At 65.7% G+C, this 115,343-nt stretch carries 102 protein-coding genes (2 of these 102 cut by a window edge); 50 read left to right on the forward strand and 52 right to left on the reverse strand.

What is annotated here, in order from left to right; genetic code table 11:
* On the reverse strand, positions 1-21 hold the 5' end (the start) of the coding sequence (locus BW994_RS07060) for a rod-binding protein (protein WP_035228212.1). Its footprint begins 318 nt before the window's first position; only the first 21 of its 339 coding nucleotides appear in the window; its start codon is at positions 19-21; its stop codon lies beyond the left edge, outside the window.
* On the reverse strand, positions 18-1,115 hold the full coding sequence (locus tag BW994_RS07065; protein WP_051657199.1) for a flagellar basal body P-ring protein FlgI: 1,098 nt from the start codon (positions 1,113-1,115) through the stop codon (positions 18-20). Before BW994_RS07065 ends, BW994_RS07060 begins: the two co-directional genes overlap by 4 nt.
* Before the next feature lie 159 nt (positions 1,116-1,274).
* On the opposite strand from BW994_RS07065, the gene BW994_RS07070 reads away from it, so the two are divergent.
* The gene (locus BW994_RS07070; RefSeq protein ID WP_029310973.1) at positions 1,275-1,667 is read left to right on the forward strand and encodes a flagellar assembly protein FliX; all 393 of its coding nucleotides are present in this window, start codon (positions 1,275-1,277) and stop codon (positions 1,665-1,667) included.
* A 122-nt stretch (positions 1,668-1,789) separates the two neighbouring features.
* Positions 1,790-2,203 carry an RNA polymerase-binding protein DksA gene (gene dksA, locus BW994_RS07075; protein ID WP_175612098.1) on the forward strand — a complete coding sequence of 138 codons (414 nt, stop codon included), beginning with the start codon at positions 1,790-1,792 and terminating at the stop codon, positions 2,201-2,203.
* Between the two features lie 60 nt (positions 2,204-2,263).
* Here dksA and BW994_RS07080 read toward each other — a convergent pair whose 3' ends face one another.
* Genes BW994_RS07080 through BW994_RS07095 form a run of 4 tightly spaced genes read right to left on the reverse strand, consistent with a single transcriptional unit; the run spans position 2,264 to position 7,174 of the window.
* Entirely contained in the window at positions 2,264-3,724 is a 1,461-nt protein-coding gene (locus BW994_RS07080) for an AMP nucleosidase (protein WP_029310971.1), read from the reverse strand.
* Positions 3,721-5,055, reverse strand: coding sequence for an MFS transporter (locus tag BW994_RS07085; protein ID WP_029310970.1), 1,335 nt, complete (start codon positions 5,053-5,055; stop codon positions 3,721-3,723). Before BW994_RS07085 ends, BW994_RS07080 begins: the two co-directional genes overlap by 4 nt.
* On the reverse strand, positions 5,052-6,479 hold the full coding sequence (hydA, locus tag BW994_RS07090; RefSeq protein WP_029310969.1) for a dihydropyrimidinase: 1,428 nt from the start codon (positions 6,477-6,479) through the stop codon (positions 5,052-5,054). The genes BW994_RS07085 and hydA overlap by 4 nt, the downstream gene beginning before the upstream one ends.
* A complete protein-coding gene (locus BW994_RS07095) occupies positions 6,479-7,174 on the reverse strand; it encodes a TetR/AcrR family transcriptional regulator (protein WP_076454424.1) in 696 nt (231 codons plus the stop codon). Before BW994_RS07095 ends, hydA begins: the two co-directional genes overlap by 1 nt.
* Before the next feature lie 111 nt (positions 7,175-7,285).
* On the opposite strand from BW994_RS07095, the gene BW994_RS07100 reads away from it, so the two are divergent.
* The 6 genes from BW994_RS07100 to BW994_RS07125 all read left to right on the forward strand — a co-directional run bounded on the left by BW994_RS07100 (position 7,286) and on the right by BW994_RS07125 (position 14,919).
* Entirely contained in the window at positions 7,286-8,653 is a 1,368-nt protein-coding gene (locus BW994_RS07100) for an NAD(P)-dependent oxidoreductase (RefSeq protein ID WP_051657188.1), read from the forward strand.
* A complete protein-coding gene (gene preA / locus BW994_RS07105) occupies positions 8,646-9,941 on the forward strand; it encodes an NAD-dependent dihydropyrimidine dehydrogenase subunit PreA (protein WP_029310966.1) in 1,296 nt (431 codons plus the stop codon). The genes BW994_RS07100 and preA overlap by 8 nt, the downstream gene beginning before the upstream one ends.
* Positions 9,938-11,446 carry an NCS1 family nucleobase:cation symporter-1 gene (locus BW994_RS07110; RefSeq protein ID WP_029310965.1) on the forward strand — a complete coding sequence of 503 codons (1,509 nt, stop codon included), beginning with the start codon at positions 9,938-9,940 and terminating at the stop codon, positions 11,444-11,446. The genes preA and BW994_RS07110 overlap by 4 nt, the downstream gene beginning before the upstream one ends.
* A 213-nt stretch (positions 11,447-11,659) precedes the next feature.
* Positions 11,660-11,887: a DUF3311 domain-containing protein gene (locus BW994_RS07115; RefSeq protein WP_081849011.1), complete on the forward strand. Its 228-nt coding sequence runs from the start codon at positions 11,660-11,662 to the stop codon at positions 11,885-11,887.
* A 10-nt stretch (positions 11,888-11,897) separates the two neighbouring features.
* Positions 11,898-13,430, forward strand: coding sequence for a monocarboxylate uptake permease MctP (gene mctP, locus BW994_RS07120; protein WP_029310963.1), 1,533 nt, complete (start codon positions 11,898-11,900; stop codon positions 13,428-13,430).
* A 259-nt stretch (positions 13,431-13,689) separates the two neighbouring features.
* Complete coding sequence (locus BW994_RS07125) at positions 13,690-14,919, forward strand: MFS transporter (RefSeq protein WP_245594058.1); 1,230 nt, start codon at positions 13,690-13,692, stop codon at positions 14,917-14,919.
* Here the strand turns inward: BW994_RS07125 and BW994_RS07130 are convergent.
* The 3 genes from BW994_RS07130 to BW994_RS07140 all read right to left on the reverse strand — a co-directional run bounded on the left by BW994_RS07130 (position 14,908) and on the right by BW994_RS07140 (position 18,530).
* On the reverse strand, positions 14,908-16,110 hold the full coding sequence (locus BW994_RS07130; RefSeq protein WP_139334021.1) for a hypothetical protein: 1,203 nt from the start codon (positions 16,108-16,110) through the stop codon (positions 14,908-14,910). The genes BW994_RS07125 and BW994_RS07130 overlap by 12 nt on opposite strands.
* Positions 16,111-16,206: 96 nt before the next feature.
* A complete protein-coding gene (locus tag BW994_RS07135) occupies positions 16,207-17,007 on the reverse strand; it encodes a DODA-type extradiol aromatic ring-opening family dioxygenase (protein WP_211252758.1) in 801 nt (266 codons plus the stop codon).
* A 68-nt stretch (positions 17,008-17,075) separates the two neighbouring features.
* The gene (locus tag BW994_RS07140; protein WP_029310959.1) at positions 17,076-18,530 is read right to left on the reverse strand and encodes a class II fumarate hydratase; all 1,455 of its coding nucleotides are present in this window, start codon (positions 18,528-18,530) and stop codon (positions 17,076-17,078) included.
* A 104-nt stretch (positions 18,531-18,634) separates the two neighbouring features.
* On the opposite strand from BW994_RS07140, the gene BW994_RS07145 reads away from it, so the two are divergent.
* Positions 18,635-18,916 (forward strand): DUF427 domain-containing protein, encoded by a 282-nt coding sequence (locus tag BW994_RS07145; protein ID WP_029310958.1) that lies wholly within the window; start codon positions 18,635-18,637, stop codon positions 18,914-18,916.
* Between the two features lie 6 nt (positions 18,917-18,922).
* Here BW994_RS07145 and BW994_RS07150 read toward each other — a convergent pair whose 3' ends face one another.
* From BW994_RS07150 to BW994_RS07160, 3 genes are all read right to left on the reverse strand, one after another.
* Entirely contained in the window at positions 18,923-20,749 is a 1,827-nt protein-coding gene (locus tag BW994_RS07150; protein WP_139334022.1) for a methyl-accepting chemotaxis protein, read from the reverse strand.
* A gap of 188 nt (positions 20,750-20,937) precedes the next feature.
* Entirely contained in the window at positions 20,938-22,257 is a 1,320-nt protein-coding gene (locus BW994_RS07155) for an ABC transporter ATP-binding protein (protein WP_029310956.1), read from the reverse strand.
* 8 nt (positions 22,258-22,265) lie between these two features.
* A complete protein-coding gene (locus BW994_RS07160) occupies positions 22,266-23,999 on the reverse strand; it encodes an ABC transporter permease (protein ID WP_029310955.1) in 1,734 nt (577 codons plus the stop codon).
* Positions 24,000-24,209: 210 nt separating this feature from the next.
* Here BW994_RS07160 and dnaN point away from each other — a divergent pair, with 210 nt between their 5' ends.
* Together dnaN and recF are read left to right on the forward strand one after the other, a co-directional pair.
* Positions 24,210-25,334, forward strand: a complete 1,125-nt coding sequence (gene dnaN, locus BW994_RS07165; protein WP_029310954.1) for a DNA polymerase III subunit beta — start codon at positions 24,210-24,212, stop codon at positions 25,332-25,334.
* Between the two features lie 166 nt (positions 25,335-25,500).
* Complete coding sequence (recF, locus tag BW994_RS07170; RefSeq protein WP_051657186.1) at positions 25,501-26,646, forward strand: DNA replication/repair protein RecF; 1,146 nt, start codon at positions 25,501-25,503, stop codon at positions 26,644-26,646.
* Here the strand turns inward: recF and BW994_RS07175 are convergent.
* From BW994_RS07175 to BW994_RS07185, 3 genes are all read right to left on the reverse strand, one after another.
* Positions 26,602-27,585, reverse strand: a complete 984-nt coding sequence (locus BW994_RS07175) for a zinc-dependent alcohol dehydrogenase family protein (RefSeq protein ID WP_029310952.1) — start codon at positions 27,583-27,585, stop codon at positions 26,602-26,604. The two genes, recF and BW994_RS07175, sit on opposite strands and share 45 nt — an antisense overlap.
* Before the next feature lie 4 nt (positions 27,586-27,589).
* Complete coding sequence (locus tag BW994_RS07180; RefSeq protein WP_035228206.1) at positions 27,590-28,147, reverse strand: hypothetical protein; 558 nt, start codon at positions 28,145-28,147, stop codon at positions 27,590-27,592.
* 146 nt (positions 28,148-28,293) lie between these two features.
* Positions 28,294-28,944 carry a BON domain-containing protein gene (locus BW994_RS07185; RefSeq protein WP_029310950.1) on the reverse strand — a complete coding sequence of 217 codons (651 nt, stop codon included), beginning with the start codon at positions 28,942-28,944 and terminating at the stop codon, positions 28,294-28,296.
* A 227-nt stretch (positions 28,945-29,171) separates the two neighbouring features.
* Between BW994_RS07185 and BW994_RS07190 the strand changes: the two genes are divergently transcribed.
* Positions 29,172-30,140 carry a cyclase family protein gene (locus BW994_RS07190; protein WP_029310949.1) on the forward strand — a complete coding sequence of 323 codons (969 nt, stop codon included), beginning with the start codon at positions 29,172-29,174 and terminating at the stop codon, positions 30,138-30,140.
* A 16-nt stretch (positions 30,141-30,156) separates the two neighbouring features.
* Positions 30,157-31,809: a class I adenylate-forming enzyme family protein gene (locus BW994_RS07195; RefSeq protein WP_029310948.1), complete on the forward strand. Its 1,653-nt coding sequence runs from the start codon at positions 30,157-30,159 to the stop codon at positions 31,807-31,809.
* 180 nt (positions 31,810-31,989) lie between these two features.
* Here the strand turns inward: BW994_RS07195 and BW994_RS07200 are convergent, their stop codons facing one another.
* The 4 genes from BW994_RS07200 to BW994_RS20390 all read right to left on the reverse strand — a co-directional run bounded on the left by BW994_RS07200 (position 31,990) and on the right by BW994_RS20390 (position 36,194).
* Positions 31,990-32,538 (reverse strand): REP-associated tyrosine transposase, encoded by a 549-nt coding sequence (locus tag BW994_RS07200; RefSeq protein ID WP_051657185.1) that lies wholly within the window; start codon positions 32,536-32,538, stop codon positions 31,990-31,992.
* A 638-nt stretch (positions 32,539-33,176) separates the two neighbouring features.
* A complete protein-coding gene (locus tag BW994_RS20380; RefSeq protein ID WP_051657184.1) occupies positions 33,177-34,241 on the reverse strand; it encodes a PEP-CTERM sorting domain-containing protein in 1,065 nt (354 codons plus the stop codon).
* Positions 34,242-34,458: 217 nt separating this feature from the next.
* Positions 34,459-35,370, reverse strand: coding sequence for a PEP-CTERM sorting domain-containing protein (locus tag BW994_RS20385; protein ID WP_139334023.1), 912 nt, complete (start codon positions 35,368-35,370; stop codon positions 34,459-34,461).
* A gap of 65 nt (positions 35,371-35,435) precedes the next feature.
* Positions 35,436-36,194, reverse strand: coding sequence for a PEP-CTERM sorting domain-containing protein (locus tag BW994_RS20390; RefSeq protein WP_281174429.1), 759 nt, complete (start codon positions 36,192-36,194; stop codon positions 35,436-35,438).
* Between the two features lie 598 nt (positions 36,195-36,792).
* Between BW994_RS20390 and BW994_RS07220 the strand changes: the two genes are divergently transcribed.
* Positions 36,793-37,260 (forward strand): hypothetical protein, encoded by a 468-nt coding sequence (locus BW994_RS07220; protein WP_029310943.1) that lies wholly within the window; start codon positions 36,793-36,795, stop codon positions 37,258-37,260.
* Positions 37,261-37,285: 25 nt separating this feature from the next.
* Here BW994_RS07220 and mltG read toward each other — a convergent pair whose 3' ends face one another.
* The 6 genes from mltG to BW994_RS07250 all read right to left on the reverse strand — a co-directional run bounded on the left by mltG (position 37,286) and on the right by BW994_RS07250 (position 42,412).
* A complete protein-coding gene (gene mltG / locus BW994_RS07225) occupies positions 37,286-38,257 on the reverse strand; it encodes an endolytic transglycosylase MltG (RefSeq protein ID WP_029310942.1) in 972 nt (323 codons plus the stop codon).
* A gap of 14 nt (positions 38,258-38,271) precedes the next feature.
* Entirely contained in the window at positions 38,272-39,540 is a 1,269-nt protein-coding gene (gene fabF, locus BW994_RS07230; RefSeq protein ID WP_051657183.1) for a beta-ketoacyl-ACP synthase II, read from the reverse strand.
* 30 nt (positions 39,541-39,570) lie between these two features.
* Positions 39,571-39,810 (reverse strand): acyl carrier protein, encoded by a 240-nt coding sequence (locus BW994_RS07235; protein WP_029310940.1) that lies wholly within the window; start codon positions 39,808-39,810, stop codon positions 39,571-39,573.
* Between the two features lie 151 nt (positions 39,811-39,961).
* Complete coding sequence (gene fabG, locus BW994_RS07240; RefSeq protein WP_029310939.1) at positions 39,962-40,699, reverse strand: 3-oxoacyl-[acyl-carrier-protein] reductase; 738 nt, start codon at positions 40,697-40,699, stop codon at positions 39,962-39,964.
* Between the two features lies 1 nt (position 40,700).
* A complete protein-coding gene (gene fabD / locus BW994_RS07245; RefSeq protein ID WP_029310938.1) occupies positions 40,701-41,660 on the reverse strand; it encodes an ACP S-malonyltransferase in 960 nt (319 codons plus the stop codon).
* 221 nt (positions 41,661-41,881) lie between these two features.
* Positions 41,882-42,412, reverse strand: a complete 531-nt coding sequence (locus tag BW994_RS07250) for a polysaccharide biosynthesis/export family protein (protein ID WP_245594057.1) — start codon at positions 42,410-42,412, stop codon at positions 41,882-41,884.
* A 218-nt stretch (positions 42,413-42,630) separates the two neighbouring features.
* Between BW994_RS07250 and BW994_RS07255 the strand changes: the two genes are divergently transcribed.
* Both BW994_RS07255 and BW994_RS07260 read left to right on the forward strand, forming a co-directional pair.
* Positions 42,631-44,811, forward strand: a complete 2,181-nt coding sequence (locus tag BW994_RS07255) for a GumC family protein (RefSeq protein ID WP_081849006.1) — start codon at positions 42,631-42,633, stop codon at positions 44,809-44,811.
* The gene (locus tag BW994_RS07260) at positions 44,789-46,243 is read left to right on the forward strand and encodes a hypothetical protein (RefSeq protein ID WP_029310935.1); all 1,455 of its coding nucleotides are present in this window, start codon (positions 44,789-44,791) and stop codon (positions 46,241-46,243) included. Before BW994_RS07255 ends, BW994_RS07260 begins: the two co-directional genes overlap by 23 nt.
* Here BW994_RS07260 and BW994_RS07265 read toward each other — a convergent pair.
* The 3 genes from BW994_RS07265 to BW994_RS07275 are packed head-to-tail and all read right to left on the reverse strand — an operon-like array spanning position 46,201 to position 48,357.
* On the reverse strand, positions 46,201-46,413 hold the full coding sequence (locus tag BW994_RS07265) for a hypothetical protein (protein ID WP_029310934.1): 213 nt from the start codon (positions 46,411-46,413) through the stop codon (positions 46,201-46,203). The genes BW994_RS07260 and BW994_RS07265 overlap by 43 nt on opposite strands.
* A 7-nt stretch (positions 46,414-46,420) precedes the next feature.
* Positions 46,421-47,413 (reverse strand): acyltransferase family protein, encoded by a 993-nt coding sequence (locus BW994_RS07270; protein ID WP_245594056.1) that lies wholly within the window; start codon positions 47,411-47,413, stop codon positions 46,421-46,423.
* Complete coding sequence (locus tag BW994_RS07275) at positions 47,413-48,357, reverse strand: glycosyltransferase family 2 protein (protein ID WP_029310932.1); 945 nt, start codon at positions 48,355-48,357, stop codon at positions 47,413-47,415. Before BW994_RS07275 ends, BW994_RS07270 begins: the two co-directional genes overlap by 1 nt.
* Positions 48,358-48,515: 158 nt before the next feature.
* Here BW994_RS07275 and BW994_RS07280 point away from each other — a divergent pair, with 158 nt between their 5' ends.
* The 15 genes from BW994_RS07280 to BW994_RS07350 all read left to right on the forward strand — a co-directional run bounded on the left by BW994_RS07280 (position 48,516) and on the right by BW994_RS07350 (position 68,675).
* The gene (locus tag BW994_RS07280; RefSeq protein ID WP_051657181.1) at positions 48,516-49,838 is read left to right on the forward strand and encodes an outer membrane beta-barrel protein; all 1,323 of its coding nucleotides are present in this window, start codon (positions 48,516-48,518) and stop codon (positions 49,836-49,838) included.
* 100 nt (positions 49,839-49,938) lie between these two features.
* On the forward strand, positions 49,939-51,546 hold the full coding sequence (locus tag BW994_RS07285; protein WP_029310930.1) for a carboxyl transferase domain-containing protein: 1,608 nt from the start codon (positions 49,939-49,941) through the stop codon (positions 51,544-51,546).
* A 5-nt stretch (positions 51,547-51,551) separates the two neighbouring features.
* Positions 51,552-52,340 (forward strand): enoyl-CoA hydratase-related protein, encoded by a 789-nt coding sequence (locus BW994_RS07290; protein WP_029310929.1) that lies wholly within the window; start codon positions 51,552-51,554, stop codon positions 52,338-52,340.
* A gap of 3 nt (positions 52,341-52,343) precedes the next feature.
* Entirely contained in the window at positions 52,344-54,362 is a 2,019-nt protein-coding gene (locus BW994_RS07295) for an acetyl/propionyl/methylcrotonyl-CoA carboxylase subunit alpha (RefSeq protein WP_456303719.1), read from the forward strand.
* Positions 54,363-54,551: 189 nt separating this feature from the next.
* A complete protein-coding gene (locus tag BW994_RS07300) occupies positions 54,552-55,820 on the forward strand; it encodes an efflux RND transporter periplasmic adaptor subunit (RefSeq protein WP_076454428.1) in 1,269 nt (422 codons plus the stop codon).
* Positions 55,817-57,199 carry a TolC family protein gene (locus BW994_RS07305; RefSeq protein WP_029310926.1) on the forward strand — a complete coding sequence of 461 codons (1,383 nt, stop codon included), beginning with the start codon at positions 55,817-55,819 and terminating at the stop codon, positions 57,197-57,199. Before BW994_RS07300 ends, BW994_RS07305 begins: the two co-directional genes overlap by 4 nt.
* 2 nt (positions 57,200-57,201) lie before the next feature.
* Positions 57,202-57,945: an ABC transporter ATP-binding protein gene (locus tag BW994_RS07310; RefSeq protein ID WP_029310925.1), complete on the forward strand. Its 744-nt coding sequence runs from the start codon at positions 57,202-57,204 to the stop codon at positions 57,943-57,945.
* A gap of 11 nt (positions 57,946-57,956) precedes the next feature.
* Positions 57,957-60,374, forward strand: a complete 2,418-nt coding sequence (locus BW994_RS07315; protein ID WP_162176780.1) for an ABC transporter permease — start codon at positions 57,957-57,959, stop codon at positions 60,372-60,374.
* 4 nt (positions 60,375-60,378) lie between these two features.
* Positions 60,379-62,811, forward strand: a complete 2,433-nt coding sequence (locus BW994_RS07320; RefSeq protein ID WP_162176779.1) for an ABC transporter permease — start codon at positions 60,379-60,381, stop codon at positions 62,809-62,811.
* A gap of 48 nt (positions 62,812-62,859) precedes the next feature.
* On the forward strand, positions 62,860-64,197 hold the full coding sequence (locus tag BW994_RS07325) for a sigma-54-dependent transcriptional regulator (RefSeq protein WP_029310922.1): 1,338 nt from the start codon (positions 62,860-62,862) through the stop codon (positions 64,195-64,197).
* Positions 64,194-65,378 carry a sensor histidine kinase gene (locus BW994_RS07330; protein WP_051657180.1) on the forward strand — a complete coding sequence of 395 codons (1,185 nt, stop codon included), beginning with the start codon at positions 64,194-64,196 and terminating at the stop codon, positions 65,376-65,378. The genes BW994_RS07325 and BW994_RS07330 overlap by 4 nt, the downstream gene beginning before the upstream one ends.
* Before the next feature lie 94 nt (positions 65,379-65,472).
* Positions 65,473-65,814 (forward strand): carboxymuconolactone decarboxylase family protein, encoded by a 342-nt coding sequence (locus tag BW994_RS07335; RefSeq protein WP_029310920.1) that lies wholly within the window; start codon positions 65,473-65,475, stop codon positions 65,812-65,814.
* 103 nt (positions 65,815-65,917) lie between these two features.
* The gene (locus BW994_RS07340; protein WP_029310919.1) at positions 65,918-67,216 is read left to right on the forward strand and encodes a PQQ-dependent sugar dehydrogenase; all 1,299 of its coding nucleotides are present in this window, start codon (positions 65,918-65,920) and stop codon (positions 67,214-67,216) included.
* 77 nt (positions 67,217-67,293) lie between these two features.
* A complete protein-coding gene (locus tag BW994_RS07345) occupies positions 67,294-67,626 on the forward strand; it encodes an NIPSNAP family protein (RefSeq protein WP_029310918.1) in 333 nt (110 codons plus the stop codon).
* Positions 67,626-68,675, forward strand: a complete 1,050-nt coding sequence (locus BW994_RS07350; RefSeq protein WP_035228193.1) for a malate/lactate/ureidoglycolate dehydrogenase — start codon at positions 67,626-67,628, stop codon at positions 68,673-68,675. The genes BW994_RS07345 and BW994_RS07350 overlap by 1 nt, the downstream gene beginning before the upstream one ends.
* 17 nt (positions 68,676-68,692) lie before the next feature.
* Here the strand turns inward: BW994_RS07350 and BW994_RS07355 are convergent, their stop codons facing one another.
* Both BW994_RS07355 and BW994_RS07360 read right to left on the reverse strand, forming a co-directional pair.
* On the reverse strand, positions 68,693-70,063 hold the full coding sequence (locus BW994_RS07355) for a sensor histidine kinase (RefSeq protein ID WP_029310916.1): 1,371 nt from the start codon (positions 70,061-70,063) through the stop codon (positions 68,693-68,695).
* A complete protein-coding gene (locus tag BW994_RS07360; protein WP_035228189.1) occupies positions 70,053-70,748 on the reverse strand; it encodes a winged helix-turn-helix domain-containing protein in 696 nt (231 codons plus the stop codon). Before BW994_RS07360 ends, BW994_RS07355 begins: the two co-directional genes overlap by 11 nt.
* A 127-nt stretch (positions 70,749-70,875) precedes the next feature.
* Between BW994_RS07360 and BW994_RS07365 the strand changes: the two genes are divergently transcribed.
* Genes BW994_RS07365 through BW994_RS07375 form a run of 3 tightly spaced genes read left to right on the forward strand, consistent with a single transcriptional unit; the run spans position 70,876 to position 76,375 of the window.
* The gene (locus tag BW994_RS07365; protein ID WP_245594055.1) at positions 70,876-72,297 is read left to right on the forward strand and encodes a TolC family protein; all 1,422 of its coding nucleotides are present in this window, start codon (positions 70,876-70,878) and stop codon (positions 72,295-72,297) included.
* Positions 72,294-73,322, forward strand: a complete 1,029-nt coding sequence (locus tag BW994_RS07370; protein ID WP_029310913.1) for an efflux RND transporter periplasmic adaptor subunit — start codon at positions 72,294-72,296, stop codon at positions 73,320-73,322. Before BW994_RS07365 ends, BW994_RS07370 begins: the two co-directional genes overlap by 4 nt.
* Complete coding sequence (locus BW994_RS07375; RefSeq protein WP_029310912.1) at positions 73,322-76,375, forward strand: efflux RND transporter permease subunit; 3,054 nt, start codon at positions 73,322-73,324, stop codon at positions 76,373-76,375. The genes BW994_RS07370 and BW994_RS07375 overlap by 1 nt, the downstream gene beginning before the upstream one ends.
* A 10-nt stretch (positions 76,376-76,385) precedes the next feature.
* On the opposite strand, the gene ssb is transcribed toward BW994_RS07375, so the two are convergent.
* A complete protein-coding gene (ssb, locus tag BW994_RS07380) occupies positions 76,386-76,889 on the reverse strand; it encodes a single-stranded DNA-binding protein (RefSeq protein ID WP_029310911.1) in 504 nt (167 codons plus the stop codon).
* Between the two features lie 297 nt (positions 76,890-77,186).
* Between ssb and uvrA the strand changes: the two genes are divergently transcribed.
* Positions 77,187-80,054: an excinuclease ABC subunit UvrA gene (gene uvrA, locus BW994_RS07385; protein ID WP_029310910.1), complete on the forward strand. Its 2,868-nt coding sequence runs from the start codon at positions 77,187-77,189 to the stop codon at positions 80,052-80,054.
* A gap of 108 nt (positions 80,055-80,162) precedes the next feature.
* Here the strand turns inward: uvrA and BW994_RS07390 are convergent, their stop codons facing one another.
* The gene (locus BW994_RS07390) at positions 80,163-80,717 is read right to left on the reverse strand and encodes a Uma2 family endonuclease (RefSeq protein WP_245801533.1); all 555 of its coding nucleotides are present in this window, start codon (positions 80,715-80,717) and stop codon (positions 80,163-80,165) included.
* 327 nt (positions 80,718-81,044) lie between these two features.
* Positions 81,045-81,653, reverse strand: a complete 609-nt coding sequence (locus tag BW994_RS07395) for a PEP-CTERM sorting domain-containing protein (protein ID WP_029310908.1) — start codon at positions 81,651-81,653, stop codon at positions 81,045-81,047.
* Between the two features lie 676 nt (positions 81,654-82,329).
* On the opposite strand from BW994_RS07395, the gene BW994_RS07400 reads away from it, so the two are divergent.
* The 3 genes from BW994_RS07400 to BW994_RS07410 all read left to right on the forward strand — a co-directional run bounded on the left by BW994_RS07400 (position 82,330) and on the right by BW994_RS07410 (position 86,036).
* Positions 82,330-84,012 carry a hypothetical protein gene (locus tag BW994_RS07400; RefSeq protein ID WP_051657178.1) on the forward strand — a complete coding sequence of 561 codons (1,683 nt, stop codon included), beginning with the start codon at positions 82,330-82,332 and terminating at the stop codon, positions 84,010-84,012.
* Positions 84,013-84,515: 503 nt separating this feature from the next.
* Complete coding sequence (locus BW994_RS07405) at positions 84,516-85,220, forward strand: EAL domain-containing protein (protein ID WP_029310906.1); 705 nt, start codon at positions 84,516-84,518, stop codon at positions 85,218-85,220.
* 156 nt (positions 85,221-85,376) lie between these two features.
* Positions 85,377-86,036 (forward strand): hypothetical protein, encoded by a 660-nt coding sequence (locus tag BW994_RS07410; RefSeq protein WP_139334025.1) that lies wholly within the window; start codon positions 85,377-85,379, stop codon positions 86,034-86,036.
* A 196-nt stretch (positions 86,037-86,232) separates the two neighbouring features.
* Here the strand turns inward: BW994_RS07410 and BW994_RS07415 are convergent, their stop codons facing one another.
* Positions 86,233-86,640, reverse strand: coding sequence for a hypothetical protein (locus BW994_RS07415; RefSeq protein ID WP_051657555.1), 408 nt, complete (start codon positions 86,638-86,640; stop codon positions 86,233-86,235).
* Between the two features lie 105 nt (positions 86,641-86,745).
* Positions 86,746-87,252, reverse strand: a complete 507-nt coding sequence (locus tag BW994_RS19590; protein WP_029313206.1) for a hypothetical protein — start codon at positions 87,250-87,252, stop codon at positions 86,746-86,748.
* A 131-nt stretch (positions 87,253-87,383) separates the two neighbouring features.
* Here BW994_RS19590 and BW994_RS07425 point away from each other — a divergent pair, with 131 nt between their 5' ends.
* Both BW994_RS07425 and BW994_RS07430 read left to right on the forward strand, forming a co-directional pair.
* Entirely contained in the window at positions 87,384-88,511 is a 1,128-nt protein-coding gene (locus tag BW994_RS07425; RefSeq protein WP_029313205.1) for a hypothetical protein, read from the forward strand.
* Positions 88,498-89,250, forward strand: coding sequence for an ATP-binding cassette domain-containing protein (locus BW994_RS07430; RefSeq protein WP_029313204.1), 753 nt, complete (start codon positions 88,498-88,500; stop codon positions 89,248-89,250). The genes BW994_RS07425 and BW994_RS07430 overlap by 14 nt, the downstream gene beginning before the upstream one ends.
* A gap of 121 nt (positions 89,251-89,371) precedes the next feature.
* Here BW994_RS07430 and BW994_RS07435 read toward each other — a convergent pair whose 3' ends face one another.
* Together BW994_RS07435 and BW994_RS07440 are read right to left on the reverse strand one after the other, a co-directional pair.
* Entirely contained in the window at positions 89,372-90,298 is a 927-nt protein-coding gene (locus BW994_RS07435) for a dihydrodipicolinate synthase family protein (RefSeq protein WP_029313203.1), read from the reverse strand.
* A gap of 35 nt (positions 90,299-90,333) precedes the next feature.
* Positions 90,334-91,194 (reverse strand): oxygenase MpaB family protein, encoded by an 861-nt coding sequence (locus tag BW994_RS07440; RefSeq protein WP_051657554.1) that lies wholly within the window; start codon positions 91,192-91,194, stop codon positions 90,334-90,336.
* Between the two features lie 217 nt (positions 91,195-91,411).
* On the opposite strand from BW994_RS07440, the gene BW994_RS07445 reads away from it, so the two are divergent.
* From BW994_RS07445 to BW994_RS07460, 4 genes are read left to right on the forward strand one after another with little or no spacing between them, the layout of a single operon-like run.
* A complete protein-coding gene (locus BW994_RS07445) occupies positions 91,412-92,650 on the forward strand; it encodes a toxic anion resistance protein (RefSeq protein WP_029313201.1) in 1,239 nt (412 codons plus the stop codon).
* The gene (locus BW994_RS07450; protein WP_029313200.1) at positions 92,647-93,030 is read left to right on the forward strand and encodes a hypothetical protein; all 384 of its coding nucleotides are present in this window, start codon (positions 92,647-92,649) and stop codon (positions 93,028-93,030) included. The genes BW994_RS07445 and BW994_RS07450 overlap by 4 nt, the downstream gene beginning before the upstream one ends.
* A gap of 19 nt (positions 93,031-93,049) precedes the next feature.
* A complete protein-coding gene (locus tag BW994_RS07455) occupies positions 93,050-93,973 on the forward strand; it encodes a heavy metal-binding domain-containing protein (RefSeq protein ID WP_051657553.1) in 924 nt (307 codons plus the stop codon).
* Between the two features lies 1 nt (position 93,974).
* On the forward strand, positions 93,975-94,802 hold the full coding sequence (locus BW994_RS07460) for a heavy metal-binding domain-containing protein (protein ID WP_029313198.1): 828 nt from the start codon (positions 93,975-93,977) through the stop codon (positions 94,800-94,802).
* A 50-nt stretch (positions 94,803-94,852) separates the two neighbouring features.
* On the opposite strand, the gene ligA is transcribed toward BW994_RS07460, so the two are convergent.
* From ligA to BW994_RS07475, 3 genes are read right to left on the reverse strand one after another with little or no spacing between them, the layout of a single operon-like run.
* Entirely contained in the window at positions 94,853-96,865 is a 2,013-nt protein-coding gene (gene ligA / locus BW994_RS07465) for an NAD-dependent DNA ligase LigA (protein ID WP_029313197.1), read from the reverse strand.
* On the reverse strand, positions 96,862-98,541 hold the full coding sequence (gene recN / locus BW994_RS07470; protein WP_029313196.1) for a DNA repair protein RecN: 1,680 nt from the start codon (positions 98,539-98,541) through the stop codon (positions 96,862-96,864). The genes ligA and recN overlap by 4 nt, the downstream gene beginning before the upstream one ends.
* 18 nt (positions 98,542-98,559) lie before the next feature.
* Positions 98,560-99,477 (reverse strand): outer membrane protein assembly factor BamD, encoded by a 918-nt coding sequence (locus BW994_RS07475; RefSeq protein ID WP_245801535.1) that lies wholly within the window; start codon positions 99,475-99,477, stop codon positions 98,560-98,562.
* A gap of 190 nt (positions 99,478-99,667) precedes the next feature.
* Here BW994_RS07475 and BW994_RS07480 point away from each other — a divergent pair, with 190 nt between their 5' ends.
* The 4 genes from BW994_RS07480 (at position 99,668) to BW994_RS07495 (ending at position 103,179) form a co-directional block, all read left to right on the forward strand.
* The gene (locus tag BW994_RS07480) at positions 99,668-100,576 is read left to right on the forward strand and encodes a metal ABC transporter solute-binding protein, Zn/Mn family (RefSeq protein WP_029313194.1); all 909 of its coding nucleotides are present in this window, start codon (positions 99,668-99,670) and stop codon (positions 100,574-100,576) included.
* Positions 100,577-100,714: 138 nt separating this feature from the next.
* The gene (locus tag BW994_RS07485; protein WP_029313193.1) at positions 100,715-101,506 is read left to right on the forward strand and encodes a metal ABC transporter ATP-binding protein; all 792 of its coding nucleotides are present in this window, start codon (positions 100,715-100,717) and stop codon (positions 101,504-101,506) included.
* A 6-nt stretch (positions 101,507-101,512) separates the two neighbouring features.
* Positions 101,513-102,373 (forward strand): metal ABC transporter permease, encoded by an 861-nt coding sequence (locus BW994_RS07490; RefSeq protein ID WP_029313192.1) that lies wholly within the window; start codon positions 101,513-101,515, stop codon positions 102,371-102,373.
* Between the two features lie 2 nt (positions 102,374-102,375).
* Positions 102,376-103,179, forward strand: coding sequence for a metal ABC transporter permease (locus tag BW994_RS07495; protein WP_029313191.1), 804 nt, complete (start codon positions 102,376-102,378; stop codon positions 103,177-103,179).
* A gap of 117 nt (positions 103,180-103,296) precedes the next feature.
* Here BW994_RS07495 and rpsA read toward each other — a convergent pair whose 3' ends face one another.
* From rpsA to BW994_RS07545, 11 genes are all read right to left on the reverse strand, one after another.
* Positions 103,297-105,024: a 30S ribosomal protein S1 gene (gene rpsA, locus BW994_RS07500; protein WP_076454431.1), complete on the reverse strand. Its 1,728-nt coding sequence runs from the start codon at positions 105,022-105,024 to the stop codon at positions 103,297-103,299.
* Positions 105,025-105,280: 256 nt separating this feature from the next.
* Positions 105,281-107,347 (reverse strand): N-acetylglucosamine-6-phosphate deacetylase, encoded by a 2,067-nt coding sequence (gene nagA / locus BW994_RS07505; protein WP_029313189.1) that lies wholly within the window; start codon positions 107,345-107,347, stop codon positions 105,281-105,283.
* 4 nt (positions 107,348-107,351) lie between these two features.
* On the reverse strand, positions 107,352-107,735 hold the full coding sequence (locus BW994_RS07510; RefSeq protein ID WP_029313188.1) for an HIT domain-containing protein: 384 nt from the start codon (positions 107,733-107,735) through the stop codon (positions 107,352-107,354).
* Between the two features lie 77 nt (positions 107,736-107,812).
* The gene (locus tag BW994_RS07515; RefSeq protein WP_051657552.1) at positions 107,813-108,397 is read right to left on the reverse strand and encodes a phosphoribosyl-ATP diphosphatase; all 585 of its coding nucleotides are present in this window, start codon (positions 108,395-108,397) and stop codon (positions 107,813-107,815) included.
* A 13-nt stretch (positions 108,398-108,410) separates the two neighbouring features.
* Entirely contained in the window at positions 108,411-109,175 is a 765-nt protein-coding gene (gene hisF / locus BW994_RS07520; protein ID WP_029313186.1) for an imidazole glycerol phosphate synthase subunit HisF, read from the reverse strand.
* Complete coding sequence (gene hisA / locus BW994_RS07525) at positions 109,169-109,924, reverse strand: 1-(5-phosphoribosyl)-5-[(5-phosphoribosylamino)methylideneamino]imidazole-4-carboxamide isomerase (RefSeq protein WP_029313185.1); 756 nt, start codon at positions 109,922-109,924, stop codon at positions 109,169-109,171. The genes hisF and hisA overlap by 7 nt, the downstream gene beginning before the upstream one ends.
* On the reverse strand, positions 109,924-110,064 hold the full coding sequence (locus tag BW994_RS19925) for a hypothetical protein (RefSeq protein WP_217696445.1): 141 nt from the start codon (positions 110,062-110,064) through the stop codon (positions 109,924-109,926). Before BW994_RS19925 ends, hisA begins: the two co-directional genes overlap by 1 nt.
* Positions 110,064-110,621 (reverse strand): GNAT family N-acetyltransferase, encoded by a 558-nt coding sequence (locus BW994_RS07530; protein ID WP_076454433.1) that lies wholly within the window; start codon positions 110,619-110,621, stop codon positions 110,064-110,066. The genes BW994_RS19925 and BW994_RS07530 overlap by 1 nt, the downstream gene beginning before the upstream one ends.
* Complete coding sequence (gene hisH, locus BW994_RS07535) at positions 110,618-111,256, reverse strand: imidazole glycerol phosphate synthase subunit HisH (protein WP_029313183.1); 639 nt, start codon at positions 111,254-111,256, stop codon at positions 110,618-110,620. Before hisH ends, BW994_RS07530 begins: the two co-directional genes overlap by 4 nt.
* Positions 111,253-111,843 carry an imidazoleglycerol-phosphate dehydratase HisB gene (gene hisB / locus BW994_RS07540; RefSeq protein WP_029313182.1) on the reverse strand — a complete coding sequence of 197 codons (591 nt, stop codon included), beginning with the start codon at positions 111,841-111,843 and terminating at the stop codon, positions 111,253-111,255. The genes hisH and hisB overlap by 4 nt, the downstream gene beginning before the upstream one ends.
* A 189-nt stretch (positions 111,844-112,032) precedes the next feature.
* Positions 112,033-113,430, reverse strand: a complete 1,398-nt coding sequence (locus BW994_RS07545; protein WP_029313181.1) for an MFS transporter — start codon at positions 113,428-113,430, stop codon at positions 112,033-112,035.
* A 167-nt stretch (positions 113,431-113,597) separates the two neighbouring features.
* On the opposite strand from BW994_RS07545, the gene BW994_RS07550 reads away from it, so the two are divergent.
* Complete coding sequence (locus BW994_RS07550; RefSeq protein WP_029313180.1) at positions 113,598-114,227, forward strand: glutathione S-transferase family protein; 630 nt, start codon at positions 113,598-113,600, stop codon at positions 114,225-114,227.
* Between the two features lie 111 nt (positions 114,228-114,338).
* Here BW994_RS07550 and BW994_RS07555 read toward each other — a convergent pair whose 3' ends face one another.
* Positions 114,339-114,785, reverse strand: coding sequence for a phosphate-starvation-inducible PsiE family protein (locus BW994_RS07555; RefSeq protein WP_029313179.1), 447 nt, complete (start codon positions 114,783-114,785; stop codon positions 114,339-114,341).
* Positions 114,786-115,028: 243 nt separating this feature from the next.
* Here BW994_RS07555 and hslV point away from each other — a divergent pair, with 243 nt between their 5' ends.
* Positions 115,029-115,343, forward strand: partial view of an ATP-dependent protease subunit HslV gene (gene hslV, locus BW994_RS07560; protein WP_029313178.1) — the 5' portion only. The gene runs 237 nt beyond the window's last position; the window shows 315 of its 552 coding nt (coding positions 1-315); it begins with the start codon at positions 115,029-115,031; its stop codon lies beyond the right edge, outside the window.

Raw genomic sequence — 115,343 nt, forward strand, 5'->3', positions numbered from 1 at the left:
CGATCCGATGGTACCGCTCATTGCACGATCAACTGGGCTTGCAGCGCGCCGGCCGCCTTGATCGCCTGGAGAATGCTGATCATGTCGTGGGGTGCGACCCCGAGGGAGTTCAGCCCGCTGACCAACTGGCGCAGACTGACGCTGCCTTTGACGATTGCCATTTTCTTGCCTTTGCCTTTCTTGACCGAGATTGTGGTTTGCGCGGTCGCAACCGTCTGCCCGTTGGAGAGCGGGCCCGGTTGGCTGACCACCGGCGTGTTGGTGACCTGCACGGTCAGATTGCCCTGCGCGATGGCGACCGTGCTGATCCGCACATCCGCCCCCATCACGATGGTGCCGGTGGCTTCATCGACCACGACCGTCGCCGGTGAGGACGGCTCCACTTTCAGATCCTCGATCGCGGCCAGGTCGCTGACGACGTTGCGGCCTTTCAGGTCGAGCGTAATGGTTCGCGGATCGTCCATCGTGGCGATGCCAGGCCCCAGATCGGTGTTGATCGCGTCCGCGATTCGTTCGGCGGTGGTGAAATCGGGGTTGCGCAATTCGAGTTTCGGATCGGTCTGGGTGGCGAGGGTGAAATTGACCGACCGCTCGACGATGGCACCGTTGGTGATGCGGCCGACCGTCGGCACGCCTTGGGTGAAGGAGGAATTGGCACCGCTCGCCTTGATCGCGCCGGTGACCAGCGAGCCCTGCGCCACGGCATAGACCTGGCCATCCGCGCCCAGCAGCGGGGTGACCAGCAAGGTGCCGCCGGTGAGGTCCTTTGCATCGCCCAGGGCTGAAACGGTGACGTCGATCTGTTCGCCGCTGTGGGAAAACGCCGGCAGATTGGCCGTCACCATGACCGCGGCGATATCCTTGGTTTGCAGGCTGGCGGCTTGATCTTCGGTGTTGACGCCCAGGCGTTCGAGCATGCCGATCAGCGACTGGCGGGTAAAGATCGCGTTGTTGAGCGAATCGCCGGTGCCGTTGAGCCCCACCACCAGCCCGTAGCCGATCAATTGGTTATCGCGGATGCCTTGGATATCCGTGATGTCCTTGATACGGACCTGCGCCCGCGCCGTGCCGATGCTGGCAAGGGGCAATATGGCCAACACGCCGGCGATGACCATCAGGCCGAAGCGCCGCAGGATCGGCCGGGATGGGGCGGGCTGCGATGATACGATTGTGCTCACAAATCCGGTTATCGCAGTAAAAAGTTAATACTTTGCAGCTAAACATGCGTTCGTCGGCAAAATTGCAAAACGCGCAAAACGCTTCGAGGAGTTGGCATGACACGGGTTTCAGCATTGTCCGGGGTCGCTCCGGTCCGGTCCGGCGGCACGGCCGCCAGAGCCGCCAACGCCGGTTTCACGCCGCGCCAGCCCGCCACGGCATCGGCGGGCCCGGTGTCGGCGGTCATTCCGGCCGGGCTGATCGCGCTGCAGGAGGATACCTGCCCGCAGCACCGCGACCGCTCGGCACGGCGCGGCGGCGAGCGCGTGCTCGGCGCCCTGGGCGCCATCCAGATCGCCACCCTGAGCGAGGATGGCGGTGCCGCGCTCGCCGCGCTGAACGACGCCATCGCGACCATGACCGAGCCTGCCGACCCGGTTTTGCGCCAGATCATTGTGGCAATCCGGCTGCGCGCCAAGGTGGAACTTGCGCGGCGTGACCAAATATGACGGCTCGGTGAATTGCCGCAGCATGGCTCTTGGCGTCAGGCAGGGCCGAAGCTATAAGCCGCCTGCGCGCGGCCGATGGCGACCCCCGGCTGGCCGACTCGTTGGAGAGACTCATAATCATGCTGATCACTCTCGCCCCGGATTATGTACCGAGTGACGATGAAGAATTCATGAATCCGATGCAGGTCGAGTATTTTCGCCAACGGCTGCTACGCTGGCGGCACGATCTGCTGATGGAAGCGAACGGCACCCTCGCCAGTCTTTCGGAGGGCGGTATTCTGGAGCCCGACATCACCGATCGGGCCAGCGTCGAAACCGACCGCGCGCTTGAGTTACGCACCCGCGACCGCGCGCGCAAGCTGATCGGCAAGATCGATCAGGCAATGGCGCGGATCGAAGGCGGCACCTACGGCTATTGCGAGGAAACCGGCGAGCCGATCGGCTTGAAACGCCTGATGGCACGGCCGATCGCCACATTGTCGATCGAGGCGCAGGAACGTCACGAGCGTCAGGAACGCATCCAGCGCGACGACTGATGCCGGAGCGTGGCAGTGGCGGACATTGTGGTTGCGCCGTCGCCGCGGTGTTGATCGAGTTTAGCGGAATCCGGGTTCGACGAAGCCGCGCAGCTTGCGCGAATGCAGCCGTTCGACGCCCTGGCGGCGCAGAATGTTCATGGTTTCGATGCCGATCATGATGTGTTGATCGATGCTGGTGCGGTAGAATTCATTGGCCATGCCGCGCAGTTTCAACTGCCCGTGCAGCGGCCGGTCCGATACGCAGAGCAGCGTGCCGTAGGGCACCCGAAACCTGAAGCCGTTGGCCGCGACGGTGGCGGACTCCATATCCACCGCAATCGCCCGGCTGCGGTTGAAGGCGGCGAAATACGTGTCGAGCTGGATTTCCCAGTTGCGGTTGTCGGTGGTCGCGACGGTGCCGGTGCGCAGCCGGGTTTTCAACTCATGGTCGCGCAGGCCGGTGACCAGCGAGGTCGCTTCGGCCAGCGCCACCTGCACCTCCGCGATCGCGGGGACCGGCACCCACAGCGGCAGATCATCGTCGAGCACATGATCGGCGCGGACATAGCCATGCGCCAGCACGTAATCGCCGAGCACCTGGCCGCGCCGCAACCCGGCGCAATGGCCTACCATCAGCCAGCAATGCGGCCGCAGCACCGCGATATGATCGGTGATGGTCTTGGCATTGCTCGGCCCGACGCCGATGTTGACCAGGGTGATGCCGTCGCCGTCCGGGCGTTTGATATGATAGGCGGGCATTTGCGGCAGATTGCGGCTGAATGCGTCGGGATCGATCGTGCCGCCCGCGGCGATCTCGATATCGCCGGGCCCGACGAAGGCGCTGACCTCACCTGCCGCGAGTTGCGCGCGCGCATAGACCACGAAGGCATCGGCATAGCGCTGGTAATTGGTGAACAGCACAAAGGACTGGAAATGACCCGGGGCCGTGCCGGTGTAATGGTGCAGGCGCGCGATCGAATAATCGACCCGCTCGGCGGTGAACAGCGACAGCGGGTTCGGCGCATCAACCAGCGGCCGGTTGGTGCTGTTGGCGATCGCGTCGTTGATCGCCCATAGATCGGGCTTGGTCGAGCGATCGAGCAGCGCCTCGTAATCGAAATCGGCGGCGGCACCCGAGGCATCCGGGGCGGCGAACGCGAGCGGGATCGGCGTCGCGCTGGGGCCGACATGCACGGCACAGCCGTGGTGATGCATCAGCCGGCTGATCTGTTCGTGGTAGTAGGAACCGAAAATATCCGGCCGTGTCAGCGTCGTGCCATAGATGCCGGGTTCGAGAAACACGCCGTGCGACAGCCGCGCATCGACGTTGAGTTGCTCTTGCGCCACCGAAAACGCGACGTAGGGGTAGGGTGCCTCGACCGGGCCCGGCGCTTGTGGATCGGCCACCAGGGCGCGGAACCCGGCGCCGATCCGGGCGAGGCTCTGGTCGTAGATGCGGCGGATTTCATGGACTGCTGCCGCCGCATCCTCATAGGCGGTGAGCGGGCCGAGCGCGTTCAGGTTCAGCCGGGCGTTCATGAGTGATCGGCGATCGTTTCGCCCGAGGCGATGCCGAGCGCCGCGCCGCCGCCGGTTTCGATGCCGAATGCCGACCACAGCGCCGCCCCGGCCAGCCCGACCAGCCAGACCGCGAGGTTGAAGCCGAGATATTCGCCGATCGTCAGGTTCTGGGTCACGAAAATGGTCACGACATAGCATCCGATCGAGATGAACCGTACCAGCGCCGTCATCGAACCGCGCACCGCGGTCGGCCAGATTTCGGCCTTGAACGTATCTTCGGTGATATACGCGATGTTGATGAAGAAGTTCAAAACGAACACCAATGCGAGAAACCGCAAGGCGTCGCTGTGCCACCAGCCGCGCGTCAGCACGATGATCAGGCTGATCCCTGCACAGGCGACATAGCCGAGCAGCAAGGTTCGGCGCCGGCTGAACCGGTCGCCCGAGAGGAAGATCGCCCCGGAAATCACCGCCGCCAGCCCGGCGGCCAACAGAATTTGATCGGTCAGGTTTTTGAAGAAATACGGCCCGACCACGTAGGTGATCATGCCATAGCCGGCCGCGTTGCCGAACGACATCATGGTGCTGCACGCGAGCTTCAGGCCCATGCGCGTCAAGCCCATCACCTGTCGCCATGACGATGTCGCTGTGGTGGACGTGCGCAACTCCGCCTCGATCGCGCCGATCCGTGCGGCCGCTTGATCGGGGTAGAAATGCTCGGCCTCGCGCAGCGCCCGCGCCGGATCGATGCCGTAGAGCCAGCGCAGCGATTCCGGCGTCCGGCCCCTAACATAGAAGAGCACGGCAACGATCACGAACCCCACACCGCCGACCACCGCGCGCTGGACCGGCACCGAGCCGTAGGATGATGAAAACGCGGCCACCGCGAGCACCAGCCCGCCGATCGAGACGAAGCTGACCGCCGCCATCGTCGCCTTGCCCCGGTGGCGCGGCGGCATCAGCTCATGCGAGGCGATCAGGATCGTGTTCATCTCGCCACCCGAGGCCAGCAGCATGATCGCCAGAAACAGCAGGATCAGCCCGTAGCCCTGGCTGAATGCGAGCCCGAGCGCACCCACGCCGTACAGCGCCATGGTGACATAGAACATCAGCTTGCGCCCCAGCCGGTCCGACAAGGGGCCCGAGATCGCGATGCCGATGATCAGCCAGATCGGCGCCCAGGCCAGCAACAGCGAGAGCAGCGATTTCGGAATGCTGACCCAGCCGGTCGCGACCGATGCCACGCCGAACGCATAGGCCTCGGCCAGCATGCCGATGGCGAAGGACAGGAAATTCCAGCTGTCGGTCGGGCACCAGGTGATGCGCCGGTCCGCTGGATGGGCCGTCACGCGCCGCGCACCAGGCTGTCGAGCGCCGCAGGGCGCGGCACCGCCGGCGTGAAGCAGGGGCGCTCGATGTAGCGCCCGGCACCGCGCACCGCGCGGAGATCGCCCTCGGTGAAGACCAATGCGCCGCCGGCAATCGTGTGGCGCGCCACACCGGTGACCTCCATGCCCTCGAACACGTTGAAATCGACGTTCTGGTGATGCGTGCTGGCGGAAATCCGCCGCAGCGCCGCGCCGTCCCACACCACGATATCGGCATCCGAACCGACCGCGATGCTGCCCTTGCGCGGATGGATGTTGAAGATCTGCGCCGTGTTGGTCGAGGTGATGCGCACGAATTCCTGCGCCGTCAGCCGGCCGCTGCGCACGCCATGATGCCAGAGCACGCTCATGCGATCCTCGATACCGCCGGTGCCGTTGGGGATCAGGGTGAAATCATCACGCCCGGCGGCCTTCTGCGGTGCGCAGAAACAGCAATGATCGGTCGCCGTGGTCTGCAACTGGCCCGACGCGAGCCCTGCCCATAGCGCGTTCTGGTGGTGTTTGGCGCGAAACGGCGGGCTCATCACATGGGCGGCGGCGAACGCGGGATCGGGGTGGTGATAGACGCTTTCGTCGATCACGAGATGCTGGGCCAGCACCTCGCCGAACACGCGCTGGCCGGTTGCGCGCGCCCGCGCGATGGCAGCCGCCGCCTGTTCGGTCGAGACATGCACAATATAGACCGGTGTGCCGATGACATTGGCGATGGTGATGGCCCGCTCGGCCGCCTCGCCCTCCACCGCCGGCGGGCGGGACAGCGCGTGGCCCGCGGGGCCGGTGATGCCGGCAGCGAGCAGGCTGCGCTGGAGATGAAACACCGCCTCGCCGTTCTCGGCATGCACGGTCGGCATCGCGCCGAGTTCCAGCGCGCGGGCAAAACTGTTCAGCAGCACGCCGTCATCGACCATGATCGCGCCCTTGTAGGCCATGAAATGCTTGAAACTGTTCACCCCGTGGCGCTGCGCCAGAATGCCCATCTCCGCATGCACCCGCTCTGACCAGCCGGTGATCGCGACATGGAAGCTGTAATCCGCTGAAGCTTTCGTGGCCCGGCCGCGCCAGATGTGATAGGCATCAAGCGGCGACTCGGTCGGCCCGGGGATCACGAAATCGATGATCATGGTGGTGCCGCCGGCGAGGCCTGCGGCGGTGCCGGTGTAAAAATCCTCGCTCGCCACCGTGCCCATGAACGGCAGTTCCATATGCGTGTGCGGATCGATGCCGCCGGGCATCACGAAGGCGGCCTCGGCATCGACCACCACAGCACCACCCGGTGCCTCGAGATCCGGCCCGATCGCGGTGATGATGCCGTCCGCGCAGAGCACGTCGGCCCGCGCCATCCGCTCGGCGGTCACGATTGTGCCGCCCCTGATCAACAGACTCATCAACGCTCCTTGGGTGAGGGTGGATCGATGCCGCAGCCGCGCAGCACGAGTTGCACGATCAGCGCCTGGCCGGCGGCGAACTGCTCGGCGCCCAGCGCCGGCACGCCGAGCACGGCCGCAATCTGGCTGTCGAAATCCGCATAGGTCTGGGTCATCGCCCAGAGCAGGAACAGCAGATGCCGTGGATCGACCCGGTCCATCTTGCCCTGGGCGATCCAGCCCTCGATCACCGCGGCCTTTTCATCGACCTTGCGGCGGAGTTCGAGGCCGAGATACGACCGCAGATGCACCGCGCCGTGCAAAATCTCGTTGGCGAACACTTTCGAGGCGAACGGCCGGTCGCGCGAGTAGGATAGTTTCGCCGCGATATAGGCGCGGAACGCAGTCCCCGGCTCGGCGCCGGGATGAATACTGTCCGAAGCATCCAGCCAGAGGGCGAGGATGTTCTCGAGCACCTGCGCGTACAGGTTCTCCTTGGTTCCGAAATGATAATGCAGATTGGCGCGCGGCAACCCGGTTGCCGCGGCAAGGCTCGCCATCGTCGCCCCGGCCAGCCCGGCCTGCGCGAAGACCGGCTCCGCCCGCGCCAGACTGCGCTGGACGATCCGCACCGAGCGGTTCTGCCGCGCGCCGGCTGCCTTGCCAACAGGCAACGCCGCGATCGCCTCGGGCGAATCTTGCGCCGAATCTTGCACGATCTCCGATCATACCTCGCTGAAAATTAGGCCATCTGATCAATTTCAGAAATAACTTGACCGAGCAGTCAGGTTTGGTCAAGTTCATTTCGGTCACGGAGGCTCCCTGGTATGAACGATAGGTCCGTCCCGGATGCATTGTTGTCGCCGCCCGATATCGCCTGTTCCCGGCTCGATCCGGTGCGGCTCGAAACCCTGTTCGCCGATATCCACCCCGCTTTGTCGCCCGACCAGGCCGCCATCGCGGCGGCGCGCTGCTATTTTTGTCACGACGCCCCATGCATCGCCGCCTGCCCGACCGGCATCGACATCCCCGGCTTCATCCGCGGCATCGCCACCGGCAATCTGACCGGCGCGGGTCAGCGCATTCTGAAATCGAACATCCTCGGCGGCTCCTGTGCCCGGGTCTGCCCCACCGAAATTCTCTGCGAGGGTGCTTGCGTGCGGACGGCGCAGGAACAGCAGCCGGTCGCGATCGGCGCACTGCAACGGGTCGCGACCGACCATGCGATGCGCGCACCGCAAAGCTTCAAGCGTGCACCCGCCACCGGGCGGCATGTCGCCATCGTCGGCGCGGGACCCGCCGGGCTCGCCTGCGCCCACGCGCTCGCGCTGCGTGGCCACGCCGTCACGCTGTTCGAGGCGCGCGACAAACCGGGCGGGCTCAATGAATACGGCATCGCCGCCTATAAGCTGACCGATGATTTCGCCGCGCGCGAAATCGCCTTCATTCTCGGCATCGGCGGCATCACCGTGAAAACCGGCCAGCGCCTTGGCCGTGACATCGACCTGCCAACCCTTCGTCAGACGCATGATGCCGTGTTCATCGCCCTCGGTCAGGCCGGGGTGAAGGCGCTGGCGCTGCCGGGCGAAGATTTGCCGCAGGTGATCGATGCGGTCGATTTCATTGCCGGCCTGCGCCAGAGCCATCCCGCCGCTGTCGCGATCGGGCGGCGCGTCGTCGTGATCGGCGGCGGCAACACCGCGATCGATGCGGCGACCCAGGCCAAACGCCTCGGCGCCGAACTCGTGACCATTGTCTACCGGCGCGACCGCGCGGCGATGGGTGCCACCGGGGCGGAACAGGACTGGGCGCTGACCAACGGCGTCGCACTCCGGCTGTGGGCCACGCCGGTCGCGTTCGAAGGTGAGGGCGCGCTCCGCGCCGTCCGCTTCGCGCGCACCGCACTCGACCCGGCCGGCACGCTGCACGCCCTGGCGGATCACTTCACGATCGAGGCGGACATGGTGCTCAAGGCGGTCGGCCAGACCCTGGTGGCGGGCGATGCAACCGGCCCCGCCCTGCACGCCAACCGCATCCTGATCGATCCGCTCACCCATGCCACCAGCCTGCCCGGCGTGTTCGCCGGCGGCGATTGCGTCGCCGGCACCGATCTCACGGTTCGCGCGGTGCAGGACGGCAAATGCGCCGCCGCCGCGATCGATCGTTTTCTTGATCAAGGGGCGCATCATGGCTGATCTTCGCACCAGCTTTGCCGGCATCCGCGCGCCCAACCCATTCTTCCTCGCCTCCGCGCCGCCGACCGACAAAGCCTATAACGTCGAGCGCGCTTTTCGCGCCGGCTGGGGCGGCGTGGTGTGGAAAACCCTGGGTGAAGACCCACCGGTGGTCAACGCCAGCAGCCGCTACGGCGCGCTCGGCTTCCAGGGTGAGCGCCTCGCCGGGCTCAGCAACATCGAACTGATCACCGACCGCCCGCTGGAACTCAACCTGCGGGAAATCACCGCGGTCAAGCGCAATTGGCCCGATCGCGCGATGATCGTGAGCCTGATGGTGCCCTGCACCGAATCCAGCTGGCAAGCGATCCTGGCGCGTGTCGAGGAGACCGGCGCCGATGGTGTGGAGCTCAATTTCGGCTGCCCGCACGGCATGTCCGAGCGCGGCATGGGCGCGGCGGTCGGGCAGGTGCCGGAGTATGTCGAAATGGTCACGCGCTGGTGCAAGCAGCACACGCGGATGCCCGTCATTGTCAAACTCACGCCCAACATCACCGATATCCTGATCCCCGCGCGCGCCGCCCGGGCCGGCGGTGCCGACGGGGTGGCTCTGATCAACACCATCCAGTCGATCGTCGGTGTCGATCTCGACAGTATCGCCCCGCTGCCGGCCGTCGATGGTCTCGGCACGCACGGCGGCTATTGCGGCCCGGCGGTCAAACCGATCGCGCTGCGCATGGTCGCGGACATCGCGCGCGATCCCGCGATGGCCGGCCTGCCGATCTCGGGCATCGGCGGCATCGCCACCTGGCGCGACGCCGCCGAGTTCATCGCCCTCGGTGCGGGCATGGTGCAGATCTGCACCGCCGCGATGCATTACGGATTCCGCATCATCGATGATCTGACCGATGGTTTGGCGAACTGGATGGATAGCAAACACCACGCGACCATCGCTGATCTGCGGGGCAGGGCGCTCGGCAATTATGTTCCCTGGCACGACCTCAACCTCGCCTGGAAGACCATCGCCCGGATCGATCAGGCCAGCTGCATCGGCTGCGGCCTGTGCCACATCGCCTGCGAGGATACCGCGCACCAGGCCATCGTTGCGCGCCGCGGCGATGGGCCGCGCACCTATGAGGTGATCGAGGCGGAATGCGTCGGCTGCAACCTGTGCCATCACATCTGCCCGGTCACCGGCTGCATCACCATGCAGCCGCAAACCGCCGGCCTGCGCCAGACGTGGCAGGATCACCCCAACAACCCGCTTCGCCACACCCCAGCAGTCCCCAACGCCGAGGCCCTGACATGACCCGTGCGACCGACGCCCAAACCGACCTGACCAATGCCGACCTTGCCCCCACCACGGCGGCGCAGCGCAGTTGGCGTTGGTATCATTTCGTCGCGCTCTGGATCGGTATGGTCATGTGCATCCCGTCCTACACGCTGGCTTCGAGCATGATCGGCGCCGGCATGTCGTGGTCGGAGGCGGTGCTGACGGTTTTCCTCGGCAATCTGATCGTGCTGGTGCCGATGCTGCTGATCGGCGATGCCGGTGCGCGTTACGGCATTCCCTACGCGGTGCTCGCCCGTGCCTCGTTCGGCACCACCGGGGCCAGGCTGCCCGCGATGATGCGCGCGCTGGTCGCGTGCGGCTGGTATGGCATTCAGACCTGGTTCGGCGGTGAAATGATCTACACGCTGGGTGGCGTGTTGGTTGGCCATCCGATCGGCGGTGCGCCGATCCCGGTGCTCGGCATCAATGCTGCCCAACTGGTCTGCTTTCTGCTGTTCTGGGCGATCGAGCTTTGGTACGTGCTGCATGGCATCGAGGCGATCCGTAAGCTCGAGACCTACACCGCACCGGCCAAAATCGTGATCTGCGCGCTGCTGCTGGGCTGGGTCTACCATAAGGTTGGCGGCTTTGGCCCGCTGCTCGACAAACCGTCCGCCTTCGCCGCCGGTGGAACGAAGGCCGGGCAGTTCTGGGCGGTGTTCTTTCCCTCGCTCACCGCGATGGTCGGCTTCTGGGCGACGCTTGCGCTGAACATTCCCGATTTTACGCGCTTTGCCAAAACCCGCGCCGATCAGGCGATCGGTCAGGCGATCGGGCTGCCGGTGCCGATGGGGCTGCTCGCGGTGTTCTCGGTGCTCGTCACCTCGGGCACCGTGGTGATCTATGGTGCCGCCATCTGGGACCCGGTGACCCTGGCCGGCAAAATGAGCGGCGCGGCCGTGCTGCTCGCGCTGGTGTTTCTTCTGGTCGATACCATCAGCGTCAACCTTGCGGCCAATCTGGTCGGCCCCGCCTATGATTTTTCGTCGCTCAGCCCGCGTCATGTCAGTTACCGGACCGGCGGCATGATCACCGCGGTGATCGCGATCGTGATGATGCCCTGGAAGATCCTGGCTTCGACGCATGGCTACATCTTCACTTGGCTGATCGGCTATTCCGCGCTGCTCGGCCCCATCGCCGGGATTCTGATCGTCGACTATGTGTTCATCCGCAACCGGCGGCTCGATGTCGCTGATTTATATCGAGCGAACGGCCGCTACACCTATCGCGGTGGCTGGAACCTCGCCGCACTCGCGGCGTTGATCCTGAGCATTCTGCCCAATCTGCCCGGGTTTCTGAACGCGGCGTTTCCGGCGAGCTTCACCCATGTCGCGCCGCTGTTCGTCACACTTTACACATATTCCTGGTTCGTCGGGCTCGTGATCGCATCGGTGATCTATGCGGGGCTGATGTGGGGCGTGCGGGTGGCCGAACAGCGCGAAGCTGCGCCCGCGCTTGCCACCGGCGATGCCATGCGGTGATCCAGCGCCCGATCCAGCGCCCGATCCAGCGCCCGATCCGGCGGGGCCGCGACGTGCGTTCATTCCATCCGGTTTTTCCGGATGCCGGTGCCGCGTGCGCGATCATTGTGCTGTCCGGGCGCGGGATTCTTGCCACGGCTTGAGGGATCGGCCTAAACCTCCGGTAACGGCTCCGGCATCGGGGCCATGAAACCGGGAGGTCCAAGCCACGCCATGTCATCACCCGATTGGTCATCACGCGAGCCGGAGCCGGAGCGCGGCAGACGCGTGTCCGCCTGGCGGTTTCTGCTGCTCATCCCGTTCATCGGCACGCTGTGGGTGCCGTTCTACAACCACGCCCTTCCGGCGGTGTTCGGGTTTCCGTTCTTCTACTGGTATCAGCTGGTAGCCGTGCCGCTCTCGGCGGTGATTATCTTCATCGTTTATAAAGCCGAGAGCTGAGGGCAGGACCATGGATATCGCGATCGTCATTTTTGCGGTTCTACTCGTGCTCGTGCTCGGCCTGGGGTTTGCCGCCGGGCGTTGGCGCAGCGGGGACATGACCAGGCTCGATGAATGGGGCCTCGGCGGGCGACAATTCGGGGTGATCATCTCGTGGTTTCTGATCGGCGGGGATATCTACACCGCCTACACCTTCATCGCGGTGCCCGCGCTGATGTTCGGTGCCGGGGCGCTGGCGTTTTTCGCGGTGCCGTACACGATTGTCGCCTACCCGATCCTGTATGTGATCTTTCCGAAATTATGGCGCGTCTCCGCCAAGCACGGCTTCGTCACCGGGCCGGAATTCGTGCGCGGACGCTACGGCAATCGCTATCTGGCGCTCGCGGTGGGGATAACCGGCATCGTCGCGACCATGCCGTATATCGCGCTGCAACTGGTGGGAATGCAGACCGTGATCGGCGGATTGGGGATCACCGGGGCGGGATTCGGCGCGCATCTGCCGCTGATCATCGCCTTTCTGGTTCTGGCGGCGTTTACCTTCACCTCCGGCCTGCGCGCGCCGGCGATGATTGCGATCGTCAAGGATCTGTTGATCTATCTGACCATCATTGTCGCGATCATCGTCATCCCAGCCGAACTCGGCGGGTTCGGCGCGATTTTTGCAAAAATCGCGCCGGCCAAGCTGCTGCTGCCCAAGCCGCCGGCCGGCAGCGGCGGGCTCTATTCCGGCTACGCCACCCTCGCACTCGGCTCGGCGATGGCGCTGTTTTTATACCCGCACGCAACCACCGGCGTGCTCTCGGCGCGATCGAGCGAAGTGGTGCGGCGCAACGCGGTGATCCTGCCGGCCTACTCGCTGATGCTCGGGCTGATCACGCTGCTTGGAGCCATGGCGGTCGCGTCGGGCGTTGCGACCATGCCGCAATTCGCGGCCGGGTTTAAGGAATTCGGCACCAATTTCGCGGTCCCCGCCTTGCTGATCCACACTCTGCCGCCTTGGTTCGTCGGCATCGCGTTCGCCGCCATCGCGATCGGCGCCCTGGTGCCCGCCGCCATCATGGCGATCGCCTCCGCGAACATCTTCACGCGCGACATCTGGCGCCAGTTCATCAACCCGCGCGTCACCGCCGGACAGGAATCGATGGTCGCGCGGCTGTTTTCCATCGTGATGATCATCGGCGCGCTCGCCTTCATCTTCGCGCTGCCGCTGAAATACGCCATCCAACTGCAATTGCTTGGCGGCATCTGGATGATCCAGATTTTCCCCGCCATCGTGTTCAGCCTGTTCACGCGCTTCTACAACGGCTGGGCCCTGCTGGTCGGCTGGGCCTGCGGCATCGGCCTTGCCACGCACTACGCACTACTCAATCACCTGGCAGGATCGATCTACCCGTTCCACATCGCAGGCTATACCTTCCCCTGCTACATCGCGATCGCGACCTTCATCGTCAACGTCGTCGTCTCGACCGCGCTATCCCCGATCTTCCACGCCTTCGCCTCTGACCGTATCCACGACGTCACGACCGAGGCCGATTACGGATGAGGTCTGGGGGCTGGGGACGGTTAAGCAAGCAAGGCCAGGGGGCTCTGCCCCCTGCACCCCCGCTAAGGGCGGAGCCCTTAGAACCCGCTAGTTTTAGGCAAGGGGAGGGCGCTGCCTCGGATTTTCCGTCGATCTGGCCTCGACAGCCCTCCCCTTGCCTAAAACTAATGGATTTTAAAGGCTCCGCCTTTAACGGGGTCCAGGGGCAGAGCCCCTGGCCTTACTTATTTACCGGCGCCCCAACCCCCAACTCCCATCCATGATCAGCCGCGTGGCGGGGCGGCGGGATGCGGCGTTTGGGTTTATCATGGCCACGATTTTGTTGGACATGTTGGCGATGGCGATTGTGTTGCCGGTGTTGCCGAAGCTGGTTTTGGGGTTGGTGTCCGGCAATGTGGTGTTGACGGCGCATGTATTCGGGTTTTTTGGCGCGGCGTGGGCGGCGATGCAATTTGTGACAGCGCCGGTGTTGGGGGCGTTGTCGGACCGGTTTGGCCGGCGGCCGGTGATTTTATTTTCATGTCTGGGGCAGGCGGTTGATTTTGCGGTGATGGCGTTGGCGCCGGATGTGGCGTGGTTGTTTGTCGGCCGGATTTTATCGGGGGCATCGTCGGCGAATATAGCGGCGGCGAATGCGTATATTGCGGATGTGACGCCGGCGCAGCGGCGGGCGGCGGCGTTCGGGGTTTCGGGTGTCGCGGCGGCGCTGGGGTTTGTGTTGGGGCCGGCGCTGGGCGGCATTTTGGGCGGCATTTCGTTGCGGCTGCCGTTCTGGTTTGCGGCGGGTCTGGCGCTTGCGAATTTTTTGTATGGGTTGGTGGCGTTGCCGGAATCCCTGTCGCGCCGGGCGCGCACGCGGCTGAGTTGGCGGGGGTTGAATCCGTTATCGGCGCTGGGGTTTTTCAGGCGGCCGCGGATAGCCGCACCGGCGAGTGTGTATGCGTTGGGAACGCTGGCGTTGCAGGCGGTGCCTTCGGTGCTCGTGCTCTATGTGCAGGACCGATATGGCTGGTTGCCGCTCGAAATCGGGTTGACCCTGGCGGCGGCGGGGGTGGGGTTTGCCTTGGTCGGCGGGTTGCTGGTGGGGCCGGTGGTGCATCGGTTCGGCGAGGTACGGGCGCTGGCGATGGGGTTGGCGGGTGGTGCGATCGGGTTTCTGATTTTTGGTTTTGCCCGGCACAGCATGGTGTTCTGGCTGGGTGTACCGGTGTTTTCGCTGTGGGGATTGGCGATGCCGGCGGTCCAGGGCGTGATGGCGCATCGGGTAAGCGATGCCGAGCAGGGGCGGTTGCAGGGGTTGCTGGCGAGTTTGACCGGGCTGACCGCGTTGATCGGGCCGCTGTTGTTCACCTCGGTGTATGCGAATTGTCTCGGGCCCGGCGGCGTGGCGACTGTGTGGACGGCGGGGTTGCCGCTGGTGGTCGCGAGTTTGCTGCTGGTGGCTTCGGTGGGGCCGGCGTTGCGGTTGCGCGGCGGTTCAGCGGGGTGACGACGGTGCAGGCGCGGGGGCTGAGCCGGGTTCGTTGAAGATTTTGTTGATGACGCGATCGGCGACCCTGCGGCGGTAGCGGTGTGCTTGTTGGAGGCGATCGAGGATGCGGGCCGAGAGCGGGATGGTCGTGTTTTCGAGCCCGATTGCGGCGAGCCAGGCGGGCAGGTCCGCGGTTTCGGGCGTTGTGATGGCGCACTGGGTTTCGAACGAAAACAGCGCTTCGAGCGGAATTTCGGATGCCGGGCGGACCATGTGAGCGGCTTCGAGCCCATTGGTTGATAATTGCCATTCCGCGCAGAGCGCCCGGTTGCCCGGGCCGAAGCGTCTGGCGAAGCGCTGTTGCAGATCGGCGCTGCTGGTGGACTGATCCGCACTGGCGGCGATGCGCATGATGCGGTTGCGCTCGATCGGCGAGGGCCGCTGGCCGGTGCGGTTGCGATGGAACGTATAGAGCGCGGTTGGGGTTGGTTGGCGCTGGTTGGCGGCTTCGCGACCGGGGCTTGGTTGCAGCACATCGGTGAGGCCGAACAGGGCAGCGAAATCGGCGACGATGCCGCCGGGGCCGAGGTCGTGGTAGTTGCGCAGGATGATCGTGGCATCGGTGCTCGCCCGCAGCGGGGCGAGGGCACGCTGATAGTCGAAGCAATGCACCGCCTCTTCGAACCGGCGGTGGCCGGTTTGCAGGATTTCATCGGCGTGGCGTTCGTAATCGGTGCCGATGCCGTGTTTGATCAGTTCGAGGAACAGGGTTTCGGCATACGCAATCTGGTTGCGAAGGTAGATGACCAAAACGAGTTTCCGGCCGGCTTGGCCCGCCAGACCGTGCAGGATGGCGGGACCGTCGGCGCCGGTCAGCAAGGTTTCGAACTCCTCGCTCGACAGGATAACATCGCCTGCAAATCCTGCGATTTCGGCGAGCATGGCAGGAGGATCGCCATGCGCGGGGTTGCAGAGCTGGTGGCGGACCATGTGCCAGGCCAGGTTGTGGTGCGCGCTGCTGCTGGGGTCGCTGCTGATCCGGCCTGGTCGGTCCCGGCTTCCGGCGCAAGGATAGAGGAACCCGGCGGCGCGTAATCGTGTTTCGCTTGACCGCAGCGTTGCCTGCAGGGCGGTGCTGCCGGTTTTATGAAAGCCGCAATGGATGATCAGCCTTGGGTCGCCCTGCATCACGATTGGGTTGCCTCTCACGCGATGTGATGCAGTTCGATATCACGCAATTTAAGATTGTGTAAATGGATTCAACTTATCCGGTGTGCGGCATCCGAAACCCCTTGCCGGTCCGGGTCAACCGAACCCGTAGGCGTCCATGCGCAGGATGGCGTGTTCGGTGGAATTGTGCAGGCGTTGGGCGGTGGGCGCGTCGCCGGCGGCGCCGAGGGCGGTGAACAGCGGGAGGAGATGTTCCTCGGTCGGGTGTTCATCGGCGGCGTGGGGCGCGTGGGTGCGGTAGTGGATCAGCGCATCGACATCGTGGGCGGCGATGTGTTGGTCCATCCAGGCGCTGAATGCGGTGACGTCGGCGGTTTCCGGGGCATCGACCGCCTGGCCACGGAAGCGGCGCAGATCGTGGGTGAAACTGCCCGAGCCAATGATCAGCACGCCTTCGGCGCGTAGCGGCGCCAGGGCCCGGCCGATGGCGTAGGCATAAGCGGGGCCGCGATGGGATTGCACGGAAAGTTGCAGGACCGGCACATCAGCATCCGGGAAGGCGAGCATCATCGGCACCCAGGCGCCGTGATCGAGGCCGCGGGCGTGGTCGATGCCGGTGGGAAAACCGGCCGCACCGAGCAGGTCCGCGATATGGGCGGCGAGCGTGGCATCGCCAGGTGCCGGATACTGGATTTCGAACAGGGCGCGCGGGAAGCCGCCGAAATCATGGATGGTCTCGTTGCGCGCGACCGCGTTGACCATGGGACGATCGGTTTCCCAATGGGCGGAGACCATCAGCACGGCACTTGGCCGGGGCAGGGTGGTGCCGAGCTGGGCCAGGAAATCACGCGCGGGGGTGCGGGTGATGGCGAGCATCGGTGAGCCGTGGCTGACGAAAATGCTGGGCAGTTGGGTGGGGATTGCAGTGTCCATCATATGTCTCGCTCGCTCAGAAGGTTCCGGTCAGCATAAGCACCACCACCCCAGAGGACCAGTGCCGGATTTCAGGCACCGGATAATCCGGTGCCGACCAAGCGGGCAGGATCGACGATGCGGTCGAACGTCGCACCGTCGATGCCGCCGTAGGCGATGGCGGCCTCGCGCAGGGTGAGGTTTTCGGCCTCGGCGTGGTGCGCGACGGCGGCGGCGCGGTCGTAGCCGATTTCCGGGGTGAGGGCGGTGACCAGCATGAGCGAGCGGCCGAGCTGGTCATCGATCCGGGCGCGGTTAAGGGTCGTGCCGGCGACCGAGAAGCGGTTGAGCGTGGCGCAGGCATCGGCGAGGTTGCGGCAGGCGCGCAGGATGTTGTTGATGATGAGCGGGCGCATGGCGTTGAGTTCGAAATTGCCCTGGCTGCCGGCGAAGGCGACCGCGTTGTCATCGCCGATCACCTGGATGCAGACCATCACCATGGCTTCGCATTGGGTCGGGTTGACCTTGCCCGGCATGATCGAGGAGCCGGGTTCGTTTTCCGGCAGGATGAGTTCGCCGATGCCGCAGCGCGGGCCGCTGGCGAGCCAGCGCATGTCGTTGGCGACCTTCAGGCAGGCGACCGCGAGGCCGCGGATCGCGGCCATGGTGGCGACCAGACCATCGAGCGAGGCTTGGGCCGCGAATTTATTGGGCGCGGTAACGTAGGGTTCGCCGGTGAGGCTGGCGATCTGGCCGGCGATGGCAGCACTGAAGCCGGGCCAGGCGGTGATGCCGGTGCCAACCGCGGTGCCGCCGGCGGCGAGTTGGTAGAGTTCGGGTTTGCAGGCATCGATGCGCGCGAGGGCGGTGCGAAGCTGATGGGCGTAGCCGGACCATTCCTGGCCGACGGTGAGGGGCACCGCGTCCTGCAGATGGGTGCGGCCGGTTTTGGGGATGTCGAGCCAGGCCTGGGCCTTGGCGTCGATCACGGCGGCGAGGGCGGTGGCGTTGGGGAGCAGTTGGCCGTCGAGCGCGTCGATCGTTGCGATGTGCATCGCGGTCGGAAAGGTGTCGTTGGAGGATTGGGCGAGGTTGAGATCATCGTTCGGGTGAACCGGCGCTTTGCTGCCGATGGCACCGCCGAGCAACTGGCTGGCACGGTTGGCCAGAACCTCGTTGATGTTCATGTTCGACTGGGTGCCGGAGCCGGTCTGATAAACGAACAGCGGAAAGTGATCGTCGAACTCGCCGTTGATGGCTTCATCGGCGGCGCGAATGATCGCGGCGGCTTTCCACGCCGGCAGGTGGCCAGCTTCGGCATTGACCATGGCGGCAGCTTTTTTGACGATGGCGTAGGCCCGGTAGACCGCGAGCGGCATGCGGTCCGCACCGATCGCGAAATGTTTCAGGCTGCGCTGGGTTTGTGCACCCCAGTAGCGATCGGCCGGGACTTCGATGCTGCCCATCGAATCGTGTTCGGTGCGGGTGCCGGTGGCGGCGATGCCGATCGGCAGGTTTCGCAGGGCGTGCGGCGATGCTTCGGTCATGGGTTGCACATGGGATTATCGCGGCTCGTGTTAAAGGCGCGGGGGTTTCGCGGCGTGCCGGCAGACCCATGTGAGTGGGGTAGATGGAGCATCAGGAGCGCGTCATGGTGAAGGCAATCTGGAACGAGACGGTCATTGCGGAATCGAATGATACCGTGGTGGTCGAGGGCAATCATTATTTTCCGCTCGATGCGGTGCGTGCCGAGGCGTTGCGGCCGAGTGCGACCACATCGCGCTGCCCGTGGAAGGGAACCGCGAATTATTATTCGGTCGCGGTGGACGGCGCGACCAATACGGATGCGGCCTGGTATTATGCCGAGCCGCTGGCCGCCGCGGCCGCGATCAAGGGCCGCGTCGCGTTCTGGAAAGGCGTAAAGGTCGGTTAGGACCAGCTACGCCCGCTGTAGCGATGGCAGGCGGCCCGATTTGGTCTGCTCGGCCAGAGCAAACCGGGCGATCAGGCTTGAGAGATGGTCAGAATCGCCCGCGAGACTGCTAGCGGCTGCGGTGGATTGCTGGACCATGGCGGCGTTCTGCTGGGTTGCCTGATCCATCGCGTTGATCGCGGTGTTGATCTGGCTGAGGCCGGTGGATTGCTCCTGCGCCGAAGCGGCAATCTCGGCCACGATGCCGTCGATGGTGGAAACCTGCGTTGCGATACGGTTGAGGGTTTTGCCCGCTTCATCGACCAGTTCGACGCCGGCCTTGACCTGGCTGCCGGACATTTTGATCAGGGAGGTGATTTCCTTGGCGGCATCGGCCGAGCGTTGTGCCAGGGCGCGCACTTCCGAGGCGACCACGGCGAAACCCCGCCCGGCATCGCCCGCGCGGGCAGCCTCGATCCCGGCGTTGAGGGCGAGCAGGTTGGTCTGGAACGCGATTTCGTCGATCACGCCGGTGATATTGCCGATCTGGGTGGAGGATTGAACGATGCCGGACATGGCATCGACCGCACGACCGACGACTTCACCCGAGCGCTCGGAATCATCGCGCGCGGTCTGCACCAGCTTGCGGGCCTCAACGGCGCCTTCGGCGGTGCGGCGGACGGTTGCGGTGATCTGATCGAGCGCGGCTGCGGTCTGTTCGAGGTTGGCGGCCTGTTGTTCGGCGCGGCGTGCCATGTCGTCCGAGGCGCTGGCGATCTGGCCGGAACCGGCGCGGATCGTATCGGTCGCGCCGGAGACATCGGTCATCGTGGCGTGCAGCCTCGTGACCGCATCATTGAAATCGGCCCGCAGTTTTTCGTATTCGGCGGCGAACGGGGTGTTGATGCGATGCAGCAGATCACCATCGGCGAGGCGACTCAGCCCGCCGGCGACGGCGCTGACCACGGCGGCAAGCTGGGTGTTCATGGCGGTCCGCAGGCTCTCCTGCTCGGCGCGTTCCGCTTCACGCAGTCGGCGTACTTCGCTCGATTCCGCTTCCAGGCGACGTTTTTCCAGCCCATCGAGCCGAAACCGGTCGATCGCTGTGGCAAGCGTGCCGATTTCGTCGGGCCTGCCCACTCCATCGATCGTGATGTCCGGCGCGCCGGTGCCGAGTTTGCCGGTCTGCACCGCAAGGGTTGCCAGCGGCAGCGCGATGGTGCGCGACAACCAGAACGCCACGCCGAAGATCAGGAGCAGAATCGGCAGGGCAAAAGCCGCAAACTCCCAGAGCAGGGCAGCGAAATCATGTTGCACATCGTCGAGGTAGATGCCGGTGCCGATCACCCAATGCCAGGGCGCGAAATATTCCACCATCGCGACTTTCTGAACCGGCGTTTTCGAGCCGGGCTTGGGAAACCGGTAGAAAGTGGGCCGGTGATCGCCCGCGACGGCGCGCCGTTCCATCACGCGGTTGAGGTACACCCCGTCCGGGTCGTGCAGGTTCCAGGTGTTTTGGCCGACCAGTTTTGGATCGGGTGGGAAGACGATGCGGACGGCTTTGCTGTTGTTGACGAATATATACCCGTCCTTGCCATAGCTCATCTGGCCGATGATCCGCTCAGCCTTGGCTTGGGCGGCGGCCTCGCTGATCTGGCCTGACTGTTCACGCTGGTAGATCGAGTCGGCGACCGAGCGCGCCATTTGGGCCAGGACGTCGGTCTTGGCGATCCGATCCGCCAGCATGGTGCGATAGAGCAGATGCAGCGCGAAGGCGCACAGGCAGACGAAGCCCACCAGGCTGATCGCGGCGGTCAGGTAAAGTTTATGTCGAACGTTGAGCTTCAAAACCACGTGGCGTCATCCTTGCTGCGGCCGCTATGATGGGCAGACTACGGGGCAAAGATTAACGCCGGGTTATGCGATCTCGCGCGGGACGTCGGCTCGAACGGCGTCGCGGGCCGTGAGGGCGCGGGGTTTTTGATCGGCGAACCCCCGCGCCTCGTTGGTGATGCGGAAACTGGCTCCACAGCGCGACGCCTTTACTCCTCCTCGATATCCTCGAGGCTGAATTGCTGCCCTTCCTCGTCGTATGAGAACAATTCGGCGTAGCGGCCCCAGGAAATCGCGGTGCGCAGGGTCTCCTCGGCGCGTTCGGGCGACATGTGGTCCTCCAGCTCGTCGCGGAAGCGCACGGCGGAGGCACGATGGTTCCAGCGTTCGTCGATCACCTGGCGGATCGCGGCAACCAGTTTGACATGGCTGCGCGCCGCCTCCGCAAAAATTTTCTTGCGCTCGTCCGTATCGGCGTGGACGAAGCTGCGACCCTGGTCGGTCAGGCGGATGTCGCCTTCCTCGAGTTCGGCGAAATGCAGCAATTGCAGCGTCTCGCCAAGCGGCAGCAGTTCATCGGCCTCGTATTGCAGCACGGCGGCCAGCGCGGGAAGATCGGCGCGGCCATTGTAGGGTTCGGCGGCGAGGGTTTCCATCAGGCCGGACATCAAATTGGTGCCGATCGGATGGAGCGGGGTCGCGAAGCCGGTGGTCGGTTTGGCGGCGGCGGCGCGCAGGTCGGCCGGGGTCTTGCGGCGCGTCATCACCGCGTAGATGTCATCGACCATCTGGCGGAAGGCCGGGTCGAGCCGGTTGCGCGGATGGGCGAACGGCACGGTCATTTCATGGGCGACGCGGCCGGGGTCGGATGAGAACACCAGGATGCGGTCGCACATCAGCACCGCTTCCTCGATGTTGTGGGTGACCATCAGGATCGATTTGACCGGCAGCTTACGCTCGGACCACAAATCGATCAGATCGGTGCGCAGCGTTTCCGCGGTCAGCACATCGAGTGCCGAAAACGGCTCGTCCATCAGCAGCAGATCGGGGTGGGTGACCAGCGCGCGCGCAAGACCGACGCGCTGGCGCATCCCGCCCGAAAGTTCCTTTGGATAGGCGCTTTCATAGCCGCCGAGGCCGATCAGGTCGATCGCTTCCTCGGCGCGGGTCTCGCGCACCGAACGAGAAACGCCCATCGCTTCGAGGCCGATTTCGACGTTTTCCTGCACCGAGAGCCAGGGGAACAGCGCGAAACTCTGGAACACCATGGCGACACCGCGCACCGGGCCGCGAACCGGCTTGCCCTGCCAGGTGACATCGCCGCTGGTGGGGCGCAACAGGCCGGCGATGATGCGCAGCAGGGTCGATTTGCCCGACCCCGAACGGCCGAGCAGGCCGACGATTTCGCCCTCGAACAGGCGCACGTTGACATCGTCGAGCACGATGAGTTCGTTATTGGCCTCTTTCGGATAGGCCTGCCGGCAATGGCTGACTTCGAGCAGGGTATGGGTGGTAACTTGCTGATCCATGAAATCCCCTATCCGAGATTGGTGCGGCGGCTGGCATAGGCATAGAGCGGGCGCCAGACCAGCCGGTTGAAACTCAGCACGAAGGCCGACATCACCGCGACGCCCAGCACGATCTTGCTGGTATCACCGGCGGTGGTGGCCTGCGCGATATAGGCACCCAGGCCCTTGGCAACCAGCGTGGTCTTGCCCCACGAGGCCACTTCCGCAACGATCGAGGCATTCCAGGCCGCCCCCGTCGCGGTGAGCGCGCCGGTGACCAGATAGGGCAAAATGCCGGGAATGATCAGGCGGCGCCAGCGCAGCCAGCCGCGCAGCCCGAAACTGGCAGCAACTTCCTTGAGGTCGCCCGGCAGCGCGGAAGCGCCGGCGACGACGTTGAACAGAATATACCATTGCGTGCCCAGCACCATCAGCGGCGTCAGCCAGATGTTCGGCAACAAATGGAAGGCGACGATGCCGGCCACCACCAGGGGAAACAGCAGATTGGCCGGAAACGCCGCGAGGAATTGCGCGACCGGCTGGACCAGCTTGGTCGCCTTCGGCCGCAGACCAACCCAGACGCCGACCGGCACCCAGATCGCGCAGGAAATCAGCAGGGCGGCGAGCACGCGCGCCAAAGTGAAAAACGCATCGATCACGCAGGTCAGCAGATCGGACCAGGCAAGATGCGCGGCGCAAAACGTCGTCACCTGCCAGAACGCATAGCCGGCGGCGGCGATCACCACGGCGTAGAACACGCCATCGCCCAGTTTGGACGAACTCTTGCCGACTTTCAGCGAGGCGAAGGTGCGTTCGGCGCGGCCGAGGCGGAGCCGGCCGATGACGGCGACACGATCGCCCAGCCACCCGGCCACCTCGCGCAGAATAAACGTGCGACGCAGCAGTTTCAGCACCCACGGCTCGCCGGCCGAGGCGGTCTGCACGGTTTCAAAGCGGAATTTGTCGGACCAGGCGACCAGCGGGCGGAACAGCAGCTGGTCGTACAGCAGGATGACCACCAGCATGGTGAACACGGCTTCGAAAATCGCCAGCAGATCACGCCGTTGCAGCGCGACCGAAACATAAGAGCCGATGCCCGGCAGGGTGAACGTGGTGTTGCCGACCGTGATGGCCTCGGCATAGACCACAAAGAACCAGCCGCCCGACATCGACAGCATCATGTTCCAGACCAGGCCGGGAACGGCGAACGGCACATCGAGCCGCCAGAAGCGCTGCCACGGCGAAAGGCCGAAGCTGCGGCACGCTTCATCGAGATCGGATGGTTCGGTGGTCAGGGATTGGTAGAAGCTGAACGTCATGTTCCACGCCTGGCCGGTGAACACCGCGAAAATGGCGGCGCATTCGGCGCCGAGCTGCTGGCCCGGAAACAGATTGACGAAGAACAGCACGGTGACCGACAGGAACCCGAGGATCGGGATCGATTGCAGGATGTCGAGCACCGGGATGATGATGATGGCGGCGCGCCGGCTTTTGGCGGCCAGCGTCGCGACCAGGAAGGTAAAGATCAGCGAGAGGAACAGCGCCGCGAACATGCGCAGCGTGGTACGGACCGCGTAGCCCGGCAGGTAGGCGGGATCGAGATGGATATGGGTCGCCTGGGCGGCGGCGAGCGGCGCGAGGGTGCCGCGCGCGACGCTGACGACGCCGATCAGCACGCCCATCACGAGCAGAATCGCAGCGATGTCCCACGCGTTGGGCAGGCGGCGTCCATGCACAAGGGCAGGCGGGGCGATGCTGGTCATGAGCAGATCCGCTTGAAAGAATTGACGATGTCGGTCTGATGCCGGGCCCTGCGAACCTGACAGGCCCGCCATAACCCGCAATGCCCCCCTTGTCACCCACTGATTGGTTGCAGTTCGATGATGGTGCGGGCGGTTCTATTTATGACCGATCTGGGCTATGCAACGAAACCGGCCGACTCGGACGCCCGGCAAGATGACTGGAAGGATCGCATGAAGCTCAAGGCGGATCGCGCCACGCTCCTCAAGGCGCTGGCCCATGTTCAGAACGTGGTGGAGAAGCGCAACACCATCCCGATCCTCGCCAATGTGCTGCTGTCCGTGAAGGAAGGCCGCCTGACCATCGCCGCGACCGATCTGGAGATTGCGCTGATCGAGGATGTGCCGGTCGAGGCGGCGCAGGATGGCTCGGTCACCGCACCGGCGGCGACGCTCTATGAAATCGTGCGGCGCCAGCCTGAGCACGCCCAGGTCGAGCTCGACCATCCGGGCGGCGATGCGCCGCTGGCACTCCGCGCCGGGCGCTATGCCACCAAGCTGGTGGTGCTGCCGACCGATGAATTCCCCAAGCTCGATGCCGGCAAGCTGAGCCACCGGTTCTCGATCCCGGCGCAGGCGCTGCGCGGCTTGATCGACCGGACGCGGTTTGCGATCTCGACCGAAGAGACCCGGTATTATTTGAACGGCATTTACGTGCACGCCGCCGAATCCGATGGCGCCGCCGTGCTGCGCGCGGTGGCGACCGACGGGCACCGCCTCGCCCGCGTCGAGGAGCCGCTGCCCGATGGCGCGGCGGGCATGCCCGGCGTGATCATTCCGCGCAAGACCGTCAATGAAATCAGGAAGTTGCTGGAGGATGTCACCGGCGAGATCGCGATTGCCCTGTCGGAGACGCGGATTCAGTTCACGCTCGACACCATGCGGATGACCAGCAAGCTGATCGACGGCACCTATCCCGATTACAGCAAGGTCATCCCGGTCGGTAACGACAAGATCCTGCGCGTTGATACCAATGATTTTTCCAACGCCGTGGCGCGCGTATCCGCGATTACCGCCGAGCGCCACAAGCCGGTAAAACTCTCGGTTGCGCGCGATCTGCTGGTGCTGTCTGCCACCAGCCCGGATCAAGGTACCGCCTCGGAAGAGCTGGATGGCGAACAGGTGGAATACAGCTCCACGCCGCTCGAAATCGGGTTTCAGGCCCGCTATCTCAACGATGTGACGGAACAGATCAAAGGCCATGTCGAATTCTGCTTCGCCGATGGCGCGGCACCGACGCTGGTGCGCGCAGCCGGCGATCAGAGCGCGATTTTCGTGCTGATGCCGATGCGGGTTTAGCGGTCGCGCGGCGGTGCGAGGGGAGGAAGCGCTTCTTTTTTGAAAAAAAGAAGCAAAAAACTTTTTTTGATCTGGGGCATGGGCGCTTGAACCGTCACAGGCCCAGTGTCAAAAAGTTTTTTTGCTTCTTTTTTTTCAAAAAAAGAAGTCCTTGCTTCCTTCTCCCATGACAACGCTGACCGCCCTCCGCCTGACCGATTTCCGCTCCTACGCCTCGCTCGATGTCCGGCCCAACTCGCGCATCGTGGCCCTCGAAGGGCCGAACGGATCGGGCAAGACCAATCTGCTCGAGGCGATTTCGGTGCTGGCGCCGGGGCGCGGGCTGCGTGGGGCGAAATTTACCGAACTGGCGCGGCGCGGCGCATCGGGCGGCTGGGCGGTCGCCGCCCAACTGACCGATGCCGGGCGGCGTTTCACGCTCGGTACCGGCATCGACGGTGCGGGTGCCGAGCGCCGCAAAATCCTGCTCGATGGTGATCCGGTCAACGCTGCCGCGGCCGCCGCCGCGTTCGCCTGCGTGTGGCTGACGCCGCAGATGGACCGGCTGTTCACCGAAGGTGCCAGCGCGCGGCGGCGGTTTCTGGACCGGCTGACCTTGGCGCTGGCCCCGGCCCACGCCAGCGAGGTCGCGGCGTTCGAGGCGGCTTCGGCCAATCGCAACCGCCAGATCGAACAAGGCACCGCCGATGCCGCCTGGCTCGCGACCATCGAGGATTCGATGGCCCGCCACGCCGCCGCCCTGACCGCCTCGCGGCTCGATCTGATCGCGCGGGTCAACGCGATGCTGGCGCGCGGCGCATTTGCGCCGTTTCCGGCAGCGACCCTGGCGCTGGAGTGCCCGATCGGGGCGCGCCTCGCGATCGAGCCGGCGATCGTGGTGGAAGATTGGCTGCGGCGGCTCTATGCGCGCACGCGGGCAGAGCCGGTTGCCGCGGTCTCGCCCCAACGCGCCGATCTGCTGCTGGCGGATGCCGGCAGCGGGCTTGCCGCCGCCTTCGCATCGACCGGGCAGCAACGCGCCATGCTGGTGGCGATCGTGCTGGCGCACGCGGCGCTGATCGCCTCGCTGCGCGGCGCGGCACCGGTACTGCTGCTCGATGAACCGTTCGTCCACCTCGATGCGGCGCATCGCGTCGCACTGGGTGAGGCGTTGCAGCGAAGCCCGAGCCAGGTGTTCTGCACCGCGACCGATCGGGCGCAATTGCGCTCGCTGGGGGATGATGCGGCGATCTGGCTGGTCTCGCCGGGGCGGATTATTGGCGCGCGGTCAGGGGATCAGGACGGCGGCGCCTTCGAAGCGGCCGGCGCGTAGGTCGGCCAGGGCCTGATTCGCCTCGGTCAGCCGGTAGGTGGTGGTGCGGGTGATGATGCCGATTTCCGGCACCAGGCGCAGAAATTCGAGCCCGTCCTGCCGCGTCAGGTTCGCGACGGACAGGATCTGGCGCTCCTCCCACAGCAGGCTGTAGGGAAACGCCGGGATATCGCTCATATGGATGCCGGCGCAGACGACGCGGCCGCCTTTGCGGAGCGCGCGCAGCGCGGCGGGGACCAGATCGCCGGCGGTGGCGAAAATAATCGCGGCGTCCAACGCATCGGGCGGCATCTCGTCGGACCCGCCGGCCCAGACGGCGCCGAGCGAGCGGGCGAAGGCTTGGGTGGCGGCATCGCCCGGTCGGGTGAAGGCGTAGACCGTGCGGCCCTGCCAGCGGGCGATCTGAGCAACGATATGCGCGGCCGCGCCGAAGCCGTAGAGGCCGAGTTTTTTTCCATCTCCGGCGATTTTCAACGATCGCCAGCCGATCAGCCCGGCGCAGAGCAGCGGCGCCAGCGATGCGTCGCTGCCGGCATCGCCGAGCGGGAAGGCGTAAGCGGCATCGACGATGGTTGCGGTGGCGAAGCCGCCGTCGCGGGTGTAGCCGGTGAACAGCGGGTGGTCGCACAGGTTTTCGCGGCCGGCGCGGCAATAGGGACAGGTGCCGCAGGTGTGGCCGAGCCAGGGGATGCCGACGCGCTGGCCGATGTGCAACGCGCGCACGCCATCGCCCAGCGCATCGACCCTGCCGATGATTTCATGGCCGGGGATGATCGGCACCTGCGGATGCGGCAATTCGCCGTCGACCACGTGCAGATCGGTCCGGCAGACGCCGCAGGCGGCGATCGCGACGCGCACCTGGCCGGGGCCAGGGTGCCGGTCCACCAGTTCGATATAGTCGAGGGGCTGGTGGAGCGCATTCAGCATCATGGCGTGCATGGCATCAGGCCGGGATGGTGACGTCTTGCGGTGGCGCGATGAATTTCACGCCGGTGTGAACATCAAGCCGCAGCGGTTTTGCAAGGCCCAGGATGGCGCGCGCCCGGATCGTCTCCGCTGGCGTGCCGTGCACCATGACCAGGAAATGATCGGCCTTGAGCGCGGATTCGTATTCGATCACGCTGTCTTTCGGAATGCCGATGCCATACATCGCGGCGCCGAGCGCGCTCAGACCACCGACCACCGCGGCGGTTTCGACGCCGGAGAACACCATCGAGGCCAGATAGCCCAGCACGACGACATGGCCGACGATGGGGATGGACAGGAACAGGCCGCCGAAAAACACCCCCCAGAGACCGCCCCAGAACGCGCCGCGCAGGCCCCAGAAGCGCACCCGATCGCCGGTATTGTAGAAGCCGACGACGTTTTCCTCGGTATGGTAGCCTTTGCCGATGACGCTGAGTTGCTTCATCGCAAAGCCGCCGCGGGAGAGTGTCTTGATGGCGGCATCGGCGGCAAGGTGATCGTCGAAAATGGCGATCGTGGTATCAGGATTTTCCATAGGTCGCTCTTTCATCAACGCTGAGCCACAGGCGTTCCCACCAGCATGACCCAAACGAACAAAGTTTTTTTTGCTTCTTTTTTGTTCACAAAAAAGAAGATCCTAACTTTTACTCTTCGCTATACTTGTTTCGTCATTGTCCACACTCACGAAACCGTAATATTATTCTCAACCGTAATGGTTCCCGGTGCCGACCAGGCCGTGGTCGCCGCGAGGTTGCGTTCATGCGGTGAGTGAACCGTGCCGCTCAGGCGCACCGCCCCGCCTTCGACGGTGACGCTGATCGCGTTGGGTTCAACGAACCAGGAGCGTTGCAACGCGTGCATGATGTCCTGGCTGAGGTTGGTCGCATCGACCCGCGGCTTGATGGTGATTTCGCTGGAAACACCGCGCACGCCGATGAGGCCTTGAACATCGCGCATCGCGGCCTCGCGCTGGTAATGCGCGCCGACCCGCCCGGTCAGGGTCAGCCAACCATCGGCGACAGTGACCTTGACGCTGTCGCGCGGCACCGAGACGTCCCACGCCAGGCGCTCGACCGCGGCGCCGGCGATATCTTCATCGGTGCGTTTGATATGAACCGGCAGTTCCACAACGATGTCTTCGGCAACGCCGAACACGCCGCGGACGCGCCGGGTGATCGCCTCGGCGGCGTGCTTGTCGGCGTAGCTCTCGACATGGCCGCTCAGCGTGACGATGCCGGCCTTGGCGGTCACGCCGATATGGCCGGCGGTCACGCCCGGCTGCCAGTTCAGTTCCGCCATGACGCGCTGTTGCAATTGGGTATCGTCCGACATGTCCGTTCTCCGTGGTTGCAGATGATCGAATTCGAAACGTGCCCAAGGAACGGGCGCGGCTCGTGCGGAACTGGTTATGCGCGGATGATCGGCCGGTGGCTTTGATACAGGTCAATGACCGCCAACCGGGCCAACGTTCGCTTGGCGGTGTTGCAACCCGCCGATCAAGAATGCAGGATAGACAAATCCGGCATCAGACCGGTTCGCAACCGCACGAGGAAACCGCCATGGCCAGCACGCTCCGCGCCGAAATCCCGGTCACCGAACTTCTCAAGAACGACCCGAAAAACTGGGGCCGCTGGGGCGCCGATGACGAGGTCGGCTCGCTCAACTTCCTCACCCAGGCCGAGGTGCTGCGCGGCGTGCAGGCCGTGAAACAAGGCAAGACCTTCACTTTGCAGGTCATGATGGGCCACCCCGGCGGCGACCCGGTCTGGCCCGGCCGCGCCCAACCGGTCCGCGTCAACGTCATGGACAAAGGCCACTACCTCTGCGGCAAAGGCCCGGTCTTCCCCGGCCACGCCGAATATGCCGACGACATGTTGATCATGTACCTCCAGGGCTCGACCCAATACGACGCCCTCGGCCACGTCTGGTGCGACGACCAGCTCTATAACGGCTACGACGCCCGCACCACCGCCGGTAAAATGACCAAGGCCAGCGTCCTCCCCATCGCCGAACGCGGCATTGCCGGCCGCGGCATCCTGATCGACATCGCCCGCCACCGCGACAAGCAAGTCCTCGACCGCGGCGAAACCTTCACCCACGAAGACCTCCTCGCCGCCGCCGCCAAACAGGGTGTCACCATCGAAAAACACGACATCCTCCTCATCCGCACCGGCTGGATCGGCTCGTTCTACACCCGCGACAAGACCGAATTCTACCAGGATTTCATCGAGCCCGGCCTGACCTACAGCCCCGAACTGGTCAAATGGTTCCACGAGATGGAAATCCCCAATCTGGTCACCGACACCATCGCCAACGAAGTCACCGCCGACCCCGTCTCCGGCGTCGTCCTGCCGCTGCACAACGCCCTGATGCGCAACCTCGGCGTCACCTTTACCGAAATCGCCGCCCTCGATGCCCTGGCCGATGATTGCGCGGCCGACGGCCAATGGACCTTCCTCTACACCGCCGCCCCCCTCAAAGTCGCCGGCGGCACCGGTGCGCCGGTCAATCCCGTGGTGATCAAATAGGGCAGGGGCCGCGCCAATGACCATCTACGACGACAAACCCTGGCTCGCCCTCTACGACCAAGGCCAACCCGCCACCATCACCCCCGACTTCACCGACGCCCTGGCGATGTTCCGCGCCGCCGCCGCCCGCGCGCCCGACCGCCCCGCGATCCTCTATTTCGACGCGACCCTCACCTACGCCGAACTCGACGATCTGAGCGACCGCCTCGCCACCCACCTCACCACCCACGGCTTCGCCCCAGGCGACCGCTTCGCCGTCTTCCTCCAGAACGTCCCACAATTCGTCATCGCCATCCTCGCCGCCTGGAAATCAGGCGGCATCGCCGTCGCCGTCAACCCGATGAACCGCGCCCGCGAAATCGCCATCCTGTTCGCCGATTGCACCCCCAAAGCCGTCATCTGCCACGACGAGACCTACCACACCGTGTTCGATCCGCTCGACCCCACCCTCCGCCCGAACATCGTCATCACCACCAGCGCCCTCGCGTTCCAGACCCGCAACGACCCCCGCCTGTTCGCCAACGCCACCCACCACCGCTTCCCCGAAACCACCGACTTCGCCGACACCCTCAAAACCGCCCCCAACCCACCCCAAACCCCGCACTACCAACCCGCCGACATCGCCTTCCTGGTCTACACCTCCGGCACCACCGGCGTCCCCAAAGGGGCGATGAACACCCACGGCAACGTCACCTTCAACGCCCAGACCTATCGCGACTGGATCGAACTGGCCGAAGGCGCGCCCATCCTCGGCATCGCCCCCCTGTTCCACATCACCGGCCTGATCGGCCACGTCGCCGCTGGCTTCCTCACCGCCGCCCCCCTCATCCTGACCTACCGCTTCGAACCCGGCGTCATGCTCGACAGCATCGAGGAACACAAAGCCGCCTTCACCATCGGCGCCATCACCGCCTTCATCGCCCTGATGAACCACGCCAACGCCACCCCCGCAAAACTCGCCTCGCTCACCAAAATCTACTCCGGCGGCGCCCCCATTCCCCCCAGCGTGGTCACCGCCTTCCGCGAAAAATTCGGCCCCTACATCCACAACGGCTACGGCCTCACCGAAACCAACTCCCCCACCCACGTCGTCCCGCTCTCGCGGCAAGCCCCGGTCGATCCCGCCTCCGGCGCCCTGGCCATCGGCGTCCCCGTCTACGACACCATCTCCTGGATCTGCGACGACGCCGGCACCCCCGTCGCCCAAGGCGAAATCGGCGAAATCGTCACCCAAGGCCCGATGATCGTCCCCGGCTACTGGAACAAACCCGACAAAACCGCCGAAGCCATCCGCAACCACCGCTTCCACACTGGCGACGTCGGATTCATGGACGAACAAGGCTGGTTCTACCTGGTCGATCGCAAGAAAGACATGATCAACGCCGCCGGCTACAAAGTCTGGCCCCGCGAAGTCGAAGACGTCCTCTACACCCACCCCGCCGTCCGCGAAGCCGCCGTAATCGGCATCCCCGACCCCTACCGCGGTGAATCCGTCAAAGCCGTCATCAGCCTGAAACCCAACACCACCACCACGCCCGAAGAAATCATAACCTTCTGCAAATCCCGCATGGCCGCCTACAAATACCCCCGAACCGTAACAATAATCCCCGACCTCCCCAAAACCGTCACCGGCAAAATCCTCCGCCGCGAACTCAGAGACCCCGCGTAGGGCGGGGTGCGCCCTTCCGCACCCCATCGCCCAAGCAAAGGCCAGTAAAGCAAAGGCAAGACTTCTTTTTTTGCAAAAAAGAAGCAAAAAACTTCTATGAATCAAGGTGATCACCGCTCGATGGTCCGTGCGCGGATCAAACCATGGTAGGGTGGGGTGCTCTTCCGCACCCCACCACTGTCACCCCGCATCACCCGTCCGGTCTCTCACCAAATCCGCCACCCATCTCCTCCCGCCGCCCCAATCGGCCGGATAATCCCCGCGTGCCACCGCGCGCCGGAACGATGAAAACGGCCAATCTCCAGCATTCCCAACCAACCCATGCTTGACCGGGTTAAAATGAACATAATCCACATGCCGCCTGAAATCAGCCTCACACCGTATCGTGTGCTCCCAAAACCGGCGCTGCCACACACCGCGTTCGCCCTTGGCAATCCGAGAGGCGGATCGGCTTTCACCGTTCGCAAGTCTTACCGAGAAACCGCGCTTGATCAGAGCCCACCTCACGGAAAAATCGGCATCGCCGCCCGGCAATGTCCATACCGCACGCAGATGCTCGGGCAGCACAACCCATGCGTCGATGTTAAATGGATACAGCGCGCGGGCTCGTAAAACCGACGCGCGTAGGGCGTCCACGTCCTTGACCAGCAAGTCGCTGCGCCGGTCAGCCAACGCGACGGTGAAAAAATATGTTCCGCCTTCGACGTGATTTCGCCGATACTCCGGCATTTGTTTACCATTTCAATGTGCCGTCGGCACTATGGCCCCGGAATGGTGGAGTGCGGAAGAGCACCCCACCACTTCACCAAGATCAATCCTTCCGGTCTTTCACCAAATTCACCATCCATCTCCCTCACGCTGCCCCAACCGGCCGAATACGCCCCGCGTGCCAAAACGCGCCGAAACGATGAGAACGGCTAATCTTTGGCGTGTTCGACCAGCCACTGTAGGGTGGGGTGCCCTTCCGCACCCCACCACGTCACCAAGATTAATCCTTCCGGTCTTTCACCAAATTCACCACCCATCTCCCCCACGCTGCCCCGACCGGTCGAATCCGCCCCGCGTGCCGCAGCGCGCCGAAACGATGAGAACGGCCAATCCTTGGCGTGTTCGACCAGCCCGTACCTGACCGGGTTGAAGTGGACATAACCGCCAAGGCAACGTGACGAAATACGTTCCGCCTTCGCCGCGATTTCGCCGATACGCCGGCATTGACCGACCATTTAAATCCACCGTCGGCATTGTGGTGCCGGAATGGTGGGGTGCGGAAGAGCACCCCAACCGACGTTGGCTGACATGCGGTTTCATAAGGTAGGGTGGATGATGGGAATAGCGGGATACCCATCACCCATGGGGTAGTTTGCCTCTCAGCGATGTTTGCGCCGTGAGCGCAGGGCCAGGCCGAGACCGAGCAGGCCGGTGCCGAGGAGCGGGAGCGAGCCGGGTTCGGGGACTGGGGTGGCGAGGGGTGAGAGGTAGGTGAAGGTTACTGAGCCGCTGGCGCCGTCGCCGAAATATATGCCGGAGGACCCGGATGTCAGCACCCTGTTGGTGGCACTGGCGGCGAGAAAGGAGGCACCGCCGCCGCCGCCGCCGCCGTTGGTTCCACCGAAGCCGCCCCCGAAGTAATAGGTGGTGGGTCCGGGAAAAATAAAGCCGCTGCCAACTATGCCAAAGCCGCCGCCGCCGCCGCCGCCGCCGTAGTTCCCGCCCGAGCCGCCGCCCTTGACAACAGTACCGCTGCCGCCGCCGATAGCGATGCCGCCGCCGCCGCCGCCGCTGCCAAAGTCGCCGCCGTTGCCTTCGCCGAAGACGCCGCCGCCGCCGCCGATGACGATCCCGCCGCCGCCACTGCCGCCGCCACTGCCGCCGCCGTAGCCGCTTTGGATGCCGTTGCCCGAGCCGCCGCCGCCGTTGCCGCCGCTGCCTTGGGCCAAGCTGCTGCCGTTACCGCCGTTGCCGGGGGTGCCATTGTCGCTACCGCCGCTGCCGTTGCTGGTAGACCCGCCGCCGCCGCCGCCGCCCGCGACAGCCAGGGGAGTCTGGGTCGATTGATCCAAGACCACACTGATGCCGCCGCCGCCGCCGCCGCCACTGTTTGAGCCGCTGCCGCCGCCGGTGCTGACAAGGATTTCCAGGATTTGATCGGCCGTCAGGCTGAAATCGCCGGTGACTGTGGCGCCACCGCCGCCGCCATAGCTGCCGGAACCGCCGCCGCCTGCACCGATGGCCTCAATTTGGTAGAGTCCGGCGTTCAGGACGGTGTAGTCGACGATGGTGCCGATAGTTGAGATGGTAGTGGTCCCGCTGCCGATCGTGTCGATCGCCCCGGCATCGGCCCGTGGCGCAAACGCGATCATGGCAGCACCCAGCAGGGCAGTCAGGGCGGTGGTGCTGAGCAGGCCTTTAATTTTGTGGTGCTGTGCGGTCATATTCGTTCCTGTTATCGTGTGAAATCAGTCCGGATTTGCAAGCAAATCTCATGCCAAATTGGATTATTTTATCGATTCAATATCTTAACAAAACAGCGCGGCGGCGACTGTAAAAAATCCTGACACCCGGTCCCGCACCACCCCCAAGCACCAGCCCCCATCCGGCCCGTGCGATGCAAAATCCTCGATCGTCCACCGCACAGGCCGCATGACCCGATCAACCCCCCTTGCGCCGCCGCCGCACCACCACCCCCAACCCGATCAGAGCCGTGCCAAGCAACGCCAACGAACCAGGCTCCGGCACCGGCGTCGGCGCCGAGATTTCATAAACCCAAGACCCCCCGCCACCACCGCCATTGCCATACACATTGTTGTTCGTCCCACCCATGCCACCGACCTCAATGTCGAGCACCGTCCCGGCGGTCAGCATAATGGAGCCGCTGACGGTAGCACCAAGGCCGACCGTATTGGCGTTACCGTCGTAGAAACCACCCTGGCCGCCGGAGCCGGTGAAATCATAGACGCCGGTGGCGGAAACATCATAGCTTTGTGAAGCGCCGGTATAGCTGAACGACCGTATGAAATTATCGAATGTGATCGATATCGATCCCGCGCCTGTATTGTTGCCGGTGGTCTCGACAACATTGCTGAACGCGGCAGCAAGAAAGGAGCTGCCGCCGCCCCCGGCGCCGCCGTTCTTGTTGCCGCCGCCACCGCCATTGTAGCCGCCGCCTCCGCCACCACCACTGTTACCGCCACCACCACCACCACCATAAGCGCCAGCGCCACCATCACTGGCCCCAGCCAAGCCGAACCCAAGATAGGCCAAGCCACCGCTGGCATCTGGGCTAGACCCACCACCACTAAGAGCGCCCGCGCCGCCGCCGCCGCCGTCGTGGTAATAAAAAACCCCGCCGCTCTGGCCACCCGAACCATTCACACCGGCTGCACCACCAGAGTATCCACCCGCTCCCGCCACCGTCCCTGCCTCCCCCGCGCCGCCCGCATCACCGCTAGTCGCCCCACCACCCCCGCCGGCGACCATCAGCAGAACCGGACTGGCGAGGGCTTGCGCCGTCGTGGCGCAAAACAGGGTGGTGGCGAGAAGGGCAATTCGAGTGCGGATCATGGTAGTTCCTTACGTGAACAGAATGAACAAATATTACAAAGCAAAATCAAATGCAAAATCCCCGATCACCCCATCTTGCGCCGCCGCCGCACCATCACCCCCAACCCGATCAGAGCCGTCCCAAGCAACCCCAATGAACCCGGTTCCGGCACCGGCGTCGGCGCCTGGGTCTCGTAAACCCAAGACCCCCCCCCGCCGCCGCCGCCGTCTTGAGAAGCACCCCCCATGCCGCCGACTTCAAAGTCGAGCACAGTCCCGGCCGTCAGATAGATGTCGCCGCTGACGGTCGCACCAAGCCCTCCGTCGTAACCATTCGACGTCGATGCTCCGCCCTGGCCGCCGCTGGCGGTAAGAGTGTACAGGCCGGTGGTAGAAATATCATAGCTCAGGAAACCGCCTTTAAAGATGAACGACTTTATGGAATGATCGAACTCGATCGAGAGGGACCCATCGCCAGCCTTTGTTGCCAGCGGTTCGCACGGTATTGCTGAACGCAGCGGCAAGAAAGGAACCACCCCCGCCGCCCCCGCCGCCGACAAGGTCGCCGATGCCGCCGCCCCCACCGCCGCCGCCATCGTAGCCACCACCACCGCCACCGCCATTAGAGCCACCACCGCCGCCGCCGCCGTAGGCACCCTTGCCATTGCTATAGCCATTGGCCGATCCGAAGTGGAGAGCAGAAAAACCCCCGCTCCCGCCTGAGCCCGATGCGCCGAAACCATCACCAAGAGCGCCCGCGCCGCCGCCACCGCCGCCGTCGCCGGTGCCGGCGTTGCCGCCAGTCCCCGACCCACCCGCAATACCCGCGCCACCGCCCGAACCATTTTCCGCCGTCGTTCCGCTCTGGCCCACGCCGCCGGCACCACTATAGCCCGCCCCTCCGCCACCCCCTGCCACCATCAGCAGAACTGTGCCGGCGAGAGATGGCGCCGTCGTGGCGCAAAGCAGGGTGGTGACGAGAAGGGCAATACGGATGGTTGTCATGGTGGCTCCTTGCGTGAACAGAACGAACAAGAATTACCAAGCAAAATCGATGCCAAAAATTTTCTCATTTCAATTCAATATCATAACGAACGCACGAAATCGTGAGTGTAAAGAATCCTGACACCCAACCCCCCGTAACGCCCGAGCAAGGGTCGGGTGCCCCTCCGCACCCCACAATTTTCCACGCCCGTCGTCCGTCCGGTATGTCACCAAACTCACCATTCATCTCGTCAACGCTCCCCCAATCGGCTGGACAATTCCATTTTGGCAACGACGATGGATTGATCACCGCCCACAGCGCGCCACGCCCCGTGTCGCCCGACCGGGAACCGGTAATACTGCCGTCCCGCTGACTCCGGCGGGTGAAAAACAACGATACGTAAAAGGTAGTGAAAATAACGCTTGCTTAGGTCCGCCCCAGTATGCTTATATCCGACCGTGGATAAAACCCCCGCCTCAGCCGTCTCGACCGTGCCGATCAACGCCAAACTACAAGGCGTGTTCGACCACGTCTCGGCTCAGCGCGGTGCCGATACCCTGAGCGACGCAATCCTGGACCTCATCCTCACCATCCTGAACCTCCTGCGCTGCTTCCTCGAAACCAGCGCCTCACCAACCGCACCGGCACCCCACGGCCCTTCCCCCAACGCCGCCATCCGCCCGCAACCCGAAGCCACGCCCCCGCGCCGTGCCACGTCCGCATCACCGCGTCCCGCACGCCCGCATCAGCGCCCGTCCGCCGCGAAGCTGCACACGCGCGCAACCCCCCAACCCACACCGACCGAAACCATCCCAAACCCCGCGGCCGCCACGCTCGCCACCCCACCATCACGCCAAGCCCGCCCGCCAAACCCACATCCGCGCCGCCGAATCACACACCCAGAGCACCGGTTCAAACACGCCTAAATCGTTACGATATCAAAACGAAAACTCAGTTCTTCCCACGCCCCGCCCGCACCCGCGCGATATTCGCCAATTGCTCATCGAACGTCCGGGCAAACACATGCCCACCCCTGCCGGTCGCCACGAAAAACAAATCCTGCGTCGCCGCCGGATGCAGCACCGCATCGATCGCCGCAATCCCCGGCGACGCGATCGGCCCCGGCGGCAACCCATGGTGCCGATAGGTGTTATAGGCGCTCGGCGTCGCCAGATCATGGTCGGTAACCCGGTGGGGCAGCGCGGTCGCCCGCCCCTCGGTCACCGCGAAAATCACCGTAGGATCAGCCTGCAGCTTCATCCCCTGCACCAGCCGGTTTTCATAAACCCCCGCGATTTTCGGCAACTCCGCCGCAACCGGCGTTTCCAGTTGCACGATCGAGGCCAGCGTCAGCGCCTGTTGCGGCGTCTGCACCGGCAAATCCGGCGCGCGCGCGCCCCAGGCAGCGGCCAGCGCCCTGGTCATGGCATGCTGCATCCGTCGCAGTATTCCCTGCCTTGTCGCGCCATAGACGTAATCATAAGTCTGCGGCAGCACGCTGCCTTCGGATGGCGGCACCACATGCCCGCTCGCTTCCGGCAGCGCATTGATGATCGCGGCAATCTGCGTCGCGGTCAGCCCTTCCGGAATCGTCGCCTTATGCTGCACCACCGGGCCGAACCGCAGCGTGTGCAGCACCCGCCGCAGACTGCCGTGCGCCACGAACTCAAACTCGCCCGCCCGCAAATTCCCCTGCCGCCGCGTAATCCAAGCCGCCAGTTCGAACACCAGCGGATACCGGATCACCCCGGCGCGGTTCAATGTCCGCGCCACCGCCGCGATACCACCCGGCGGCACCACCACATCGCGCGTCACCGCCAGCGCACCCGGCCCATCGTAGCTCTGCTGCACCGCTTGGTTGCCGATATTGGCCGCGACGACCAGCGCCATCAAAACCAAAATCAGCCGCCCGCGAGTGAACATCCGGCGCCGCCCGGTCAGTGCGCCTTGCGGAACAGGATCGAGGCATTGGTACCGCCGAACCCGAAACTGTTCGACAGCACGACATCGATGGTCCGGCGCTGCGCGGTATGCGCCACCCGGTCGATCACGCTCGCCCGGCTCGGCTCATCCAGATTGAGCGTCGGTGGTGCCACCCCGTCGCGGATCGCGAGGATCGAAAACACCGCCTCGATCGCCCCGGCCGCGCCCAGCAGATGCCCGGTCGCCGATTTGGTCGAGGACATTGCAACGCCCCGCGCGGCATCGCCAAACAGGTTTTCGACCGCTTCCAACTCCAGATCATCGCCCATCGGCGTCGAAGTGCCATGCGCATTGATGTACTGAATATCGCCCGGCACCAGCCCACCCGATTTCAGCGCCGCCTTCATCGCCCGAAACGCACCATCATGATGATCGGCCGGTGCGGTGATATGATGCGCATCGCCCGACATGCCATAACCCGCGATCTCGGCGTAAATCTTGGCCCCACGCGCCTTGGCATGCTCGTATTCCTCAAGGAACACCACGCCCGAGCCCTCGCCCATCACGAACCCGTCGCGATCCTTGTCCCATGGCCGCGAAGCCGCCTGGGGCCGATCGTTGAACCCGGTCGAGAGCGCGCGCGAGGCGCAGAACCCGGCAATCCCGAGCGCGCACACCGCCGCCTCGGCACCCCCGGCCAACATGATATCGGCATCCCCCAGCGCGATCAGCCGTGCCGCATCGCCGATTGCGTGCACGCCGGTGGCACACGCCGTCACCGCCGAATGGTTCGGACCCTTCAGCCCGAACTTGATCGACACATTGCCCGAAACCAGGTTGACCAGCGCAGAGGGGATAAAAAACGGCGACAACCGCCGCGCCTTGCCCTCATGCACCAGCACCGAGGCTTCATAAATCGTCTGAAGACCGCCGATGCCCGAGCCGATCATGACACCGGCGGCGTAGCGATCCTCCTCGGTCTGAGGCACCCAGCCGCTGTCTTCCATCGCTTCGGTCGCCGCGACCATGCCAAGCTGGATGAACCGATCCATCTTTTTCTGGTCTTTGACGCCAACCCACTCGCCCAGCGTGAAACCGCCATCGGCACGCGTGCCAGGCGGCATCTGACCGGCAACCTTGCACGGCAGATCGCTGGCATCGAAATCGGTGATCGCACCGATTCCGGAGTTGCCATTGATCAGCCGCTGCCAGACCGGCTCGACTCCCACGCCCAGCGGACATGCGATTCCCATGCCGGTGACAACCACGCGCCGCATATTCATGTCCTGATACTCACGCTGCCGTCTCGCCGGTTACTCGGCCTTCTGCTTCTCGATGTAATCGATCGCGTCCTTGACCGTCGTGATCTTTTCGGCCGCGTCCTCGGGAATCTCGACGCCGAACGCCTCTTCGAACGCCATCACCAGCTCGACGGTATCAAGGCTGTCCGCGCCCAGATCATCGATGAAGGAGGCTTCCGGGGTTACTTTCGCTTCATCGACGCCGAGATGCTCGACAACGATCTTTTTTACCTTATCGGCGACTTCACTCATTCTCTGTGTGCTCCTGTAACGAAATTTTGGGCGGTCAATAGGCACGAATAGTCCGGAGACGTCATGGCCAGCGCCATGTTCCGGTTTGGTTGCGAAAGTCCGGCGCGCTTAGCATGGTTCATCGTGCCGCGCCAACCATGACGCCGCCCTGCTAGATCATCGCCATCCCACCGTTCACATGCAAGACCGAACCGGTCACCCAGCCCGCCGCATCGGATGCCAGATACGCCACGGCCGCCGCCACATCGGCGGGCTGGCCCAGCCGACCGAGCGGAATTTTGCCGGCCAGGGCAGCGCGCTGCTCCTCGGTCAGCGCACCGGTCATCGCGGTCTCGATGAAGCCCGGCGCCACCAGATTGATGGTGATGTTGCGCGAGGCAACCTCCTGCGCGAGCGCCTTGGTCAACCCGATCAGCCCGGCCTTGGCCGCGGCGTAATTCGCCTGACCCGGATTGCCGGTCGAACCGACGATGCTGCCGATATTGATGATCCGCCCGGCACGGCGCCGCATCATGAACTTCAGCGCCGCCCGCGACAGGCGGAACGGTGCCGCCAGATCAACATCGAGCACCTGCGCCCATGCCTCGTCGCTCATCCGCAAGGTCAGCCCATCGCGCGTCAACCCGGCGTTGTTGACCAGAATATCCACCTTGCCCATCGCGGCCTCGGCGCCCACGATCAACGCCTCCGCCGCTTTCGGATCGGCCAGATCGGCGGCCTGCACATGGCTGCGCTCACCAAGCTCCGCCGCCAGCGCCGTCAGCGCCGCTTCGCGGGTGCCCGACAGCATCACCGTTGCCCCCAGCCCATGCAGCGTGCGCGCAATCGCCGCGCCAATACCGCCGGACGCGCCGGTCACCAGCGCGGTCTTGCCATCCAGCCTGAACAGATCAGCCGACATGTTTGATCAAAGCCTCCAGCTCCGCCGGCGTGCCGCAATTCAGCGCCTCGGCCTCCGGCGCGATCCGCCGGATCAGCCCGGACAGCACCTTGCCCGACCCCAATTCGATGAACCGCGTCACCCCCAGGTCGACCATGGCCGCCACCGATTCGCGCCAGCGGACCGTCGCCGTCACCTGCTCGACCAACAACGCGGAAATCGCGCCCGGCAGCGTCGCCTTGGCCGCCGTCACATTCGCGATCAACGGCACCAGTGGAGCGCGCGGCGGTGTGGCCTCCAGCGCGAAGCGCATCGCCTCCGCCGCCGGCGCCATCAGCGCGCAATGAAACGGTGCCGAAACCGGCAGCTTCATCGCCCGCTTGACGCCGCGCGCCTTGGCGATCTCGATCGCCCGGTCCACCGCCGCCGCCGCACCCGAAATCACCACCTGGCCGCCACCGTTGTCGTTCGCGACCGATACCACCTCGCGCCCGGCCGGACCGCTCTCCGCCTCCGCGCAGATCGCGCTCGCGGCCTCCAGTTCAACGCCGAGCAACGCGGCCATCGCCCCTTCGCCCGCCGGCACCGCGCGCTGCATCGCGTTGCCACGCACCCGCAGCAGCAGCGCCGCCTCGGCGACCGTGAACGCGCCTGCCGCCGAGAGAGCCGAATATTCACCCAAGGAATGCCCGGCCACCACCACGGCGCGCTCGCGCACCGCGATATGACCCTCTCGCTCCAGACAGCGCAGCACCGCCATCGACATCGCCATCAACGCCGGTTGGGCGTTCTCGGTCAGCGTCAATTCCTCGGCCGGACCCTCGAACATCAGGCGCGAGAGCTTCTGCTTCAGAACCTCGTCGACCTCTTCGAACACCTCGCGCGCCGGCGCAAACGCCGCCGCCAGATCGCGCCCCATGCCGACCGATTGACTGCCCTGACCCGGAAAAATAAAGGCGTTGACCGCCATGAACCCGTCTCCTGCTTTTCGGCGCGGGGTAGATTGGGACGGCGCGCAAGTCAATTCGGCGCTTGCCACCGCCGGGGGACGGGCGACCCGACGCGCGCGTCCGAAAGGTCTTCTTTTTTGAAAAAAAGCAGCAAAGAACTTTTGTTGGTTTGGAACTTCGGCGTTTTTGGCGTGTTTGCCAAAGACGCCACGTGCGGTCTGTCCGCGCGCCGCCGTTCGGCTCAGAAGTGACGTTCAAACACCTGAATCACATCACCCGGCGCGATCAACGCCGTCGCCGGAGCCCGATATTCAGCCGAGCGCCCGTGCCGCACGCGAATGACCCCGACCCGCGACTGCACCGCCCGATAGGTAAAGCCGTTGGCGATCGAAACCGCCGTCAGCACCGTCATGCCCGGCTGGAACGGATACTGGCCGGGCTTGTTGACTTCGCCCAGAATCGAAAACGGCCGATAGCGCCGCACATCGACCGCAACCTCCGGCCGGCGCAGAATGCCCCGCCGCACCAGCCCCGCCGCAATCGCCCGGCCGAGCCCGGTTGCGGTATGGCCAGCCGCCCGCACCGGCCCGAGCAGCGGCACATCGATCATGCCGGCGGCGCTGACATCGTAATCGGCACTCAACTGCTTCTGGTCGAACACCACGACCCGCACCTGATCGCCGGTGCCGAGCCGGTAATTCCGCGCGGATGTCGTGGGCAACGGCGGCAGATTGCCGCCCGTCGCGCACCCGCCCAGCGATACGACACCCAAACAACCGATCGTTCGCGCGATCAGGCTGCGACGGCGGCAAGACTCTTCAAGCATCATAATCCACAACCCTCAAGAGCAATTAATTGGTCAACAACTTAAGATTGACATAGCGCAGATTCGCGGTATCAATCATGCATTATTTGTTGCGTCGCACAAACAGTTCGGTGAACCAATTCCATGACGAGCTCGGCTCACGCTGCTGAAGGTCCGTCGTCGATATGAGCGAGATCGGATCATTGTCGCCCGCCGCATCGCCCCGCCCGATCCTGGCCGGCGCGCTGACGCTGTTGACCGCGCCCGACCCGCTGCAACCGCTCCGTGCCATCCGCCGCCATTGGCGTCTGACCGCGCTGATCACCATCGGCCTGCCGGCGCTCGTCGCACTGGCGCTCACCCATCAGCCACCCACCTACACGGCCACCGGCACCCTGCTCTACGCGCCGCTCGACTTCAACCCGAAACTCCTGCGCGGCGTGCTCGAAACCAGCCAGGTGACCGACACGCTGATGACCAGCCAGATCGCCGTGGTGCGCAGCACCGCCGTGGTCGAGACCATGATGAAGCAGCTCGATCTGGTGCATAGCAAGGCGTTCGATCCCGCGCTGGCGCCCTCGCCGCGCTGGCGCCGCTGGCTCGGCCTGCCGCCCAGGCACGCCGCGCCGCTGTCGCACCGGGCGCTCGTCGATCAGGTCCGCAACGATCTCGTGGTGACCGTGCCGTCGGGCTCGCAATTGTTGACCGTTTCCTTCAACAGCACCGACCCAAAACTAGCCGCGCGGGCGGTCAATTGCGCGATGCAGACCTATCTCGATCGTCAGCGCGCGGATAATCTGGCGGTGCTCGACCACGCGCAAGCCTGGCTGAGCCGGCGCGCCGCCGCAACCTCGGCAGTGCTGCGCGCGCTCGATATCGCGATCGCGCGCGCCCGCGCCACCGCCGGCACCGAACGCGGCACCGGCGCTGCGCCGCTCACCAATCAGGAAGCCGGCCAGCTGACCGACAGCTTAGCCCGCGCCGAGACCGATCTGGCGGCCGCCAGCGCGCAATTGCAGGCGAGCGATGCCTCCGCCGGAACACCGGCCGCCGCGGCGGCGGCGATTGCGACCAACGTCGCGCCGATGCGCGCGCGGGCCGCCGAACTCGCCGCCCAGCTCGGCGCGCTCGCCAGCACCGAGGGACCGAATTATCCGGAATACCGCTCGGTTCGCCACCAGCTCGCGGCTCTGCAAGGCCAGATCGCCGCGGAGACCGCGCGTCAGGTCGAAGCGGCCCGTGCGACCATGCAGGTCGATCAGGCGCGCGTCGCCACCCTGAAGGCGGCGCTCGCCAGGCTGCGCCACCGCACCGCCGCCGAATCCATCCTCGCCGCCCCGCTCGCGAGCCTGCTCGAACAGCGCACCGCCGAGCGCAGCCTGCTGCGCGATCAGACCGAGCAGATCGGCACGCTCGAAAGCCAGAGCGCCCTGACCCGGCCGGACGCCCGGATCATTTCGCCCGCCAACACACCGAATGAGCCGAGCGCGCCGCGCACCGTCCTGATCATCGCCGGCGCCAGCGTGCTCGGCTTCAGCCTCGGCATCATCGCCGCCCTCGCGGCGGATGTGCTGAACAGTAGTTTCCGCTCGGGCGGCGAGATCCGCACCGCACTCGATCTGCCCTGCATCGCGCTGATCCCCGAGGTCACGCGGCGCGCCCGGCGCGGCCTCGCGCTGCCGGACTACACCAGGATGCACCCGTTTTCGCCGTTCAACGAGCAGATGCGCGCGCTGCGGACCAGCCTGTGGCTCGACCCGACCGCGCCGCGCAGCCTCGCGATCACGGCGGCGCGACCCAGCGAAGGCAAGACCACGCTCGCCGTCAGCCTCGCCGTCTCGCTCGCGGCCGGCGGCATGCGCGTGCTGGTGATCGATTGCGACATCCGCCAGCCGAGTTTCGATGCGGTGTTCAACCTTGGCGGCGCGCCGGGTCTGACCGATCATCTCGCCGGGCGCGTGAAGTGGGATGCCGCCGTCCACCGGATGTCCGATCTTCAGCTCGACGTCATGCCCGCCGGCGCGGTCGCGGCCGATGCGCTGTCGCTGTTCATGGCGCCGTCCATGCAGCACCTGATGGCGTCGCTACGCGAGCGCTATGATCTGGTGATCCTTGATCTGCCGCCGGTGTTCGCGCTCGCCGAAAGCCAGGTACTGGCCAAAGCCGCCGATGCCACGCTGCTGTGCATCCGCTGGGCGGAAACGCCGCGCCGGGTGGTTGCCGCCGCACTCACCCTGCTCGATCAGGCCGGCATAAGGGTCGCCGGCACCATCCTGACCCGGGTCGATGGTGCGCGCCATGCCCGGGCCGGGTTTGCCGATTCCGAACTCTATCATCCCCGCTATGGCGGCTATTTCAGACCTTGACGCCCGCCCGGCGGGGCGGGTGCGCACCGGTTTCAACGCCGCCGAAGCTGGCCTGCTGACCGGGGCCACGCTGCTGATGCTGTGGCCCGCGCTCTACAACGGGTTTCCGCTGATCTTCTCGGATACCGGCACGTATATTTCGCAGGTGATGGAGCACCATCTCGGCTGGGACCGGCCGCCCTTTTACAGCATGTGGCTGTTCGCGCTCGACTGGGGGCGCAACCTGTGGCCGCCGACGATCGCGCAATGCGCCGTTGCCGCCTGGATGATCCGGCGCACCCAGCGCATGGTGGCACCCCGCTCGGGCATCGGCGCCGGTGCCCTGCTGCTGGCCCCGCTCGCGTTGCTGACCGCGCTGCCCTGGACCGCGGCGCAGATCATGCCCGATATTTTCACCCCGCTGATGGTGCTGGCGTTCGCGGTTCTGGTGCTCGATGATCGGGTGACGCGCCGTGAGCGGCGTCTGCTGACCGTTCTGATCACCCTCGCGATCATGGTGCATCTCAGTAATCTGCCGATCTATGCGGGACTCTGCCTGTGCGTGCTGGTCCTGCGCCGCCGAGCGCGCCGACGCCCCGAGTGGAGGCGTCTGCTGCTGCCGCTGGCAATCGGCGTCACCGCTCTGGTCGGGGTTAATGTGATCGCCTCCGGCACGGTGTCGCCTTCGCCCTATGGCGGCACCTTCGTGCTCGCCCGCCTGCTCAGCGATGGCCCGGCGCGCACCACCCTGGCGCATGACTGCCCAACGCGGCACTGGGCCTTGTGCCGCTATCAGGCCGATCTGGCGCACAGCGCGGATTGGTTCCTGTGGACAGCGGACAGTCCGCTGTATCGCGCCGGTGGCCCGATCCGCCTGATCCGCCAGACCAACGCGATCGTCCGCGCCACCATCGCGGCGCACCCGGCCATCGTGCTGCGCAACGGCATGCGCGACACACTGCGCCAGCTGGTTACCTTTGCGCCGGGGAGCGGCCTGCGCCCATGGTCCGCCACGGCGGCGCCGACGATACGGCGCGACCTCCCGGTGGCCGCGGTAAGGGCGTTCCTCGGCAGTCTTCAGGCCCGCCGACGCCTCGCGATCGGCGCGCCGCTCGCATCCATCGTTGCAACCGTCACGATCGCGGGCATCATCGCCACCCTGGGGTTCGTGCTGCTGGCAATCGTTCAGGCCATCCGCCCCCTCCACGGAATTCGTGCGTCGCGTACCGCTGCCGCGCCGCTCGACGACCGGCTGATCGATGATCGCCTGTTCTTTCTCGCGGTTCTCGTGCTGCTGGCGCTGCTCGGCAATGCGGTGGTCACCGGCAGCCTGTCCGGCCCGCATGACCGCTATCAGAGCCGCATCGTCTGGCTCGCGGTATTGACCGGCGGGCTCGTGCTGGCACGATGCTACGCCGCATGGCGATCCCGGCCGACCAGCACCACCGCGTAAAGTCGCCAGCGCGCAAAGCCGAACCGCCGCCGCCAATCGATCAGATGGCTGGCCCGAAACCGCATGCCGAAATGCAGATCGATCGCGGCGAGTTGCGCATCGTTAAAACTGCCAGCAAGCGCCGGCGGCACGGTTGCAAGGAATCGCGCGACGGCCACTGACCGCGCCATGGCCGGCTCACTCGGTCATCCGGTCGAGCGGTGGAAACGCGCGCAGAACGGTGCGCTTGAGCATGATCGGCCCGAGCATGCCCGCCAGCATCAGCGCGGCGAAGAAAGCCGGAAAATGATCGCCGTTCCAGCTCGTGACATGAAGCAGCAGCCCCTTGGTCAGGCCGATGAAGATCGTGTTGAACAAATAGATCATGAGTGAATACCGCCCGATGGTGACCAGTGTACGATCGGATGATAACCACGAAATCCTTACCAAAGAATGAAGAGCCGGCATCGCGAGCACACCGAACACCAATAATCGGGCATCGAACGGCCAGCGGTGTCCCGCCAGCGCGATCGCCGCAAAGCCGGTTGCGAACAGCGCGAGCAAGGGCCAGCGCCAGTGATCGATCCAGCCGGTCCAGCGCGTGCCCAGCGCGCCGGCACCGATTCCGAGCCCATAGAACAGCCCGTAGCGGCAGAAATCGGCGAGATAGAGGTGCCAGGGCGGGTTTGCCAGTTCCAGCGCCGCGAATACCACGATCACCAGAACCAGCCGCCCGCGCAATATCCAGGCGAGCATCGGCGTCATCAGGCTGAGCGCGCACAGCACGGCGAGGTACCACAGTGAATAGGCCGGGCTGCGCGCAGGGTTCCAGACCAGGTCGATCAGCCCGGCGAGCAGGCTGCGCGGCGCGTTGTCGACGAACATGAACCGTGCCGCCAGCATTTTACCCGCAATGATCAGAGTGCCCATCAGCACGAACGGCACGAGCAGCCGCCGCACGCGGCTCGCTGCCAGCCTGGCCCAGCCGGCCGGCAGTACCCTCACATGTCCGGCCAGAAATGAAACCATGCCGCTCAGATAGAAAAAGAACGGCATGTGGAACGCATACACCGCGCGGCGCAGCGGCTGATACCAGTGCACATGCGCGGGGTCCTGCCGCGCCACGATATGCCCGAACACCACCAGCGTGATCGCGAGCCCCTTGGCCCGATCGATATCGAGCCTGCGCATCAGACCGCGGCCATGCCGTCGTGCGCCTCGATCAGCATGCCGCGGACGAAGCCGCTCGCGAACGCCGCTTTGCAGCGCAGGCCGATTTGGCTTGTGCTGTGCCGCGGCCAGAGCAGCCATGGCGTAAGCACCGCCGCGTGTACGGCCATCCGCCAGGCGCGCGCCATGCGCCGCTCGCCCAGTGCGGCCAACATCACCGCCTCGGAAACGCCGCTCCAATACTGGCGGCGCACCAGCCAGTCCGGCCGCAACCGTTCGCGCGCGATTTCGTGATGCACCACCAGGGCGGGGTTGAAGCGCACCCGGAGATGCGCCTTGCGGAGGCGGCGCAGAATGTAGGTTTCCTCGTTCGACAGCAGCAGCGTGCCGCGCCGGCCGAGGCAGGCGGGAAAGCCGCCGAACCGCGTCAGCACATCGCGCCGGAACGCGATATTCGCGGCGAAGGGTTCGATATCGGCGCACGCGGCGGCGTCCGGTTCGACCGTGTCGATGATCGTCAGCACCGCGCGCAGCGATTGCGGCCACCACGCTGGCAGCAACGCCTGCCATTGCGGCAGGATCATGCCGCCGGTCGCGGCGAGGTCCGGGTCCTGGGCGATGCTCGCGAGCAGCACCGTCACCCAGTCGGAAGCCGGGGTCGCATCGTCATCAATATACGCGATCCATTGCCCGCGCGCGGCGGCCAGCGCGGCATTACGGGCAGCACTCAACCCGACCGACGCGAGACGCATATGCTCAACCCCGTGCGCCATCGCAGCCCGCAGGATGGCTTCGGCCTCATCGCCGTCCGATCCGGAATCGACCACCAGCACATCGACCGCCGGATGCGGCGGCCCAAGTCCCGCGAGGCACCGCGCCACCGCGTTGCTACGGTTATGCGTGCAAATCGCCACGGTCAGTATCGCCGGCTCGGCACCGGTCGCAGCCCGGGATGATCTTCGCATCACGAAATCCTGTTTTCCCAGCGACATTCAATTAAGGGTTGTGTATCATGGCAGGGAATACAACCGGATTGCAATCGAAATCGATGACCAGGCGGCACGAACAGGCCCAGGCAGGAACACGACGGCAGGATCGCTCTGTTGAAAAAAAGCAACAAAAAATGTCCCTGAACCCACGCCCCCGGCCCCACCAGCAGCACTGCCCCAAAGGACAAAAGTTTTTTTGCTTCTTTTTTTCCAAAAAAAGAAGAACTTCCTTAACCTTCCTCCTGTTATCCTGTCCTCTGATTGCCCAAGCCCAATCGATCGGCGACCTGCTCCCCATCGCGGTTCCCGGCTTTTCAACCGCCGCCGGCGTCACCGCCGCGACGCGCCTGCACCAGGACAGCATTCCGCGCGGCATCACCCTCGGCATCACGCCGGACGATCTGTTGGTCTATCCAAGCCTCACCACCACCGCCGGATTCGACAGCGCCCCCGGTGCGGCTGCCCAGGCGAGTGCGAACATCCGCCTGCAACCCACGGTACGGATCAGCGATGCCGCCCTCGGCCTCGCCGCGTTCGCCGGTGCGGATATCAACCGTTACCCAGGCGACCAGGCGGCCGCGGCCAACAACATCACCGCCGGAATCGGCCTCGATGTGCCGTTCGGCGCCGGCTCCATCACCCTGGGTGGCGCGCGCATCACCACCCAGGAATCCGCCCTCGGCACCAGCCAGGCCGGTGCCAGCGCCCCGTTCGCCATCGTGTTGACCGATGGCAGGGCCGCCCTTCGCCTGCCGCTCGGCGCGTTCGACACCACCAGCCGGATCGAGTTCAGCGACACCACGATCAACCGCACCACCTCGACCCTGCCGGCGCCGTTCCGCGCCCGCGCGCTCCTGCGCGCCTCGGGCGAACTCGCCACCGCGAACGATGGCGTGCTGCGCCTGCTCGCCCGGCTGAACCTCGATGTCGCGCGCTACAGCGGTGCGCTGGCCGGTGCCGGCGTCTCGAACGCCACGACCATCGCGCTGCTCGGCGGGGCCGAAACCGCACCGGGTCGCGTGCTGCGCCTGCGCATGGTCGCCGGCATCGCCGAGCAACACTTTGCCGGCCCCACCACCGCGCCCCGCACCATCCCGGTCGCCTCGATCGGCCTGGGCTGGACGCCGGACCCCCTGATTGCCGCCGAACTCGATCTCAGCCGCGAGTCCGGCATCGACACCACGCTCGGCACCCAGGGCGAGCCGGTCACCACGCTGCATTTCGCCCTCGCGAACGCCTTCACCCGCACGACGCTGCTAACCGCCGCGATCGATGCCAGCGCCGGCACCATCGCCGGCCACCAGGCGCGCGAGACCAGCCTGCAACTCGGCGCCGCCTGGTCCTGGCCGCGCCATTTCTCGCTGCAACCCAGCCTGTCCTACGCAATCCGCCACAATCTGCCAGGATCGGCGCCGCACGAGATGCGCGTGATGCTGGCGCTCACCTGGGCGCCGTGATCGCGTCGATTCGTCTTGCCGACCGCCCGCATCTGCGCAATAAAATGTCACGCGTGACGATGGGGGATTCGGTGGCGGTGACAATGCGGCAACAACCGGCATGAGCGGCTTCCGCTCGGCACTCGATCGTCGCGCTGCGGCCTTCGCGCAGAACCACCGCGCCATGCGTGCCCTGGTCGATCAACTCATGGCCGATGTCGCAGCCATCCGCGCCGGCGGCGGCGAGGCAGCGCGCGCCCGCCACGTCGCGCGCGGCAAATTGCCGGTGCGCGACCGCATCCGCCTGCTGATCGACCCGGCCTCGCCCTTTCTCGAGTTCTCGCAATTCGCCGGGCATGATCTCTACCCCGAGCCGGTGCCAGCCGGCGGCATCATCACCGGCATCGGCCGGGTTGCCGGGCGGGAATGCGTCATCGTCGCGAACGATGCGACGGTCAAAGGCGGCACCTATTTCCCGATCACCGTGAAAAAACACCTGCGCGCCCAGGCGATCGCGGCGCAGAACCGGCTGCCCTGCCTCTATCTGGTCGATTCCGGGGGTGCGAATTTGCCGAACCAGGACGATGTCTTCCCCGATCGCGAGCATTTCGGCCGGATCTTCTACAATCAGGCCACGATGTCCGCCGCCGGCATTCCCCAAATCGCGGTGGTCATGGGCTCCTGCACCGCCGGTGGTGCCTATGTTCCCGCCATGGCGGATGAAAGCATCATCGTGCGCGACCAGGGCACGATTTTCCTGGCCGGCCCGCCGCTGGTCAAAGCCGCCACCGGCGAGATCGTCACGGCCGAAGACCTCGGTGGGGCGGATGTCCACACCAGGCTCTCCGGCGTCGCCGATCACTATGCCGAATCCGATGCGCACGCGCTCGGTATCGCCCGGCGCATCGTGGCGTCGCTCAACCTCGCCAAGCCACCGGCGTCCGCGCTGCGCACCCCGCGCCCGCCGCCCGGCGCGCCGGACGATATTTACGGCGTCATCCCGGCCGATCCGCGCGCCCAGTACGACGTGCGCGAGGTGATCCGCCTGATCGTCGATGATGGGTCGTTCGACGAATTCAAGCAGCGCTACGGCACCACGCTGGTCACCGCCTTCGCGCATCTCTGGGGCTATCCGGTCGGCATCATCGCCAATAACGGCGTGTTGTTTTCCGAAGCCGCGTTAAAGGGCGCGCATTTCATCGAACTCTGCGCCCAGCGCGGCATTCCATTGATTTTCCTGCAAAACATCACCGGCTTCATGGTCGGCCGGAAATACGAGGCCGGCGGCATCGCCAAGGATGGCGCCAAGCTGGTCACCGCCGTCGCCACCGCCAACGTGCCGAAATTCACAATCATCATCGGCGGCTCGTTCGGCGCCGGCAATTACGGCATGTGCGGCCGCGCCTATGATCCGCGCTTTCTGTGGATGTGGCCGAACGCGCGCATCTCCGTCATGGGCGGCGCCCAGGCGGCGGCGGTGCTGGCGCAGGTCCGGCGTGACAACATCGAGGCCAAGGGCGGCACCTGGAGTGAAGCCGACGAGGCCGAGTTCAAAGCCCCGATCGCCGCGCAATACGAAACCCAGGGCCACCCCTACTACGCCAGCGCCCGCCTGTGGGACGATGGCGTGATCGACCCCGCCGACACCCGCATGGTGCTCGGCCTCGGCCTGTCCGCCAGTCTCAACGCTCCAGCGCAGCCGACGCAATTCGGCCTGTTCCGGATGTGATGACCATGAACGGTCCCATCGATTTCCGCATCGACGGCCTCGGCATCGCCACCGTCACGCTCGACCGCGCCGATCTGCATAACGCCTTCGACGATGCCATGATCACCGGCCTGATCGGCATCCTCGCCAAGGTCGCGACCGATGCCGAGATCAGCCTGATGGTCCTGCAAGGCCGCGGCAAGAGTTTTTCCGCCGGTGCCGATCTGAACTGGATGCGCCGAAGCGCCGCCTACACGCCCGATCAGAACCTGGCGGACGCGCAGGACCTCGCCCGCCTGATGCACGCGCTCCACACCATGCCCAAACCGACGATTGCCCTGGTCCAGGGTGGCGTCTTCGGCGGCGGCGTCGGCCTGGTCGCCTGCTGCGATATCGCCATCGCCACCACCGATGCCAAATTCAGCCTCTCCGAGGTCCGCCTCGGCCTGATTCCCGCCGTGATCAGCCCCTACGTGATCGAAGCGATCGGCGCGCGCCAGGCCAGGCGCTATTTCCAGACCGGCGAGATTTTCACCGCCGAGACCGCGCATCGCATCGGTCTGGTGCATGAGGTGGTCGCCCCCGACGCCCTCCATGCCACGCGCGATGCGCTGATCGCCGCCCTGCAGCGCGGCGGCCCGCAGGCCAAGGCATCCGCCAAGGCGCTGATCGCCGAAGTGGCGGATCGCCCGATCGATCCGGCGCTGATCGCGCGCACCGCGCGGTTGATTTCCGAGCGCCGCGCCTCGGCCGAAGGGCGCGAGGGTCTGGCGGCGTTCCTCGAAAAACGCACCCCGTCCTGGCGGAGCGACTGAGCCATGATGTTCGACACAATCCTGATCGCCAATCGCGGCGAAATCGCCTGCCGCATCATCCGCACCGCGCGCCGCATGGGCATCCGCAGCATCGCGGTATTCTCCGAAGCCGATCGATCCGCCGCCCATGTCGCCCTGGCCGATGCCGCCGTCGCGATCGGCCCGGCCGCCGCGCGCGACAGCTATCTCGATGGTGCCCGCATCATCGCCGCCGCGCGCGAGGCCGGCGCGCAGGCGATCCACCCCGGCTATGGGTTTCTCAGCGAAAACGCGGCCTTCGCCGAAGCCTGCACCGCCGCCGGCCTGATCTTCATCGGCCCGCCCGCCGCCGCAATCCGCGCGATGGGCTCGAAATCCGCCGCCAAATCCCTGATGGAGCGGGCAGGGGTGCCGCTGGTGCCCGGCTATCACGGCACCGATCAGGCGCCCGACCGCCTGGCCGCTCATGCCGCATCCATCGGCTATCCCGTGCTGATCAAGGCCTCCGCCGGCGGCGGCGGCAAGGGCATGCGCATCGTGACCGCGCCGGCCGATTTCGCCGCGGCACTCGATCTTGCCAAGGGCGAGGCGCGCGCCGCGTTCGGCGACGATCAGATCCTGATCGAAAAATACCTCACCCGGCCCCGCCACATCGAAATCCAGGTGTTCGCCGATACCCACGGCAACGTCGTCTCGCTGTTCGAGCGCGATTGCTCGATCCAGCGCCGCCACCAGAAAATCATCGAGGAAGCGCCAGCCCCGCTGATCTCCGACGATCAGCGCTTCACCATGGGCGAAGCCGCCTGTGCCGCCGCCCGCGCGATCGATTACGTCGGCGCCGGCACTGTCGAGTTCATCGCCGAGGGCGGCGATTTCCATTTCATGGAAATGAACACCCGCCTGCAGGTCGAGCACCCGGTCACCGAGCTGATCACCGGGCTCGATCTGGTCGAATGGCAATTCCGCGTCGCCGCCGGCGAGGCGCTGCCGCTGACTCAAAACGAGATCGAACGCACCGGCCACGCCATCGAAATCCGCCTCTACGCCGAAGACCCGCTGCGCGATTTCGCACCCTCGACCGGTACCATCCATCATCTGCGCCTGCCCGAACCCTCGGCGCATATCCGCATCGATGCCGGGGTGCGCCAGGGCGATGCGGTATCGATCCATTACGACCCGATGATCGCCAAGCTGATCGCCTGGGACCATGATCGGGCCAGCGCGATCCGCCATCTCGCCCGCGCGCTGGCCGCACTCGAAATCGATGGCGTGCGCACCAACCTGCCCGTGCTGCGCCGGATCATCGGCCACCCCGATTTCGCCGCCGCAGACCTCGATACCGGCTTCATCGCCCGCCACGAACCCATATTGCTTGCCCCCGCCGCGCCGGCATCACCCGCCGTCATCGCCGCCGCCGCGCACCGCTGGCTGCACGATCTGCCCCGCCACGCCGCACCATCCGACCCGCATTCACCCTGGACACTGAAATCCGCCTGGCGCCTGAACGGTCCGGCCTATCAGGATGTCACCTTCGATGATGGCACGGCGCAATTCGCCATCCGCATCCACCCCGCCGCCGCGGGCCAACTCACGATCGATCACGCCGGCGCCAGCACCACCGCAGCCATCGCCGTCCTGCCGGACGACCGCCTCGCCATCACCATCGATCATCTCACCACCACGCTCACCGCCCTGCGCCACACCGATCCCGCACAGCACGACCATATCGTGATCTTCGCCGATGGCGCGCGCCACGCGCTGCGCATCGTCGATCCCTTCGCCGGCACCGGCACCGCGCACGCCGCCAGCGGCCTGGTCACCACACCCATGCCCGGCCGCGTCATCGCGGTCGGCGTCGCACCCGGCGATACCGTGGCGGCGGGCGACCTGCTGGTCACGGTCGAGGCGATGAAGGTGCAGTTCCGCATCACCGCACCGCGCGGCGGCGTGGTGACTGCCCTGTCATGCGCCGTCGGCGATCTGGTGGAAGATGGCGCCGAACTCGCCGTGATCGAACCCGCGCCGCGCCCGATCACCGGATAGACCGGCCGCATCGGCCCCAACCACCCCTGACCCGTCGACGCTTCAAATCCGAAAACGGGATCGTAATCCCATGATCGGGATCGCGGGCGCGCACCCACGGCCAAATCCATCCTGCTTTACCGCGCCATCCACGCCAACCCCGCATGGCACAGGATTTGCTCTCAGCGATGTAACCGCCTGGGAGCCACGATGCCTGATTTCCAAATTCCCGAACGCGTCCAGCGCCGCGTGCTGCGCCAGCGCCGCGCCACTCTGGCGGCACTTGCCGTTCTCGGCGTCGCTCTGGTCGCAGCCCTCGTGGTCATCCTGCCCTCCGGCCCATCGGTCGCGCGGGATTCGCTGGTCATCGCGCAGGTGCGGCAGGGACGGTTCCTTGTGCGGGTGCAGGCGCCCGGCGTGCTGCGGCCGCGCGGGGAACGTTTCGTCACGGCATCGGTGCCCGGCGTCGTGGCGCGCGTGCTGGTGCGGCCGGGCGATGTGGTCACCCGGTCGAGCGTCTTGGTCCGGCTGGTCAATCCGCACCTGCAATCCGCCCTGATCGCCGCACAATCGGATCTGGCCGATGCCAAGGCCACCCGCGCCTCGCTGGCCGCCACGCTCGATAACACGCGCCTGACCATGGCGGCCGAACGCGCCACCGCCCGCGCCGCCGCCGAGGCCGCAGCCCTGCGTGCCCAGGCCGAACGCGGCCTCGCGGCCGAACACGTCGTGGCACAGCTCGACTATCGCAAAACCATCCTCGATGCCGCGACCGCGCGCGAACAGGTGGCGCTGACCGAGCAGCGCATCGCCGCCTTCGCGCGCAATCAGGCGGCCCAGCTCGCGGCCCAACAGGCGCGGCTCGCGGCGTTTCAGGCGGCGTTGGCGGAAGCGCAGGCCAATGTCGCGTCCCTCGCGGTCGGCGCGGGTGAGGCCGGCGTGGTGCAGAGCGTCGCGGCCCAGCCGGGCCAGACCCTGGCCTTGGGCGGCGCCGTCGCAAAAATCGCGAGCCTCGCCGATCTGAAGGCGGCGCTCGATGTCGCACCGAGCGAGGCGGGCGAGGTCGCTTCAGGCCAATCGGCCAGCATCCGTCTGAACGATCAAGGCGAAAGCCGCATCACCGGCATTATCACCCGCGTCTCGCCCGCGGTCGAGCACGGCAGTGTGCGGGTCGATGTGAAACTGCCGACGCATTTGCCCCCCGGCACCAGGCCCGATCTCGCGGTGCTGGGCGATATCGATGTCACGACCATCGCCAACACGCTCTCGGTCGCCCGGCCGGTCGATGCGCGGCCCGATAGCGCGGCGATCGTGTATCGGCTGGTCGATGGCGGACACAAGGCCATCCCGGTCCGCGTCCGTTTCGGTACCACCTCGGCCAACGCCATCCAGGTGCTCGCGGGCCTGCACGCCGGCGACCGGATCATCGTGTCCGATACCGGCAGCTTCGCCGGCAAACCGATGATCCGCATCCGATGAGGCGGGCAGGGGTCCTCACGGCGCTGGCAGCCGCCCTGCCGGGCAGCGCCCATGCCGCCAGCCTGTGGACCGTCTGGCAGGCGGCGCGCGCGAACGATCCGGCATTTCTGGCGGCCTCCGCACAGCTGCGCGCGGCGGCCACCGCGCAACCCACCGCCCTCGCGGCCCTGCTGCCGCAATTCACCGTCGCGGCGGCGGCCGGGCCGCAGAACCAGGCGTTCGAAGGTGCCGATTTCTACGGCAGCGGCTTCGAGCCGATCCGCCAGGATCAGCGGATCGGCGTCTCCACCTGGCAGGCCACGCTGAGCCAGACCCTGTTCGACTGGAGCCAGATCAAAACCCTGCAAGCCGCCGGATTTTCCGTGCAGCAAGCCGCCGCCACCTATCAGGCCCGGCTCGAGGCTCTGAACGTCCGGGTGATCACCGATTACGTCGCGGTGCTGGCCGCAAACGACAATCTTGCCTCGCTGCGCGCGGCGGCACGGGGCTTCGCGCTGCAATATCACGATGCCGAAGCACGCTACCGCGCCGGCATGGACGGGGTGATCGGCGCCGATGAATCCCGCGCCGCCGCTCGCTCGATCGAGGCGCAGGTGGTCCAGGCCCAGACCAGCCTGATCGCCGCCCGCGAGACCTTGGCGGCACTGACCGGCGATCAGGTGCAGGTGAGGGGGTCTTTCCCGGTCGCCCTGGCCCTGCCGGCACCCGGCCGCATCGCCACCTGGCTCGCGCGCGCCGCCAGCGGCAACCCGACCCTCGCGGCGGCAAAACTCACCGTGCACGACGATGCGGCGCTGATCGCGGCGGCGCGCGGGGCCTACCTGCCGAGCATCTCGCTCCAATTGCAGCACACCCATACCGCCCAGGGTGGCCGCGCGGGCTATGCCTTTTTCGGCCAGGGCATCACCGGCCCGGCCTATTCGCTGCAACAGGGCAATGCGGTGACGGTGCAGATGAACTGGAACGTCTTTTCCGGCGGTGCGACCCGCGCGGCGGTCGATCAGGCCCGCGCCCGGCGCGACGCGGCGGCGGCCAACGCCGCAACCGCGCGGCTCGCCGTGATCCGCACGGTGCGGACCGATTATTTCGCCGTCCTGCTCGATCGCGCCCGCCTCGCCGCCGCCCGTGCCGCGGCAACGGCGGCGGCGCGCGCGGTGCAGGCGGCGGCGGATGGCGTGCGCGCCGGCCTGATCAGCGCGAGCGACCTGATCGCCGATCGCCAGGCGCTCCTGTCCGCGCAACTGGCGCTGCACGCCGCGGTGGTTGCCGCCATCGACCACGAAGCCGGCCTCGCCCAGGCGGCCGGCAGCGCGACACCGTTGCTGGTGCGCCGCATCTCGACGATTTTAACCAAGCACGCCCCGCATCAGGAGAAGTGACCATGACCGAAACCGTCATCGACGTGATCGATCTGAAAAAAATCTACCGCACCGATCAAGTCGAAACCCATGCGCTGGCCGGGGTCGATCTCGCGGTCAAGCGCGGCGAATACGTCGCGGTCACCGGCCCGTCGGGATGCGGCAAATCGACCCTGATGGCGATCCTCGGCCTGCTCGATGATCCATCCGCCGGGGTCTATCGGCTGGCCGGTCAGGATGCGGCGCATCTGCGTGAACGCGACCGCGCCATTTTCCGCAACCGCCACATCGGCTTCGTGTTCCAGGCGTTCAACCTGATCGGCGATCTGAGCGTCGCGGAAAACGTCGCCCTGCCGCTGATCTATCGCGGCGGCATCGCCAAGGCCGCGCGCGATGAGCGGGTCGCCGCCATCCTGTCGGACATCGGCATGGCCCACCGCGCGCAGCACTACCCCGCGCAACTATCGGGCGGCCAGCAGCAGCGCGTCGCGATCGCCCGCGCCCTGGTGACCGAGCCCGATATCATCCTCGCCGACGAACCCACCGGCAATCTCGATTCCAAAGCCGGCGAGGCGGTGATGGCGCTGCTCGAAGATCTGAACACGAACAAGGGTGCGACCATCCTGATGGTCACGCACGACCTGCACTACGCCCGCCGCGCCCGCCGCATCGTCCGGCTCTCCGACGGCCAGGTGGTCGACGAAAGCTTCGGCGAAGCGGTGGTGGCGCTGCACAAGGAAGACGATCATCTGCCGGGCGCCGTATAATGATCGGCGCCATGGCAAACGATGCGGCAACGGCGTGCCGCGGCTTGATGCGCCGCCCCTTCTACGCGGTGGCGAGCATCGTGATGCTGGCATTGGCGATCGGCGCGAACGTCACCGCGTTCGGCGTGTTCTACGGCTATAATGTCCGCGCGCTACCCTATCACGCGCCGTCGCGTCTGATGCTGGTCGCAGCCGCGTCGCAGCGGATCGATCCGGATGATCCGGAAATCTCCGCCAAAACCTATTGGGCGTTGCAAGGCCGGCTTCCTTCCGTGCAATCGGTCGGACTCTGGGCCTATATCGGGCCGGCGGCCGCGATGGTGGATGGCCGGGCGCAGCAAGTCGATACCGCGGATGTGACACCCTCGTTCCTGACCACGCTGGGGGTGCGGCCGCTGATCGGCCGGTTGCCCAGTGTTGCCGCGGGCCTGCCGAGCGGGCCGCATGAGGCGGTGATTTCGGCGCAATTCTGGCGCGCGGCATTCAGTGGCAGCGATGCGGTGCTGGGCCGGCACATCGTGATCGGCGGCGTCAGCGAACGCATCGTCGGCGTGTTGCCCGCATCGTTCGGGTTTGTCAGCGCGACCGATCTCTGGGCCGCGTATGTCCCGCCACGGACCGGGATTCCCGCGTCGAACGGCAACAAGTTCATGCCGGTGCGTCTGGCACAAGGTGCCAGCGCCGCCCAGCTCGATGTGCAACTGACCCGGGCGCTGCAGCGCATCGAGGCAGTCAACAACCCCGCGGCGTCGGCGCGCGAACAGCATAATCGCGAACGCCTGATCGCCCGGCCGATCCGCCCGGCGCTGCTCGGGATGACGCCGTTCGGCGCATTGCCCTCCCTGGTGCAGGCCATGGCCGTGCTGCTGCTCGTGCTGGCCATTGCCAACGCCGGCAATCTGGCGCTGGTGCGCAACCGGGCGCGCTTGCAGGACTATGCAATCAGGCGAATTCTGGGCGCGCGGCGCGGATCGCTGCTCCGGCTGTTCCTGCTCGAACAAGTGCCGATTGTCCTCGCGGTCGGCGCGGGCGGCGCGTTGATCGGCTGGGTGGCCTTGCAGGATTTGCAGGAGTTTCAGCCGATTTTCCACGCCAGCCCGTTCGGCATCGCGACCGGCGCGCCCGCACAGGCGTTCGGTCTGGCGCTGACACTGGTGTCGCTCCTGCTGGTCGCATCAGGACCATCTGTGCAAATCTGGCGGCAAACCCTGGGCGACCGGGCCGATCACGGCACCCGGGCAACCTTGTCGCCGGGCGCAAGGCGAACCCAGAACGCGCTCGGCGCGCTACAGGTCGGGCTGGCGGCGATCCTGTTGATCGGCAGCGCCGCATTGTCGATCAGCCTGCATCAGATCCTGACCCAGCAGCGGGGATTTCAAACCAAAGGGCGGGTGGTCGCTTCGGTCCTGATGCCGCCGGCGCTCGCCAATCTCACGGTGCTGGGCCGCGTTGTCGATGCGGTCTCGCATCTGCCGGGCATCGCGGCTTCGGGTGGCAGCCTCGAATGGTCCTACCCGCTGACCAAAACCCTGATCGAGGTCGGCGTATTTCCCGATCGGCCGCGCGCTCAGGCCGAGGGGGTCTATTTCGTGCCGATCGTGGGACATTATTTCCGTGCGCTCGGGATCGATATCGCCGCAGGGCACGGTTTCGGCCTTGCGGCCAAGGCGGCCAGTTGCCACCGGGACCTCATCGTCAGCCAAGACCTCGCACAAGCGAGTTTTGCCAAGGGCGCGATCGGCAAGCAGCTCAACCTGGCCGGCGACCTCTACCCGATCATCGGGGTGACACCACGCCTGTTGTGGCAGCCCTCGGGCAAGGACGGTATCAGCGGCACGATGTTTTTCCCCGCCGCCTGTCTCGCGACGTTGAAGGCGCCGTTTCCATTTCGCGGCGCGACCATCATCGCCGATGCCCGCGGCGGCCCGCGCGCCGCGATCAGCGCGATCGATCATGCCATCGGTGTCGCCGCCCCGGGCGCGGTGGTCACCAGCATCGAGCCATACTCCCAGGTGATTTTCGCCAGCACCGCGTTTCGCACCCTGATCGCGCGGCTCGTCGCGGCGTTCGCCGCACTGGCGCTGCTGCTCGCCGCCCTCGGGGTCTATGCGGTGAATGCCTTCATCGCCCGCGCCCGCCTGCCGGAATTCGGCCTGCGGGCAATGCTGGGGGCGGATGCCGGGCGCCTGCTGCGCACCGCTCTGGTCGATGCCGCATGGGTGCTCGCCGCGGGGTTGACCGGTGGCGCGATCGGCGGGTTCTTCCTGGTGCGGATGATGCAGCCGGTGCTGTTTCACATCGGCGCGGTGCTGCCGTGGATTTTCGCGGCGGCGCTGGGGCTGATCGCGATCGTGGTCATCATGGCCGCCTGGCGGCCCGCGTCGCAGGCGGCCAATCTGCCGGTCAAGACATTGTTGGATGCAGGGTGAAGCGATGAACGAAATAATCTCGGTCCTGCTGCACGATGCCGCAACGGCGTATCGCGGCCTGGTGCGCCGGCCGTTCTTCGCCGTCGCAACCGTGGTGATGCTGGCGCTGGCGATCGGCGCGAACGCGATGGCGTTCGGTCTTGTCTACGATGTCTATGTCGCCCCCCTGCCATATCACGATCCCGGCCGGCTCGTGGTGCTCCGCCATATGCGACCGCGGACCGGGCTGACCCAACCCCTGATCTCGCCGGACGATTATGTCAGGCTCGCGCAATCCTTGAAGGGCATCCAGGATATCGGGCTCTATGTGCAGGGTGGTGAAGCGACGGCGATGATCGGCGGCGTCGCGCGCGGCGTCTCCTACGCGCAGGTCACGCCATCCTGGTTCCGCACGTTGGGATTGGTGCCGGCTCTGGGCGCGCTGCCGGGCCTCGACTCAGGCCAGAAGGGCGGCCCGCCGGAGGCGATGATATCCTATAAATTCTGGCAGGCGGCGTTCGGTGGCGCAGCCTCGGTGATCGGCCGCACGATCGATGTGGGCGCGGGCGCGAAGCGGATCGTCGGTGTGCTGCCGCGCGATTACGCGTTTGCCTTTCACAAGGATGTCCTCGAAGTCGTGGCGCTGCCCATGGCCCGGCCGATCATGCAGAATGTCAACGAGTTCGGCGTCGCCCGATTGGCGCCGGGGGTCACGTTGGCCGCGCTCGACCGGCAGATCGACGAGGCGAAACGCTTCGTGCTGGAATATCAGCATCAGAATACCGCCGCCTTCGCTGGCATGGATATTCTCGACGCACGCTTGCTACGGCCGGTGCTGATCGGGGGCGATAGCCTCGCTGTTCTGCCGCTCGTGCTGCAGGGCATGGCTCTGCTGCTGCTGGCCCTGGCGATTGCCAATGCCGCCAACCTCGCCTTGGTCCGCCAGCGCGGGCGGATCAAGGAATACCGCTTGCGCCGCGTCATCGGCGCCTCGCGCGCCGCCGTGATGCGCCTGCTCCTGCTCGAACAGGTGCCGATCGGCATTGCCGTCGCCGTGCTGGCGCTCGCCATCGGGTTCGTCGCCGAGCGCGGCGGCATCGCCCCATTAGGGGCTGCGATCGGGGTGACGCCGTTCCACTTCAGCTTCGGCTGGCCCGAGGTGCTGGCGGCACTCGCGCTCACCTTGATATCGGTCCTGGTGATCACTGCGATCCCGCTGGTACAGCTGTCGCGGCGGACGTCGGGGCAAACCATCGGCCGCGGCGGCACCGCGACCATGGACCGCGGCACCAGGGGCGCGCAGCGGCTGATGGGGGTGGTGCAGGTGATGCTCGCCCTGGCTTTATTGATCGCGAGTTTCGCACTCGGCGGCAGCCTGTATGCCGCCCTGAGCCGCCCGCTCGGATTTCAGCCGGCGCACCGGCTGATCGCCTCGGTGCTGTTGCCGCAAACGGCGGCGAACACCGGCTCCCTCGCCGCGATCGAGGCGGGCGTGGCCAGACAGCCCGGCATCACCGCCGTCGGTGGCTTCGGCTTTGCCGCCTACCCGTTTTCGCAGGAGCATTATTACTCATTGATGAGCAGCGATGACCCCCACGCACGCCGGTTCCATGCGAATATGGTGACGCCGGATCAGGGATATTTTCGCACCATGGGCATAGCATTGCGGGCAGGTCAGCGGATCACCACCACCGAGTATCGCAGCGGGGCGAGGGTGATGATCGTCGGCGCCGGTCTGGCACAACGCGTGTTCGGGACCGAGCGCGTGATCGGCAAAACCGTCGATTTATACGGGCTCGGCAAATATCGCATCGTCGGCGTGACCAATCCGGTGGTCTGGCGGGTAGCACCCTGGCACCAGATACCGGGGACGATCTATTTCCCGGTGGCGTCGGTGATATTTCCCGGCGCGACCCTGCAGGAAGTCCATCTGGTGGTGCGCTATCGGGGCAGCGTTCTGGCCGCCGAACAACGGGTCACGTCAGCGGTCGCAGCCACGGTACCCGGTGCGGTGGTCAGCCGGGTGCTGCCCTACCGGCGGCTGATCTTCATCGATACCGCGTTCCGCACCCTGGCGGCATGGCTCGCGGTGAGTTTCGCGCTCATCGCCCTGGTGGTGGCGGGGCTGGGCGTTTATGCGGTAAACGCCTTCGTCGCCCGCGCCCGGTTGCCGGAATTCGGCATGCGGGCAATGCTGGGGGCAAGCCCGGCGCGGCTGCTGCGCCTCGCCTTGCGCGATGCGGCCTGGCTACTCGCGTTCGGTCTGGGGGGCGGTGCATTGGGTGGCTATCTGTTGATCCGGGCGATGTCGCCCTTGCTGTTCGAAATCGGGCGGATCGAACCCTTGGTGTTCATCACCGCGGTGATCGTGGTCAGCGCGATCGTGCTGGGCGCAGCGTGGAAGCCGGCCTCGCTTGCGGCCAACACGCCGGTCAAATCCATGCTGGACGCTTCGTGAACCGACAGTTTCTCATCGTGCGCGCCGCCCCGCCGCCGATCGCCAACCATGGTTGAATCGGGCGGCACAATCCTGATCGCCGATGATCAGGCCGATATCCGCGAAGCCCTGGCCCTGGTGCTGCGCGCGGAAGGTTTCACCACCAAAGGCGCCGCGTCCCCCGCCGAGGCCGCCCTGCTGCTCGATGCCGGCGGCATCGATGCCCTGCTGCTCGACCTCAATTTCGCAACCGACACCACCTCCGGCGACGATGGCATGCGCCTGCTCGCCTCGGTCAAAACAATCCACCCCGACCTGCCGGTGGTGGTGCTGACCGGCTGGGGCTCGGTCGATCTCGCGGTGCGCGCGCTCCGCGCCGGTGCGGCCGATTTCCTCGAAAAACCCTGGGAAAACGCCCGCCTGATCACCGTGCTGCGCAGCCAGCTCGCCCTCGCGCGCGCCCGCAGCACCGCGGCCAGCCTCACCCACCCGACCGCCCAGGGCGATATCATCGCCACCTCCGCCGCGATGCGCGCGGTCCTCACCATGGTCGAAAAAATCGCCCCGGCCGATGTCTCGGTGCTGATCACCGGTGAAAGCGGCACCGGCAAGGGCCTCATCGCGCGCCACATCGCGGCCCTGTCGCATCGCCGCGACAAACCCTTCGTCACGCTCGATCTCGGCGCGGTGCCGGAAAGCCTGATCGAGTCTGAATTGTTCGGCCATACCCGCGGGGCCTTCACCGATGCGAAAACCGACCGGATCGGCCGGTTCGAAATCGCCAACGGCGGCGTCCTGTTCCTCGATGAAATCGGCAACGCCAGCCTCGCCACCCAGGCCCGCCTGCTGTCCGTGCTCGAAGATGGCATCATCACCCGGCTCGGCGAGGCGACACCCCGCCGGGTCGATGTCCGCGTCATCGCCGCCACCAACGCCGATCTGCACCAGTTGATCGAGGCCGGCCGCTTCCGGCGCGACCTGCTGTTCCGCCTCAACACCGTCGAAATTGCCCTGCCGCCGCTCCGCGCACGGGGCGACGATGTCTTTCTGCTTGCCGCCGACTGCCTCGCCGCCTCGGCGACCCGCCACGGCCGCACCGTCACCGGCTTCGCCCCGGATGCCCTGGCCGCGCTCTCGAACCACCCCTGGCCGGGCAACGTGCGGGAATTATCCCACGTCGTCGAGCGCGCCGTATTGCTCGCCGACCACGATCTGATCGGGGCCGCGCATCTGCGCCTCGGCCCGGTCGCCGCAGCCCCGATCGAACACATGACGCTGGATCAAGCCGAGCGCTACCTGATCCAGCGCGCCATGGCCGAGGCGGGCGGCGATGCCGAACGCGCGGCCCGACGCTTGGGCCTGTCGCGCAGCGCCTTCTACCGGCGCCTGTCGCAGCTGCGCACGTGATCGGCGTCGCAGCACTGATCAGCGGTGCCCTGATGATTGGCACCGCCGGCGGCTATGCGCTGGCACGCCGCCGGGCGGACCGCGGCTACCGCCAGCTCGCCGCCCTGCTGCTCGGCCTGCGCGATGGCGACTACACGCTCCGCGCCATCGCGGCGCGCGGTGCGCTCGGCGCGGCCTTCGCGGCCGTCAACGCGCTGGCCGATGCCCTGATGGGCACCCGCCGCGCCGGCATCGAATCCGATGCGCTGCTCGGCAAGCTGCTCGGCGCGGTCGATCTCGCGATCATCGTGATCGGCCCGCGCGGCACCATCATCGGCGGCAACGACGCCGCGGGCACCCTGCTCGGCACTGATGCCGAATTCCTGACCGGCCTGCACCCCGAACCGCTCGGCATCGCGCCATGGCTCGACCCCAACGGCCCCACCCGGTTCGACACCGCTCTGCCCGGCGGCACCGGCCCGTGGCACGTCCGGCGCGTCCGCTTCCGGCGCGGCGGGCGCGATCATCTGGTGCTGGTCGCGAGCGATCTGTCACGTGCCCTGCGCGATGAGGAACGCCGGGTCTGGCGCGGCCTGATCCGCGTGCTCAGCCACGAAACCGGCAATTCGCTCGGCCCGATCCAGGCGACCGCCGAAGCCCTGCAACGCCACGCGGCCGATCCGCGCCAGATGCGCGACGGCCTCGCCTTGATCGAGCGCCGCACCCGTAGCCTGGCCGGCTTCATCCGCCGCTACGCCGACCTTGCCCGCCTGCCGCCGCCGATGCCCGAACCCGCCGCACTCGGCCCGCTGCTGCACCGCATCGCCGCTCTCGAAACCCGCGTGCCGATCCGCACCGCCATCGGCCCTACGAACGAGACCATGCTCGATCCCGCGCAGATCGAACAGGCGCTGATCAACCTGATCCGCAACGCCGCCGATGCCGCGCTCGAAGCCGGCGGCGCGGTCGACATCACGCTCGAAATCGCCGCCCCGCACATCCGCATCGCGATCATCGACGAGGGCAGGGGCCTGCCGCAGACCGAAAACCTGTTCGTCCCCGGCTTCACCACCAAACCCGGCGGCAGCGGCATCGGCCTCGTCCTCGCCCGCGAAATCATCGAAGCCCACGGCGGCACGCTGCATCTATCCAACCGCCCCGATCGACCCGGCGCCCAGGCCCTGATCACGCTGCCCGGCTGACGCAGCGCGCCACCCGCTTGATCTCGATCAACGACAACCCAGCCCGCCCCGCGCATCCTGCCCGCCAATCAACCACCCCCGAAAAGGACGTGCCATGATCGAAGACTGGGCAAAAATCATCACCGCGATGGACGGCGGCGTGCGCGACCTGCGCGAAGCCAACCCCGATGTCATGAAAGCCTTCGGCGCCATCGCCAAGGCCGCCCACGGCGGCACCGCGCTCGATGCCAAGACCAAGGAACTCATCGCCCTGGCCATCGGCGTCGCCACCCGCTGCCAGCCCTGCATCGCCTATCACGCCCGCGATGCCGCGCGCGCCGGTGCCACCCGCGCCGAAATCGCCGAAACACTCGGCGTCGCCATCTACATGGGGGCCGGCCCGTCCGCGATGTACGCCGCCGAGGCGCTGGAATCCTTCGATCAATCGGCCCCATGAACCAGTAACGCGCAACGCTCTCCACTTGGGGGTGGCTCGACCAACGACGAACGCGGGCCTATGAATCCGCCCGATCGTCCCGCCCCCAACGGAGAGCAAGATTTTGAACGCTTCTGCTGTATTTGCACGCCTCGTCGCCGTCGTCGGTGAGGTCACCTTGCGCGTGCGCCGCGCGAGCGACGGTTCCCACGCACCCGCCTGGGGCACCGCGCCGGCGATTCCGCTCGCCAAACCGCAAGGCCGCCTGCCCACGCTCAAAATGCCCACCGCGCGCGGCTGGTCGGATGGCCGAACGCCGCTCGCCGCCCCCGGCCTGCGCGTCAACGCCTTCGCGACCGGCCTGCGCCATCCGCGCTGGATTCAGGTGCTGCCGAACGGCGATGTGCTGGTCGCCGAAGCGATCAGCGTCGCCGGCAAGATCACAAGCGCGTTCGACTACGCCATGTTCAGCACCATGCAGCGCGCCGCCGCGGTCGGCATCAGCCCCAACCGCATCACCCTGCTGCGCGATGCCGATGGCGATGGCGTCGCCGAAATCCGCGAAATCTTCCTCGAAGGTCTCAACCAGCCGTTCGGCATGGCGCTGGTGGGTGACACGTTCTACGTCGGCAATACCGATGGCGTGGTGGCGTTCCCCTATGTGCCCGGTGCCACGCGCATCACCGCACCAGGGCGCAAGCTCAACAGTTTCAACGGCGGCGGCCACTGGACGCGCAGCCTCCTGCCGAGCCCGGATGGCACCAAATTATACATCGGCGTCGGCTCGCTCACCAACATCGCCGACGAAGGCATGGCGGTCGAAGCCGGGCGCGCCGCCATCCACGAACTCGACCTCAAGACCGAACAGACCCGCATCTTCGCCGCCGGTCTGCGCAACCCGGTCGGCATGGCCTGGGAACCGCACACCGAAACACTCTGGACTGTGGTGAACGAGCGCGACGGTCTGGGCGATGAAACCCCGCCCGACTATCTCACATCGGTCCGCGAAGGCGGCTTCTACGGCTGGCCCTATTGCTACTGGGGCCAGACGGTCGACGACCGCGTCCCCCAGGACACTGCCCTCGTCGCCACCGCCGTCACCCCCGACTACGCGCTCGGCGGCCACACCGCCTCGCTCGGCCTGTGCTGGATGAAGGCGGGTGCGCTGCCCGGCTTTCCCGCCGGCATGGCGATCGGCCAGCACGGCTCATGGAACCGCAGCACGCTGAGCGGCTACAAGGTCGTGTTCGTACCCTTCGAAGGCGGCCGCCCGTCCGGCCCGCCGCGCGATATCCTGTCAGGCTTCCTGGCACCGGACGAACGCGAATCCTACGGCCGCCCGGTCGGCGTCACCCCCGGCCCGGACGGCGCGCTGCTGGTGGCCGATGACGTGGGCGATGTCATCTGGCGCGTGACCGGCTGAGAGCCTCACCGACCTGACGCTACCCCTGCCGCTCACCCCTCGACCATCCTCCCCCAACCACCACGGAAACGCCCAAAATGATCCACGAACTCCGCCTCTATCGCTGCATGCCGGGCCGCCTGCCGGACCTGCTCACCCGGTTCGAGACCATCACCCTGCCGATCTGGCGCAAGCACGGCATCCGCCAGACCGGGTTCTGGACCACGGTGATCGGCGATTCCAATCTCGACCTGACCTATCTGCTCGAATGGGACTCCCTCGCCGAGCGCGAGACCAAATGGCTCGCCTTCCAGACCGATCCGGAATGGATCACCAAGCGCGCCGAAACCGAGCAGAACGGCCAGATCGTCGCCAACGTCACCAACCAGATCCTGCTGCCGACCCGCTTTTCCGCCATCGGCAATCCCTGATGCGCCGCATCGACCCCGCCCGCCTGCGCGCCGCGACCGAACGCATCGTCGCCGCCATGGGCAGCGATCCCGCCGAAACCCGCCTGATCGCCGATCACCTGGTCCGCGCCAACCTCGCCGGGCACGACAGCCACGGCGTCGGCATGCTGCCCGCCTATGTGCGGATGCTGCGTGAAGGCAAACTCATCCCCAACCAATCCCTCGCCACCATCACCGATGCCGGCGCCATCCTGGTGTTCGATGCCAAACGCGGCTTCGGCGCGCATATGGCGCATGAAGCGGTCGCACGCGCCATCGTCCGCGCGCGCGAGATCGGCGCCGTCACCCTCAGCCTGCGCAACAGCGCCCATATCGGCCGCATCGGCACCTATGGCGAACAGGCCGCCACCGCCGGCATGGGCTTCATCGCCTATGTCAACGTCGCCGACCATCACCCGATTTCGGCCCCGTTCGGCTGCGGCGAACCCCGCCTCGGCACCAACCCCTTCGTCACCGCGGTGCCCGCGCCGGGCGGTGCCGTGGTGCTCGACATGGCGACCACCACAATCGCCCACGGCAAGGCCCGCATCGCCCGCAACAAGGGCGAACCGGTCGCCGAAGGCTGCCTGATCGATGCCGCGGGCCAACCCACCACCGATCCGGTTCCCCTGGTCGATCACAACGTGGGCGCCTTGCAAACCTTCGGCCTGCACAAAGGCTCCGGCCTCGCCATCATGTGCGAAATCATGGCCGGCGCGGTCGCCGGCGGCCAGCGCGCGGACGAACCCGAGCAGGACAGCATCCTCAACAGCATGTTCGCCGTGCTGATCAACCTCGATGCCCTCGGCGGCGTCGCCCGTGTCGCCGAAGGCGTCGCCGCCACCCGCGCCCATCTCACCGCCGCCCGCCGCGCGCCGGGGTTCGATCAGATCCAACTCCCCGGCGACCCCGAACGCGGCCACGCGGCGCAGCGCACGCGTGATGGGATCCCGATCGATAATCTCACCCTCGCCCAGATCACCGAAGCCGCCGCTGGCCTCGGCATCACCGATTTCGCCGCCATGCTCTGATCAGCGCCACCCAACCCTCACCCCGCAACCGGAAACGAAATCGCAACCCTCAGCCCCGGCCGCTCAGCATCATCCCGCGACGCACGCAGCACCATCGTGCCGTCGTGCAACCCGACGATGGCGGCCACCAGCGCCAGTCCCAGCCCATGCCCCTCGCGCGAGCGGCTCGCATCCAGCCGCCCGAACCGCCGCAGCGCCTCGGCATGGCGCTCGGGCGGAATCCCCGGCCCGTCATCCGCCACGCTCACCGCAATCCCGCCATCATCCCGCCCAGCCGTCACGATGATCGCAGTCCCCGGCCCGCCATGGGTGATCGCGTTTTCGATCAGATTGGCGAACAACTGATTGAGCAGCGCGGCATCGCCCGCCAGCGCCAGCCCCGGCGCGATCCGCGCGGTCAGCACCGCCCCCGCATCCTCCGCGACGGTTTCATACGTCTCAGCGATATCCTCAAGCAACCGCGATAAATCCAACATCGCGAACGACGCCCGGCGCGCCCCGCTCTCGATCTGCGCCAGCCGCAGAATCCCCGCCGATAACGCCAACGCGGCATCCACCTGCGCGATCGCATCGGCGAGCGCCGCGGGCAACACCGCCGGATCACCGCTGCGCAGCATCAACTCCAGCGATTCCCGCAGCCTTGCCAGCGGCGAGCGCAGATCATGCGCAATCTCGTCACCCACCGCGCGGATATTGCCCATCAACTGCTCGATCCGCGCCAGCATCGCATTGATGCCGCGCGCCAGATGATCGAACTCATCGCCCGACCCCGACAGCGGGATGCGCCGGGTAAAATCCCCCGCCATGATCTCCTCGCCCGCCGCACTCACCGCCTCGACCCGCGCCAACGCCCGCCGGCCAAACCCGATCCCCGCCGCCAGCCCGATCGCCAGCGTAATCCCGAACCCGATCAGAAAGCTGCGCCGGATCAACTCATCCAACTCATCCAGCATGGTCGCATCCGCCGCCACCAGCAGCGTACCACCGCCGCCGATCCGCTCGACCCGCGCGCGCAGCACCCGAATATGCCCGGCGAGCGCCGCGCCATGCTGCGCCACCAGATCATGCCAGCCCGGTGTCGGCATCGGCAGCGTCAGATCCCCCGCGATCAGCCGCCCCTGCGCATCGTCGAGCCGGAAAAACGTCCCGGTCGGCGGCTCGGCAATCGCCGCGCGCACCCCCGCCGCGACCACACCCGGCGGCGTCCGCGCGCCAAACACCATGATTTCACTGATCTCGTTGTCGATGTCGGTATCCAGCGTCGTGCGCAACGCCCCCAGCGTACCGAGATAGATCACCCCGAACACCACCGCCGCACTCGCCGAAGCCAGGCCCACCCCCAGCGCCGCGAGCCGCACGCTGGTGGTCTGAAACAGCCTAGGCCGCATCGCCCAGCCGATAGCCCGCGCCGCGGATCGTCTGCACCAGCTCGACCGCATGACCCCGGTCGATCTTGCCGCGCAGCCGCGAAATATGAGACTCCACCACACTGGTCTGCGGGTCGAAATGAAAATCCCACACCGCCTCCAGCAGCATCGTCCTGGTCACCACCTGCCCGGCATGGCGCATCATGTAATCGAGCAGCGCGAACTCACGCGGCTTGAGCGGTATCCGCTGCCCCGCCCGGCTGACCTCGCGTGACAGCCGATCCAGCGTCAAATCCGCCACCCGCAGCACGGTATCCGCCGGCTTCGCGCTACCCCGGCGCATCAGGGCGGCGATCCGCGCGCTCAATTCAGCGATCGCGAACGGCTTGACCAGATAATCATCGCCGCCGGCGCGCAGCCCGTCCACCCGGTCATCCACCCCGCCGAGCGCGGTCAGGAACAGGGCAGGGGTGGTAATACCCGCACCGCGCAGCATCCGCACCAGCCCCAACCCATCGAGCCCCGGCAACATCCGATCGACGATGATCATATCCCACGCCTCGCCGCCGGCGCGCAGCAGCCCGGTCCGCCCATCCAACGCCACCACGATATCGTGACCTTCAGGTGCCAGCCCCGCGCGCACCAGATCGGCGGTGCGGCCATCGTCCTCGATCAGCAGAATGCGCAGCCCTGGCTTGCTCTCCATGTCAAAGCAGGAGCGATGGTTTCGCCGCCGGGTCAAGCCGGTTTGCCCGACATTACAAAACGACAAACCAGCCGCAAGGCCACGGGCAGCGGTGCTCCGCCAAAGCATCCGTGCAACATTGACCAGCATGATGACCACTCGCCCCAGCCGCCTTGCCCGCCCGATCGCCACAATCGCGCACGCCGCCCTGCGGCGCACCGCCCCATTGCGCGCCGCCCCATTGCGCGCCGCCCCACTGCTCGCCGCCCTGCTGCTCGCCAGCTGCGCGACCTATCGCACCCGGCCGCTCAGCCTCACCCCACCGCTGCACGCGTCGCCGGCATCGCTCGATCATCAATTGCTGAATGGCCACCAGATCGATCCCACCGCCCCGCTGTCACCCCAGGCGCTCGCCGCCCTCGCCGTCCTGAACGACCCCACCCTCGCGGCCGCCCGCGCCCAGGCAGGCATCGCCCAGGCGCAGGCATTCGCCGCCGGCCTGCTGCCCGACCCGAACCTCCAGGGCGGCTTCGGCGCCCTGCTCGCCGGCCCGGCCGTCGCCCCCTCGATCGCGGCATCGATCACCGAGGACGTCGCCGCACTGATCACAAGGGGCGCGCGCCTCCGCGCCGCCCGGGCGCGATCGGCCGAAGCGGCCGCCAACGTGATGTGGCAGGAATATCAGGTCGCCGCCCAGGCCGAAACGCTGGCGGTCGCCCTCTGGGCGGACCGCAGCAGCCTCGCCGCGCTCGATCACGCCCGGCGCGCCCTGCGCAGCCTCACCGCCGTGTCGCGCCAGCAAATCGCCGCCGGCAATCTCACGATCGATCAAGCCGCCCCCGCCGAAGCCAGCCTCGCCAGCCTCGATGCCGCGCGCGATACCGCGGCCCAGCAGGCATTGACCGATCAGGCATCCCTCGCTGCCCTGCTCGGCCTCACCCCTGCGGCGCCGATCATCCTCGCCCGCCCGGTCATCCCACCCCTGCCACCGGGCGGTGCCGCCGGCCTGATCGCGAGCCTCGCGCAACGCCGCCCCGACCTGATCGCGCTGCGCTACGGCTATCGCGCCGCCGATGCCGATCTGCGCGCCGCCATCCTCGCCCAGTTCCCGCTGATGTCGCTCACCGTCAACGGCGGGTCCGATACCAGCCGCGTCGCGACGGTCGGTCCCAACGTCTCGCTCAACCTGCCGATCTTCAACGGCAATCGCGGCAATGTCGCGGTCGCGCGCGCCACCCGCCGGCAATTGAACGCGGCCTTCACCGCCGCCCTCGGTGCCGCCCAGGGCGGTGCCGATGCCGCGCAGCGCGCGCTCACCCTGCTCATCCGCCAGCGCGCCGCCGCAAGCGATCGCCTGACCCAGGCCGATCACGCCGCCGATGCCGCAAGCCGCGCCTTCCGCAGCGACCTGATCGACGCCCGAACCGAGACCGACCTGATCGACCAGCAGGCAACCCGCCGCACCGAACTGATCGCGCTCGATCAAAAAATCGCCGCCGGCCGCATCGCCCTCGCCACCATGCTCGGTGCCGGACTCCCCATCGCAGCCCTGAACGGAACCGCCCGATGATCGCCCGCCTCCTGATGGTCCTGTCGCTCCTCTGCCCGGCGGCACGCGCGGCAACCCCGTCCGACGCGCCCGCGCCCTCCGTCCTGGTCACCACAATCGCGGTGAAATCCGGCGCCATCCCCCGCAGCGTCACCGTCTACGGCACCATCGGCGCCGGCCCGGGTGCCACCGACACGCTCACCCTCGCCTATGCCGGCATCGTCACCAGGGTCGATGTCGTGCCGGGCCAGGCGGTGCATCAGGGCGAGGCTTTGGCGGTGATCGGCACCGCCCCCGCCGCACAGGCCGCCTACGCCCAGGCCGAAGCAGCGGTGCGCGCTGCGGCCCAAACCCTCGCGCACACCCGCGCCCTGGTCGCCGCCCATCTCGCCACCAACATCCAGCTCGCCCAGGCCCAACAGGCCGAAACCAACGCGATCACCGCCCGCAACGCCCTGCGGCTCGATGGTGCCTCACACCCGACCGCGACGCTCACCGCCCCCTACGATGGCGTGATCGCCGCCGTCGCCGCCGCCCCCGGCGCCGCGCTGCAACCCGGCGCACCGCTGATCACCCTGCTGCGTGCCCACGCGCTGGTCGCAACCGTCGGGCTCGATCCCAGCCAGGCGCATCAGGTCCACCCCGGCGATCACGTCGCCATCACCCCCTTCGCCACCCCCGCCGGCCGGGCGCTGCGCGGCCGCGTCATGGCGATCGGTGCCATGGTCAACCCCGCCAGCGGCCTGGTCGATGCCACGATCTCGATGCCCGCCACCGGCTATCTGGTCGGTGAATCCGTCACCGCCGAAATCGACATCGGCACCGCGCGCGGCGTGATCGTGCCGCGTGACGCCGCCCTGCCGGACGGCAAACGCTTCCAGATCTGGCAGATCGCCGCCGGTCACGCCCACCCGGTCACCGTCCAGATCATCGCCCGCACCGGCAGCAGCGCCGTCGTCACCGGAAAAATCGATCCTGCCCTGCCGATCGTGGTGAGCGGCAATTACCAGCTCAAACCCGGCATCGCCGTGCGGGTGACGCATTGATGGGTCTCGCCCGCTTCCTCGCCCGCCAGCAGCGCGCGATCCTGTTCCTGATGGCCACCCTCGCGCTGGCCGGCACCGTCGCCGCCATCGGCCTGCCGGTCGGCCTGTTCCCGCGCACCTCGTTCCCGCGCGTGCGCATCAACATCGATGCCGGTGCCCGCCCCGCCCAGCAAATGGTGTTGCAGGTCACCAAACCGACCGAACAGGCCCTGCGCGCCATCCCCGGCGTCGCCTCGGTCCGCTCATCCACCTCGCGCGGTTCGGCGCAGATCTACGTCGATTTCAACTGGGGCCAGAACATGGGCCAGGCGACGCTCGAGGTCGATGCCGCGATCGCCCAGATGCTGGCGGACTACCCGCCCGGCACCAAATACATCGTCCGGCGGATGGACCCCACCGTCTTTCCGATCATCGCCTACGCCATGATGTCGCACAGCATCTCGGCAACCAGGCTGCGCACCATCGCGGAATACCACATCGTCCCAGCCCTCACCCGCATCGAAGGCGTCGCCAAGGTCAGCGTGCAGGGCGGTGCCACGCCGGAAGTGCATATCCTGGTCCAGCCCCAGCGCCTCGCCGCGATGCACATCACCCTCGCCCAGGTCGAACAGGCGGTCAGCAAATCCAACGTCCTCGCCGCGGTCGGCCGCATGACCGATTACGACCGGCTCTATCTGCTGGTGCAGGACAACACGCTGCACACCGTGCGCAACGTCCGCAACATCGTGGTCCGCGCCGGCCCGGATGGCGTGGTCCGGCTCGACCAGCTCGCCACGGTCCGCATGGGCACCGTGCCGGTCTATTACCGCGTCGCCGAAAACGGCGTCCCCGCCGTTACCCTGCAAGTGTTCCAGCAGCCGAACGGCAACGCCGTCGCGGTCGACAAAGCCGTGCGCCGCGCGCTCACGGCCTACCAGGCCGACCTGCCGCGCGGCGTCACCCTGGTGAAATGGTACGACCAGAGCGGCCTGGTCACCGCCGCCGCCAGTTCGGTGCGCGACGCCATCCTGATCGGCATCGTCCTCGCCGGCCTCGTGCTGATCGGCTTCCTGCGCAGTTGGCGGGTCACGTTGGTCGCCCTGCTGGTGGTGCCGGCCTCGATGGCCTCGGCCATCCTGCTGCTATCGCTGCTCGGCCTCAGCTTCAACATCATGACGCTCGGCGGCCTCGCCGCCTCGGTCGGCCTGGTGATCGACGATGCCATCGTCATGATCGAACACATCGCCCGCCGCGCCGGCCACACTGCCGGCACCGCCGCCAAGGGCGCCGTACTCGCCGCCGCCGCCGAGTTCCTCCAGCCGCTCACCGGCTCATCGCTCGCCACCCTCATCGTCTTCGCCCCGCTCGCCTTCCTCTCCGGCGTCACCGGCGCCTTCTTCAAGGCGCTCTCGATCACCCTGGCCGCCACCCTCGTCGCCTCCTGGCTGCTCTCGGCCTTCGCGGTGCCCGTGCTCGCCCGCGCGCTGATCAATTTCGACAAATGGCAGGACCCCGCCGAACGCCGCAGCGCCGCCGGCCGCGAAGGCTGGATGGAACGCTGGCACGGCAAGCTCCTGCCACGCCTCATCGCGCGGCCCGCTTTGCTCGCGATCGGCATCGTCCCCCTGATCATCGCCGGCCTGCTCGCCTACCGCAGCGTGCCCACCGGCTTCCTGCCGCATCTCGACGAAGGCGGTTTCGTGCTGAACTACCAGACGCTGCCAGGCACCTCGCTCGCCGAATCGGTCCACGAAGTCGACGAAATCGAAGCCATCCTCCGCGCCGACCCCGCCGTCGCCACCTTCTCCCGCCGCACCGGCGCCGGTCTCGGCGGCGACCTCAACGAGCCCTACCAGGGCGATATCTTCGTCGAACTCAAACCGCTCGCCGACCGTCCACTGATCTGGCCGGTGATGGACCGCATCCGCGCCAAAATCGAAGCCAAGGTCCCCGGCGTCGATTTCGACGTCTCGCAAATGCTGAGCGACCTGCTGGGCGACCTCACCGGCGTGCCGCAACCGATCGAAATCAAACTGCACGGCGACCCCGCGCAACTGGTCGCCACCGCCCACAAGGTCGGCGCCGCGATCGGCAACATCAAAGGCGTCGTCTCGGTGTTCGACGGTGTCACCCTCGCGGGCGACGCGGTGGACATCCACGTCGATGACGCCCGCGCCGCCATGCTCGGGCTCGACCCCGATCAAGTCCGCCAGACCCTGCAAACCGCACTCACCGGCAGCATCGTCACCGCCCTGCCGGGCCAGTATCGCTTCACCGATGTCAGGCTCACCCTGCCGGCCGCCGCCAAGCAGGACATGGGCGCGCTCGCCCGCATCCCGGTCGCCACCGCAAGCGGCGCCCTGGTGCCGATGGGTGATTTCGCGACCTTCAAAGTGGTCTCCGGCCAGCCCGAAATCGACCGCGAAAACCTCCAACAGATCGTCGCGATCACCGGGCGGATCAGCGGCCGCGGCATCGGCGGCGTCATCACCGACGTCCGCAAAACCCTCGCCAAACCCGGCCTGCTCCCGAGCGGCATGCACTACACCCTCGGCGGCCTCTACAAACAGCAGCAGATCGCCTTCGCCGGCCTCGCCAAAGTGTTCATCGCCGCCATCGCCGCCGAATTCATCCTGCTGCTGTTTCTCTACCGCAGCTTCATCATCGCCGGCGCCATATTGTTCACCGCCCTGCTCGCCAGCCTCGCCGTGTTCATCGGCCTGTTCATCTCCGGCGTGCAGCTCAACATCACCGCCCTGATGGGCATGACCATGATCGTCGGCCTCGCCACCGAAATGGCGATCTTCTACGTCTCGGAATACCAATCGCTCGCCGAACACAACGACCCGCGCGAATCCCTGATCATCGCCAGCCGCAACCGCCTCCGCCCGATCGCAATGACCACGCTCGCCGCCATCCTCACCCTGCTGCCGCTCGCCTTTGCGATCGGCGAGGGCTCAGGCATGCAGCAGCCGCTCGCCATCGCGATCATTTCCGGCTTCATCGTGCAGTTCCCGCTGGTGCTGTTCGCCCTGCCGGTCCTGCTGAAACTATCGCTGCCCCGTGCGGGGTGAGGCGCGTGGCTCAGAACGGAATTTCATCATCCAGATCATGGCCGCCCCGGCCGGAATCCCAGCCGCTGCCGCCACCGGCCGGGCTGCGCGCGGGCGCCGCACCACCACCCCCACCGTAACTGCCGCCACCGCCCGCCGCCATGCCGCCGCCCGCACCACCGGCCGGCCGATCCAGCAGCACCATCTCCGCACCGAAACGCCCCAGCATCACCTCGGTGGTGAATTTCTCCTGGCCCGATTGATCGGTCCATTTGCGGGTCTGCAATTTACCCTCCAAATACACCTTGGAGCCTTTTTTCAGATATTTTTCGGCAACCTCGGCCAACCGGTCGTTCATGATCACCACGCGGTGCCACTCGGTCCGCTCCTGGCGCTCACCGCTCGCCTTGTCGTTCCACGATTCCGAAGTCGCAAGCGCAAGATTGACGACTTTCATACCGGACTGCGTCGATCGCACCTCCGGGTCCTTGCCCAGATTGCCGACCAGCGTCACCTTGTTCACACTACCTGCCATCGTCGATCCCCTATCGTGTTCAGTCTGTCATCCGTGTCACTGGCGCTCAGGCGCGTCAAGGATCGAGCAAGGTCTGGTTTTTTGTGAACAAAAAAGCAGCAAAAAAAACTTCGATCCTCATGAGACGACGTCAACGAAACCGCCCATACCCCAGATAATAAAAGTTTTTTGTTTCTTTTTTCCAAAAAAGAAGCGCTTGCTTACGTCGCCTTGTCACGCCTGAACCCCGCCATCCAGCCCCTTCCCACAACCATGATTTGACGCCATATCTAGCATGAACATATCGGAAACAAAAGCATGACCGGGTCGGGCTTCATCGTCGTGCGCGGAGCGCGCGAACATAATCTGAAAAACGTCGACGTCCGCATCCCGCGCGACAAACTCACCGTGATCACCGGCCTGTCCGGCTCCGGCAAATCCTCCCTCGCGTTCGACACGATCTACGCCGAAGGCCAGCGCCGCTACGTCGAAAGCCTCTCCGCCTACGCGCGCCAGTTCCTCGAATTGATGGGCAAGCCCGATGTCGACAGTATCGAGGGTCTCTCCCCCGCCATCTCGATCGAACAGAAAACCACCTCGAAAAACCCCCGCTCCACCGTCGGCACCGTCACCGAAATCCACGACTACATGCGCCTGCTCTGGGCAAGGGTCGGCGTGCCCTATTCCCCCGCAACGGGCCTGCCGATCGAGGCGCAAACCGTCAGCCAGATGGTCGATCGCGTCATGACCATGCCCGAAGCCACCCGCCTGCTCCTGCTCGCCCCCGTGGTGCGCGACCGCAAGGGCGAATACCGCAAGGAGCTCGCCGAATTGCAGCGCCGCGGCTTCACCCGCGTGAAAATCGACGGCAAACTCTACGAAATCGCCGACGTCCCCGCGCTGAACAAAAAAATCAAGCACGAGATCGAAGCGGTGGTCGACCGCGTCGTGGTCAAGGACGGCATCGAACAACGCCTCGCCGACAGTTTCGAAACCGCGCTCAGCATGTCGGATGGCATCGTCTACGCCGAAAACGCCGACACCAACGAGCGCACCGTCTTCTCCGCCCGCTTCGCCTGCCCGGTCTCCGGCTTCACCATCGAGGAAATCGAGCCCCGCCTGTTCAGCTTCAACTCCCCCCACGGCGCCTGCCCGGACTGCGCCGGCCTCGGCACCGAAACCTTCTTCGACCCCCATCTGATTGTGCCGGACGAGAGCAAATCCCTCGCCCAACAAGCCATCGCCCCCTGGTCGAACGCCCAGTCCCCCTACTACGACCAGACCCTGACCAGCCTCGCCAAATTCTTCAAGGTCAAAATGTCGACCGCCTGGGAAGACCTGCCGCAGAAAGTCCGCGACGCGATCCTGTACGGGGCAGGGGAGTCCGAAATCGAATTCCAATACAAGGACGGCGTGCGCGCCTATGGCGTCAGCAAATCCTTCGAAGGCGTCGTCCGCAACCTCGAACGCCGCCTGCGCGAGACCGACAGCATCTGGGTCCGCGAGGAACTCTCCCGCTACCAGGCCGACCGCCCCTGCAAAACCTGCCACGGCGCCCGCCTCCGCCCGCAGGCGCTGGCCGTGAAAATCGACGGTGAAACCATCGCTGGCGTTTCCGACCTCGCGATCAAGGACGCCCGCAACTGGTTCGGCCGCACCCTCGAAACCCTCACCCCGCAGCGCCAGGAAATCGCGCGCCGCATCCTGCGCGAAATCACCGAACGCCTGCAATTCCTGGTCGATGTCGGGCTCGACTATCTCTCCCTCGCGCGCGGCTCCGCCACCCTCTCCGGCGGCGAAAGCCAGCGCATCCGCCTCGCCAGCCAGATCGGCTCCGGCCTCACCGGTGTGCTCTACGTGCTCGACGAACCCTCGATCGGCCTGCACCAGCGCGACAACGAACGCCTGCTCGGCACGCTGCGCCGCCTGCGCGACCTCGGCAACACGGTCTTGGTGGTCGAACACGATGAAGACGCCATCCGCACCGCCGACCACGTGATCGACATGGGCCCGCTCGCCGGCATCCACGGCGGCGAACTCGTCGCCGAAGGCACAATCGCCGAAATCGCCGCCAACCCCCGCTCCCTGACCGGCGATTTCCTCTCCGGCCGCCGCGGCATCGCCACCCCCGCCCAACGCCGCCCGATCGACCCCGCCCGCATGCTCAGCCTGATCGGCGCGCGCGGCAACAACCTCAAAAACGTCACCGGCGAATTCCCCCTCGGCGTCTTCACCTGCATCACCGGCGTCTCCGGCGGCGGCAAATCCACCCTGGTGATCGACACGCTCTACAAAGCCGTCTCCCGCCGCCTGATGGGCTCGGGCCAGGTGCCGGCCCCCTACGACCGCATCGACGGCCTCGACCAGCTCGATAAAATCATCGAAATCGACCAATCCCCGATCGGCCGCACCCCCCGCTCCAACCCCGCCACCTACACCGATCTGTTCGCCCCGATCCGCGACTGGTTCGCCGAACTCCCCGAAGCCCGCGCCCGCGGCTACAAATCCGGCCGCTTCAGTTTCAATGTGAAGGGAGGGCGGTGTGAAGCTTGCCAGGGCGACGGCGTACTGAAAATCGAAATGCACTTCCTGCCGGACGTGTTCGTCAAATGCGACACCTGCAAAGGCAAGCGCTACAACCGCGAAACCCTCGAAATCAAATTCCGCGACCTCTCGATCGCCGACGTGCTCGACCTCAACGTCGAAGAAGCCATGGCCTATTTCGCCGCCCAACCCCGCATCCGCGACCGCCTCGAACTCCTGATGAAAGTCGGCCTCGGCTACGTCAAACTCGGCCAGTCCGCCACCACCCTCTCCGGCGGTGAAGCCCAGCGCATCAAACTCGCCAAGGAACTCGCCCGCCGCGCCACCGGCCGCACCCTCTACATCCTCGATGAACCCACCACCGGCCTGCACTTCGAAGACGTCCGCAAACTCCTCGAAGTTCTCCACGCCCTGGTCGATACCGGCAACACTGTCATCGTCATCGAACACAACCTCGAAGTCATCAAAACCGCCGACTGGGTGATCGACCTCGGCCCCGAAGGCGGCGACGGCGGCGGTGAAATCGTCGCCGCCGGCACCCCGGAAGACGTAGCAACCATCCCCCGCTCCCACACCGCCCGCTTCCTCGCCCCACTTCTCGCCCCACCCGCCCAGGAAAAACGCAAACGCCGGCGGGCATGAAGGGAAGGGGAGGCAAGCACTTCTTTTTTGTAAAAAAGAAGCAAAAAACTTTTCGTCCTTGGGCTGATCGGCGCCCGGGCTGCATACCTAAACGAAATCGGGCGCGCCTTAGCGAGGCGTGTTGAGGCGCGTCGTACGGTAAAACGCCATCAAAGGCGTCACGTAATCGATGCTCTCCAGGTGCAGTTCGCCACTGGAAACAACCTCCGCCTGCTCCGGCCAACTGCCATCCGGCCGCCGCCGCAAAACCTCCGCACCAACCGACACCGAAGAGACGACCAATATCTCCCGCACACTCGATATCGACGCATAAGCCCAGACATTCGCCCAGGTCTCCCGATGATTGCTTGGCGATAATATCTCGATCAGCAACACGGGCGCAGTCAACAACGACCCGTCATCTCCACCCGGCGAACAACTCACCCCGATATCTGGAACCCGCACATTATGCGCACGCTCCAAATGCGGAGTAACTCCGGGCGCCATCAGCACATCGCAAGCACTGCCCCGCTCCAGCAGATGATTGCCGATCAACCGCGCAATCTCCGCCTGAATCCGAGCATGCGTCGTGCTCGCCGGCGCCATCGCCACCGGCTCACCATCGACAAGCTGCCAGACCTGGCCGTCCTCAGGACACCAGTCCAAGAAATCCGCCACACTCATCCGAGCCGGGAACTGGGTCGCACTAGACATAACCAGTCACCTAGCACAACAATCGACCAACAGGAAACCAAAACCCCCTACGCCCACCAACACCAAAAACCACCCGCGTAGGATGGGGTACCCTGCCGCCCCCCATCATCCCACCCCCGCCAAACCCCACCACCAAAATTCCAACGATCCGTCGAAGAAAATGTCAAATCTCTGGACTCATTTATAGTTCAATGCCGCCAGCCTCAAGCCGCAGCACATGCGATGTGGACTGTCGAGAACTGTGCCGGTCTGGCCAGCACGGCAATCCCTACGTTCAGGGATCGCCTGCGTATCGTCCTAAGCCTTCCGTTGATGTCTGCGCATCGCCTGGAGTCCCAACAGGGCGATGATGGCGCTACCAAGCAGGACGATGGATGACGGCTCGGGTACTTTTATGACGTTGAAGCCAGCTCGGGCGGAATAACCGCCAGGAAAAGAAATATCAGGACGATAGACATAGAGGCCTGCGGCATAGTTAAAGTTTGAGCTGCGAGCATGCGAGGGGCCCCCGAGGTAGACTGAGCTGTACAAAAAACTCCCAGTGGACAAATACTGAAAAAAGAATCCGATATCGGGGGTATTGTAGAAATTAGTGAACGTCGCGGTATTGCAGGCTGTCAGAACACTGAATGTGTAAGCGGCACCAGTGAGCGAATTCTGGCACGCGTCGAGTTGCCGGTTTGCCGCGCTGTTTGCCGAGGAGGTCAAATTGTAGCTGCTGCCGTCCCAAATAACATTGAAATTGCTGAAACCGGTCCCGGGCACGTAGTCGAATGAACCGCTCGCTGAAAAATTGGGATCGCTGCTGTAGACCGGGGCATTAAAGATGATGTCATACAGGCCAGCCCTGGCACTCGAAGTTGCCGAAACGATCAAAAGAGCGGCGAGCAGGATAGCTTTGTACATCGATGACGAATCCTTTGACGACGGTTACAACTATAGGTTTAGCAGGTGAAAACCTTTTGGTGATCAAAAAAAATTTCCCTTACCATACACGATAATTACAAATTCGAACAGACCATTTCTGTGGGCAGGGCGATGCCGAAAACAGCACGCGATGGGGTGCCCTGCCGCCCCCCATCATTCAGCCCCGGGCCAAACCCCACAACCACCCGCGTAGAATGGGCTGCCCTCCCGCACCCCATCATTCCACCCCCGCCAAACTCCACCACCACCACAGCCGGCTTCGCTCTCCCAGCGACCTGACTGGCAAAGAACGAACACCGGGCAAAGCGCAGAGTCCGCGGACCAAGCCTGGGGGCAACATCGCGCACGGCCTAATGTCGCTACCAAACCCACCGATACTTCGGAGCTAATTCAAAACTCTATTAATGAATAGAATATGCTGCACACAAAAAATATAATCCCTACTAAATAATTACGGTCGCACAATCATAGTTATTAATATTATTTTCACAATTTAAAAATAATTGGTCTCACCGCTTAATCAATCTAGATCACGCAATTACAAATGATATAAACAGTCCATTCTTCGGTCAAAAAGATGAGGATAGCGCAACCCACCCCTCAACGACCAAAAAATTTTTAACAAACCACTAATTTTCCAATAAGAAGAGACCGCATGAGCCAGTCAACCAGCAATACAGCCGGCCTCAACATCAGCTTCGTCGGTTACAACGGCAGTACGATCAGCGCCCCGGTGATGAGCGCGCTCGAATCGGCCGCCAGCTTCCTCCACACCGAGATCACCAACCCGATCAACCTGACGATCGGCGTCAACATCCTGGCCGGTGCACCAGCTACCATCCTGGCGGAAGGGCAACCTTCACCCGAATTCGGCGTCTCCCTCAGCCGCGCCGAGCAATTGCTGAGCGCGAACGACCCCGGCGTGTCCCTGCCCGCCACCCTGCCACAGGGCGCCTACAACGAAATCTACATGAGCCAGGCAGAGGACAAAGCCCTGGGCATCCCACTGCCGCAATCCTACGCGCTCGACGGTGTCATCCTGATCAACCCGAGCTTCGTGTCCGACTTCAACATGGGAGTCGCGGTGCACGAAATCACCCACGTCATGGGCCGGATCTCCAACAACGCCGCGACGATGCCGAACGGGCAGTATGAATTCGGCCCGCTCAATCTGTTCCGGTTCACCTCGCCCGGCACGCTGGAAGTCTCCGGTGCCAACCTCGGCCACGGCAGCTATAGCAGCCAGAACCCGTATTTCTCGACCGACAACGGTGCCACGCACCTGCAAACCTTCCGCAGTCCGGGCGGGGCCGATTGGCTATCACCCACCTATACCCCGCCTGGCACCGCCACCGACATGCTCAACTACGTATCGAGCAACAACAACACCATTTTCTCCTCGGCGGACAAATCCATCATGCAGGCAATCGGGTTTGCCGTGGCAGGCGCCGCCTCCACCCCGACGCCCCCGCCCGTAACGCCCCCGGTAACGCCCCCGGCATCCTACGCAACCATCTTCGGCTCGCTCGGCACCGGCGTCAGCAGCGTCCTCGGCGCCACCGCCACCGACTATCAAATGACCATGAGCGGCGGCAACATTGTCACCATCACCGGCAGCAGCAACGCGGTCCTGGCCGATCAGGCCGGATCGGACACGATCCTCGCAACCGGATCGGGCAGCGTATTCGGCTACAACCAATCCGGCTACGCGGGATCGCTGGACTTCATCAACATCGGATCAACCCCGGCGGTCATCAACGACCTCAGCGGCTCGATGACCATGCAAGGCGGGGCCGGCGGCGGCACCGTGCGCGGCGGCACGGCGGGCAACAATTCGATCATCGGCGGTTCGGGCGCGCTATACGCGGTCGGCGGCGGCAGCAATTCGCTCGTCGTGGTCAATTCCGCACAGACCAACTACCTCTTCGCCGGCATCGGCAACGAAACCCTGATCGCCAATCCCGGCACCGGCACCAACCTGTTCGACTGCAACCCCGGAGCCGGCGGCGACGTGATGATCTCGCACGGCACCGGCACCCAGTATTTCTTCGGCAGCGCCGGAACCTCAACCCTGACCGGCTCAACCGTGGCCGGATCGAGCAACGTCTTCTTCATGGGATCATCGATCGGCGGGGGCAGCGCGGTCGTGACCAATTTCGGCCAGATCAACGGGACGATCAACACCGTCAACAACGCAGTGATCCAATCCGTCACCGACACAAGCTACAACGGCGCGTCCGGCGCGCTGGTCACACTCAACGACGGCACCCGCATCACCCTCCTCGGCGTCAGCAGCGCCAGCCTCAGCTATACAATAGGGGGCACCAGCCTGACATGAACAACCAACCCCACCACCAAAACTCTAACACAAACCCTAACAAATTCCTTTCCCGCCACCTGCCATGTTTACCCCCCATGATCCCCAACGCGCCCCGAATACCAAAAGATGCCCGCGCACGCTGGCACGGCCAAACATCCGCACCCACCGCGCAGTCGCGCTCGCCCGGAACAAGCGATCATAACACGCCGCGAACCGCCCGATCCGGGTCCCTTTGCTGGTACCCGCCGGCAGAGCGTCCAACTGCCGCAATCGGCGTTGCTCTATCGCCGATTGGCGCTTTCGTCGCGGGATGGGCCACGCCATGCCGCCGATGACAGCCTTCATCGCCATATTGTGAGTAGGTCTCTGGATTTTGTTTTCTATCTGTTAGGAAACACAGTGATAATCCTGGCAAAATGATGTTAGACGGAAGTTGCAACATGGAAACGGATGATACGCGGACGAGACCGGAGGCCGAATGCGGCCACTGTCGCCGCGGCGCGTACGACTTTCCCCTGACCATGGCGTTCCAACCGATTGTGGACATCGCCCGGCAGGAGGTGTTCGCCTATGAAGCCCTGGTGCGCGGCCCGAACGGCGAAACCGCCGGTTCGGTCATCGCCGCCGTCACCGAAACCTTGCTCTACGGTTTCGACCAGGCCTGCCGCATAACCGCGATCGAACAGGCAACCGCTCTCGGACTTGTGGGTACATCCGCAGCCCTCTCCATCAATTTCATGCCGAATGCGGTGTACGAACCCAAGGCCTGCATCCGCAAAACCCTGGAAACCGCGGCGCGCGTCGGCTTCCCGACCGACCGGCTGATCTTCGAGATCACCGAAGGCGAAGCGGTAACCGACCCCGCCCATCTAGCCCGCATCGTTACCGCCTATCGCGCCATGGGTTTCCGCACCGCGATCGACGATTTCGGCGCCGGCCATTCCAACCTCAATCTTCTGGCGCAATTCCGTCCTGACATCATCAAGCTCGACATGGTCCTGATCCGCGACATCGATCGCGATAAAGTTCGCCAGAGTCTTGTGCGTCATTGCGTCGGATTATGCGATGATCTCGGTATTCTGATGGTGGCGGAAGGGATCGAGACGTTGGCGGAGTACCAGACCTTGCGAGGACTAGGCGTTCAGTTCATCCAGGGCTACCTGCTCGCAAAACCGGGCTGGCGGCGTTTGCCAGAAGCTCAATTCACAGATTTCACGACCGTATAAGCCCGCATAGAATGGTGCGATCGGCCGCACCCCACCAATTCAGCCCCGCCAGACCCCACAAACAAAAAAAATTCTAACGCGCCCCCCTAACAAATTCCTTTCTCACCCCCCGCCCATCGTGGTTTATGTGCGGTCATGATCTCGAACGCGCCTTTCATGCCCGCCGACCCGTCCGAGCGCTTCGCGGTGATCTTCCGCGCCCTGCAACGCTCCGTGGCCGACAACGGCTACCGCCTCAAAATCCATGGCCCGCTCCTCGTCCTGATCTGGAACTACCTCAGCCGCCAGATCGCCCGCTTCGCCAAAATCGCCGCCAAACCCCCGCAATCCCCGCGCACGCGCAAACCCGCCGACCGCAAACCCACCACCAAACCCAAACCCGCCCTAACCCTCCCGCGCGGCTTCGCATGGCTCATCCGCCTGCTCCCCAACGGCCCAGCCGCCCCCATCGTCGCCGGTGCCAACGCCCGCCTCGAACTCCAGCACTTCATGGAAGACCCCATCCTCCAGGCCCTGCTCGCCACCCACCCCAGCCTCGGCCGCATCCTCCGCCCGCTCCACACCATGCTCGGCCTGCGCTACCCACAAAGCATCAAACGCCCCAAATCGACCAAGCCCCGGCCCAAACGCACCCGCAAACCCAAGCGCCAGCCCAGCTTCATGGACCAATACAAAATCAACCCCGACGGCAGCATCGACTTCACACCCGAACAACTCCACGAAATCCTCGGCCCACCGCCACCCCCCGTGCCACCCTGGCACCAGCCCTTCGTGCCGTCCTTCAACGTCAAAAAAATGTGGCGGAAGGGTCCATGATTTCGCACGTCTTATTCGTTACGATAATGCAACAAAAACCACGAAAGATCAGGGATTACAAATTGACTTAGCCTTTGACATACGCCGAGGCCCGTATTCCGATTGAGCCGCTACCGGCTGGCTCGTTGACGAGGACCAGCCCAGCCTGTTCGCAAACTTCAAGCACGGAAGCTTGGCAATCCCAGACAAGGCCACCTTATTTGTTGCCCCGCAGATCGTCCCAAACGGTCTCTACCGGGTTCAGCCTGGCCGCATGAGGTGGCAGCGTCAGGAGCATGAAAGTCTCGGCAACGCTCCGCCGCTCATCTGTCTGGCGCGACCCAACCCCGTCGCACACCAGCAGGCCGTCCGCACCGGCAGCAACCTGAGTACTGATTTCGGCCCGATGTTCATTCACCGCCTCGGTGCTCATACCCGGCATAATGATCGCCACACCAACGCCGCAGCCGGCCGAGATTGCCCCGAAGACGTGAATCTGATCATGGCAGTCGCATATCATCGCCATCGCCATCGCCAGCAGCGGCTGCAAATCCGCCGCACAATTTATCAAATTGGCGATCGCGACCGGCTGAACCATGCCGACGTCCCGCATCAGATCGGGCACACGATGGAGACCAACAAAGCAGACAGCCTGGAAATCCTCCTACGAATCAGCGACCAAATCGACTGGTATGAGTTCGGAAATTCCCCATTGTGCTTCTGGACCAACCTATAATTTCGACAGATCATTCCGCGACGGCACGCCACCCACCGGCGGAACCGGCGACGGGACCGGCTCAACCGGCGCCCCACCCTGCTGCAACCCCATCAACGCAGCGACATATTGCGAACCGCCCAAAGCATTCACCAGATAACTGAAGAAATCCGGATTGGCCGCGACACTCTGCGCCGCCGCCTCGATCTGATTGACCAGCGAACTCGGCACCGGCGGCTCCACCCCAGCCCCAGCCCCAGCCCCAGCCCCAGCCCCAACCCCGGTCCCAGCTCCAGCCCCAGCACCCGAAGCCCCCGCATCAATCGCGCCAGCGTTCGAAGCCTGCGTCAGGCCATCTTTCAACAGCCCATCCAGCGCCTGTTGCGACAACAACACCACATCCGCCTGAACCAGGGTCGACGAAGCCCCACCCACCATCGCAGCAGAATTATGCACCGGGGCACCGCCCGCACCCTGCCCACTCTGCATAATTTCATGGATCGCGGTTACCGGATTGATCATGGCAAGACTCCTAAGGGGGAATCGCCTTTTGCGCTGCTCCTTCTGCCTATTGCGTGGTAAAGCAGTTCAACACAAACTTCTGAACAGATGGTTAACCAATCTAAAATATCTCATTGCCAAACCCGCACACCATGTCACGGCTGACACTCATCCGCTGGCGCTACCACGCCCGCGCCAACCGCCTCCGCGCCCTCGCGCAGCGCGGCTGGCGCCTGCTGCCGATCGGCGTCGCCGCGATCATCCTGCTGATCTACGCCACCCTCTGGCTGCAATCGCTGATCCACCAACTCGCCGGCACAAGTACCGAACCATCCCAGCGAGCCGCCATCACCAACCTCGCCTGCCTCGCCCTCGGTCTGGTCGCCGGGTCCATCGCAACCGCCCAGGACCGCGCCGCCCTGACCACATCGTTCCTCGCCATCCAACCCTGGCCCGACCACGCCAGACGCGACGCCATCCTGCTCTCGCTCCTCTCGCGCCTTGCCACCGGCACAGCCCTCATCGCCCTCGCCCTCCGCCTCGGCGCGCCCGCCGCCGGGATCCCCGAACGATGCCTACCCCTCGCCACCGCCCTCTTCAGCGCCGGCTTCATCGCCGGCTGCGCGCTGAATGCCGTCACCCAATCCCGCCCCAGATCCGCCAGGCAACCAGCCCCGCAAGCCACCATCTGGCTCGCCCCGCTCGACCACGCCGCCCCGCGCTGGGCCGGCTGGTGGACCCTCGCATCACGCCGCCGGCGGATCGCCGTGCTCAGCGCCGGCTCACTGGCCGCCAGCCTCTCGATCGCCGAAGCAGCCGCCCACGGTGCCCACCCCGTCATGCTCGCACCGATAATCGCGACCCTCGGCCCGCTGCTCATGCTGATCGGCGCAACCAGCTGCACACCGCTCCTCTCGCCGGTCCTGCGCACGAGCCCGATCCCCTATCACCGCGCCGCAACCGCCATGTTCCGCCTGCCGGCAAGCCTCGCCGCCGCCTGGTTCGCCCTCTTCGCGATCGCCGACCTCTCGCTCGACCTGATCCGCCCGCGCCCGCTCGCCGGCGCCGGTGCCGCCGCCCTGCTGTTCGGTCTCGGCTACGTCTTGGCCGCCCTCTCGATCCCCGGCTCAGCCGGTCTGGCGCTCGGCTTCTACCTCACCGCCCTGATGCTCGCGGCCGACCAATACGCCGCCCTGCAAAACCTGGCCTTCCTCATCCTGTACGCCCTGCTGATCATCCTGATGTTGCGCGCCCGCGCCGCGTTCCGTGCCGGACGCTAACCCACCGTTGCTCGCCGTCGCCGGCGTTGCCGCCGGCTATGGCCGCACCGAAATCATCACCGGCATCGATCTCACCGTTCACCCCGGCAGCTTCACCGCGATCCTCGGCGCCAACGGTTCGGGCAAATCCACCCTGCTGCGCGCGATCAGCGGCCAGATCCCCATCCTGGCAGGCACCATCCGGATCGCCGGCATCGATCTCGCAACCGCCCCGGAGCACGCCAAACGCCAGTTCGGCTACGCCGTCGACCCGGCCGATCTCCCGCCCGACCTCACCGGCCAGCAATATCTCGAACTGATCGGCTCGATCCGCGGCTGCCATCCCCACGCCTGGCCGCGCGACGATCTGATCACGACCCTGCAATTCGGCCCCTGGCTGCGCACCAATATCAGCGCCTATTCCCTCGGCACCCGGATGAAACTCTCGCTGATGGGCGCCCTGCTCGGCACGCCACCCCTGCTGCTGCTCGATGAAGCGCTGAACGGCCTCGACCCGCTGATCCTCGCCCGCATCCGCCGCCTCCTGGCCGAGCTCTGTGCCGCCGGCCACGGCCTCGTCATGTCCACCCACATGCTCGCCACCATCGGCACCACCTGCACCGAAATGATCATGATCGAATCCGGCCGCGTCGCCCACCGCTGGACCGCCCCGATGATCGCCGCCGCCGGTCCCACGGGTCTGGAAACCATGGTCGTCGCGACGCTGGAGGGCGCAGTAAAAGCAAGTGTTCTTTTTTGAAAAAAAGAACCAAAAAACTTTTATTCAACCAGGCCCGTGCCGTTGTCGCGCCCATAGCCCAAATTAAAAAAGTTTTTTTGCTTCTTTTTGTTCACAAAAAGAAGTCTTCTCCCTGCGAACCTCATACCAGCGCCCGGCCATCCACCCGCGCCAACCGCCCCAGCAGATAATCGATCTCGCCCCGCGCCGCCGCACTCAACACCCCCGCCGGCGCCCGCTGCGCGTCATGCGCGATGGCGCCCCGCCTCTGCAACACGTATTTCCGCACCGCGAGCCCGATCCCCTGCTGCTGCTCGTAGCGGATCAACGGCAGATGCGCATCGAACAGATCATGCGCCGCCTCCCGCTCGCCCGCGCGCGCCCGCGCAACCAGTTCCACCAGCATGTCCGGAAACGCGTAGCCGGTCATCGCCCCATCGGCACCGCGCTCCATCTCGAAATCCAGGAACAACCCGCCGTTGCCGGTCAAAATCGAAAGTGGCCGCAGCGACCCCTCGCGCTGAAACCCCCGCAGCGCCGAGATTTTTTCCAACCCCGGCCAATCCTCATGCTTCAGCATCACGCAGGACGGATGCTCCATCACGATCGTGCGGATCACCGTCGGCGTCATCACCACGCTCAGCGTCAGCGGATAATCCTGGATCACGAACGGCACATCGGCCCCGATCGTCTCGACCGCCTGCCGATAATACGTAACGATCTGATCATCCGTGCGCAGCGTGGGCGGCGGCGCAATCATCACCCCCGCCGCCCCGCTCGCCATCACCCCATGCGTCAGCGCCCGCATCGCCGCAAACCCCGGCGCCGAAACCCCGACCACCACCGGCACCCCGGCCCGCCGGATCACCCGCTCGGAAATCGCCAGCGCCTCCGCCGGATCGAGCTTCGGCGCCTCACCCATGATCCCCAATATCGTCAACCCGGTAACGCCGCAGCCCAGGTAAAAATCGGTCAGCCGATCGACCGAGGCGTAATCCACCGCCCCATCCGGCAAAAACGGCGTCGCCGCAATCGCATAAACGCCAGCAGCCGTCGCATCCAATGTCATCGCGAAATCCCAGGCAGGTCCGAACGGAGGCTAATTCAGCGAAAGGCCCAGCGCAACGTCTGCGCCGCCCCGAACGTGCCCGCCCGCACCAGCGGCCGCGCCATCACCGGATTATCCAGCCCATGCAGCCGCCGCACCCAGCCGGGCAGCAGATCCACCGCCGCCTGCATCGTCAGCGCCTGAAACGAACCAGAGATGAACGACGTCGTCGGCTGATTTCGCAAAATCCCCATCACCTCGCGGGTCCGCTCATTGTAGCGCAACCCCGGCCGCATCGCCCGCACCAGATCGCGCGCCTCACCCCGCGTGCGCGGCACCGGATCGGCGCCGAGGGCTGACGCCACCACCGCCATCTCCGCGAAATACCGGTCCTGATCCGCACCAGACATGCCCGGCTCCGCATAGCGCACCCACGCATCCAGAAAACACATCGTCTCGGTCACGTGCACCCAGGCGAGCAACGCCGGATCATCCGCCGCATAGGCCGTGCCATCCGGCAAAACCCCGCGCACATGGCCATGAATTCGCCGCACCCGCGCAATCACCGCCTCTGCCTCGCCCCGATCGCCATAGGTGGTCAGCGCAATGAACCGCGCCGTCCGCCGCAACCGCCCCGCCATATCGGTGCGAAACTTCGAATGATCCCACACCCCGCCCAACACCGCCGGATGCAGCATCTGCATCATCAGCCCGGCCACCCCGCCCACCATCATCGAGGTGACATCGCCATTGACCCGCCATGCCACCGCGCGCGGCCCGAACAACCCATCCGCCCGCCGCACCACCGGCGCCTCGCCGCGCGCCCGATCGTTGAACACCGCCACCACCTTGCCGGTGATCGCGCGCTTCAGCGGCATGGCCAGCGCCGCGACACCCGCCGTGCCGCGCGTCGCCATCAGCGTTCACCAAACCGGCAGCACATCATGCAAAATATCATCACGAGCATGTGCGTCCCGCCCGCAGGAATGCAAGCGCGTCACCGCAGCGCCTCATCAGCCCCGAAACACCCGACACGAATGCGTGATCGGCATCATCTGGAACGTCATCCCATAGTGCTGTATTCACAGTGTCGCGGAATCGCATGGTCCGCGCACGAACCAGAAGGGCCGCCCAATGCCTGAACCAACGCAAGCCGCGCCGCTCGACCTTTCGGTGTTCGACAATCTTGATCCGGCGCCGGTCCAGGCCGTCGCGACGCGGCCCGCCGGCCCCGCCACGACCGATGAACGTTTGCAGCCGCAGCCCCGTCTGGAACGCCTGGTCGAAATCGCCAATCTGAACCCCGATGATCTGGCCGCCGCGCAGAATTCGGCGGCGAAAATCGATTTTCGCAACACCACCAGCCTGATGAACCACGGCGATGGTGTGCTGGCCGGCATCGCCGGTGCTTCCCGCCAACTGCTCAGCGGCGTGCGCCTCGGTGAAGCGGACGAGGTCGGCCGGATCGCCGCCGCCGTGATCGACGGTGTCAAAATCCTGCGCATCTCCGATTTGCAGGCGGAGGCCAACAACGGCCACCCCGCCGCGCGCAAGGGCATTTTCGGCAAACTGATGGGTGCCGCCGTCGATGCGCACACCGCCTTCAAGGGTTTCACCGAAAACCGCAAACAATTCCTCGACCTGATGGACGGCGAACAGGCCAAGGCGCGCAAGACCAAGGCGGATCTGGCGGTGACCATCGAATTGCTCGACCAGCAGGCGCTCGCGATCCGCCAGAGCCTGCACGCGCTGAAAATCGAGATCGCGGCCGGCCAGCTCGCGATCGATCGTGGTCAGGACGAGCTCGAGGCGCTGCGGCTGCACGCGGTCGAAACCGGCGATCCGGCGGATGCGGCGGATGTCATGGAATTCCGCGGCGCGATCGCCAATTTCCGCGGCAAGGTCGCGGACATGCGCGAGGCGCTGGTCGGCTCGGCATTACTCATCCCGATCATCGGGCAGAACAAGCAGGCGGCCGAGACGCGGATGATGAAAATCTCCAACGGCATGCTGGTGGTCATCCCGCGCCTGATGGCGGTGGCCTCGCAGGCGGTTGTGCAGGTCGAAATCCGCCACGCCGCCGATGAGGCGGCGAAACTCGACGAAGCGAACCGCCAGATCACGCTGCTCGCCTCCAAAGGCGCGCACGAGGCGGCAACCACCGCGGCGCGCAGCCTCGGCGGCGATCAGCGGAACATCGATGTTCTGGCCCAGGTCGCCGATGAATCGATCCGTACCATGAACGAGGTGATCGACATCGAACGCGAAATCGCCGCCGGCGATCGCGAGCGCGAGGCCAAGCTCGCCGATGTCCGCAACCGGCTGGTCAAGGGCATGCAGAGCGTCAACCAGCGCGCGGTCGAAAAACCGTGAGCGCCAGCCCCGATTTCGACACCCAGGCGGCATGGCTGCGGCGCTTCACCGCCGATGCCGAGAGCAATCTCAACGCCTTCGCCCTGCGGCTGCGCGAAGCGATGCCGGACCGCGTGACCCTATTGGAATCCAAGGGATTATTCGCCCGCAAGGCCACGCTGGTCGGCCTCGCGGTGCGGATGGATGAGCATGTCTACGCCCTGAAAATCGATCACGGCCGCCTGAAAGCGAGCATCGCGATGGAAGTCCGCGGCATCACGCTGAACACCCGCGAGGTCGATCCCGGCACCTGGTTCGCGCAACTGGCGCAGGAGACCGAAAAGGCCTCGGCCCACGCCCGCAGCCTCAGCCAGTCGATCAGCGCCTTCATGGCCTCGTAACAAGGAAAGCAGCCTGATCATGGGCCTGTTCGATCGCTTCAGAAAATCGCCGGAGGCCGCAGCCCAGGAAGCCGCGACCGCGCATCGCCAGGCCGATATCATGATGAATCTGCGGGCAGGGCGGGTGCCGACCAGCACGCTCGAACGCCTGCAAGGCGCCAGCCGCGGCACCGTGCCCTGGACCGCGACGATGTCGCCCGCCGAACTGCTGATCACCCGCTCGCACGGCATCCGCCCGATCGCCTCGGTATCGGCCACCTGCTGGCTGCACTACGGCTGGTCCTGGACGCTCGGCCACGCCGAGGGCTGGAACAAGGCGCTGGCCCGCCTGCGCGAGGAAGCCCGCATCGCCGGCGCCAACGCCGTGCTCGATGTCAAAATGCGCACAATCCCGATGGATATCGAAGCCAGCATGGATTTCACCCTGGTCGGCACCGCGGTGAAAATCGACGGTCTGCCCCCCAGCGCCGAGCCGGTGATCGCCACGGTCCCCGCGCTCGAATTCGTCAAGCTGCTCGAAGCCGACGTGGTGGCAACCGGCATCGCGATCGGCGCGCATTACGAATGGATGAGCGACTGGCGCGGTGCCACCAACCAGTTCTGGATGGGCAATACCGAATCCACCGCCCTGTCGAATTTATGGGAAGACGTGCGCCGCCGCGCCCACGCCGATCTGCGCCAGAGCGCGCGCGGCCAGGGCAACGGCGTGCTCGCCCATCTCAATTTCAGCGAGATGTTCGAGCAGGAAGGCGGCGAGAACCAGCCCAAGCAATATCTCGCGCGCCACATCGTCATCGCCACCACGGTCGATGCCCGGCGCGGCACGCCGATCCCGCACGAGATCAAAATGGTGGTCGACATGCACCAGGGTGCCACGCCGCTGACCGGCACGACACGCCATCACCAATCCTATGCCACCAACGATCAGGACGGAGCGATCTGACATGCCCGACGACACCAACGGCGCCATACCGGTTCACGCCAAGGAACGCCTGAAAGGGCTGCGCTCCTCGCTGCATTCATCGGGGGTGTTCACCTCCGATTTCAGCGTCAATGAATTCCTGCTGGTGCGCAAGGCGGGGTTCGAGCCGATCGGCCTGTGCGTCGGCACCTGCGTCTATCATGTCGGCGTGCAGTACGGCAGCTGGTCGAAGAACCAGGAAATGGATGTGCTCTCCAAGGCGATGTACCACGCCCGCGAGCTGGCGATGTCGCGGATGCGCGCGGAAGCCGGCGCGATGGGGGCGGATGGTATCGTCGGCGTCAAACTCACGATCAAGCGGCTGGAATGGGACGAGCATCTGCTCGAATTCATCGCCATCGGCACCGGCGTCGTCCACGGCGAGGGCCACAAGGGTTTCCGCGCGCATGACGGCGGGCCGTTCACCTCGGATCTGTCCGGGCAGGATTTCTGGTCGCTCCTGCACGCCGGCTACCGGCCGGTCGAGATGGTGATGGGCTCCTGCGTTTATCACGTCGCCCATCGCGGCGCGCTCGCGTCACTCGCCCGCGCGGGCCAGAACGTCGAGCTCGAAAACTTCACCTCCGCCATGTACGAGGCGCGCGAAATCGCGGTCGAGCGGATGCAGTTCGAAGCCGCGGCGGCCAAGGCCGAAGGCGTCGTCGGCGTCGATATCCATGAAGGCAGCCACGGCTGGCAGAGCCACGTCATCGAATTCTTCGCGATCGGCACCGCCGTGCTGCCGCTCGATCAGGAAATCGCGCCTGAAAAAATCGCCGACCCGATCATGGTGCTGTCGATCAACGATTGACGATCAACGATTGACGACCAACGATTGACGGGCATCCGCGCCGGCACGCGTCACAATCCCGCCAACTCCCGGAATGCGGCCTCGGTCAAAATGGTCACGCCGAGCGCCGCCGCCTTGGTGGCCTTCGAGCCGGCATCCTCACCGACCACGACATAATCGGTCTTCTTGGAAACCGATTCTGTCACCTTGGCCCCCAAAGCCTCGGCGCGCGCCTTCGCCTCGGGCCGTGCCAACTGCTGCAACGTGCCGGTGAACACGATGGTCTTGCCCGCCAGCGCGCCGGACGCAGCGGTGGCCGCCTCATCGAGAATGGTCAGCGGCGCCACCAGATCATCGAGCAGCGCGCGGTTGTGCGGCTCGGCAAAAAAACCCGCGAGCTCCTCGGCGATCGACGGACCGATGCCCGAGATCGAGCCGAGTTCGAGCCGCGCATCCGAGCCGATCTCCCCCGCCGCCTGCATCTGCGCGCGCCAGTTGGCGTAGCTGGTATAGTGGCGCGCCAGCAGCCTGGCGTTGGCCTCACCGATCCGGCGAATACCGAGCGCGAAAATGAAGCGGGCGAGGGGAACGGTCCGCCGCGCCTCGATCGCGGCGGCGAGTTTCGCGGCCGAGGTTTCGCCCCAGCCTTCGAGTGCGGCAATCGCCTCCGCGCGCGCGGGCAGGCGGAAAATATCCGGCGCACCGGCAAGCCAGCCGCGCGCATGGAACTCCCGCACGGTCTTTTCGCCCATCCCCTCGATGTCGAATGCGCCGCGCGCACAGAAATGGATCAGCCGCTCCACCACCTGCGCCGCGCAGGTCAGCCCGCCGGTGCAGCGGCGGATCACCTCGCCGGCCGGCCTAATCGCCAGCGCGTGGCACACCGGACAATGATCGGGAAACGCATAGGGCACCGCATCGTCCGGCCGATGTTCGGGCAGCACGCGAATTACCTGCGGGATCACATCCCCCGCGCGCTGCAACTCAACCGTGTCACCCAGCCGGAAATCCTTGCGGATGATCTCGTCCTCGTTGTGCAGCGTCGCGTGCTGCACCAGCACGCCGCCGACATTGACCGGATCGAGCGTGGCGCGCGGCGTCAGCGCCCCGGTGCGCCCGACCTGGATGGTAATGGCCCGCAGCACGCTGATCGCGCGCTCGGCCGGAAATTTCCACGCCACCGCCCAGCGCGGCGCGCGGCCGACGAAACCAAGCCGATCCTGCAACGCCAGATCATCGATTTTATAGACCACGCCGTCGATATCGTAATCGAGCCCGGCCCGCCGCTCACCGATCGATTGCTGAAATCCAGCCGCCTCGGCCTCGCTGACCGGCCGCGCCAGCGGATTGACCGCAAACCCCCAGCGCCGGAGGGTTGCGAGATATTCGGCATGGGTCGCGGCCACCGGCGCGCTGGCCGCACCGCGCGCATAGGCGAACAGCGAGAGTTTGCGCGAGGCGGTGATCGCGACATCCAACTGCCGCAGGCTGCCGGCGGCGGCGTTGCGCGGGTTGGCGAATTGCCGTGCCTGGCCCTGGTTGAGCGCCAGAAAATCGGCCTTGGTCATATAGACCTCGCCGCGGATCTCGATCATCTCCGGCGCGTCATCCGGCAGAACGAGCGGCAGATCGGCCAGCGTGCGCAGATTGTCAGTGACGTCCTCACCCTCGCTGCCATCGCCGCGCGTCGCCCCGCGCACGAACCGGCGGTTCTCATAGGTCAGCGAGATCGAAAGCCCATCGATCTTCGGCTCCGCCACGAAACCGAGCGGCGCCGGCCCAAGGTTGAGAAAGCGCCGTATTTTCGCACAGAATGCCGCAAATTCAACATCATCGAACACGTTGTCCAGCGACAGCATCGGCTGGCGATGGCGAATTTTGGCAAACGCGCCGGATGCCGGCGCACCGACCTGATCGAGTGACGCGGCCAGCGCCGGGTCGGCGGCCCGCAGCGCATCGGCCTCGCGTTTCAGCGCGTCATAGGTCGCATCATCCATGATCGGCTGATCGTCCCGATGATAGGCGAGATCGGCCTCGGCAAGCCGCGCGATCAGCGCGGCCAGGGTGTCGCGCGCGCCGCTCATGCGCCCGCCAACAGGCTGGCGGCGGCCTCGCGCGCCGCATCCGTGATGGTCTCACCCGCCAGCATCCGGGCGATCTCCTCGCGCCGCGCCTCGGCCGGCAATCGTGTCACCAGCGTCTGCGCGCGGCTCCGGCCGCTGGCCTTGGCAACCTGGAAATGCGCGCCGGCGCGCGCGGCAACCTGGGGCGAATGCGTCACCACGAGCACCTGCGTCGCCTGCGCGATGCGCGCCAGCCGCTCGCCCACCGCGGCCGCCGTGGCACCGCCGATGCCGCTGTCCACCTCATCGAAAATCAGCGTGCCGACCGGCGATTCCCCCGCCAGCACCACGTTCAGCGCCAGCAACAGGCGCGACAATTCACCGCCCGAAGCCACCCGGTCGAGCGCGCCCGGCGCATCGCCCGGATTGGTCGCGATCAAAAACCGCACGGCATCCGCGCCGCGCGGCCCCCATTGCGCCTCCGGCAGGGCGCTGCGCTCCACCACGAATCGGGCGCGATCGAGCTTGAGCGGCGGCAATTCCCGCCCGACCGCGCGTGACAGGCGGGCCGCCGCCTGATCGCGCGCGCCGGTGAGTGCCGCGGCGGCGGTGATGTATTCGCCCCGCGCCGCGTGTGCCGCGGCCTCGCATTGCTGCAACGAGGCGGTGCCGGCATCGAGCGTCGCAAGCCGTGCCGCGAAATGATCGAGCAGACCGGGCAGTTCCGGCGCGGTGACGCCATGCTTGCGGGCCATCGCACGCAGCGCGAACAGCCGTTCCTCGATCGCTTCCAGCCCGCGCGGATCGGCCTCCGCCTCGCTGGCGGCGCGCGAGAGCAGGGTTTCGGCCTCCGACAACGCCTCCTCGGCGCGTTCGATCGCGGCCAATGCCTGGCCGATCACCGGCCCCTGTTCCGCCTCGGCGATGCGGGCGAGCGCGCGCGCCGCACTCCGCAGCGTGGCGGCCGGCCCGGCGGAGCGGCGCTCGCGCGGGGCGAGCTCACCCAGCGCATTGCCGATTGCCTCGGCACGCCGCTCAGCCCCCTGCAAATGCTGGCGCGATGCCGCCAAATCATCCTCCTCGCCGTTGCGCGGCGCCAGTGTGGCCAGTTCATCGACCGCGTGGCGCAAAAAATCCTCGTCGCGCTGCGCCTCGGCCAGGGCGGCGGCGGCATCGTGCCGCGCCGCCTCGGCGGCCTGCCACGAGGCATGGAACGAAGCGACGGTGTCGCGCAGCGCCCGATCGACGCCATAGTCATCGAGCATGTTGCGCTGGGTGGCGGCGTCGCTCAGCCCGATCTGGGCGTGCTGGCCCTGGATTTCGATCAGCAGATCGGCAACCCGCCGCAGCAGCGCCGCGCCGACCGGCTGATCATTGATCAGCGCGCGCGACTTCCCATCGCGCGCCACGATTCGCCGCAGCAGGATGTCCTCACCACCGGCAATCCCATGATGATCGAGCAGCGCATAGGCCGGATGGGTCGCGCCGACCACAAAGGACGCGGTCACCACCGCCTGCGCGGCCTCGGCGCGGATCAGCCCGGCATCGGCCCGCGCGCCCAGCGCCAGCCCCAGCGCGTCGAGCAAAATCGACTTGCCCGCCCCGGTTTCACCGGTGAATACCGAAAGCCCCGTATCGAAACTCAGATCAAGCCGATCGATCAGCACCACGTCGCGGATCGACAGCGCGGTGAGCATGGCGTGGCTGCGCCCGGGTCAGAGCAGCCCGAACAGGAACCCGCCGGACCGTTTCGGCTTGGCCACCCCGTTCAGCAGATCATGCGCGCCGAGCTTGTTATAGGCATCCTGATACCAGCGCGACCCCGGATAATTATAGCCGAGCACGGCGGCGGTGCGCAGCGCCTCCTTGGTCAGCCCCAGATCGAGATAGCACTCGGTCAGCCGCTCCAGCGCCTCGGGCACGAAGGTGGTGGTCTGATATTGCTGGACCACTTCCTGATATTTGGTCACCGCGGCGGCATAGAGATTCTGCCGCTCATAGAACCGGCCGATCGACATTTCATGCCCCGCCAGGCGGTTCTGGGCCAGGCGCAGCTTCACCCGCGCATCGCGCGCATAGGCGCTGTTGGGAAACCGCGTCACCACATCCTGCAACGCCTGCACCGCTTCGAGCGTGAAGGTCTGGTCGTGCTGCACGCCCTCGATCTGCTCGTAATAGCACAGCGCGCGCAGGTAATAGGCATAGGCCGCATCGGGGCTGGCCGGGTGGAGCTGAATGAAGCGGTTGAGCGCGCCCACCGCGCTGTCGAAATTCTGCCGGCGGAACTCGGCGTAGCCGTGCAGCAACTCGGCATGGGTGGCCCAGGTCGAATAGGGGTAATTGACCTCGACCTCGTTGAACGCATCGGAGGCTTTTTTATTCTCGCCCTTCTGCAGATACGCGATGCCGTTGGCATAGAGCGTGCCGGCCGGCGGCAGCGCCACCGATTTCTCTGGCTTGCCCGCATCGCCGGTATGGGCATGGCCGCCCCCGAAAATCCCGCAACCGCCGAGCGTGAGCGGGGCGAGCAGCCACAACAACGCCAGCCGCGGCCGGTGTTTGCGGGCCGGCGAGGGCACCGGAATCGCGGGGTGCGGGGCGGGCGGAACGGTCTTGGGGTGCGCGTGCGTCATCGGGCCGGGCTTATAGCATGTGATTCGCCTGCGCGAAGCCTCCGGCGCGAGACTTGTGCCGATCGGCCCGATGATGCCGCAAACCAGGCACCTCATTTCCGCATCAAACCCCGAAAAACCACACCAATCATAACCACCCATTTGATCCGAACCCCCAATCTGGCTACGACACTGGCGGGGAGGAGCGTCTATGCCGCCGAACACAACCACCAGCCGCCGCGCCGCCATCGGCCTCGCGCTGACGCTCGCAGGACTAAGCCAGGCCCGCGCCGCCGCGCCGATCCGCGCGCTCGGCCTCGAAAACCAATATGCGGATGTCATCCGCCAGATCGGCGGCCGTTATGTCACGGTCGGCGCGGTCGAATCCAACCCCAATGTCGACCCGCACGAATTCGAAGTCAGCCCGAAGGTCGCGCGCCAGATCGCCCGCGCCGCGCTGGTGGTCGAAAACGGCCTCGGCTACGACAATTGGGCCGACAAAATCATCGCCGCCGTGCCCAACCCCCAGCGCCGCGTGATCGACGTGCAGCATCTGCTCGGCCTGCCGGACAGCACGCCCAACCCGCATCTGTGGTACGCACCCGCGACCATGCCGAAAGTCGCCCAGGCGATCGCCGCCGCGCTCACCGGCATCGATCCCGCGCACGCCGCCACTTTCCACGCCAACGCCCAACGCTTCATCGCAGCACTCGCCCCCTGGAACGCCGCGATCGCAGCCTTCAAGGCACGCTACCCCGCAACACCGGTCGCGGTGACCGAACCGGTGGCCGACGCCCTGCTGCAAGCGCTGGGCATGCGAATCGAAACCCCGTTCACCCTGCAGGCCGCGATCATGAACGGCACCGATCCATCACCGCAGGACGTCGCGACCCAGAACGCCCTGTTCACCGGGCACAAGGTGAAACTGTTCGTCTACAACCAGCAGGTCACCGATCCGCTGACCACCGCGTTTCTCGATCTCGCCCGCCGGAACCACATCCCCGTCGTCGGGGTCTATGAGACGATGCCGACGCCGGGCTATACCTACCAGTCATGGATGCTGGCGGAAGTTCAGGCGATGCAGCGGGCGGTTTCGGGGCGCGCAATGGTTACGAAGTAGGGAAGGGTTCTTTTTTGAAAAAAAGAACCAAAAAACTTTCATTCGCCAAGTCCGGAGGCACGAAAACGCCAAAGCCCCAGGCCCAGACTACCAAAAGTTTTTTGCTACTTTTTTTCAAAAAAGTAGTCTTTCCTTAACATGCTCACCCTATCCTCCATCTCCGTCGCCTTCGCCGGCCGCACCATCCTCCACAACGTCGATTTCACCCTGGCGCAGGGCTCCTTCTGCGGCCTGATCGGCTCGAACGGGTCGGGCAAGACCACGCTGCTGCGCACGATCCTCGGCCTCGTGAAGCCGGATCGCGGCACGGTGGACACCGGCGGTCACGAAATCGGCTACGTGCCGCAAAAAATCCAGCTCGACCCGTTCATGCCGCTCCGCGCGCGCGATGTGGTGGCTCTGGGGCTCGATGGCAATCGCTTCGGCCTGCCGCTGCCCTCCGCCGCGCGCCGCCGCACGGTCGATGCGATGCTGACCGCGGTCGATGCCACCGGCTTCGCCGACCGACGCGTAGGCGATCTGTCGGGCGGCCAGCAGCAGCGCATCATGATCGCGCACGCGCTGGTCCGCCGCCCGAAACTCCTCCTGCTCGACGAACCGCTCGCCAATCTCGACCTCCGCAGCGTGGCCGAGGTGGTATCCCTGCTGCACACCCTGTCGTTCGAACAGCGGATCACCGTGCTGCTCTCGGCGCATGACATGAACCCGCTGCTGCCGGTGATGGACCGCATCGTCTACCTCGCCAACGGCAGTTCGGTCAGCGGCACGGTGGGGGAGGTGGTGCGCGGCGCCGTGCTCAGCCGGCTGTATGGCTATCATATCGATGTGATCCGCGTGCACGGCCGCGTCCTGGTGGTCGCCGCCGGCGGCGAGGACGGGCTGGACGCCGATATTGCCTGCGAGCCCGTGCATGTCACCCAGATCCGCTGACACGGCATGATCGGTGCCGCCTTCTTCAGCAACGGCCCGGTGCAGGTCGCCCTGATCATCGGCGGCGGTGCGGCGCTGGTCTCGGCCGTGGTCGGCGTGTTCACCGTGCTGCGCGGCCAGTCCTTCGCCGGCCACGCCCTGGCCGATATCAGCAGCGCCGGCGGCTCGGCCGCCCTGCTGTTCGGCATCCGCCCGCTGGCAGGCTTTCTCGCGATGGCGGCACTCGGCGCCGGCGGCATGGAAGCGATCGGCGCGCGCCAGATCCGCGAGCGCGATCTGGTCACCGGCATCGTGCTCGGCGCGGGGCTCGGCGTCACCGCCCTGCTGCTCTATCTCGACATGACCACCACCAGCGCATCCGGTGCCGCCAATACCGTCATGTTCGGCTCGATGTTCGCCATCGCGCCTTCCACCATCCCGCTCGCACTCGGCGTCGGCGCGCTCGCCCTGGCAATGACCGCGGCACTCTACCGCCCGCTGCTGCTGATCGCGATCGACCCCGATCTCGCCGCCATCCGCGGCATCGACCCGCGCCTGATCGGCCTCGCTCATCTGCTGGTGCTGGCGATCGCGGTGGCCCTCTCGGCGATGACGATCGGCGCCATCCTCTCGACCGCGCTGCTGATCGGCCCGGCGGCGGCGGCGCTGCGCCTCGCAACAAGGCCCGGCACGGCAATCCTGATCGCCGCGGCGATCGGCCTTTGTGCCACCTGGGGCGGCATCGCGCTCGCCTACGACAGTTTCTACTGGACCCCCGGCCACGGCTGGCCGGTCAGTGTCTTCGTGGTGATGATCGTGCTGGCCGCCTACCTCGCCGCCGGCCCGCTCGGCACCGCGCTTGCGCGACGACGGATGGCGGGGTCCTGAGCATGTTTTCCGGCTTCATGATCAACACCTGGATCGCCGCCTCCATCGTCGCGGCAACCGCGGGCCTGGTCGGATTTTTCGTGGTGGTGCGGGGGGCCTCGTTCGCCGCCCACGCGCTGCCGCTGAGCATTTTTCCCGGTGCCGCCGCCGCCGCCTGGCTCGGTATCAACGAAATCGGCGGTCTGGTCGCCTTCGCGGCTCTCGGCGTCATCGGCATCGATGCGCTGAGCCGCCGCGGCCGGCCGGAGGTGGCAACCGCGCTCACCCTGGTGATGCTGCTCGGGCTCGGCACGCTGTTCCTCAGCCGTACCACCACCTACGCGCAGGAGGTCTATGGCCTGCTGTTCGGCCAGGTGCTCGGCATCGGTGCGGCGGATATCACCCCGATCGCGCTGGTCAGCGCGGCGGCGGCCGGCGCGGTTCTGCTGCTGTTCCGCCCGCTGCTGCTCAGCGCGGTCTCGCGTGATCTCGCCCAGGCGCGCGGTGCCGCCCCCGCGCGCACCGACCTCGCCTTCCTGGTCATCCTCGCCATGGCCTCGGCGGTGGCGCTGCCGGTGGTCGGCGCGCTGCTGGTGTTCAGCCTGATGGTCGGCCCGGCGGCCGCCGCGCGCAACCTGACCGATCGCGCCGGCCTCGCCATCGCCCTCTCGGTCGCGATATCGCTGCTGACGGTCTGGGCGGCGATCGCGCTGTCCTACCTCACCAACTGGCCCGTCGGATTTTTCGTGGGCTTCTTCGGCGCGCTGGCCTACGGCCTCGGCCGCGGCGCCCTGCACCTGCGCCGCGCGCGACGGGCAATGGCGTAACGATCAGCCCCTCCATCCGAAACGCGATCCAGCCCCGCTCCTGAGCCAAATCCGAGCGCCCCAACGAAAAACGCCGCCCCGAAGGACGGCGTTTCCCCAACCAAACCTGATCGAGACTCAGGTCTCGCTCTGCGCCTGCTGGTTGCGGCGACGGATCGCGGCACCCAGAATATCGCCCAGCGAGGCACCCGAATCCGACGAGCCGAAATCGGCCATCGCCTGCTTGTCCTCGTCGATCTCCTTGCCCTTCACCGTCAGCTGCAACTTGCGTGCTGCGCGGTCCACGGCGGTGATCTTCGCATCGATCTTTTCGCCGACGGCGAATTTATCGGGGCGCTGATCACCCTTGTCACGGGCCAGTTCGGCGCGGCGGATGAAGCCGGTCAGCACGTCATCGACCTTCACTTCAAGCCCGTTGGTCTGCACCGCGGTGATCACGCAGGTCACGATCATGCCTTTGTGCACGCGGTCGAGCACGCCGGCGGCGGGATCTTCCTCAAGCTGCTTCACCCCAAGGCTGATGCGCTCTTTCTCGACATCGACATCGAGCACCTTCGCCTTGACGATATCGCCCTTGTTGAACTTGGCCATCGCCAGCTCGCCCGGCTCGTCCCACGACAAATCGGACATATGGACCATACCGTCGATTTCCGGCGCCAGACCCACGAACAGGCCAAACTCGGTCATGTTGCGGATCTCGCCTTCGACCAGCGAGCCCACGGGATGATCGTCCATGAACTGTTCCCACGGATTGCGCGAAACCTGCTTGAGGCCCAGCGAAATCCTGCGCTTGCCGGCATCGACATCCAGCACCATGACCTCGACTTCCTGGCTCGTCGCCACGATCTTGCCGGGGTGCGCGTTCTTCTTGGTCCAGGACATTTCCGAAACATGCACCAGGCCTTCGACTCCCGGTTCCAGCTCCACGAACGCACCGTAGTCGGTAATGTTCGTAACGCGGCCGGTAACCTTGATGCCAGGCGGATATTTGACGTCCACACCTTCCCAAGGATCGGTCTCGAGCTGCTTCATGCCCAGGCTGATGCGCTGCGTGTCCGAATTGAACCGGATCACCTGCACCCGCACCGGCTGACCGATGGTCAGCGCCTCGGCCGGATGATTGATCCGGCGCCACGCGATATCGGTCACGTGCAGCAGACCATCGACGCCGCCGAGATCAACGAACGCACCGTAATCGGTGATGTTCTTGACCACGCCATCAAGGATCTGGCCTTCCTTCAGGCCCTGGATCAGCTCCGAACGCTGTTCGGCGCGGGTCTCTTCGAGCACCGCACGGCGCGAAACCACGATATTGCCGCGCGCCCGATCCATCTTCAGAATCTGGAACGGCTGGGACATGCCCATCAGCGGCGTGACATCGCGCACCGGCCGGATATCGACCTGGCTGCCCGGCAAAAACGCGGTCGCCCCACCGAGACCGACGGTGAACCCACCCTTGACGCGGCCATGGATGATGCCGTTGACGCGGGTCTGTGCCTCATGCGCGCGCTCGAGCGCGGTCCACGCCTCTTCGCGGCGGGCCTTCTCGCGCGACAGCACGATCGAGCCGTCCTTGTCCTCGTAGCGCTCGATGAACAGGTCGAACACATCGCCCGGCTTGACTTCCTGGGCGCCGAATTCCTTGAGCGGAACCCGGCCTTCGCTCTTCAGTCCGACATCGACCACAACGAATTCGTCGTCGATGCGCGAAACGCGGCCTGAGACGACCGAGCCTTCAAACCCGGTATTGCTGCCCAATGTGCTGTCGAGCAGGGCTGCGAAATCGTCAGTGCCGGTGTATTGGTCTGCGCCATGCTGGCGCGCAACAGTTGCGATTGAACCCATGAAGTCGCTTGAATCCTTGAAACAAGACCGCGTGCGCGGCCAGTTTGGTATGCGGGCGATCGAGCCTCGACTGCCCGACGATGCCGGGCGGATTGAAAAAACATCCCCGAACAGGAATGAGCCGCGAACACAATACCCGCAGCCGCCCTAGCAATTACGCATTTTCGCCCCCCTGCGCAAGCGCCACACAGCCGAACTTCGCAAAAAACCCTGATAATCCGGGCATTCAACGCCCATATACACCACAGCCCCAGCCTCAGTCGGCCCGGCCATCCGCCGCCAGCGCCGCGCGCAACCGAAAGCCGCACCGCGCGAGATGCGCCCGCGCCGCATCCGCCCCCAGCCCGAACCGCAACGCGATGATCGCGATGCTCACCTCATGGCCGCAATCCGCCAGCGCCCGCTCCGCCGCCGCACGCTCGCACGGCGCAATCGCCGCGACGATGCGCGCCGCCCGCAACCGCAGCTTCGCGTTGCTCGGCTTCAGATCGACCATATAGGGCCCGAACACCTTGCCCAGCCGGATCATCACCGTGCTCGACAGGCAATTCAGCGCAATCTTCTGCGTCGTCCCCGCCGACAACCGGGTCGATCCCGCGATCACCTCCGCCCCGGTCGCGATCACCACCGCAATCCCCGCCGCCGCCGCGATCGGCCCGGCGCTGTTGGTGATGCTGCCGGTCAGCGCCCCGGCCCGCCCGGCCGCCTCGATCGCCGCCAGCGTGAACGGCGTCGCCCCCGAAGCCGCGATGCCGACCAGCGCATCCCCCGGCCCGATCGCATGATCCGCCAGCAGCCCCGCCACGGCCGCCGCATCATCCTCGGCCCCCTCGACCGCGCCGCTCACCGCCGCCGCGCCACCCGCGATCAACGGAATGATCACCCCCGGCGGCAGCGAAAACGTCGGCCCGCATTCCACCGCATCCAGCACCGCCAGCCGGCCCGAGGTGCCGGCCCCGGCGTAGAACAGCCGCCCGCCCGCCGCCAGACGTGCCGCAACCGCATCGGCAAGCCGGGCGAGGGCAGGGGCGGCACGCCGCAACGCCGCCTGCGCCACCACCTCCTGCGCCAGCAGCGTCGCGATGATCGCCTCGCTCGTCCGCATATCCAGATCATCGAGGTCGGTCCGCACCGCCTCGGTCAGCGGCAGCGTCGCCGCGCGCCGCCCCGATGGCACGACGGGCTTGATCGCAACCCCCGCGATCCAGCAATTGCGCACCTGAAACGCATCGTCGAACCACACCAAATCCGCCCGCAGCCCCGCCGCCAGCCGCCCCCGGTCGGTCAGGCCCAGCGCGCGGGCCGGCGCCGCGGTCGCGGCTTCCAGCGCCGCCGCCGGCGCAATCCCCGCCGCAATCAACCGCCGCACCCCTTCATCGAGCGCGATCACCGCCCCGGTCAGCGTGCCATCCGGCCGCCGCGCCGCGCCATCGCGCACCATCGCTGACCCGCCACCGAAATCCGCCGCATACCCCTCCGGCATCCCGGCCAGGCTCACCGCATCCGTCACCGCCACCGCCCGCCGCCCCGCCGCGGCAAACCCCAGCCGCAGACTCAGCCCATCGGCATGCACCGCATCCGCAATGAAACACGGCGCGATCCGCGCGTCCGCCAGCGCCACCCCGACCACCCCGGGATCACGATGATGAAACGGCCGCATCGCGGTGAACACATGCGTCGCCAGCCGCGCCCCCGCATCGATCGCGCGGGTCGCACACGCCGCATCCGCATCGGTATGACCGAGCGACACGACAATGCCCGCCGCCACCAGCCGCCCGATCGCCGCCATCGCCCCGGGCAGTTCCGGCGCCAGCGTCACCATCCGCAGCACCCGGCGCATCGCGTCATCACCCAGCAACGCATCGAGCGCCGCCGCATCCGGCACCCTCAACCAATCCGCCCGATGCGCCCCGCGCCGCCCCGGCGCCAGAAACGGCCCCTCCAGATGCAACCCCAGCATCGCGGCACCCGGCCCGGCGGCCGCCTGCGCCTGCATCGCCGCATCGATCCGCCCCGCCGCCGCCTGCAAGTCACCGATCGGCGCGGTAATCACCGTCGGCAGAAAACTGCTCACCCCGCACTCTGCCAGATGCCGGCACAGAGTTTCAAAATCCACCGTCCCAGCCGTCGCGCAATCGATGCCGAACGCGCCGTTATTGTGCAGATCGATCAGCCCCGGCGCCAACACCCCATCCGCCAGCACCACATCGGCATCATCCGGCGCATCATCGAGCACGCGCACGATCCGCCCATCCTCGATCACCAAGCTGGCCGGACCGATGATCTCACCATCGATCAGCAGACGCCGTGCTGCGATGATCATCGGCTCAACTCACCAGCATCGGCCCCAGCGGGCGGCCCGCGAAAATATGAACATGCAGATGCGGCACTTCCTGATGGCTGTCCGGCCCCATATTCGCCAGCAGCCGATAGCCGCTCTCCTCGAACCCCAGCAGCCGCGCCACATGCCCCACCGCGCGCACGAACCCGGTGATCTCCGCATCCGAAGCGCTCGCCGCGAAATCGGCGAACGCGACATACCGCCCCTTCGGAATCACCAGCACATGATGCGGCGCCTGCGGGTTGATGTCGTGAAACGCCAACGCAAATTCATCCTCGAACACTGTGCGGCACGGGATCTCCCCGCGCAAAATCTTCGCGAACACGTTCTGATCATCATACGGCGGCGTGCCGCTCACGCCCGGCTTCATGGTCCCTGGTTTCTCGTTCCCCGGCGTCTCGTTCCCCGGCGTCTCGTTCCCCGGCGTCTCGTTCCCCGGCGTCTCGTTCATGGTATTTTCCTCGTCTCCGCAATCGACAGCATCACCGGCCGCGCCGATTTCTCGGCAATCCCGGAAATCCCCTCGCGCCGCTTCAACTCGCTCCACACATCCTCCGGCCGCAGCCCGACGGCGACCCACATCACCAGCAAATGATAGAGCACATCGGCACTTTCCGCGATCAGCGCCTCATGGTTGCCCGCCACCGCCTCGATCAGACATTCGACCGATTCCTCGCCGAATTTCTGCGCCACCTTGTTCACCCCGCGCGAGAGCAACCGCGCCGAATGGCTGATCAGCGGATCGGCATTCTTCCGCGCGATAATGGTCGACCACAGCCGGTCCATCACCCGCGCATCCGGCGCATCCGGGTCGAGCGGCGGCACCGGCGCAAACCGTGGCGCCGCCTTCACCTTACCGCCCGCCTTGGCCTTCAGCGACTTCGCGTTCGACGCCTTCGCCTTGGCGGATTTCGCTTTCACGGCCTTGGCCTTTGCGATTTTCACCGTCTCGGCCTTGGTCTTGCCGGTCTTCATCTTCGCCGGCGCCGCCTCGGGCGGGATCGTCGCAGTCTTGGTCGGTTTCTTGGGCATGCAATCCTCTAGGTTATGACGCGGTCAGCCGCACCGGCAGGCCCGCGCGGTGCAGACTCGCCTTGACCTCCGAAATCGTGAACTGACCGAAATGAAACACGCTGGCCGCCAGCAGCCCGGTCGCCCCGGCCCGCGCGCCCTCGGCAAAATGATCGAGCGTGCCAACCCCGCCCGACGCAACAATCGGAATCGTCACGGCCCGCGCCACTGCCTGCAACAACGCAATATCAAACCCGCTGCCGGTCCCATCCCGGTCCATCGAGGTCAGCAGAATCTCGCCCGCCCCGCGCGCCTGCATCTCGCCGCACCACGCCACCGCGTCGATCCCGGTCGGCTGGCGCCCGCCATGGGTGAAAATCTCCCACCCGCCGCCGGCCACCGCCCGCGCATCCACCGCCACCACCACGCATTGGCTGCCGAATTTCCGCGCCGCCTCGTTGATGAACTCAGGCCGCGCAATCGCCGCCGAATTGATGCTGCATTTATCCGCCCCCGCCAGCAGCAACCGCCGCATATCCTCGGTGCTCCTGATCCCGCCGCCCACCGTCAGCGGCAGAAACACCCGCGCCGCGGTGCGCGACACCACATCGATGATCGTGTCCCGGTTCTCATGACTCGCCGTGATATCCAGAAACGTCAGCTCATCCGCCCCCGCCGCGTCATACACCAGCGCCTGCTCGACCGGATCACCCGCATCGCGCAACGAAACGAAATTCACACCCTTGACGACCCGCCCGTCCTTCACATCGAGGCACGGGATCACCCGCAGCTTCAGCACGCGACCCCCTCCGCCAAAGCCGCCTCCGCCAAAGCCGCCGCCGGGTCGAGACTGCCATCATACAGCGCCCGCCCGATGATCGTGCCCATAATATTGCGCGTCCGCCCCGCCGCCGCGCGCAGTGCCACGATGTCGCCAATCCCCGCAACCCCGCCCGACGCAATCACCGGAATCGCAACCGATCGCGCCAGCGCCTCGGTCGCTTCCAGATTCAACCCCGCCAGCATCCCATCGCGCGCGATATCGGTGTGAATGATCGCGGCAATCCCCGCATCCTCCAGCCGCCGCGCCATGTCGGTTGCCGCCAGCGTCGAAACCTCGGCCCAGCCCTCGGTCGCCACCATCCCCTCCGCCGCATCGATCCCGACCACGATCCGCCCGGGAAACGCCGCCCCCGCCGCGCGCACCAGCGCCGGATTCTTCACCGCAGCACTGCCCAGAATCACCCGCGAAATCCCCAGCGCCAGCCACGCCTCGATCCCCGCCATATCCCGGATCCCGCCGCCCAGCTGCACCGGCATGCTCACCGCGGCCAGAATCGCGCGCACCGCCCCGGCATTCACCGGCTTGCCGGCAAACGCGCCGTTCAGATCGACCACATGCAACGCGGTAAACCCCTGCGCCTCAAACCGCCGCGCCTGCGCCGCCGGATCATCGGCATACACCGTCGCCTGGTCCATCGCGCCGCGCTTGAGGCGGACGCAGGCGCCGTCTTTCAGGTCGATCGCCGGATATAAGGTTAGGGGCATCAGAAGTGTTCTTTTTTGTAAAAAAGAACCAAAAAACTTTTATTAGTTTGGCCCATACCCGTTTCGACGCCCATACCCCAGCGAAAAAAAGTTTTTTGCTTCTTTTTTACAAAAAAGAAGCCTTCTTCTTCTCGTCTCATCAATGCCCCTGCAACAATTTATAATAAAAATGCCCCGCCACAGTCCGCCCCTCCGCCCGCGCATACGCCGGATGCGTCCCCCAACGCAGAAACCCCGCCCCCTCATACAGCGCGATCGCCGCGTCCTGGGTATCGCGCACATCGAGGTTCAACACCTGATACCCCAGCGCCCGCGCCCGATCCTCGACCCGCCGCAAAATCAACCGCGCCAGCCCATGCCCGCGCGCATAGGGGGCCACGAAATTCAGCGCGATCGTTGCACCAAACGCCTGCGCCTCATTGTTGCGCGGCGGCCGCACCAACTGTGCTGCGCCATAAATCGTGCCGTCCATCCGCCCCACGAACAGCTCGCGCTCGGGCACCATCACCACGCCGCGAAAATACTGCTCCAGCGCCGCCCGCCCCGGCGGCTTGATCCAGCCGAACCCGCCGCCATCGATGATCGCCGCATCCGCCGCCTCGCACAGCGCCTGCATGTCGTCATCGCCGATCACCGCCAGCCGATCGACCGCCAGCGTCTCCGGCGGCGGCATGTCACGGATCGGTGCGGTCGTCATTGCGGACTCCACCGCAGAAAATTGCCCAGGATCGTCAACCCGACCGCCTGGCTCTTCTCGACATGAAATTGCGTCCCCGCCCGGTTGCCGTGCGCCACCATGGCGACCACCCTCCCGCCATAATCGGTCGTCGCAATCACCGGCGCCGGCTCATCGGTGATCAGCGCATAGGAATGCACGAAATACGCATGATCGCCGGTCTTCAACCCCTCCAGCAACGGATGCGCCCCCGGCGTGAACACCAGCTCGTTCCACCCCATATGCGGCAGCCGCAACCCGTTCGCGGCAATCGGCGCGATATCGCCGGCAATCCAGCCAAACCCCGGCGTCGTGCCATGCTCCAACCCGCGCGCCGCCATCAACTGCATACCAACGCAAATGCCCAGAAACGGCGCCCCTGCATCCACGCGCCGATGCATCGCCGCCGCCAACCCCGGCCGCGCCGCCAATCCATCCGCACAATCGGCAAACGCACCCTGGCCCGGCAGCACGATCCGATCGGCCTGCCCGACCACGTCCGGATCATCGGTGATCGTCACAACCGCATCGATCCCGCACCGCGCCGCCGCAAGCTCCAGCCCGCGCGCCGCCGAAGCCAGATTGCCGCTGCCGTAGTCGATCACCGCGATCCTCAAAGCACCCCCTTGGTCGAAGGCACCGCACCCGCCGCCCGCGCATCCGGCTCAACCGCCATCCGCAGCGCCCGCGCCACCGCCTTGAACGCCGCCTCGGCGACATGATGCGCATTATGCCCGGCCCGCTGGTTCACATGCAGCGCAAACTGCCCGTTCGCCGCCAACGCCTGGAAAAACTCCTGCACCAATTGCGTATCCATATCCCCCAGCATCGGCCGCTCGAACGCCACGTTGAACGCCAGAAACCCCCGCCCCGACAAATCGATCACCGCCTCGCACAACGCCTCATCCATCGGCACCGCGGCAAACCCGAACCGCGTCACCCCGCGCTTGTCGCCCAACGCCTCGCGGATCGCCTGGCCCAGCACGATACCGACATCCTCGATCGTATGATGCGCATCGATATGCAGATCCCCCTCGGCCCGCACATCAAGGTCGATCATCGAATGCCGCCCGAACGCGGTCAGCATATGGTCGAAAAACCCGATCCCGGTGGCGATTTCGGTATGCCCCGTGCCATCGAGATCAAGCATCAACTCGATCGCGGTTTCGGAAGTTTTACGACTGATGGTTGCGTTGCGGCTCATCCGCGCTGCCTAGCCCAAAAAGATCGGCCCGCCAATCTTGCGCACCGCGTGGTTAAGGAAGTCCTTCTTTTTTGAAAAAAAGAAGCAAAAAACTTTTGTTAATTTAGGCCTCGGGCGTGTTCACCAGCACAGGCCCAGCGAATAAAAGTTTTTTTTGCTTCTTTTTTTCCAAAAAAAGAAGTGCTTCCTTCAATGATTGATCTGCTCCAGCGCCAACCCCTTGGTCGAAGGCCCCAGCGTAATCATCACGATCCCGACCAGCATCGCCGCCCCGATGAACACCGCAACCCCCGGCACCCCGTAATCGCTCAACAAAATCCCGATCGCGAGCCCCGCGAACGCCGCGGCAAGCCGGCTCCACGAATAGACAAACCCCACCGCCCGCGCGCGAATCCGCGTCGGGTACAATTCCGGCTGATACCCGTGATACGCGAACGACATGATATTCGCCGCCAAGGTGAACAACACGCCGAGCGCAATCAGCAGGGCAGGGGCGTTGCTCATCGCAAACAGCGCGATCACCACGCCCATCACCGCCAACCCGCCGATAATCTGCGTCTTGCGCTCCAACCGATCGGCGAACAGCGTGCCGATCAGCGGCCCGAACGGATTGGCGATCGCGATGATGAACGCATATTTCAGGCTCGCCGTCACATGAATGCCGCGATGGATCAGCAGCGTCGGCACCCAGGCGGCAAACCCGTAAAACCCGATCACCTGCGCCATGTTGAACACCGACAGAATGATGGTGCGCTTCCGATACTGCGGGCTGAAAATCTCAAAAAACGACCCAACGCCGTCCTCCTCCGGCGCCGCCGGCTGCGGTGGCGGCAGCGCGCTGCCGGTCTCGGCCATCACCTTGCGCTCGATCGCGCCGACAATCGCCTCCGCCTCGGCCATCCGCCCATGCCGCGCCAGCCAGCGCGGGCTTTCCGGAATGCCGCGCTGCAACAAAAACACCACCAGCGCCCCGACCGACCCGATCAAGATCACCACGCGCCAATAATCCAGCCCGAACGGTTTGCTGCCCTTCAGAAAATACGCCAGAAACGCAATCACCGGCACCACCGCGAAGGTGATCATCTGATTGATCGAATACGCCCGCCCCCGCTCGGCGCGCGGAATCATTTCGGAAATGAACGTATCGATCGTCACCAGCTCCACCCCGATGCCGATCCCCGCAATGAACCGCCAGATATCCAGCGCAAACCCGGTGGTCTGAAACGCCATGATCGCGGTGCACACCATGTACCAGATCAACGAACCGGTGAACACGATCCGCCGACCCAACCGGTCGGCCACCTGGCTGAACACCAGCGCGCCGAGCCACAGCCCCGCAAAGGTCGCAAACACGAAGGTCCCGAACCCGGCCACCTTCAACGCCCCGAGCGAGGCGAAAACCCCCAGCGACGCCGGCTTGAACAGCCCCGACCCGATCATCCCCGGCGCCACATACCCGGTGAAGAACAGATCATAGAACTCGAACACCCCGCCCAGCGAGATCAGCACAATAATGGTCCAAACCGTGCGCGACGGCGGCAACCGGTCAAGCCGTGCCGCAATCTCCGCCGAATGTTGCCCCGACATGATCAATCCCCCCGTCGCCGATGATTTACCCACCGTTAAGCCCGCAAGCCCCCGTTTTGGCAAGCATCCCCCGGGCCAGGCGTCGCCCCCGCTGGACAATCCCGCCAATCCGGCCATATCCAAGGTAAATCCAAAGCCGCCTCCGATCGAACCAAAGGAAATCCGCCATGTCCGCACTCACGCTCTGGGGCTTCGATGGCTCCACCTACGTCCGCACCGTCAAAATGGTCCTCGCCGAAAAAGGCGTCACCGACTTCGAACAACACCAGATCAACGTCCTCGCCGGCGAACCCAAACAACCCGAACACCTCGCCCGCCACCCGTTCGGCAAGGTCCCCGTGCTCGATCACGATGGCCTGCGCATCCTCGAAACCAGCGCGATCACCCGCTACCTGAACGACATCCTGGCCGGCCCCGCCCTGATCCCCGCCACCCCGAAAGACCGCGCCCGGATGGACATGATCATCGGCCTGATCGATTCCTACGGCTACGGCGCGCTGCTCGGCGGCGTCGCCGCCTATCATCTGTTCCCCGATTTCGTCGGCGGCAAAAACGAAGCCGCCCGCGCATCCGGCATCGAAAACGGCCGCACGGTGCTCGCCCTCGCCATGCAAACCAAAGGCGCGTCCCCCTTCATCGCCGGCGACCTCAGCCTCGCGGACCTCTACCTCGCACCCATCATCGCCTACGTCGCGATGACGCCCGATGCCGAGACAATCTTCGACATCCCCGGCTTCCCCGCCTGGTGGACCGCAATCCAGGCGCTGCCGAGCTTCAAATCCACCCAACCCGGCTGACCCCATTTTCATGACCCGACGCACGGTTTCCGGCGATACCCTCATCTCTCACGAAACAATGAGGCTAATCCGCGCCGAGCAACCCGTGCGGACGGTCACGACCATCGCCCCTCACTCCACCTGCTCGGCCTGATCCCGCCGATCCTGATCGCGCACCAGCCAATACACCGCCCCCAGCGATAAAAACGCCGCCGACAGCGCAAACAACGTCTCCGACTGCCCCTTGCCCAGATCCAGAATGATCAGCTTGCGCACGATCGCCAGCATCCCGATCAAAATCACCACCCGCACCCGCACCAACCCCTCGGCCCGCTCGCTGGTCACCAGAATCGATCGTTTGAACTCCAGCGCGATCACCACGGTAAAAATCGCCCCGAACACCGACTGAAAAATCGCCGGATTGGTCGGATCGAAACTGGTATAGAAAATATCATGCAGAATATTCGCAATCAGATGCAGCAGCGCCGCGGTCACGACCACCGCCATCAGCAGCGTCAGCACCTGCACCACGATGATCTCGAAATAATGATAGACCCTGGTCTCGAACCCCTCACGCATCCCTGATCGTCCTTTTTTGCTTATCCAGCACGCTGCCGCGCCGCCCGTCACCAACACACCACGACCGGTAAAAGTAAAGCAAGGTCTTCTTTTTTTGCAAAAAAAGAAGCAAAAAAACTCTCGTTCGTTAGCCCATTCGGGTGACACCGCCGGGAACCCAACTCCAAAAAGTTTTTTGCTTCTTTTTTCCAAAAAAGAAGCGCTTCCCTTCCTTCTCTACGCCACCCATGCCATCTCCCAATCATGGAAAACCCGCACGATCCGGTCGGCTGGCACGGCACGACCATCCTTTGCGTCCGCGCGAACGGCGCGGTCGCCATGGCCGGCGATGGTCAGGTCAGCCTCGGCAACACCGTCGTCAAAGGCAACGCCCGCAAGGTCCGCCGCATCGGCAACGGCGCCGTCCTCGCCGGATTCGCCGGCGCCACCGCCGATGCCTTCACTTTGCTCGAACGCCTCGAAGCCAAGCTCGAACGCTTCCCCAACCAACTCGAACGCGCCTGCGTCGAATTGGCGAAAGACTGGCGGACCGATCGCTACCTCCGCCGCCTTGAAGCC

Source organism: Acidiphilium rubrum (genome assembly GCF_900156265.1).
Classification (GTDB): domain Bacteria; phylum Pseudomonadota; class Alphaproteobacteria; order Acetobacterales; family Acetobacteraceae; genus Acidiphilium; species Acidiphilium rubrum.

Excerpts from the sequence above, each read along its gene's own strand:
- BW994_RS19925 (WP_217696445.1), bottom strand. The coding sequence starts at position 110,064 with ATGAGACGAGAAGAAGAAGGCTTCTTTTTTGTAAAAAAGAAGCAAAAA.
- BW994_RS07550 (WP_029313180.1), top strand. The coding sequence starts at position 113,598 with ATGTCCGCACTCACGCTCTGGGGCTTCGATGGCTCCACCTACGTCCGC.
- dnaN (WP_029310954.1), top strand. The coding sequence starts at position 24,210 with ATGAAGCTCAAGGCGGATCGCGCCACGCTCCTCAAGGCGCTGGCCCAT.
- BW994_RS07485 (WP_029313193.1), top strand. The coding sequence starts at position 100,715 with ATGCTCACCCTATCCTCCATCTCCGTCGCCTTCGCCGGCCGCACCATC.
- BW994_RS07285 (WP_029310930.1), top strand. The coding sequence starts at position 49,939 with ATGAGCGGCTTCCGCTCGGCACTCGATCGTCGCGCTGCGGCCTTCGCG.
- BW994_RS20385 (WP_139334023.1), bottom strand. The coding sequence starts at position 35,370 with ATGATCCGCACTCGAATTGCCCTTCTCGCCACCACCCTGTTTTGCGCC.
- hisB (WP_029313182.1), bottom strand. The coding sequence starts at position 111,843 with ATGAGCCGCAACGCAACCATCAGTCGTAAAACTTCCGAAACCGCGATC.
- BW994_RS07080 (WP_029310971.1), bottom strand. The coding sequence starts at position 3,724 with ATGAACGCCCGGCTGAACCTGAACGCGCTCGGCCCGCTCACCGCCTAT.
- BW994_RS07370 (WP_029310913.1), top strand. The coding sequence starts at position 72,294 with ATGATCGCCCGCCTCCTGATGGTCCTGTCGCTCCTCTGCCCGGCGGCA.
- recN (WP_029313196.1), bottom strand. The coding sequence starts at position 98,541 with ATGCTCACCGCGCTGTCGATCCGCGACGTGGTGCTGATCGATCGGCTT.
- mctP (WP_029310963.1), top strand. The coding sequence starts at position 11,898 with ATGGATATCGCGATCGTCATTTTTGCGGTTCTACTCGTGCTCGTGCTC.
- fabF (WP_051657183.1), bottom strand. The coding sequence starts at position 39,540 with ATGAATATGCGGCGCGTGGTTGTCACCGGCATGGGAATCGCATGTCCG.
- BW994_RS07065 (WP_051657199.1), bottom strand. The coding sequence starts at position 1,115 with ATGGTCATCGCCGGCGTGTTGGCCATATTGCCCCTTGCCAGCATCGGC.
- BW994_RS07260 (WP_029310935.1), top strand. The coding sequence starts at position 44,789 with ATGGCGGCTATTTCAGACCTTGACGCCCGCCCGGCGGGGCGGGTGCGC.
- BW994_RS07160 (WP_029310955.1), bottom strand. The coding sequence starts at position 23,999 with ATGACCAGCATCGCCCCGCCTGCCCTTGTGCATGGACGCCGCCTGCCC.
- BW994_RS07400 (WP_051657178.1), top strand. The coding sequence starts at position 82,330 with ATGAGCCAGTCAACCAGCAATACAGCCGGCCTCAACATCAGCTTCGTC.
- BW994_RS07145 (WP_029310958.1), top strand. The coding sequence starts at position 18,635 with ATGGTGAAGGCAATCTGGAACGAGACGGTCATTGCGGAATCGAATGAT.
- BW994_RS07320 (WP_162176779.1), top strand. The coding sequence starts at position 60,379 with ATGAACGAAATAATCTCGGTCCTGCTGCACGATGCCGCAACGGCGTAT.
- BW994_RS07140 (WP_029310959.1), bottom strand. The coding sequence starts at position 18,530 with ATGACCGAAGCATCGCCGCACGCCCTGCGAAACCTGCCGATCGGCATC.
- BW994_RS07455 (WP_051657553.1), top strand. The coding sequence starts at position 93,050 with ATGGGCCTGTTCGATCGCTTCAGAAAATCGCCGGAGGCCGCAGCCCAG.
- BW994_RS07270 (WP_245594056.1), bottom strand. The coding sequence starts at position 47,413 with ATGCGCAGGCTCGATATCGATCGGGCCAAGGGGCTCGCGATCACGCTG.
- hydA (WP_029310969.1), bottom strand. The coding sequence starts at position 6,479 with ATGAGTCTGTTGATCAGGGGCGGCACAATCGTGACCGCCGAGCGGATG.
- BW994_RS20390 (WP_281174429.1), bottom strand. The coding sequence starts at position 36,194 with ATGGTTCGGGCGGTGGCGCGGGTATTGCGGGTGGGTCGGGGACTGGCG.
- BW994_RS07295 (WP_456303719.1), top strand. The coding sequence starts at position 52,344 with ATGATGTTCGACACAATCCTGATCGCCAATCGCGGCGAAATCGCCTGC.
- BW994_RS07275 (WP_029310932.1), bottom strand. The coding sequence starts at position 48,357 with ATGCGAAGATCATCCCGGGCTGCGACCGGTGCCGAGCCGGCGATACTG.
- BW994_RS07265 (WP_029310934.1), bottom strand. The coding sequence starts at position 46,413 with ATGGCGCGGTCAGTGGCCGTCGCGCGATTCCTTGCAACCGTGCCGCCG.
- BW994_RS07445 (WP_029313201.1), top strand. The coding sequence starts at position 91,412 with ATGCCTGAACCAACGCAAGCCGCGCCGCTCGACCTTTCGGTGTTCGAC.
- hisA (WP_029313185.1), bottom strand. The coding sequence starts at position 109,924 with ATGCCCCTAACCTTATATCCGGCGATCGACCTGAAAGACGGCGCCTGC.
- BW994_RS07325 (WP_029310922.1), top strand. The coding sequence starts at position 62,860 with ATGGTTGAATCGGGCGGCACAATCCTGATCGCCGATGATCAGGCCGAT.
- BW994_RS07360 (WP_035228189.1), bottom strand. The coding sequence starts at position 70,748 with ATGGAGAGCAAGCCAGGGCTGCGCATTCTGCTGATCGAGGACGATGGC.
- fabD (WP_029310938.1), bottom strand. The coding sequence starts at position 41,660 with ATGGCGGTCAACGCCTTTATTTTTCCGGGTCAGGGCAGTCAATCGGTC.
- BW994_RS07180 (WP_035228206.1), bottom strand. The coding sequence starts at position 28,147 with ATGGAAAATCCTGATACCACGATCGCCATTTTCGACGATCACCTTGCC.
- BW994_RS07315 (WP_162176780.1), top strand. The coding sequence starts at position 57,957 with ATGGCAAACGATGCGGCAACGGCGTGCCGCGGCTTGATGCGCCGCCCC.
- BW994_RS07395 (WP_029310908.1), bottom strand. The coding sequence starts at position 81,653 with ATGTACAAAGCTATCCTGCTCGCCGCTCTTTTGATCGTTTCGGCAACT.
- BW994_RS07115 (WP_081849011.1), top strand. The coding sequence starts at position 11,660 with ATGTCATCACCCGATTGGTCATCACGCGAGCCGGAGCCGGAGCGCGGC.
- BW994_RS07110 (WP_029310965.1), top strand. The coding sequence starts at position 9,938 with ATGACCCGTGCGACCGACGCCCAAACCGACCTGACCAATGCCGACCTT.
- BW994_RS07515 (WP_051657552.1), bottom strand. The coding sequence starts at position 108,397 with ATGCCCAAGAAACCGACCAAGACTGCGACGATCCCGCCCGAGGCGGCG.
- mltG (WP_029310942.1), bottom strand. The coding sequence starts at position 38,257 with ATGTTCACTCGCGGGCGGCTGATTTTGGTTTTGATGGCGCTGGTCGTC.
- BW994_RS07190 (WP_029310949.1), top strand. The coding sequence starts at position 29,172 with ATGGCCAGCACGCTCCGCGCCGAAATCCCGGTCACCGAACTTCTCAAG.
- BW994_RS07185 (WP_029310950.1), bottom strand. The coding sequence starts at position 28,944 with ATGTCGGACGATACCCAATTGCAACAGCGCGTCATGGCGGAACTGAAC.
- BW994_RS07335 (WP_029310920.1), top strand. The coding sequence starts at position 65,473 with ATGATCGAAGACTGGGCAAAAATCATCACCGCGATGGACGGCGGCGTG.
- ssb (WP_029310911.1), bottom strand. The coding sequence starts at position 76,889 with ATGGCAGGTAGTGTGAACAAGGTGACGCTGGTCGGCAATCTGGGCAAG.
- BW994_RS07460 (WP_029313198.1), top strand. The coding sequence starts at position 93,975 with ATGCCCGACGACACCAACGGCGCCATACCGGTTCACGCCAAGGAACGC.
- BW994_RS07410 (WP_139334025.1), top strand. The coding sequence starts at position 85,377 with ATGCCCGCCGACCCGTCCGAGCGCTTCGCGGTGATCTTCCGCGCCCTG.
- BW994_RS07135 (WP_211252758.1), bottom strand. The coding sequence starts at position 17,007 with ATGATGGACACTGCAATCCCCACCCAACTGCCCAGCATTTTCGTCAGC.
- BW994_RS07100 (WP_051657188.1), top strand. The coding sequence starts at position 7,286 with ATGAACGATAGGTCCGTCCCGGATGCATTGTTGTCGCCGCCCGATATC.
- BW994_RS07480 (WP_029313194.1), top strand. The coding sequence starts at position 99,668 with ATGCCGCCGAACACAACCACCAGCCGCCGCGCCGCCATCGGCCTCGCG.
- BW994_RS07545 (WP_029313181.1), bottom strand. The coding sequence starts at position 113,430 with ATGTCGGGGCAACATTCGGCGGAGATTGCGGCACGGCTTGACCGGTTG.
- BW994_RS07175 (WP_029310952.1), bottom strand. The coding sequence starts at position 27,585 with ATGCACGCCATGATGCTGAATGCGCTCCACCAGCCCCTCGACTATATC.
- BW994_RS07440 (WP_051657554.1), bottom strand. The coding sequence starts at position 91,194 with ATGGCGACGCGCGGCACGGCGGGTGTCGCGGCGCTGGCCATGCCGCTG.
- BW994_RS07280 (WP_051657181.1), top strand. The coding sequence starts at position 48,516 with ATGTCCCTGAACCCACGCCCCCGGCCCCACCAGCAGCACTGCCCCAAA.
- BW994_RS07155 (WP_029310956.1), bottom strand. The coding sequence starts at position 22,257 with ATGGATCAGCAAGTTACCACCCATACCCTGCTCGAAGTCAGCCATTGC.
- recF (WP_051657186.1), top strand. The coding sequence starts at position 25,501 with ATGACAACGCTGACCGCCCTCCGCCTGACCGATTTCCGCTCCTACGCC.
- BW994_RS07355 (WP_029310916.1), bottom strand. The coding sequence starts at position 70,063 with ATGCGGCCTAGGCTGTTTCAGACCACCAGCGTGCGGCTCGCGGCGCTG.
- BW994_RS07475 (WP_245801535.1), bottom strand. The coding sequence starts at position 99,477 with ATGACGCACGCGCACCCCAAGACCGTTCCGCCCGCCCCGCACCCCGCG.
- BW994_RS07375 (WP_029310912.1), top strand. The coding sequence starts at position 73,322 with ATGGGTCTCGCCCGCTTCCTCGCCCGCCAGCAGCGCGCGATCCTGTTC.
- BW994_RS07510 (WP_029313188.1), bottom strand. The coding sequence starts at position 107,735 with ATGAAGCCGGGCGTGAGCGGCACGCCGCCGTATGATGATCAGAACGTG.
- BW994_RS19590 (WP_029313206.1), bottom strand. The coding sequence starts at position 87,252 with ATGATCAATCCGGTAACCGCGATCCATGAAATTATGCAGAGTGGGCAG.
- BW994_RS07490 (WP_029313192.1), top strand. The coding sequence starts at position 101,513 with ATGATCGGTGCCGCCTTCTTCAGCAACGGCCCGGTGCAGGTCGCCCTG.
- BW994_RS07345 (WP_029310918.1), top strand. The coding sequence starts at position 67,294 with ATGATCCACGAACTCCGCCTCTATCGCTGCATGCCGGGCCGCCTGCCG.
- BW994_RS07365 (WP_245594055.1), top strand. The coding sequence starts at position 70,876 with ATGATGACCACTCGCCCCAGCCGCCTTGCCCGCCCGATCGCCACAATC.
- BW994_RS07235 (WP_029310940.1), bottom strand. The coding sequence starts at position 39,810 with ATGAGTGAAGTCGCCGATAAGGTAAAAAAGATCGTTGTCGAGCATCTC.
- BW994_RS07425 (WP_029313205.1), top strand. The coding sequence starts at position 87,384 with ATGTCACGGCTGACACTCATCCGCTGGCGCTACCACGCCCGCGCCAAC.
- nagA (WP_029313189.1), bottom strand. The coding sequence starts at position 107,347 with ATGATCATCGCAGCACGGCGTCTGCTGATCGATGGTGAGATCATCGGT.
- BW994_RS07310 (WP_029310925.1), top strand. The coding sequence starts at position 57,202 with ATGACCGAAACCGTCATCGACGTGATCGATCTGAAAAAAATCTACCGC.
- BW994_RS07435 (WP_029313203.1), bottom strand. The coding sequence starts at position 90,298 with ATGACATTGGATGCGACGGCTGCTGGCGTTTATGCGATTGCGGCGACG.
- BW994_RS07495 (WP_029313191.1), top strand. The coding sequence starts at position 102,376 with ATGTTTTCCGGCTTCATGATCAACACCTGGATCGCCGCCTCCATCGTC.
- BW994_RS07125 (WP_245594058.1), top strand. The coding sequence starts at position 13,690 with ATGATCAGCCGCGTGGCGGGGCGGCGGGATGCGGCGTTTGGGTTTATC.
- ligA (WP_029313197.1), bottom strand. The coding sequence starts at position 96,865 with ATGAGCGGCGCGCGCGACACCCTGGCCGCGCTGATCGCGCGGCTTGCC.
- BW994_RS07350 (WP_035228193.1), top strand. The coding sequence starts at position 67,626 with ATGCGCCGCATCGACCCCGCCCGCCTGCGCGCCGCGACCGAACGCATC.
- preA (WP_029310966.1), top strand. The coding sequence starts at position 8,646 with ATGGCTGATCTTCGCACCAGCTTTGCCGGCATCCGCGCGCCCAACCCA.
- BW994_RS07070 (WP_029310973.1), top strand. The coding sequence starts at position 1,275 with ATGACACGGGTTTCAGCATTGTCCGGGGTCGCTCCGGTCCGGTCCGGC.
- BW994_RS07390 (WP_245801533.1), bottom strand. The coding sequence starts at position 80,717 with ATGAGTGTGGCGGATTTCTTGGACTGGTGTCCTGAGGACGGCCAGGTC.
- BW994_RS07530 (WP_076454433.1), bottom strand. The coding sequence starts at position 110,621 with ATGACGACCGCACCGATCCGTGACATGCCGCCGCCGGAGACGCTGGCG.
- BW994_RS07300 (WP_076454428.1), top strand. The coding sequence starts at position 54,552 with ATGCCTGATTTCCAAATTCCCGAACGCGTCCAGCGCCGCGTGCTGCGC.
- rpsA (WP_076454431.1), bottom strand. The coding sequence starts at position 105,024 with ATGGGTTCAATCGCAACTGTTGCGCGCCAGCATGGCGCAGACCAATAC.
- BW994_RS07195 (WP_029310948.1), top strand. The coding sequence starts at position 30,157 with ATGACCATCTACGACGACAAACCCTGGCTCGCCCTCTACGACCAAGGC.
- BW994_RS07305 (WP_029310926.1), top strand. The coding sequence starts at position 55,817 with ATGAGGCGGGCAGGGGTCCTCACGGCGCTGGCAGCCGCCCTGCCGGGC.
- BW994_RS07405 (WP_029310906.1), top strand. The coding sequence starts at position 84,516 with ATGGCGTTCCAACCGATTGTGGACATCGCCCGGCAGGAGGTGTTCGCC.
- BW994_RS07255 (WP_081849006.1), top strand. The coding sequence starts at position 42,631 with ATGAGCGAGATCGGATCATTGTCGCCCGCCGCATCGCCCCGCCCGATC.
- BW994_RS07200 (WP_051657185.1), bottom strand. The coding sequence starts at position 32,538 with ATGCCGGAGTATCGGCGAAATCACGTCGAAGGCGGAACATATTTTTTC.
- BW994_RS07290 (WP_029310929.1), top strand. The coding sequence starts at position 51,552 with ATGAACGGTCCCATCGATTTCCGCATCGACGGCCTCGGCATCGCCACC.
- uvrA (WP_029310910.1), top strand. The coding sequence starts at position 77,187 with ATGACCGGGTCGGGCTTCATCGTCGTGCGCGGAGCGCGCGAACATAAT.
- BW994_RS07555 (WP_029313179.1), bottom strand. The coding sequence starts at position 114,785 with ATGCGTGAGGGGTTCGAGACCAGGGTCTATCATTATTTCGAGATCATC.
- BW994_RS20380 (WP_051657184.1), bottom strand. The coding sequence starts at position 34,241 with ATGACCGCACAGCACCACAAAATTAAAGGCCTGCTCAGCACCACCGCC.